Origin of the sequence: Streptococcus sanguinis, assembly GCF_050220005.1 — a bacterium.
GTDB classification, from domain to species: Bacteria; Bacillota; Bacilli; order Lactobacillales; family Streptococcaceae; genus Streptococcus; species Streptococcus sanguinis_Z.
The window spans coordinates 2,131,349-2,215,000 of sequence record NZ_CP071413.1 but is presented as its reverse complement, the minus strand read 5'-3'; the positions used below and the strand labels follow the sequence as shown (position 1 = coordinate 2,215,000).

General features: G+C 43.7%; 79 protein-coding genes, 6 tRNA genes and 1 pseudogene (2 of these 86 only partly in view). 76 read left to right on the top strand and 10 right to left on the bottom strand.

The genetic code is table 11. The features are described from left to right. The 13 genes from J1C86_RS10825 to J1C86_RS10765 all read left to right on the top strand — a co-directional run. A tRNA-Tyr gene (locus J1C86_RS10825) sits at positions 1 to 71 on the top strand; it begins 10 nt to the left of the window's first position. A gap of 8 nt (positions 72 to 79) precedes the next feature. Further along, positions 80 to 150, top strand: a tRNA-Trp gene (locus J1C86_RS10820). A 10-nt stretch (positions 151 to 160) separates the two neighbouring features. Beyond that, positions 161 to 233: transfer RNA gene (locus J1C86_RS10815), tRNA-His, on the top strand. A 13-nt stretch (positions 234 to 246) separates the two neighbouring features. After that, a tRNA-Gln gene (locus J1C86_RS10810) sits at positions 247 to 318 on the top strand. 12 nt (positions 319 to 330) lie between these two features. Continuing rightward, positions 331 to 414 (top strand) — tRNA-Leu (locus J1C86_RS10805). Positions 415 to 766: 352 nt separating this feature from the next. Then, a complete protein-coding gene (locus J1C86_RS10800) occupies positions 767 to 1,210 on the top strand; it encodes a zinc-dependent MarR family transcriptional regulator (protein WP_125407678.1) in 444 nt (147 codons plus the stop codon). Continuing rightward, positions 1,207 to 1,917 carry a metal ABC transporter ATP-binding protein gene (locus tag J1C86_RS10795; RefSeq protein WP_125409647.1) on the top strand — a complete coding sequence of 237 codons (711 nt, stop codon included), beginning with the start codon at positions 1,207 to 1,209 and terminating at the stop codon, positions 1,915 to 1,917. The genes J1C86_RS10800 and J1C86_RS10795 overlap by 4 nt, the downstream gene beginning before the upstream one ends. Next, entirely contained in the window at positions 1,910 to 2,716 is an 807-nt protein-coding gene (locus tag J1C86_RS10790) for a metal ABC transporter permease (protein WP_002910879.1), read from the top strand. The genes J1C86_RS10795 and J1C86_RS10790 overlap by 8 nt, the downstream gene beginning before the upstream one ends. Before the next feature lie 9 nt (positions 2,717 to 2,725). Beyond that, on the top strand, positions 2,726 to 4,228 hold the full coding sequence (locus J1C86_RS10785) for a zinc ABC transporter substrate-binding protein AdcA (RefSeq protein ID WP_002898706.1): 1,503 nt from the start codon (positions 2,726 to 2,728) through the stop codon (positions 4,226 to 4,228). Positions 4,229 to 4,375: 147 nt separating this feature from the next. Next, positions 4,376 to 4,819 carry a CopY/TcrY family copper transport repressor gene (locus tag J1C86_RS10780; RefSeq protein WP_125407683.1) on the top strand — a complete coding sequence of 148 codons (444 nt, stop codon included), beginning with the start codon at positions 4,376 to 4,378 and terminating at the stop codon, positions 4,817 to 4,819. Then, positions 4,819 to 7,080 carry a heavy metal translocating P-type ATPase gene (locus tag J1C86_RS10775; RefSeq protein ID WP_125407685.1) on the top strand — a complete coding sequence of 754 codons (2,262 nt, stop codon included), beginning with the start codon at positions 4,819 to 4,821 and terminating at the stop codon, positions 7,078 to 7,080. The genes J1C86_RS10780 and J1C86_RS10775 overlap by 1 nt, the downstream gene beginning before the upstream one ends. A gap of 4 nt (positions 7,081 to 7,084) precedes the next feature. Continuing rightward, positions 7,085 to 7,303: a heavy-metal-associated domain-containing protein gene (locus tag J1C86_RS10770; protein ID WP_125407688.1), complete on the top strand. Its 219-nt coding sequence runs from the start codon at positions 7,085 to 7,087 to the stop codon at positions 7,301 to 7,303. 85 nt (positions 7,304 to 7,388) lie between these two features. Continuing rightward, positions 7,389 to 7,991: a DUF6287 domain-containing protein gene (locus tag J1C86_RS10765; protein ID WP_185755796.1), complete on the top strand. Its 603-nt coding sequence runs from the start codon at positions 7,389 to 7,391 to the stop codon at positions 7,989 to 7,991. A 142-nt stretch (positions 7,992 to 8,133) separates the two neighbouring features. Here J1C86_RS10765 and J1C86_RS10760 read toward each other — a convergent pair whose 3' ends face one another. Both J1C86_RS10760 and J1C86_RS10755 read right to left on the bottom strand, forming a co-directional pair. Then, positions 8,134 to 8,706, bottom strand: coding sequence for a TetR/AcrR family transcriptional regulator (locus J1C86_RS10760; RefSeq protein WP_002896832.1), 573 nt, complete (start codon positions 8,704 to 8,706; stop codon positions 8,134 to 8,136). Between the two features lie 212 nt (positions 8,707 to 8,918). Beyond that, positions 8,919 to 9,521, bottom strand: a complete 603-nt coding sequence (locus tag J1C86_RS10755; protein WP_002907468.1) for a TetR/AcrR family transcriptional regulator — start codon at positions 9,519 to 9,521, stop codon at positions 8,919 to 8,921. 355 nt (positions 9,522 to 9,876) lie between these two features. Between J1C86_RS10755 and J1C86_RS10750 the strand changes: the two genes are divergently transcribed. Together J1C86_RS10750 and J1C86_RS10745 are read left to right on the top strand one after the other, a co-directional pair. Continuing rightward, positions 9,877 to 12,270: an SIALI-17 repeat-containing surface protein gene (locus J1C86_RS10750; protein WP_125407691.1), complete on the top strand. Its 2,394-nt coding sequence runs from the start codon at positions 9,877 to 9,879 to the stop codon at positions 12,268 to 12,270. Positions 12,271 to 12,447: 177 nt separating this feature from the next. Continuing rightward, complete coding sequence (locus tag J1C86_RS10745; RefSeq protein ID WP_125407694.1) at positions 12,448 to 13,578, top strand: ABC transporter ATP-binding protein; 1,131 nt, start codon at positions 12,448 to 12,450, stop codon at positions 13,576 to 13,578. A gap of 83 nt (positions 13,579 to 13,661) precedes the next feature. Here J1C86_RS10745 and J1C86_RS10740 read toward each other — a convergent pair whose 3' ends face one another. Then, a complete protein-coding gene (locus tag J1C86_RS10740) occupies positions 13,662 to 14,510 on the bottom strand; it encodes a putative RNA methyltransferase (protein ID WP_125407697.1) in 849 nt (282 codons plus the stop codon). 92 nt (positions 14,511 to 14,602) lie between these two features. Next, positions 14,603 to 15,859: a tyrosine--tRNA ligase gene (gene tyrS, locus J1C86_RS10735; RefSeq protein WP_125407782.1), complete on the bottom strand. Its 1,257-nt coding sequence runs from the start codon at positions 15,857 to 15,859 to the stop codon at positions 14,603 to 14,605. A 154-nt stretch (positions 15,860 to 16,013) separates the two neighbouring features. Here tyrS and pbp1b point away from each other — a divergent pair, with 154 nt between their 5' ends. The 33 genes and pseudogenes from pbp1b to J1C86_RS10570 all read left to right on the top strand — a co-directional run bounded on the left by pbp1b (position 16,014) and on the right by J1C86_RS10570 (position 49,789). Further along, positions 16,014 to 18,428: a penicillin-binding protein PBP1B gene (gene pbp1b / locus J1C86_RS10730; protein WP_125407700.1), complete on the top strand. Its 2,415-nt coding sequence runs from the start codon at positions 16,014 to 16,016 to the stop codon at positions 18,426 to 18,428. Positions 18,429 to 18,821: 393 nt separating this feature from the next. Further along, positions 18,822 to 22,388 carry a DNA-directed RNA polymerase subunit beta gene (rpoB, locus tag J1C86_RS10725; protein WP_002919872.1) on the top strand — a complete coding sequence of 1,189 codons (3,567 nt, stop codon included), beginning with the start codon at positions 18,822 to 18,824 and terminating at the stop codon, positions 22,386 to 22,388. A 40-nt stretch (positions 22,389 to 22,428) separates the two neighbouring features. After that, a complete protein-coding gene (gene rpoC, locus J1C86_RS10720; protein WP_125407703.1) occupies positions 22,429 to 26,076 on the top strand; it encodes a DNA-directed RNA polymerase subunit beta' in 3,648 nt (1,215 codons plus the stop codon). A gap of 762 nt (positions 26,077 to 26,838) precedes the next feature. Beyond that, positions 26,839 to 27,996 carry a non-hydrolyzing UDP-N-acetylglucosamine 2-epimerase gene (gene wecB / locus J1C86_RS10715; protein WP_002911057.1) on the top strand — a complete coding sequence of 386 codons (1,158 nt, stop codon included), beginning with the start codon at positions 26,839 to 26,841 and terminating at the stop codon, positions 27,994 to 27,996. Further along, positions 27,989 to 28,777, top strand: a complete 789-nt coding sequence (locus tag J1C86_RS10710; RefSeq protein WP_002911058.1) for a hypothetical protein — start codon at positions 27,989 to 27,991, stop codon at positions 28,775 to 28,777. The genes wecB and J1C86_RS10710 overlap by 8 nt, the downstream gene beginning before the upstream one ends. An 11-nt stretch (positions 28,778 to 28,788) precedes the next feature. Next, positions 28,789 to 28,932, top strand: coding sequence for a hypothetical protein (locus J1C86_RS10705; protein ID WP_002896778.1), 144 nt, complete (start codon positions 28,789 to 28,791; stop codon positions 28,930 to 28,932). Beyond that, a complete protein-coding gene (locus J1C86_RS10700; protein ID WP_002911059.1) occupies positions 28,925 to 30,235 on the top strand; it encodes a glycosyltransferase family 2 protein in 1,311 nt (436 codons plus the stop codon). The genes J1C86_RS10705 and J1C86_RS10700 overlap by 8 nt, the downstream gene beginning before the upstream one ends. An 8-nt stretch (positions 30,236 to 30,243) precedes the next feature. Then, the gene (locus J1C86_RS10695) at positions 30,244 to 31,350 is read left to right on the top strand and encodes a glycosyl hydrolase family 8 (protein WP_002898648.1); all 1,107 of its coding nucleotides are present in this window, start codon (positions 30,244 to 30,246) and stop codon (positions 31,348 to 31,350) included. 169 nt (positions 31,351 to 31,519) lie between these two features. Continuing rightward, positions 31,520 to 32,581 carry a zinc-dependent alcohol dehydrogenase family protein gene (locus J1C86_RS10690; RefSeq protein ID WP_002898647.1) on the top strand — a complete coding sequence of 354 codons (1,062 nt, stop codon included), beginning with the start codon at positions 31,520 to 31,522 and terminating at the stop codon, positions 32,579 to 32,581. Positions 32,582 to 32,719: 138 nt separating this feature from the next. Beyond that, the gene (locus tag J1C86_RS10685) at positions 32,720 to 33,100 is read left to right on the top strand and encodes a DUF1033 family protein (RefSeq protein ID WP_002911060.1); all 381 of its coding nucleotides are present in this window, start codon (positions 32,720 to 32,722) and stop codon (positions 33,098 to 33,100) included. A 129-nt stretch (positions 33,101 to 33,229) separates the two neighbouring features. Beyond that, a complete protein-coding gene (comGA, locus tag J1C86_RS10680; protein ID WP_125338190.1) occupies positions 33,230 to 34,171 on the top strand; it encodes a competence type IV pilus ATPase ComGA in 942 nt (313 codons plus the stop codon). Then, positions 34,101 to 35,135 (top strand): competence type IV pilus assembly protein ComGB, encoded by a 1,035-nt coding sequence (comGB, locus tag J1C86_RS10675; protein WP_260468004.1) that lies wholly within the window; start codon positions 34,101 to 34,103, stop codon positions 35,133 to 35,135. The genes comGA and comGB overlap by 71 nt, the downstream gene beginning before the upstream one ends. Beyond that, positions 35,135 to 35,452 (top strand): competence type IV pilus major pilin ComGC, encoded by a 318-nt coding sequence (comGC, locus tag J1C86_RS10670; RefSeq protein ID WP_002896769.1) that lies wholly within the window; start codon positions 35,135 to 35,137, stop codon positions 35,450 to 35,452. Before comGB ends, comGC begins: the two co-directional genes overlap by 1 nt. Continuing rightward, a complete protein-coding gene (comGD, locus tag J1C86_RS10665; RefSeq protein WP_032913325.1) occupies positions 35,412 to 35,846 on the top strand; it encodes a competence type IV pilus minor pilin ComGD in 435 nt (144 codons plus the stop codon). The genes comGC and comGD overlap by 41 nt, the downstream gene beginning before the upstream one ends. Next, positions 35,812 to 36,105 (top strand): competence type IV pilus minor pilin ComGE, encoded by a 294-nt coding sequence (gene comGE, locus J1C86_RS10660; RefSeq protein ID WP_002911065.1) that lies wholly within the window; start codon positions 35,812 to 35,814, stop codon positions 36,103 to 36,105. The genes comGD and comGE overlap by 35 nt, the downstream gene beginning before the upstream one ends. Next, positions 36,089 to 36,526: a competence type IV pilus minor pilin ComGF gene (gene comGF, locus J1C86_RS10655; RefSeq protein ID WP_125408909.1), complete on the top strand. Its 438-nt coding sequence runs from the start codon at positions 36,089 to 36,091 to the stop codon at positions 36,524 to 36,526. Before comGE ends, comGF begins: the two co-directional genes overlap by 17 nt. Further along, positions 36,507 to 36,899: a competence type IV pilus minor pilin ComGG gene (gene comGG, locus J1C86_RS10650; protein WP_125408911.1), complete on the top strand. Its 393-nt coding sequence runs from the start codon at positions 36,507 to 36,509 to the stop codon at positions 36,897 to 36,899. Before comGF ends, comGG begins: the two co-directional genes overlap by 20 nt. Before the next feature lie 81 nt (positions 36,900 to 36,980). Beyond that, positions 36,981 to 37,946: a class I SAM-dependent methyltransferase gene (locus J1C86_RS10645; protein ID WP_125408913.1), complete on the top strand. Its 966-nt coding sequence runs from the start codon at positions 36,981 to 36,983 to the stop codon at positions 37,944 to 37,946. 36 nt (positions 37,947 to 37,982) lie between these two features. Further along, on the top strand, positions 37,983 to 39,176 hold the full coding sequence (locus tag J1C86_RS10640; RefSeq protein WP_125408915.1) for an acetate kinase: 1,194 nt from the start codon (positions 37,983 to 37,985) through the stop codon (positions 39,174 to 39,176). A 142-nt stretch (positions 39,177 to 39,318) separates the two neighbouring features. Continuing rightward, positions 39,319 to 40,069, top strand: a pseudogene (locus J1C86_RS10635) (CPBP family intramembrane glutamic endopeptidase). Between the two features lie 117 nt (positions 40,070 to 40,186). Continuing rightward, on the top strand, positions 40,187 to 40,825 hold the full coding sequence (locus J1C86_RS10630; RefSeq protein WP_125408917.1) for a CPBP family glutamic-type intramembrane protease: 639 nt from the start codon (positions 40,187 to 40,189) through the stop codon (positions 40,823 to 40,825). A gap of 194 nt (positions 40,826 to 41,019) precedes the next feature. Further along, entirely contained in the window at positions 41,020 to 41,973 is a 954-nt protein-coding gene (folP, locus tag J1C86_RS10625; RefSeq protein WP_125408919.1) for a dihydropteroate synthase, read from the top strand. 1 nt (position 41,974) lies between these two features. After that, positions 41,975 to 43,369, top strand: coding sequence for a bifunctional folylpolyglutamate synthase/dihydrofolate synthase (locus J1C86_RS10620; RefSeq protein ID WP_125408921.1), 1,395 nt, complete (start codon positions 41,975 to 41,977; stop codon positions 43,367 to 43,369). After that, positions 43,350 to 43,904, top strand: a complete 555-nt coding sequence (gene folE / locus J1C86_RS10615; RefSeq protein WP_002896758.1) for a GTP cyclohydrolase I FolE — start codon at positions 43,350 to 43,352, stop codon at positions 43,902 to 43,904. Before J1C86_RS10620 ends, folE begins: the two co-directional genes overlap by 20 nt. 87 nt (positions 43,905 to 43,991) lie before the next feature. Continuing rightward, positions 43,992 to 44,804 (top strand): 2-amino-4-hydroxy-6-hydroxymethyldihydropteridine diphosphokinase, encoded by an 813-nt coding sequence (gene folK / locus J1C86_RS10610; protein ID WP_125408923.1) that lies wholly within the window; start codon positions 43,992 to 43,994, stop codon positions 44,802 to 44,804. Positions 44,805 to 44,897: 93 nt separating this feature from the next. Then, entirely contained in the window at positions 44,898 to 45,605 is a 708-nt protein-coding gene (locus tag J1C86_RS10605; protein ID WP_125407732.1) for an ABC transporter ATP-binding protein, read from the top strand. Position 45,606: 1 nt separating this feature from the next. Further along, a complete protein-coding gene (locus J1C86_RS10600; protein ID WP_125407735.1) occupies positions 45,607 to 46,395 on the top strand; it encodes a lantibiotic ABC transporter permease in 789 nt (262 codons plus the stop codon). Further along, positions 46,395 to 47,117, top strand: a complete 723-nt coding sequence (locus tag J1C86_RS10595; protein WP_125407738.1) for a lantibiotic ABC transporter permease — start codon at positions 46,395 to 46,397, stop codon at positions 47,115 to 47,117. Before J1C86_RS10600 ends, J1C86_RS10595 begins: the two co-directional genes overlap by 1 nt. Positions 47,118 to 47,129: 12 nt before the next feature. Beyond that, complete coding sequence (locus tag J1C86_RS10590) at positions 47,130 to 47,828, top strand: response regulator transcription factor (protein ID WP_125407741.1); 699 nt, start codon at positions 47,130 to 47,132, stop codon at positions 47,826 to 47,828. Next, on the top strand, positions 47,795 to 48,832 hold the full coding sequence (locus J1C86_RS10585; protein ID WP_125407744.1) for a sensor histidine kinase: 1,038 nt from the start codon (positions 47,795 to 47,797) through the stop codon (positions 48,830 to 48,832). The genes J1C86_RS10590 and J1C86_RS10585 overlap by 34 nt, the downstream gene beginning before the upstream one ends. 148 nt (positions 48,833 to 48,980) lie before the next feature. Then, positions 48,981 to 49,184 carry a helix-turn-helix transcriptional regulator gene (locus J1C86_RS10580; protein WP_002896748.1) on the top strand — a complete coding sequence of 68 codons (204 nt, stop codon included), beginning with the start codon at positions 48,981 to 48,983 and terminating at the stop codon, positions 49,182 to 49,184. Further along, the gene (locus tag J1C86_RS10575; RefSeq protein ID WP_124765806.1) at positions 49,181 to 49,345 is read left to right on the top strand and encodes a hypothetical protein; all 165 of its coding nucleotides are present in this window, start codon (positions 49,181 to 49,183) and stop codon (positions 49,343 to 49,345) included. Before J1C86_RS10580 ends, J1C86_RS10575 begins: the two co-directional genes overlap by 4 nt. Before the next feature lie 9 nt (positions 49,346 to 49,354). Beyond that, entirely contained in the window at positions 49,355 to 49,789 is a 435-nt protein-coding gene (locus J1C86_RS10570) for a hypothetical protein (RefSeq protein ID WP_125407746.1), read from the top strand. A 54-nt stretch (positions 49,790 to 49,843) separates the two neighbouring features. On the opposite strand, the gene J1C86_RS10565 is transcribed toward J1C86_RS10570, so the two are convergent. After that, positions 49,844 to 51,328 carry a DUF1846 domain-containing protein gene (locus J1C86_RS10565; protein WP_125407749.1) on the bottom strand — a complete coding sequence of 495 codons (1,485 nt, stop codon included), beginning with the start codon at positions 51,326 to 51,328 and terminating at the stop codon, positions 49,844 to 49,846. Between the two features lie 119 nt (positions 51,329 to 51,447). Then, the gene (gene pepA / locus J1C86_RS10560) at positions 51,448 to 52,512 is read right to left on the bottom strand and encodes a glutamyl aminopeptidase (protein ID WP_125407752.1); all 1,065 of its coding nucleotides are present in this window, start codon (positions 52,510 to 52,512) and stop codon (positions 51,448 to 51,450) included. A gap of 169 nt (positions 52,513 to 52,681) precedes the next feature. Between pepA and J1C86_RS10555 the strand changes: the two genes are divergently transcribed. Genes J1C86_RS10555 through ytpR form a run of 3 tightly spaced genes read left to right on the top strand, consistent with a single transcriptional unit; the run spans position 52,682 to position 53,924 of the window. Continuing rightward, positions 52,682 to 52,969 carry a DUF4651 domain-containing protein gene (locus J1C86_RS10555; RefSeq protein WP_125407755.1) on the top strand — a complete coding sequence of 96 codons (288 nt, stop codon included), beginning with the start codon at positions 52,682 to 52,684 and terminating at the stop codon, positions 52,967 to 52,969. Next, entirely contained in the window at positions 52,966 to 53,283 is a 318-nt protein-coding gene (locus tag J1C86_RS10550) for a thioredoxin family protein (protein WP_125407758.1), read from the top strand. The genes J1C86_RS10555 and J1C86_RS10550 overlap by 4 nt, the downstream gene beginning before the upstream one ends. A 14-nt stretch (positions 53,284 to 53,297) precedes the next feature. Next, complete coding sequence (ytpR, locus tag J1C86_RS10545; protein ID WP_125407760.1) at positions 53,298 to 53,924, top strand: YtpR family tRNA-binding protein; 627 nt, start codon at positions 53,298 to 53,300, stop codon at positions 53,922 to 53,924. Positions 53,925 to 54,004: 80 nt separating this feature from the next. Here ytpR and J1C86_RS10540 read toward each other — a convergent pair whose 3' ends face one another. Then, positions 54,005 to 54,592, bottom strand: a complete 588-nt coding sequence (locus J1C86_RS10540; protein WP_125407763.1) for a hypothetical protein — start codon at positions 54,590 to 54,592, stop codon at positions 54,005 to 54,007. Between the two features lie 128 nt (positions 54,593 to 54,720). On the opposite strand from J1C86_RS10540, the gene J1C86_RS10535 reads away from it, so the two are divergent. The 14 genes from J1C86_RS10535 to J1C86_RS10470 all read left to right on the top strand — a co-directional run bounded on the left by J1C86_RS10535 (position 54,721) and on the right by J1C86_RS10470 (position 68,997). Next, entirely contained in the window at positions 54,721 to 55,116 is a 396-nt protein-coding gene (locus J1C86_RS10535) for a single-stranded DNA-binding protein (RefSeq protein WP_002896737.1), read from the top strand. Positions 55,117 to 55,395: 279 nt separating this feature from the next. Continuing rightward, positions 55,396 to 56,382, top strand: a complete 987-nt coding sequence (locus tag J1C86_RS10530) for a substrate-binding domain-containing protein (protein ID WP_049542013.1) — start codon at positions 55,396 to 55,398, stop codon at positions 56,380 to 56,382. Beyond that, a complete protein-coding gene (locus J1C86_RS10525; protein ID WP_002907421.1) occupies positions 56,382 to 57,695 on the top strand; it encodes a sensor histidine kinase in 1,314 nt (437 codons plus the stop codon). Before J1C86_RS10530 ends, J1C86_RS10525 begins: the two co-directional genes overlap by 1 nt. Then, positions 57,688 to 58,371: a response regulator transcription factor gene (locus J1C86_RS10520; protein WP_002896732.1), complete on the top strand. Its 684-nt coding sequence runs from the start codon at positions 57,688 to 57,690 to the stop codon at positions 58,369 to 58,371. Before J1C86_RS10525 ends, J1C86_RS10520 begins: the two co-directional genes overlap by 8 nt. Further along, positions 58,368 to 59,651, top strand: coding sequence for an ABC transporter substrate-binding protein (locus J1C86_RS10515; RefSeq protein WP_125407765.1), 1,284 nt, complete (start codon positions 58,368 to 58,370; stop codon positions 59,649 to 59,651). The genes J1C86_RS10520 and J1C86_RS10515 overlap by 4 nt, the downstream gene beginning before the upstream one ends. A 219-nt stretch (positions 59,652 to 59,870) precedes the next feature. Further along, entirely contained in the window at positions 59,871 to 60,308 is a 438-nt protein-coding gene (locus tag J1C86_RS10510; protein WP_125407767.1) for a PTS sugar transporter subunit IIA, read from the top strand. 42 nt (positions 60,309 to 60,350) lie between these two features. Further along, positions 60,351 to 60,845 (top strand): PTS system mannose/fructose/N-acetylgalactosamine-transporter subunit IIB, encoded by a 495-nt coding sequence (locus J1C86_RS10505; protein WP_125407769.1) that lies wholly within the window; start codon positions 60,351 to 60,353, stop codon positions 60,843 to 60,845. A gap of 27 nt (positions 60,846 to 60,872) precedes the next feature. Continuing rightward, positions 60,873 to 61,730: a PTS mannose/fructose/sorbose/N-acetylgalactosamine transporter subunit IIC gene (locus J1C86_RS10500; protein ID WP_002927051.1), complete on the top strand. Its 858-nt coding sequence runs from the start codon at positions 60,873 to 60,875 to the stop codon at positions 61,728 to 61,730. 1 nt (position 61,731) lies between these two features. Further along, positions 61,732 to 62,562: a PTS system mannose/fructose/sorbose family transporter subunit IID gene (locus J1C86_RS10495; RefSeq protein ID WP_002923061.1), complete on the top strand. Its 831-nt coding sequence runs from the start codon at positions 61,732 to 61,734 to the stop codon at positions 62,560 to 62,562. Positions 62,563 to 62,574: 12 nt separating this feature from the next. Further along, positions 62,575 to 62,865 carry a hypothetical protein gene (locus J1C86_RS10490; protein ID WP_004189594.1) on the top strand — a complete coding sequence of 97 codons (291 nt, stop codon included), beginning with the start codon at positions 62,575 to 62,577 and terminating at the stop codon, positions 62,863 to 62,865. 203 nt (positions 62,866 to 63,068) lie between these two features. After that, positions 63,069 to 63,350, top strand: a complete 282-nt coding sequence (gene groES / locus J1C86_RS10485; protein WP_002919847.1) for a co-chaperone GroES — start codon at positions 63,069 to 63,071, stop codon at positions 63,348 to 63,350. Between the two features lie 23 nt (positions 63,351 to 63,373). After that, the gene (groL, locus tag J1C86_RS10480; RefSeq protein WP_125408925.1) at positions 63,374 to 64,996 is read left to right on the top strand and encodes a chaperonin GroEL; all 1,623 of its coding nucleotides are present in this window, start codon (positions 63,374 to 63,376) and stop codon (positions 64,994 to 64,996) included. 468 nt (positions 64,997 to 65,464) lie between these two features. Further along, a complete protein-coding gene (locus tag J1C86_RS10475; protein WP_125408927.1) occupies positions 65,465 to 67,321 on the top strand; it encodes a Cna B-type domain-containing protein in 1,857 nt (618 codons plus the stop codon). A gap of 575 nt (positions 67,322 to 67,896) precedes the next feature. Further along, a complete protein-coding gene (locus J1C86_RS10470) occupies positions 67,897 to 68,997 on the top strand; it encodes a hypothetical protein (RefSeq protein ID WP_125407771.1) in 1,101 nt (366 codons plus the stop codon). Positions 68,998 to 69,088: 91 nt separating this feature from the next. Here J1C86_RS10470 and J1C86_RS10465 read toward each other — a convergent pair. Together J1C86_RS10465 and J1C86_RS10460 are read right to left on the bottom strand one after the other, a co-directional pair. Beyond that, positions 69,089 to 69,161: transfer RNA gene (locus J1C86_RS10465), tRNA-Lys, on the bottom strand. A gap of 265 nt (positions 69,162 to 69,426) precedes the next feature. Beyond that, on the bottom strand, positions 69,427 to 70,695 hold the full coding sequence (locus J1C86_RS10460; RefSeq protein ID WP_125407773.1) for a replication-associated recombination protein A: 1,269 nt from the start codon (positions 70,693 to 70,695) through the stop codon (positions 69,427 to 69,429). Positions 70,696 to 70,782: 87 nt separating this feature from the next. Here J1C86_RS10460 and J1C86_RS10455 point away from each other — a divergent pair, with 87 nt between their 5' ends. From J1C86_RS10455 to J1C86_RS10415, 9 genes are all read left to right on the top strand, one after another. Continuing rightward, positions 70,783 to 71,253, top strand: a complete 471-nt coding sequence (locus tag J1C86_RS10455; RefSeq protein ID WP_125407774.1) for a DUF3013 family protein — start codon at positions 70,783 to 70,785, stop codon at positions 71,251 to 71,253. Positions 71,254 to 71,262: 9 nt separating this feature from the next. Next, positions 71,263 to 71,715: an NUDIX hydrolase gene (locus J1C86_RS10450; RefSeq protein ID WP_125407776.1), complete on the top strand. Its 453-nt coding sequence runs from the start codon at positions 71,263 to 71,265 to the stop codon at positions 71,713 to 71,715. Further along, the gene (locus J1C86_RS10445) at positions 71,712 to 72,182 is read left to right on the top strand and encodes a GNAT family N-acetyltransferase (RefSeq protein ID WP_125407778.1); all 471 of its coding nucleotides are present in this window, start codon (positions 71,712 to 71,714) and stop codon (positions 72,180 to 72,182) included. The genes J1C86_RS10450 and J1C86_RS10445 overlap by 4 nt, the downstream gene beginning before the upstream one ends. 142 nt (positions 72,183 to 72,324) lie before the next feature. Beyond that, entirely contained in the window at positions 72,325 to 73,278 is a 954-nt protein-coding gene (prmA, locus tag J1C86_RS10440) for a 50S ribosomal protein L11 methyltransferase (RefSeq protein ID WP_312022654.1), read from the top strand. Further along, positions 73,279 to 74,022, top strand: coding sequence for a 16S rRNA (uracil(1498)-N(3))-methyltransferase (locus tag J1C86_RS10435; protein ID WP_124765772.1), 744 nt, complete (start codon positions 73,279 to 73,281; stop codon positions 74,020 to 74,022). A gap of 47 nt (positions 74,023 to 74,069) precedes the next feature. After that, positions 74,070 to 74,942 carry an Rgg/GadR/MutR family transcriptional regulator gene (locus tag J1C86_RS10430; protein WP_002927015.1) on the top strand — a complete coding sequence of 291 codons (873 nt, stop codon included), beginning with the start codon at positions 74,070 to 74,072 and terminating at the stop codon, positions 74,940 to 74,942. Between the two features lie 615 nt (positions 74,943 to 75,557). Next, a complete protein-coding gene (locus J1C86_RS10425) occupies positions 75,558 to 75,722 on the top strand; it encodes a hypothetical protein (RefSeq protein ID WP_002934554.1) in 165 nt (54 codons plus the stop codon). A gap of 2 nt (positions 75,723 to 75,724) precedes the next feature. After that, the gene (locus tag J1C86_RS10420) at positions 75,725 to 77,674 is read left to right on the top strand and encodes a Kae1-associated kinase (protein ID WP_002927014.1); all 1,950 of its coding nucleotides are present in this window, start codon (positions 75,725 to 75,727) and stop codon (positions 77,672 to 77,674) included. A gap of 13 nt (positions 77,675 to 77,687) precedes the next feature. Next, a complete protein-coding gene (locus J1C86_RS10415; RefSeq protein ID WP_002927012.1) occupies positions 77,688 to 78,923 on the top strand; it encodes a hypothetical protein in 1,236 nt (411 codons plus the stop codon). Positions 78,924 to 79,343: 420 nt separating this feature from the next. Here the strand turns inward: J1C86_RS10415 and J1C86_RS10410 are convergent, their stop codons facing one another. Then, a complete protein-coding gene (locus J1C86_RS10410; RefSeq protein ID WP_125409655.1) occupies positions 79,344 to 81,755 on the bottom strand; it encodes a bifunctional 2',3'-cyclic-nucleotide 2'-phosphodiesterase/3'-nucleotidase in 2,412 nt (803 codons plus the stop codon). A gap of 315 nt (positions 81,756 to 82,070) precedes the next feature. On the opposite strand from J1C86_RS10410, the gene J1C86_RS10405 reads away from it, so the two are divergent. After that, the gene (locus J1C86_RS10405; RefSeq protein ID WP_260468058.1) at positions 82,071 to 82,199 is read left to right on the top strand and encodes a hypothetical protein; all 129 of its coding nucleotides are present in this window, start codon (positions 82,071 to 82,073) and stop codon (positions 82,197 to 82,199) included. Between the two features lie 84 nt (positions 82,200 to 82,283). Then, positions 82,284 to 83,652 carry the 5' portion of a RelA/SpoT family protein gene (locus J1C86_RS10400; protein WP_125406331.1) on the top strand. The gene runs 851 nt beyond the window's last position, so 1,369 of the gene's 2,220 nt are visible here — the first part of the coding sequence; the start codon lies at positions 82,284 to 82,286; its stop codon lies off the right edge, out of view.

The following is an 83,652-nucleotide window of genomic DNA, read 5'->3' as shown; positions in this document are numbered from 1 at the left end:
CGAAGAGGCTAAACGCGGCGGACTGTAAATCCGCTCCTTCGGGTTCGGGGGTTCGAATCCCTCCCCTTCCATAACCTTTACGGGCATAGTTTAAAGGTAGAACTAAGGTCTCCAAAACCTTCAGTGTGGGTTCAATTCCTACTGCCCGTGTTTAAATATGGCGGGTGTGGTGAAGTGGTTAACACACCAGATTGTGGCTCTGGCATGCGTGGGTTCGATCCCCATCACTCGCCTATTTATTATTATTGGGGTATCGCCAAGCGGTAAGGCAAGGGACTTTGACTCCCTCATGCGTTGGTTCGAATCCAGCTACCCCAGTTAAAAACTTGAGCCGGCGTGGCGGAATTGGCAGACGCGCTGGACTCAAAATCCAGTGTCCTCACGGACGTGCCGGTTCGACCCCGGCCGCCGGTATAGCTTAAGTTTAGCGAAGTATTTTTACTTCGTTTTTTTGTTATCTCTTTAGTATTTATTTGTAAGCTAATGCGGAAGATTGAATCATGATTTTACTTGTAAATCCACACTCAACTAATGTAATGGATTCACCATCAAATTGTTTATAGAATCTAGAATGCTAATATGAGTCAGCTCGGTTTGTTCCTTTTTATTCTATGATTGAGTTTTATTTAGGACTTAAGAATCTAATTGTATGATTAAATATTTTTTGTGAAAAGCATTTTACTTTTACTGAAAATTCTTGACTCTTTTCTTTTTTGTGGTATAATTAACCAGTAAAGCTTTAACTGGTTAAGAGAAGGAGGAGGAAATGACTCATTTAGCGCAGAAGATCGATCAATTTTTAAATGAAGTTATTTTGAAAGCAGAAAATCAGCATGAGATTCTGATTGGTTCTTGCACGAGTGATGTGCCTTTAACCAATACGCAAGAGCATATTTTAATGCTTTTGTCTGAGGAATCTTTGACAAATTCTGATTTAGCCAAAAAACTGAATGTGAGTCAAGCTGCTGTGACCAAGGCTGTGAAATCTTTGGTTCGGCAAGAGATGCTGCAAGCTTTTAAAGATAAGAGAGATGCACGGGTTACCTTTTACCGTTTGACTGAGTTAGCGCAGCCGATTGCAAAGGAACATCAGCATCATCACGCACATACTTTGGAGACGTATCAAAAATTATCAGAGCAGTTTTCTGCTAGTGAACAGGCGGTGATTGCGAAGTTCTTGGAAGCCTTAGTGGGAGAGATTGGTAAATGAGATATATCGCAGTGGATAATCTTTCATTTTACTATGACAAGGAGCCTGTGCTAGAGCATATTCATTATTTTCTAGACAGTGGTGAGTTTGTCACCTTGACGGGGGAAAATGGAGCTGCTAAGACGACACTTATCAAGGCTAGTTTGGGAATTTTACAGCCTAAGCATGGGGAAGTTAAGATTTCCAAGACTAATGTGCGAGGCAAGAAACTGCGGATTGCTTATTTACCTCAGCAGATTGCTAGTTTTAATGCTGGTTTTCCTAGTACGGTGTATGAGTTTGTCAAGTCGGGACGTTATCCGCGCAAGGGTTGGTTTCGTCGTTTGAATGAGCATGATGAGGAGCATATCAAGGCAAGTCTGGAGTCGGTTGGAATGTGGGAATATCGGGATAAGAGGATTGGTTCTCTCTCTGGCGGGCAAAAGCAGAGGGCTGTGATTGCTCGGATGTTTGCTTCGGATCCGGATATTTTTGTCCTAGATGAGCCGACAACAGGGATGGATGCAGGCAGCAAGGATGAATTTTACAAGCTCATGCACCATAGTGCTCATCAGCATGGGAAAGCTGTCTTGATGATTACACACGATCCGGAAGAAGTTCGTAAATATGCTGACCGCAATATTCATCTGGTCCGTAATCAGGACTCACCTTGGCGCTGTTTCAATGTGCATGAAAGCGACAATGGACAGGAGGTGAGCCATGCTTAATCTATTTTCCTATGATTTTATGCAGCGAGCCTTCTTGGCAGTTATTGCCATGAGCCTCTTCTCACCGATTCTAGGGACATTCCTGATTTTACGTCGGCAGAGCCTTATGAGTGATACGCTCAGTCACGTTTCGCTGGCAGGTGTAGCTTTTGGCTTGGTTCTTGGACTATCGCCCACTCTCACAACGGTGCTTGTCGTCATTGTTGCAGCAGTCTTTTTGGAGTATCTGCGGACTATCTATAAGAATTTCATGGAAATCGGAACGGCCATTCTCATGTCAACTGGCTTAGCTATTTCCTTGATTGTTATGAGTAAGGGCAAGAGTTCTAGCTCGATGAGTCTGGACCAGTATCTATTTGGATCCATTGTGACTATCAGTAGGGAGCAGGTGATTTCTCTCTTTGTCATTGCTGCTGTGGTGCTTGTCTTGACCTTCCTCTTCATTCGCCCCATGTACATCTTGACCTTTGATGAGGATACGGCCTTTGTGGACGGGCTGCCTGTGCGGACCATGTCTATTCTCTTTAATATCGTGACGGGTGTTGCGATTGCCCTCATGATTCCAGCTGCGGGAGCCTTGCTAGTTTCGACCATTATGGTCTTGCCGGCTAGTATTGCCCTGCGGATTGGGAAAAATTTCAAGTCGGTCATTTTGCTGGCAAATGCCATTGGTTTCTTTGGTATGATTGCTGGACTTTATATTTCTTACTATGCAGAGACGCCAGCTAGCGCTAGCATTACGATTATTTTCGTCAGCTTGTTCTTACTGGTCAATCTGGTCAAAAAATTTATGAAATAGGAGCAGAAAATGAAAAAAATTAGCTTACTATTAGCAGGTTTACTGAGTATTTTCTTAGTAGCTTGTTCAAATCAAAAAAATGCAGATGGCAAGCTCAATATTGTCACGACTTTTTATCCTGTTTATGAGTTTACCAAGCAGGTGGCTGGAGATGAGGCCAATGTTGAACTTCTAATCGGGGCAGGTACAGAGCCGCATGATTATGAGCCTTCAGCTAAGGCAGTTGCGACGATTCAGGATGCAGATGCCTTTGTCTATGAAAATGAAAACATGGAGACTTGGGTTCCTGATCTGTTAAAAACTTTGAAAAATAAGGAAGAAACGGTTATCAAGGCGACAGGAGACATGCTCTTGCTGCCTGGCGGTGAAGAGGAAGAAGACCACGACCATGGGGAAGAGGGACATCATCATGCCTATGATCCCCATGTTTGGTTATCTCCGAAGCGGGCTATTAAAATGGTGGAGCACATCCGTGATAGCCTGAGCAAGTCTTATCCTGACAAGAAAGCTGCTTTTGAGAAAAATGCAGCGGCTTATATCAAGAAGCTGGAAGCCTTGGATAAGGAATATGAGGATGGGTTGGCCAATGCCAAGCAAAAGAGCTTTGTTACTCAGCACGCAGCCTTTAACTATCTGGCATTGGACTATGGCTTGAAGCAGGTGCCAATTTCTGGACTTTCACCAGACAGTGAGCCATCCGCTTCACGCTTGGCTGAATTGACCGAGTACATTAAGAAAAATAAAATCAAGTATATTTACTTTGAAGAGAATGCCTCTCAGGCTCTGGCTTCTACATTGGCTAAGGAAACAGGGGTAGAACTTGATGTCTTGAATCCGCTGGAAAGCTTGACTGAAGAGCAGACCAAGGATGGGGCAGACTATGTTTCTATCATGCAGGCCAATCTAAAGGCTCTCAAGAAGACAACTGACCAAGAGGGAGCGGAGATTGCAGCCGAGAAAGAAGAAGACGATAAGACAGTGCAAAACGGCTACTTTGAAGACAGTGCCGTCAAGGATCGGACCTTGTCTGATTATGCTGGCGAGTGGCAGTCTGTTTACCCTTATCTGAAAGACGGGACCTTGGACCAAGTCTTTGACTACAAGGCTAAGCTGACTGGAAAAATGACAGCAGCTGAATACAAGGACTACTATGACAAAGGCTACAAGACAGATGTTTCCAATATCAATATCACAGACAAGACTATGGAATTTGTGGTAGATGGAAAATCCAAGAAATATACGTATAAATACGTTGGCAAGCACACTTTGACTTACTCTAAGGGAAATCGTGGAGTTCGCTTCATGTTTGAAGCGACAGACGAGGATGCTGGGGAGTACAAGTATGTTCAGTTTAGCGATCACAACATTGCACCGACCAAGGCGGCTCACTTCCATATCTTCTATGGTGGCGAAAGCCAGGAAGCACTCTTTGATGAACTGGAAAACTGGCCAACCTATTATCCAAGTAAATTGACCGGTCAAGAAATTGCCCAAGAGATGTTGGCGCATTAATATAAATAAAGTAAGAAGACGGGACTAGCCCGTCTTCTTTTTTGTATATCGGAAAATGACGATAAAAATACTTGACAAATTACGATTACAAATGTAAACTAATAAAGAGTTAGATTACAAATGTAAATGATAAGGGAGTGTTAAACAATGGAACAGCAAAATATTAGCCAAGCAGAATGGCAAGTGATGCGCGTGTTATGGGCCTATCCACACAGTCGCAGTACAGAAATTATAGCGCGGTTGGAAGCTGATTTTTCCTGGAAGCCGGCAACAATCAAGACCCTTTTGAATCGTCTGAAGACCAAAGAATTTATCGCTATGGAAAAAATCGAGGGCAAGTTTTACTACGATGCTCGGATTTTAGAAGCGGACCATCTGGAAAGTACTTGGCAGGCTTTTTTTGACAATATCTGTAATACTAAACACGGAGATCTTTTGATTTCAATGATTGAGAGAAGTCAGTTCAGTCAAGGGGATTTGGAGCGGCTCAGCCAAGTCATCGATAAGAAAAGAGCTTCGGCTCCGCTGGAAATTAAATGCCACTGTCCTCAAGGCCAGTGTCGTTGCGGGCACAGAAAGGAGACGCATTGATGAGCGAGAAGAAAGAATACAAACTCTCTGGTATGACCTGCGCTGCCTGTGCTATGACGGTGGAGATGGCGGTCAAGGACTTGGAAACGGTCGAGGATGTCAGTGTCAATCTGGCGACAGAACGTCTCAGTTTGCTTCCTAAGGCGGGATTTGATAGCCAGCAAGTGCTGGATGCTGTAGCTGAGGCTGGTTATCAGGCAGAAGAAAAAGGAAAAGACCGACCGTCTGATGTAAGCGAAGAAGCTGAGATTAAAGCTCAGAAATTGCAAAAAAAGAAACAAGAGTTACTGATTCTTTTGATTACGGCTCTGCCTTTACTTTATATCTCTATGGGAAGTATGGTCGGTCTTCCTCTGCCTAGCTTCTTGGACCATATGGCGCACCCTTTGGTCTTCGTTCTGTCACAACTACTTTTGACTCTGCCTGCTGTGTGGATTGGTCGTGGTTTCTATCAGAGGGGATTTCGCAATCTTATCAAGCAACATCCCAATATGGATAGTTTGATTGCGGTGGGGACCAGCGCAGCATTTTTCTACAGCCTCTACTCGGTCAGTCAGGTTTTTCTTGGTCATCATCCCTTTGTTCATCAGCTTTATTTTGAGTCTGTTGCAGTGATTATTGCCTTGGTTCTTCTGGGTAAATATCTGGAAAGTTCAGCCAAGGGGAGAACGTCTCAGGCGATTCAGTCTCTGCTTGAGCTAGTGCCTAGTCAGGCGACAGTGATTCGCTATGGTGAGGCTGTGACCATTGATACAGAGGACATCCGAGTTGGAGACATTATCCGTATCAAGCCAGGGGAGCGTATGCCGGTAGATGGCCTTGTGACGGAGGGACAGACCTTTGTGGATGAGTCCATGATGACTGGTGAAAGTGTCCCGATTGAAAAGAAGGTCGGCGATACCATTACTAGTGCCACAATCAATCAAAATGGTAGTATTGATTACCAAGCAACTAGGGTGGGTTCGGATACGACCTTAGCTCAGATTGTCAGATTGGTGGAGGAAGCGCAGGGTTCTAAGGCACCGATAGCGGCTTTGGCCGATAAGATTTCACTCTATTTTGTCCCAATCGTGCTGAGCTTGGCTACTTTTTCTGCGCTTGGCTGGTATTTTCTAGCTGGTGAGAGTCTTAGCTTTTCTTTGTCAATCTTTATAGCAGTTCTGGTCATTGCCTGCCCTTGTGCGCTGGGGTTAGCTACTCCGACAGCCATCATGGTTGGGACTGGTAAAGGGGCTGAAAATGGCATTCTGATTAAGTCTGGACAAGCTTTGGAAGCTTCTTATCAGCTGAACACCATTGTTCTTGATAAGACGGGGACGATTACGATTGGCAAGCCCAGCCTGACGGATTTGTTGCCTTTAGGTGCTTTTAATCGCTCTGACTTGTTGCAGCTAATAGCCAGTTCTGAGCAGCATTCTGAGCATCCTTTGGCTCAGGCTATCTTGGAAGCAGCTGAAGAGGAGGAGCTTGACTTGCTGCCTGTCAGCCATTTTGAGGCCATTGTTGGCCGAGGTTTGTCAGCTCAGGTTGAAGGTAAGCATCTTCTGGTGGGAAATGCGTCTTTGATGAAAGAAAAGAACATTGACAGCAGTGCCTTTCAAGAACAGTTGTTGGAGCTTTCCCAAGATGGGAAGACAGCCATGTTTGTCGCAGTAGATGGACAGCTGACAGGTATTTTAGCGGTAGCAGATGAGATGAAGTCCAGCAGCCTGAAGGCGGTGCAGGAGCTCCAGTCTATGGGGCTGGAAGTTATCATGCTGACAGGAGATCGTGAAGAAACTGCGACAGCTATTGCCCAGAAAGCTGGCATCCAAAAAGTTATCGCAGGTGTATTGCCAGATGGTAAGGCCACTGCTATCAAGAACTTACAGGAAGCTGGGGAAAAACTGGCTATGGTAGGAGACGGTATCAATGATGCGCCGGCTCTGGTCCAGGCAGATGTTGGAATTGCCATCGGCTCTGGCGCCGATGTGGCTATTGAGTCAGCAGATGTAGTGCTCATGCATAGTGATTTGCAGGATGTGGTCAAGGCTATCAAGCTCAGTCAGGCGACCATTCATAATATCAAGGAAAATCTCTTCTGGGCTTTTGCCTACAATACACTAGGTATCCCGATTGCTATGGGGCTATTGCATCTTTTCGGCGGTCCCTTGCTCAATCCTATGCTGGCTGGTCTGGCCATGAGCTTGAGCTCAGTATCAGTTGTGGCCAATGCACTGCGTCTAGGACGCTTTAAAATGAAGGAATATACGGAGGAATGAATCTATGAAACAAATAGTCCAATTAGAAAATTTATCTTGTCAAAATTGTGTCAAACACGTCACCCAGCACTTCCTATCCATGGAGGGAGTGTCAGATGTGGCGGTAGACCTAGAAAAGCAGACAGCCCAAGTCACAAGTGATAAACTTTATGGTGCAGCTGATTATGAAGCAGCTCTGGCAAAAACAATCTACAGGGTTCTGGATGTGGCAGAAGCTGAGTAAATAAGGTCAGTAGCTGTGCGCCTGTCCAGCTGCTAGAATTCTTCTTGTAAAAAGCGATAAAATAATCTATAATGTTACTAATCACATGATTTATCTTACCGTGAGAAAGAGGAGAAAAATGAAGAAAAAAGCTTTACCTTTTTTACTAGCAGGAGCTGCTTTATTTGCTATGACAGCTTGTTCAAAGGGCAGTGCTACGAATCAATCAGAGACGCCTGCTAGCAGTACTGGCTCAGTATCAAGTTCTGTGGAGCAGGTATCCAGTCAATCAACTGCAGCAGCATCTTCAGCGACTAGCAGCACTAGCTCAGAGAGTGCGAGCACAGAAAAAACCAAGGAAAAGAAGGAAGCGATGGACATTTCAGCACTTGCAAATGGTAATTATGCCAGCGTTAAAGGAACCTGGCAGGATGCTTCTGGCAACCAGCTTGTTTTTGATGACAAGGGCTTGGTTTCAAGCGGTTATGAATTGTACGGAGCTTCTCTGACAGACTATGGTACTGCTGCTGGCGGTGTCTACGGCGGAGAAAGCGGAGGTTTTCTGATTGAGTTTCTTCCCAAGGGAGTTAAGGTCGCAGACAAGGAAAACTTTACAGATAATTCAGATGTTGGTCAAGACAGAATCTGGACAGGAGTTGGCCTGAATAGCTTTGACGAACAAGGTAGCTTCTATTATCGAGTAGATTAAACGAAGCTTGGTGCTTAATTTTATAGCTTATATGTTGACGAGAGCAGAAGACTATCTGCTCTCTTTTCTTCGGGAGAGTAAGAAATTTTACAGACAAAAAAAGCCTGCCTAAATTAGGTGGGCTTCATAATTTTGAGTTGAATTAGGATTCACTGTGAGGTGTTATAAACTGATCCATAGGGGTTGAAATCACATTCAGGAAGAGCTTGGCGAAATCCTCTGCTGGCATAGGATCTTCTTTGATAATCCAAATTTCAATGAGGGAGTTAATCCATCTAACAACAATTTCCGTAGCCATTTCTTTTGGAATTCCCAATTTTTTAGAGTCAATTTCTAAATTTTGCACGACCCACTGAGTGAAGAAGGTAGATAGATAGTCACTCCAGAAAGGATCGATAGCTGTAGTATAGAGCACCTTCATCCATTTCCTATGTTCATAAAGGGTAGGAATCATATGTTGGGCAAAGAAACAGAACGGATTTTCTCCATTTCCTTCTTCGTAGCTTTCATACAGGGGCAAAAACGGAGTCATAATTGTCTGGCGGATGTATTGGATAATGTCTTCAACATTACTAAAATGCTTTTTATAGATAGCCTGGCGCGATAGACCAGCTTGTTTTGCAATCTCTGAAAAAGTAAAATAAGACTTTTCAGGATTTTGCTCTGCCAGCTCAATTAAGGCATTGACGACTTTGTCTCGAGTATCTTGGGGCATAAGTACCTTCCTTCTTTTTTATTAAGTTCTTGCTGATTTGTCTAAAAATAGAGCAAATTCCAACAAAATAGTTTACCGCTTGTCAACTAAAATGATAACACTTTATAGAGGAAATGTCCAATTATTTTTAAAATTTAATATAAAAATATTAAAAAACCAGTCTTCCCTTACAAGGACCGGTTCTGTCATTTCTCTGTTTTTCTTCTAGTTGGTTATGCGATAACAATTTTATTTGAAGGACCAGCTGGACTATCATAGGCAGCAAAGCTGGTTAGGGGTGAAGATACAAGGTTGAGAAATGTTTTAGAGAACTGCTTGCAAGGAACGGGGTCATCCTGAGTGATCCAATTCTCGATAAGAGAACTAATCCAGCCGGCCAGCAGTTGATTGGCCAGGTCTTCAGGAATACCTAATTTTTGGTGGTCAAGATTTAGATTCTGCTCAATCCAGTCCTTGTAACTGGCAGTAATAAAATCGCTCCACAGGGGATCGACAGAACTAGTATATAATATTTTAATGCGTTGGCGTTGCTCATAAATAGCGGGAAGAATCGTTTGAGCCAAAAAGGTGAAAGGATCTAAGTCCGCTTCAGCTTTGTTGCTATTCCAGTTGGGAGCAAAGGCTTGCTTCACCATATCTTGGCGAATGTATTCGATAATTTCAGTAGTGTTATTAAAGTGTCGTTTGTAAATAGCCTGTCTGGACAAGCCGGCTTCTTTAGCGATTTCTGTAAAGGTAAAACGCGGTCTATCTGGCTGTTTATCTGCTAATTCAAAAAATGCATCTAAAATCCTATCTCGTGTATTAAGAGCCATAATTTTATCCCTCCTATACCATTTTACTTTTTCTGTCTGAAATAAGCTAGAAAATAGCCCGGAATTTTTACTAAAAAAGTTTACACATTGTTAAATGGAAAAATTTTTAGTTTAATTTCTGGACATCATGTCTGTTTAAAAACTGGACGATTTCACAAAAATGTACATAAATCAAGCCGATAATTCTTTTATTTTAACAAGTTAATATGATAAAATGATAAAAAATCTTATCAGAAGTCAAATAGAAAGTGTAGTTTAAAGATTACCTAATCTGAAAGATTTATGGGAGGTTTGACTGGACTTTTTATTAAGGGTTACTGATCGGGATAATAAACTATGTTCAGGGGAGAATAAAATGAAAAGAACAGAAAAAGTTTTGCGATATTCTATTCGGAAGTCAGTTTTAGGTGTTGGTTCAGTCCTTATTTGTGCTCTGTTTTTAGGTCACAGTATGGTGGCGGCAGATGAGGAGCGGCCAGTGGCAAATGCAGTAGAGACTCCGGTCGCTGCATCGCCAGTAAATCAGGATTTGACAACGGTCAGGGAGGCTGCTAATACAGAAGTAGGCACGTTTCTGGCTGAGAAAGTGACAGATCTTGGGAATAATCCAAATTTGTCAGCTGAGGAGCTTGCAGCAGCTAAGGAGGAAGTCAATCAAACAGCTGCAAAGGCTCAGAATGAAATTGCTGCAGCTGAGGATAAAGAAAGGATTGATCAAGCTAAGGAAGATGGATTGGCAGACATCAACTCTATCAATCCAGTCGGCAAAGATTTACTTCTAGATGAAATCCAAAATGGAAAAGCAGAGTTTGATAAACTTGTAGATAGTAGCGATTTACTGCTTGAGGAGCAAAAGAAAAGCTTCCAAGAGTCTGTAAGGAAGAAGGTAGCAGAAGCAGAAGATGCAATTCAGAAATTAGATGTTAATGCAGCAACAGCAGAGCAAGCGGAAGTGATTCAAGAGCAGGCAATAACCGAGGAAGATAAGTTTTTCAAATTTATAGCAAGTTCAACCGTAGATTTCACTCTGGCTGCCAAGTTAGCTGACTTGGAAGCAAATCCCAATCTTTCAGAAGCAGAAAAGAAAGCGGTTAGAGGTGAGATAGAGCAGGTGGTGGAAGCAGCCAAGAAGGCTATTGAAGGAGCAGATTCTCAGGAAGTCTATGACCAGGCAAAAGAAACAGCCATAGCCCACTTAGCCAAGATTCACCCTATTGGCAAAGAGCAGTTCTTAAAAGAAATTCAGGAAGAAAAAACAGCTACTATCGAGGCTGTTGAGAAGAGTCAAAGTCTTTCTGCTGAGGAAAAAACTGCAGCTAAAAAGAAAATTGAAGATGCAGCAGCCATAGCTCAAAAAGCAATTGCAGCTTATAATGCTTGGGTTGAAAGTCCTGATGATGCCGAAAAAATTCAGGAACAGGTAGCGGCAGAGAAGCAAGGTTTGCTAAAAGTTACGACTGGACTGAAACTAGATCTTGCTCTGTCTGATAAGCTAGCAGACTTACGGAGCAACCCGAATCTGTCAGATGCAGAACGGGCTACGGCTAAAGCTGAAGCGGAAGCAACTCTAGCAGATGCGAAAACGGCGCTTGAAAAGGCTGATACCGAAGAGGAACTAGAGAGAATTGAGGAAGCTGGCATTGCTAGCTTGGACACGATTCATCCAGTTGGCAAAGACTTGGTTTTAGATGAGCTTGAAGAAGAAGTCGACAAACAGATTGAAGCAATTGAACATCATCAAACACTTTCAGAACTCGATAAAAAGCAAGCTAAAGAAAAGATTCGAGCAGTATTAAAGACGATGACAGATGCGATTGCGCAGCTAGATGATAGTGTAGACAGTGCTGAAAAAGCAGAGAAACTGCAGGAACAGATCGCTGCTGAGCAGACAAAAGCTCTTGAAAATCTAGAAGCGATTGCCAAGAATGCTGCTAAAGCTGAGACAGCTTCTTCTATTCCAAGTGATTCACCACAAGAAACCAGGAAAGAATTTAGTGGAGGCGTCAGCGACTCTGAGCCAGCAATAGCAACGGCGTCGGAATATGATTTGTCTAGCCATGAAGTTGGAACTCATCCCGATACAGCTCCGCAGTCCTCAGTACAACCAGAATTCAGTGGAAATGTTAGTGATTCAGAAGCAGCAACAGTAACACGGCCTGAATTTACAGGGGGCGTCAATGATTCTGAGCCGATAACAGCGACAGAGTCAGAGTATGATTTATCTAGCCATGGGGTTGGAACTCATCCCGATACAGCTCCCCAGGCAACTGCACAAGCAGAATTCAGTGGCAATGTTAGTGATTCAGAAGCGGCAACAGTAACACGGCCTGAATTTACAGGAGGCGTCAATGATTCTGATCCAACTATAACAGAAAACAACGCCTATGATGCTGGCGTTCAGCCATCAGTCAGGAGTGCACATCCAGACAGCGCTCCTCAGATGGCGGCTCTTCCGGAATTTACCGGCGGTGTCAATGCTGCTGACGCGGCAGTAGCTGATGCTTTACCTGCTTACCAAGTAACTAGCGGTATTTTGCCAGCAGTTGATGGGGCCAAATCAGTACAAGAGCAGTCTTCATCAGCTAAGGTCACCCAGCTAGATCAGCTTAAAAACAAGGGAAGTAAGAGTGGTGCGTCAGTCTTGCCGCATACGGGTCAAGCTTCTAATGCTCTTCTCACAGTTGCAGGACTTATCAGCGCTTTAGGCGCAGCTGGATTGTCACTCCGTAGTAGAAAAAAAGAAGGATAAGTTTTGAAGAGGCCACTTGGTCTCTTTTTTGATGGAGAAAATTTTTAAAAATTATGCAAACGTTTTACTAAAAGTGCTTGAAAAAGTCAAAAAAAAACGATATAATGGACAATGTGAAAGCGCTTTGCAAACGAGAGCTTGAAAGAAAATATTTTTATTCAAAAGAAGGGGCTTATTATGGTCGAATTAAATCTGAAAAATATCTATAAAAAATATCCCAACAGCGACCACTACTCAGTGGAAGACTTCAATCTTGATATTAAGGACAAGGAATTTATCGTCTTTGTCGGTCCGTCCGGTTGCGGAAAATCAACTACTCTGCGTATGATTGCAGGCCTTGAAGACATCACAGAAGGAACTGCCTCTATTGACGGTACAGTGGTCAATGATGTGGCGCCAAAAGACCGCGACATCGCCATGGTTTTCCAGAACTATGCCCTTTATCCGCACATGACTGTCTACGACAACATGGCTTTTGGTCTCAAGCTGCGCAAGTACAGCAAGGAAGATATTGAAAAACGGGTCAATGAAGCAGCAGAAATTCTGGGCTTGAAGGAATTCTTGCAGCGTAAGCCAGCTGATTTGTCTGGTGGTCAGCGTCAGCGGGTAGCAATGGGACGCGCTATCGTTCGTGATGCAAAGGTTTTCCTTATGGATGAGCCTCTGTCTAACTTGGATGCTAAGTTGCGTGTTTCTATGCGGGCGGAGATTGCCAAGATTCACCGCCGTATTGGGGCAACAACTATCTATGTCACCCATGACCAGACTGAAGCTATGACCTTGGCGGATCGTATCGTTATCATGTCAGCGACCAAGAATCCTGCTGGAACTGGTACGATTGGACGGGTGGAGCAGATTGGTACGCCGCAGGAAGTCTATAACAACCCAGTTAATAAGTTCGTTGCTGGCTTCATTGGTAGCCCAGCTATGAACTTCATCCCAGTTAAGCTTGAAGGGAATGAGATTGTCGCAGAAGGTCTGCGCTTGACTGTGCCAGAAGGAGCTTTCAAGGTTCTGCGGGAGAAAGGTTACGAGGGCAAGGAGCTGATCTTCGGTATTCGTCCAGAGGATATCAATGCAGAAGCTGCTTTCTTGGAAACTTTCCCGAATTCAGTTGTCCATGCCAAGATTTCTGTTTCAGAATTGCTGGGAGCAGAGTCTCATCTCTATTGCCAAGTGGGTTCTAGTGAGTTTGTAGCGCGTGTGGATTCACGGGATTACCTAGAAACTGGTGCAGGTATTGACCTAGGCTTCGACCTCAATAAAGCGCACTTCTTTGATCCAGAGACAGAGAAGACAGTCTATTAATCAGTTGATAAACAAAGAACGCAGACAGGCTTGTCTGCGTTTTTAAAATGGCTGTTATAACAGCATTTTTTACTGAAAGGAGCTTAGATTTTTTCTTGTTTTAGTTTTCCGATAAGAATCTCGGCTGAAATGGTGGCATGTGTAAGCAGCTCCCAATTGATTAGATTTTTTTCAACATGAAAGAGTAAAGGAGTCATCTGCAGCAGGGCAGTTTTCTCCTCAGAATGCAGGGCATGAGTTGATTCTACGGTCTTTCTAGATAGGATGGCAAAGTGCTTCTGGAAGTGCTGGATGATATCTTGATTAGAATAATCTTTTTGACGGAGCTGGTCAGCTACTTTAGCTCGAATTTCTTTCAGATGATTTTCTGTTGGGATGACTTTAATGATAAGTCCCTCTTTTTTCAATACTCGCTGAAATTCATGGTAATTAGCTGGTGAGAAGATGTCCAGCAAGACATCCATGCTTTGATCCTGAACGGGTAAGTGTGCCAAATCCCCGACGAACCATTTTACAGCCAGACTCTGATCACTTTTTGCAGCTAACTGGATGGAATCTTTGGATAAATCAAAAGCGTAAATTTCTTTGTTGGGGAATTTTTCCTGAATTTTTCGAGCATAGTAGCCCTCTCCGCAAGCGACGTCTAGAATGGTCTGTTCTTCAGGCAGGGCCTGAAGCAGATTCTGCAACTCGTCTAGGACATGCTGATAAAAGCCGGCTTCCAAGATGACTTGCCTATTTTGAAAGCTCGTTTTGTCATAGTCTTTAGCTTGTTTGGCTTGAGGAGCTAGATTGACATAACCGAATTTGGAGATGTCGTAGGAATGGCGATTGGCGCACTTGAGGCTGTTTTCTTCCATAGCCAAGCTTTGCTGGCAGAGTGGACAGGCCATAGCCGAAGCTTGGGCAAAGCGAGCGAGTCTTGGTTTCATAGGCGTTCTCTTTCTATTGTTTTTATAAAGTTGAATGTCCTTTCCTTGGTAAGACATAGAAAAATCCGATTCAGGTAATCGGATTTTTATCTTTAGTAGGTCAGGACAAAGTATTTCTTCTTACCGCGGCGGATAACTGTCAGCTCGTCTTCCAGTTTATCTGAGTCGCTGAGGACATAGTCTAAATCTTGGATACGCTCACCATTGAGGTAGATAGCGCCGTTTTGGACGTCTTCGCGGGCTTGACGTTTTGAGTTTACCACGCCGGCTGTCACAAGCAGTTCTACAATATTGAGGTTGTCTTCTGCTTGGACCTGATAGTTAGGCACACCGCGCAGGCCTTGTTTGAGTTCCTTGACGGACAAATTCTTGATATTTCCGGCAAAGAGCTGCTCAGTGATGTTGAGAGCTTCTTGATATGCTTCTTGACCGTGAACCAGACTGACCACTTCGCGAGCCAGAACTTTCTGCGCCAAGCGTTCGTGTGGTGCTGCTTCAAACTGTTGGCGAATCTCTTCGATTTCATCCAAGGACAGGAAGGTGAAGATTTTCAGGAAGCGGATAGCGTCTGCGTCCATGACATTCATCCAGAATTGATACATTTCGTAAGGAGAAGTCTTGTCAGGATTGAGCCAGACAGCATTGCCTTCTGATTTACCAAATTTTTTGCCAGTAGCGTCGGTAATGAGCGGAACGGTTATTACATGGCCAGTCTTGTCAGCCTTGCGGCGCAGGAGCTCTGTACCTGCTGTCATATTCCCCCATTGGTCAGAACCACCGATTTGCAGGGTTATGTCGTGGTTTTGATTGAGGATATAGAAGTCATATCCTTGCATGATCTGGTAGGCGAATTCTGTATAGGAAATCCCTGTCTCAATCCGGCTCTTGACAGAATCTTTACTCATCATGTAGTTGACAGTGAAGTATTTGCCGACGTCACGCAGGAAGTCGATAAAGCTGATGCTGCTGAACCAGTCATAGTTGTTGACCATTTCGGCCTTATTATCACCCTTTTCAAAGTCCAGAAAGCGAGAAAGCTGATCTTGGATAGATTTCACCCAGCCTTCCACGGTTTCCTTGGTTTGGAGGCTGCGTTCTGCATCCCTAAAGGATGGATCGCCAATCAATCCAGTTGCTCCTCCGACCAGAGCGTAGGGTTTGTGTCCGGCTAGTTGCAAGCGACGGCTGGTCAGAATGGCTACCAAGTGGCCAAGGTGCAGGCTGTCAGCGGTCGGATCGTATCCACTATAATAAGAGACTTGTCCTTCTTCTAAGGCCTTGCGTAAAGCTGCTTCATCAGTAGTTTGGAATACCAAGCCACGTTCTTTTAGCTCATCAAAAATGTGCATCATGTCTCTCCTATTCTAAAAGCCAAGAAATTGGCTTATCTATATTTTAAATTTATGTTACTCTATTGTATCATAAAGCTTTTAAATAGCAATGTTTCCTTGAAATAAATCATAGATATTTGGTATAATGGGAAGATAACAAGGAGAATCAAACTTGGAACAATTAATAGAGAAATTAAAAGAGTTCTGGGGAAAAGCCCAGCAGTTTATCAAAAAAATACATCTTCCAGAATGGAGCAAGAAGATTGGCAGTAGCAACAATGGCTGGTCTATCGGTGATGTTTTTGCTGTTTTCTTGCGGACTTTTAAACTTCTGATGAATATGGCTTTTGTGTTTATCTTCTTCGGTGGCGTCATCGGTGCTGGGATTGGGATAGGCTATGCAGCTAGTCTTTTCAGTAAGGTGGAAGTGCCCAAGCAAGAAGAGCTGGTCAAGCAGGTGAATAATATCTCTGGTATTTCTAAACTTACCTATGCCGATGGCAGCTTGATTGCAGAAGTGGACAATGATTTGCTCCGCATTCCGGTTAAGAGTGACGCCATCTCTGAAAATGTAAAAAAAGCCGTTATCGCTACAGAGGATGAGAATTTTGAAACGCATAACGGAGTGGTGCCCAAGGCTGTGCTTCGGGCTACGCTCGGCTCTGTTGTCGGAGTTGGCTCGTCCAGCGGGGGTTCAACTATTACTCAGCAGTTGATCAAGCAGCAGGTGGTGGGCGATGCACCGACCTTCAAGCGGAAAGCGGCGGAGATTGTTGATGCTCTAGCTTTGGAGCGCTACATGTCTAAGGATGATATTTTGACGACCTACTTGAACGTTTCGCCTTTTGGGCGCAACAATAAGGGGCAGAATATCGCCGGTGTGGAAGAAGCTGCTCAAGGGATTTTTGGTGTTTCTGCTAAGGATTTGACTGTGCCCCAGTCTGCTTTTATTGCCGGCTTGCCACAGAGTCCGATTGTTTATTCGCCTTATGCAGCGGATGGCAGTCTCAAGAGTGCAGGAGATATGGCTCTGGGCTTGGAACGTGCCAAGGATGTGCTCTATAATATGTATCGGACGGGCAAGCTAAGCGAGAAAGAGTACAAGGAGTACAAGGACTATGACTTGACCAAGGATTTCAAGCCTTCTGAAAGCTCGGAAAAATCTTCGCATGGCTACCTTTATTACACAGCGGTCGAAGAAGCCCAGCAGACCATGTACGAATACTTGATTCAGCGGGACAATGTTTCTCAGCAAGAGCTGAAAAACAACGACACTGTCAAAGCCTACAAGGAATTGGCTGCTAAAGAACTGAGCGATGGCGGCTATACTGTCACCACCACAATCAACAAGAACATTCATACTGCTATGCAAAATGCAGTAGCCAACTATGGGGGCGTCTTGGATGACGGAACTGGTGCAGTTGAAGTGGGGAATGTCCTCTTGGATAATAAAACCGGTGCTGTGATTGGCTTTGTCGGAGGAAGAGATTATGCTTCCAATCAGAACAATCATGCCTTTGATACAGAGCGCTCGCCGGGTTCGACTATTAAGCCGATTCTGGCTTATGGGATTGCTATTGACCAAGGTCTGATGGGCAGCGCCAGCGTTCTTTCTAACTATCCGACTAACTTTTCAAGCGGTGACCCAATTATGCACGTGGACAGCCGTGGTACAGCTATGATGGATCTGCAAGAAGCTCTCAATACTTCTTGGAATATTCCGGCTTATTGGACTTACCGCGGATTACGCGAAAAAGGTGTCAATGTCCGTGGCTATATGGAAAAAATGGGTTATTACATTGATGACTACAGCATTGAGAGTCTCCCAATGGGCGGGGGAATTGAAGTATCTGTAGCTCAGCACACCAATGGTTTCCAAACCTTGGCTAATAATGGAACCTACCAGAAAAAATACATGGTTGAAAAAATCACAGACCGAGATGGCAAGGTGATTTACCAGCATAAGGCCAATCCTGTTCAGATTTACAGCCCAGCAGCTGCTACGATTATGCAGGAGCTCATGCGGGGAGTTATCAATTCTGGGGCTACTACGACCTACAAATCTCGAATCAGTCAGGTCAATGGAACCTTGGCTGGAGCCGATTGGATTGGTAAGACTGGAACGACCAACACCAACGGTGATATGTGGCTGATGCTTTCTACTCCAAAGATGACTTTGGGAGGCTGGATTGGTCATGATGATAATAGCTCTATGGCGGCGTTGACTGGTTATAATAATAATGCCTCCTACATGGCCTATATGGCAGATGCTATCTATCAGGCAGATCCAAATGCCTGGGGTGTTGGTGATAAATTTACTCTTGATCCGAGTGTGATTAAGTCTGATGTACTCAAGTCCACAGGGGAAAAGCCAGGTACAGTAACGGTAAACGGCCGCTCTGTTAATCTCAGTGGTCCGACAGTGCCTAGCTATTGGGCTAAAAACGGTGCTCCGACCACGACCTACCGCTTTGGTATCGGGGCATCAGATGCGGACTATCAGAAGGCTTGGTCAGCTATACTGGGCGGTTCTACCTCTAATTCTAATTCCAACTCCAATTCCAATAATAACCGGCAAGGGAACTAGCGCATCAAGAACAGTTTTAACTTTTCAGAAAGCGGATGAAATCCTTGCAATTTCTAGCTAAATAAGGTATAATGATAACAATAATTTGTCGTGTGCTTTATTTGAAATATTGTCCAAATAGAAGCTTACAGCAGTTAAATCAAACTTGAATAAGTCAGATTTAGCTGCTCTTTTTGTGCCTATTTTTAGGAAAAACGGGTTATGTAATCATAATTTAATTTTTCTGAAAATTAAACAAAAGGGACTGATTGTGGCTGTTTTGCAGCATTGTAAATGACAGAGGATTTTCCTCTGAAAACATTTCACAGAACTCGCTCTAAAAAGCGTGAGGTAAAGATATGCTTCTTCTCGCTTTATCAAGGGCTTAGTATCTTATCATAAAGGAGTAAAAACTTGGCAGGACATGAAGTTCGATACGGTAAACACCGTACCCGTCGTAGTTTTTCAAGAATTAAGGAAGTTCTTGATTTACCAAATTTGATTGAAATCCAAACGGATTCGTTCCAAGATTTCTTGGATCATGGTCTGAAGGAAGTCTTTGAAGATGTACTTCCTATTTCAAACTTTACCGACACCATGGAATTGGAATTTGTTGGCTATGAAATCCGTGAGCCTAAATATACGCTGGAAGAAGCACGTATCCACGATGCCAGCTACTCAGCGCCAATCTTTGTAACCTTCCGTCTGATTAACAAGGAAACTGGTGAAATCAAGACTCAGGAAGTCTTCTTTGGCGATTTCCCAATCATGACTGAAATGGGAACCTTCATCATCAATGGTGGTGAGCGGATTATCGTATCCCAGTTGGTGCGTTCTCCAGGGGTTTACTTCAACGATAAAGTTGACAAAAATGGAAAAGTTGGCTACGGATCAACCGTTATTCCTAACCGCGGAGCTTGGTTAGAGTTGGAAACAGACTCAAAAGACATTGCCTACACTCGTATTGACCGGACACGTAAGATTCCATTTACCACTCTGGTGCGTGCGCTTGGTTTCTCAGGTGATGATGAGATCTTGGACATCTTTGGTGACAGCGACTTGGTGCGCAATACCATTGAAAAAGATATCCACAAGAACCCAATGGACTCCCGTACAGATGAAGCTCTGAAAGAAATCTATGAGCGTCTTCGTCCAGGTGAGCCTAAGACGGCTGAAAGTTCTCGTTCCCTTCTTGAAGCGCGTTTCTTTGATCCGCATCGTTATGACTTGGCAGCAGTTGGTCGGTACAAGATTAATAAGAAACTCAGCGTCAAGACACGCTTGCTGAACCAAACCATTGCAGAGCCATTGGTAGATGCTGAAACTGGAGAAATCTTAGTTGAAGCTGGTACAGTTATGACCCGCAGTGTGATTGACAGCATTGCAGAGCAGCTGGATAATGGTTTGAACAAAATCACTTATATTCCAAACGACTCAGCTGTCTTGACAGACCCTGTAGAATTGCAGAAGTTCAAGGTAGTGGCACCGACTGATCCAGACCGCGTTGTGACCATCATTGGTAATGCAAATCCGTCTGACAAGGTTCGGATCGTGACACCAGCTGATATCTTGGCTGAGATGAGCTACTTCCTCAACTTGGCTGAAGGTATCGGTCGTGTAGATGATATTGACCACTTGGGGAACCGTCGTATTCGTGCTGTTGGTGAGCTTTTGGCTAACCAAGTCCGTCTTGGACTTTCTCGGATGGAGCGTAATGTTCGTGAACGGATGTCTGTTCAGGATAACGAAGTACTAACTCCACAGCAAATCATCAACATCCGTCCAGTGACTGCAGCTATTAAAGAATTCTTTGGTTCTTCACAATTGTCTCAGTTCATGGACCAACACAATCCGCTGTCTGAGCTTTCTCACAAGCGCCGTCTTTCTGCCTTGGGACCTGGTGGTTTGACACGTGACCGTGCTGGTTATGAAGTGCGGGACGTGCACTATACTCACTATGGCCGTATGTGTCCAATCGAAACGCCTGAAGGACCAAACATCGGTTTGATTAATAACTTGTCTTCTTATGGACACCTTAACAAATACGGATTTATTCAAACGCCTTACCGTAAAGTAGACCGTGAAGCTGGCGTAGTAACCAACGAAATCGTTTGGCTGACAGCTGATGAGGAAGATGAATTTATCGTAGCGCAGGCCAACTCTAAGCTGAATGAAAAAGGTGGCTTTGCAGAGCCTATCGTTATGGGACGCCACCAAGGTAATAACCAAGAATTCCCATCAGACCAAGTAGACTACATGGATGTATCGCCTAAGCAGGTAGTTGCCGTAGCGACAGCATGTATTCCTTTCTTAGAAAATGACGACTCCAACCGTGCTCTCATGGGTGCCAACATGCAGCGTCAGGCTGTACCTTTGATTGATCCAAAAGCACCTTATGTTGGTACTGGTATGGAATACCAAGCTGCTCACGACTCTGGTGCAGCGGTTATTGCTCAGCATGATGGTAAGGTTACCTATGCGGATGCAGACAAGGTTGAAGTCCGCCGTGAAGATGGTTCTCTTGATGTTTACCAAATTCAAAAATTCCGCCGTTCGAACTCAGGAACTGCTTACAACCAACGTACCTTGGTAAAAGTTGGCGATGTCGTTGAAAAAGGCGACTTTATCGCTGACGGACCTTCTATGGAAAATGGAGAAATGGCCCTGGGACAAAACCCAATCGTTGCCTACATGACATGGGAAGGTTACAACTTCGAGGATGCGGTTATCATGAGTGAGCGTCTGGTGAAAGACGATGTCTACACCTCAGTTCACTTGGAAGAATACGAATCAGAAACTCGCGACACCAAGCTTGGCCCTGAAGAAATTACCCGCGAAATCCCAAACGTAGGGGAAGATGCCCTGCGCAACTTGGACGAAATGGGTATTATCCGCATCGGGGCGGAAGTCAAAGAAGGCGATATTCTTGTAGGTAAAGTGACCCCTAAGGGTGAAAAAGACCTTTCTGCTGAGGAACGTCTCTTGCACGCTATCTTCGGAGACAAGTCTCGTGAAGTCCGCGATACCTCTCTGCGTGTGCCACATGGTGCCGATGGAGTGGTTCGTGACGTGAAAATCTTTACCCGTGCTAATGGTGATGAACTGCAATCTGGCGTTAATATGCTGGTTCGCGTCTACATCGCTCAAAAACGTAAAATCAAGGTCGGAGATAAGATGGCCGGTCGTCACGGAAACAAAGGGGTTGTATCCCGTATCGTTCCTGTGGAAGACATGCCTTACTTGCCAGATGGAACACCGGTTGATATCATGTTGAACCCACTCGGGGTACCATCTCGTATGAACATCGGTCAGGTTATGGAGCTCCACCTTGGTATGGCAGCACGTAACTTGGGCATCCATATTGCAACACCAGTCTTTGATGGAGCAAGCTCAGAAGACCTCTGGGATACAGTGCGTGAAGCTGGTATGGACAGCGATGCCAAGACTATTCTTTATGACGGACGTACCGGTGAGCCGTTTGACAACCGTGTATCTGTTGGTGTCATGTACATGATCAAGCTCCACCACATGGTAGATGATAAACTCCATGCCCGCTCAGTAGGTCCTTACTCAATGGTTACCCAACAGCCGCTCGGAGGTAAAGCTCAGTTTGGTGGACAACGTTTTGGTGAGATGGAAGTTTGGGCCTTGGAAGCTTACGGTGCTTCTAACGTTCTGCAAGAAATCCTGACTTACAAGTCAGATGATGTCAACGGCCGTTTGAAGGCTTATGAAGCTATTACCAAAGGAAAACCAATTCCAAAACCAGGTGTGCCAGAATCCTTCCGCGTTCTTGTCAAAGAATTGCAATCTCTTGGTCTTGACATGCGCGTTCTCGATGAAGATGACAATGAAGTAGAACTGCGTGACCTAGACGAAGGTGAAGATGATGACGTGATTCACGTTGACGATCTTGAAAAAGCGCGTGAAAAAGCAGCTCAAGAAGCGAAAGCAGCTTTTGAGGCTGAAGGAAAAGAATAAGAATAGACACTGATTAGAAAATGAAGAAAGGTAAGAAATAGTGGTTGATGTAAATCGTTTTAAAAGTATGCAAATCACCCTAGCTTCTCCAAATAAGGTCCGTTCATGGTCTTATGGGGAAGTGAAGAAACCTGAAACAATCAATTACCGAACCCTGAAACCAGAACGCGAAGGTCTTTTTGACGAAGTGATCTTCGGTCCAACAAAGGACTGGGAATGTGCCTGTGGTAAGTACAAACGGATTCGTTACAAAGGAATCGTCTGTGACCGCTGTGGTGTTGAAGTAACCCGTGCTAAGGTTCGCCGTGAGCGTATGGGCCACATTGAATTGAAGGCACCTGTTTCACATATTTGGTACTTTAAAGGAATTCCAAGCCGCATGGGTCTCACTTTGGATATGAGCCCACGTGCCCTGGAAGAAGTCATTTATTTTGCGGCTTATGTGGTGATTGATCCTAAGGATACACCGCTAGAGCACAAGTCAATCATGACGGAACGTGAGTACCGTGAACGCTTACGCGAGTACGGTGCAGGCTCATTTGTAGCCAAAATGGGAGCAGAAGCTATTCAAGACCTCTTGAAACAAGTGGACTTGGAAGCTGAAATTGCTGTCCTCAAAGAAGAATTGAAAACTGCTTCAGGTCAAAAACGGATCAAAGCTGTTCGTCGCTTGGATGTCTTGGACGCCTTCTACAAGTCTGGCAATAAGCCAGAATGGATGGTCCTCAATATCCTGCCGGTTATTCCGCCAGATTTGCGCCCTATGGTTCAGCTGGATGGTGGTCGTTTTGCGGCTTCTGACCTCAATGATCTCTATCGCCGGGTTATCAACCGGAACAACCGTTTGGCTCGTTTATTAGAACTCAATGCCCCTGGTATCATCGTTCAAAATGAGAAGCGGATGCTTCAAGAAGCGGTTGATGCTTTGATTGATAACGGTCGCCGCGGCCGTCCAATTACTGGACCAGGCAGCCGTCCGCTCAAGTCTCTGAGCCATATGCTTAAAGGGAAACAAGGACGCTTCCGTCAAAACTTGCTGGGTAAACGGGTTGACTTCTCAGGACGTTCCGTTATCGCCGTTGGTCCTACATTGAAAATGTATCAATGTGGTGTTCCGCGTGAAATGGCGATTGAACTCTTCAAGCCATTTGTCATGCGGGAAATCGTTGCTCGCGATATTGTACAGAACGTTAAAGCTGCCAAACGCTTGGTAGAACGTGGAGATGAGCGTATCTGGGATATTCTGGAAGAAGTAATCAAGGAACACCCAGTGCTTCTTAACCGCGCACCGACTCTTCACCGTTTAGGAATTCAGGCCTTTGAACCAGTTCTGATTGATGGTAAAGCTCTTCGTTTGCATCCATTGGTCTGTGAAGCCTACAATGCCGACTTTGACGGTGACCAGATGGCTATCCACGTACCGTTGTCAGAGGAAGCGCAAGCTGAAGCTCGTATCCTCATGCTGGCTGCTGAGCACATCTTGAATCCCAAAGACGGTAAGCCAGTTGTAACACCGTCTCAGGATATGGTCTTGGGGAACTACTACCTGACCATGGAAGAGGCTGGTCGCGAAGGCGAAGGTATGATTTTCAAGGATATGGATGAAGCGGTTATGGCTCTCCGCAACGGATATGTTCACTTGCATACTCGTGTTGGTATTGCAACAGACAGTCTCAATAAGCCTTGGACAGAAGACCAGAAGCATAAGATTTTGATCACAACTGTTGGTAAAATTCTCTTTAACGCGATTATGCCTGAGGAATTGCCTTACTTGCAAGAGCCGACTAATGCTAACTTGACAGAAGGTGTGCCAATTAAGTACTTCTTGGAGTCAGGACAAGACATCAAGGAAGTCATTGAACAGCTTGAGATCAATGTTCCGTTTAAGAAGAAAAATCTTGGTAATATCATTGCGGAAATCTTTAAACGCTTCCGTACAACAGAAACATCTGCTCTTCTTGACCGCTTGAAGAACCTGGGTTATCACCATTCTACTTTGGCTGGTCTGACAGTGGGTATCGCTGATATCCCAGTTGTCGAAGACAAGGCTGAGATTATTGAAGAATCCCACAAGCGTGTTGAACAAATTACTAAACAATTCCGTCGTGGTATGATTACTGATGACGAACGCTACAATGCAGTTACTGCTGAGTGGCGGGCAGCTCGTGAGAAATTGGAAAAACGTTTGGTTGCCAACCAGGATCCGAAGAACCCTATCGTTATGATGATGGACTCTGGAGCCCGGGGTAACATCTCTAACTTCTCTCAGTTGGCCGGTATGCGTGGTCTGATGGCTGCGCCAAATGGACGTATCATGGAATTGCCAATCTTGTCTAACTTCCGTGAAGGTCTGTCTGTTTTGGAAATGTTCTTCTCTACCCACGGTGCTCGTAAGGGTATGACCGATACGGCCCTTAAGACAGCCGACTCGGGTTACCTGACTCGTCGTCTGGTTGACGTTGCTCAAGATGTGATTATCCGTGAAGACGACTGTGGTACAGACCGCGGCTTGCTCATCACTTCTATCACAGAAGGCAAGGAAATGATCGAGTCTCTGGAAGAGCGTCTCAATGGTCGTTACACTAAGAAGACGGTTAAACATCCAGAAACTGGTGCTGTCATTATTGGTCCAAATGAATTGATCACAGAAGACAAGGCGCGTGAAATCGTTAATGCTGGTGTTGAAGAAGTGACAATCCGTTCCGTCTTTACATGTAACACCCGCCACGGTGTCTGCCGTCACTGTTACGGTATCAACTTGGCAACGGGTGATGCGGTTGAAGTCGGTGAAGCAGTCGGAACCATCGCTGCCCAGTCTATCGGGGAGCCTGGTACACAGCTGACCATGCGGACCTTCCACACGGGTGGTGTTGCCTCTAATACCGATATCACGCAAGGTCTTCCTCGTGTCCAAGAAATCTTTGAAGCCCGCAATCCAAAAGGGGAAGCGGTCATCACTGAAGTCAAGGGTGAAGTTACTGCTATCGAAGAAGATGCATCTACTCGTACCAAGAAGGTCTTTGTTAAAGGCCAAACTGGCGAAGGTGAATATGTGGTACCATTTACAGCCCGCATGAAGGTAGAAGTGGGCGACCAAGTTTCTCGTGGTGCTGCCTTGACTGAAGGTTCTATCCAGCCTAAGCACTTGCTGGCTGTCCGTGATGTCTTGTCTGTTGAAACTTACCTGCTTGCTGAAGTACAAAAAGTTTACCGTAGCCAAGGGGTAGAAATCGGCGACAAACACATCGAAGTAATGGTTCGCCAAATGATTCGCAAGGTGCGCGTTATGGATCCAGGAGATACAGATCTTCTCATGGGAACTCTTATGGATATCACTGACTTTACAGATGCTAACCGTGATGTGGTTATCTCAGGTGGTGTACCTGCGACAGCTCGTCCAGTCCTCATGGGAATCACCAAAGCTTCCCTTGAGACAAATAGCTTCCTGTCTGCAGCTTCCTTCCAGGAAACAACTCGTGTCCTGACAGATGCTGCTATCCGTGGTAAGAAAGACCATCTGCTTGGCCTCAAGGAAAATGTTATCATCGGTAAGATTATCCCAGCTGGTACTGGTATGGCCCGCTATCGCAATTTGGAGCCTCAGGCTGTCAATGAAGTTGAAATTATCGACGAAGTGACAGAACTGCCAGGTGGATTTGAAACTGAAGAAAATATTGTTCTTAAATAAAGAACTTTCCCTCCCGATTTTCGGGAGGGATTTTTTGTTGCAGCCGATAATTTCTTGCTCGCAACTAAATATTATCCCATAATATACTTAGAAAGTTGTTTTTAAGTTCTCCTTTATGGATCAACGACTATAGAAGAAATATTCAAGATTTCCTGTTTCAGTTTTTCTATGATGCGAGATGCCATATTTATTTTTAATCAGGGAGGTAGCTGGTTTTTTGTAGTATGATAGCGCTAGGTTATACTATTTTAAAAATCCTAAAATAGTAGGAGGGGTAGGTTTGAAATTTTAAAAAAGAGGAGGTTGGTTTTAATGGTAGTGTTCGAAGGTTGTAGAGAACGATAGCTGGCATTTATCTAGCTAGCTCATTCATGAAGGGAGGATTTTGAAATATAAAGAATAGAAAACAATTAGATTACAAATAGAATAATATTTTATTACAATGAATAAAGATTAAAAAATATAGGTAAAAAACACAAAATTCTGCATAAATCAGGGCTTTAAGCCTATAAGTTCTTTCCTTTTTATTTATTTTTTTGAGAAAACCAAAAAATTTCAGTAATTTTAAGTTACAGTTAAGTTAAGAAAATTAAAATAATCTTAAATAAGTTACCAACATGTAAATTACTATTAAGAAAGTATAAAATAATAGTTCATGCTTTGATTATTGAAACGCTTGATGGTAAAATAACTAAGGTTACTTAAAACAAACATTTTTTAGTAAAAAGTTAATATAACAATGTTGATTTTTGGTGAGGAAAAATGAAGAAAATTAAGGTAATGGTTGTTTTTGGAACTCGTCCAGAAGCAATTAAGATGGCTCCACTGGTTATTGAACTGAAGAAGCAGGCAGACTTGTTTGAGACAACAACAGTTGTGACTGCTCAGCATCGTCAGATGCTGGATCAGGTACTTGAGACTTTTAAGATTAAGCCTGATTATGATTTGGATATTATGGGGAAGAATCAAACCCTGACAGATATTACTGTCAAAATCCTGCATAAGCTGGATGATATCTTAAAGGAAAACAAGCCAGATATTATGCTGGTGCACGGTGATACGACAACGACTTTTGCGGCTAGTCTTGCAGCGTTTTATAATCAAGTTCGTATCGGCCACGTGGAAGCTGGCTTGCGGACTTGGAATAAATACTCTCCTTTCCCAGAAGAGATGAATCGTCAGATGACCGACTCTTTGACCGACTTGTATTTTGCGCCAACGGATCAGAGTAAGGCTAACTTGCTCAAGGAAAACCATCCAGCAGAAACAGTTTTTGTGACAGGAAATACAGCTATTGACGCTCTAAAGCTTACCGTCCAAGCTGATTATCAGCACGAGGTGCTTGACCGTATTGATCCAGCTCGCAAGATGATTTTGGTGACTATGCATCGTCGGGAAAATCAAGGCGAGCCGATGAGAAGGGTCTTTCGAACTCTACGACAGATTGTAGATGCCCATGATGATGTAGAAATTGTCTATCCCGTTCACTTGAGTCCAGCGGTTCAGGAAGCGGCTAGAGAAATTCTGAGTGACAATGAGAAAATTCATCTGATTGAGCCTTTAGATGTGTTGGATTTCCATAATATCGCAGCTAAAAGCTATTTCATCATGTCAGACTCAGGCGGAGTACAAGAGGAAGCACCTTCCTTAGGTAAGCCTGTACTGGTACTTCGTGATACAACAGAGAGACCAGAAGGAGTTGAAGCCGGCACCTTGAAGCTGGTCGGTACAGAAACTCAAGCAGTAGCAGAGGCAATGGAAGCCCTGCTGACAGATGAGTCACTCTATCAGGAAATGGCCCAAGCCAGCAATCCGTATGGTGACGGTAAGGCTTCTGAGCGGATTGCTCAAGCTATTGCCCACTATTTTAAGCAAACGGCTAGACCAGAAGAATTTAAGACAGGAGTAAAAAATGTTTAGGAAAAAAGGACTAGAAAAATCATTAGCAGTCTTTGTACTGGCAATTGGACTAATTCTTTTCTACAGTTGGAATTTTGCAGCTAACATATTTTATATCGGAATCGCGCTGATTTCATTAGGTATTTTTAGTGTCTTTGTCCTATCTGATCTCTTGGTGACATGGGCCATGATTCTGGGTGTGGTTATCGCAACTCTGATCTTGCTCTTTGATGTAACCTATCTACCGGACAATCAAGTTCTCTTCTTGCTTTATGTCTTCCCTGTCAGTGCTTGGCTGACCAGCCGAGTGAATTTCTATCTTCATCAGCGCTTGGGATTAGTGCAGGATGACAGTGAAGATGCTGCTGAGGCTTATGAAGAAATGGTTCAGAAAGTAAATCAGAAACAAGCTCCAGCCTTTCAGGCCTTACTGGTCCATTGGGCACACAATCATCATTTTTATCAAATTCACTCTCGGGAGTACAAGCGGATGCTCAAGAGAATTTTACGACTGCTTAACTGGGACTTCCAGAATGTAGAAACTGTTTACTATGTATCCAATGGTAACTTTCTCGTTCTGGTAGAAGATCTGGATCAGGAAGTCAAGGAATATTTCCAAGAGAAAGTGCGTGACGATTTAACGATGATGCACTTTGAGAATAAGAAAACTGACCAAAAAATTCAGTTTCAGTCCGGCAGTTTAAAACTTAATGCTCAAAACATTGACAAATTCCATAATTTCGATGACGCTTTGAGCAATCTGGAGCGTCAGCTTGAAACCGACATTATCGTAGAATACTAGGAGGTAAACACATGTCTTTAACAGAAGTATTTTTTATCATCTCTATGGTGCTAAGTATCTTTTTTGCTATTAGCTTTTTGGTTCTCTTCATTTATTATCTGGTTATTTACAATCGGGTCAATAAAAATTTTAGGGCGGTGACTCGTCATGATTAGTCAACTTATTATGATTGTCACTCTGTTCTCCATCTGGATGTCTCTGGCTTGGGCCTTGGTTATTCTATGCTCGTCCGTGCATTTCTGGATGAAACGCAGTGACTTCAACGTGGATACCAGCCCATTGGAACATTATCCTATGGTTACAGTCGTTGTCCCAGCCCACAATGAAGATGTGGTTATCGCTCAGACAACTAAGGCCATTCTGGATTTGGACTATCCTCATGACCGAGTGGAAGTTCTGCTCTTTGCGGACAACTGCTCGGACGATACCTATCAGGAAATGCTGAAAGTACAGGCGATGCCTGAGTATGCTGGACGCAATGTTATAATTACAGACCGTACAGGTACGGGAGGTAAGGCAGGGGTGCTGAATGATGCCCTGAAGATGGCCAAGGGTGAATATATCTGTGTCTATGATGCGGATGCCATGCCAGAAAAGAATGCTCTTTACTTCCTAGTCAAGAAAGTTTTGGAAGATCCAGAACGCCACGTTGCTTCCTTTGGACGCAACAAGACTCGGAATGCCAATCAGAACTTCCTGACACGTTGTATCAACCAAGAAATCGTTGTGACTCAGCGTGTTTACCACGTAGGTATGTGGCACCTCTTTAAGATTGGGCGGATTCCAGGTACAAACTTCTTGATTAACACGGAGTTTGTTAAGAGTATTGGTGGTTGGAAAAATGGTGCCTTGACAGAGGATACGGAAATTTCCTTTAAGATTATGCAGAGCGGCAAGCTGATTGCTTTGGCTTATAACTCAGAGGCCTTCCAACAAGAGCCAGAAACCCTCAAGTCCTACTACATGCAGCGTAAGCGCTGGGCTAAGGGGAATTATGAGGTAGTTCTTGCCAACTTCAAGCATCTTTTTAGTGGCGGTAACTGGCGCGTGAAACTGGAAGTGTTCAATTATTCTTGTATCTTCTTCTGGTTTAATTTGGCGATTGTCTTATCTGACTTGGTTTTCTTTGCCAATGTAGCGGCGATGATTACCCAGCTCTTTGTACCGGATGTGCGGATTCCTTTCGCTTTTGATGCTCAGAATATCTATATCGTCCAGCTGATGCTCTTTAACTGGCTTCTGATGATTTTGCTTTATCTTTTGCAGATCAATATCGCCCTGGCTTCTCAGTTTGGACAGGCGACCACCAAACAGATTTGGCTGGCTCTTGTGTCCTATTTGACTTACTCTCAGCTCTTTATCGTTGTTTCTTTAGATGCAGTAGGATCTGTTATCTTGGACAAGATTTTGAAGAGGAAAGAAACCAAGTGGGTTAAAACAAAACGATTTGCAGGTTAGGAGAAAGTGTGAAAAGAACAAGATTAAGATTTATTTGGTTTGTGACAATTCTGGCTGTCTTGGCTGGTATCCTATTGTACACCCGCATGGGCAGTACTCCTAATATCAAAAAGAAGATATACAGCCAATGGTCTAAAGAATATGTCGTAACCAAGGACAAATTGTCTTATATCAGGACGACAAACAGTAAAACTGAAGATGTTGTGCTGTCTGAGGCACAGGGTTATGGCATGGTGATTGCTGTGGATGCAGCTAAGCAAGGCGATGCCAGTTCGGCTGATTTTGAAAAGCTCTACCAATATTATCTAGCTCATCGTCTGAAAGATACCCAGCTCATGTCTTGGAAACAGACGATTAAGGACGGAAAGAGCAATCATGAAGACGAAAACAATGCTACAGACGGCGATCTCTACATTGCTTATGCTTTGATTCAGGCGGCTAAACAGTGGCCGGACAAGGCGAAAGAATACCAAGATCAGGCTCAGGCTATTCTGAAAGATGTCTTGGCATATAACTATAATGAAAGCAACGGCGTTTTGACGGTTGGGAACTGGGCAAATGCAGAATCGAAATTTTATAATCTCATGCGGACTTCTGATACATTGCCGCAGCAGTTCCAAGCTTTCTATGAGCTGACAAAGGATAAGCAGTGGCTGACAATCCGAGATAACATGCTCAGCAAACTTGAAGCAATCAGCGCTGATAATAAGACTGGTTTGATACCAGACTTTATCTGGGTTGAAGGCGACAAAATTCGGGCAGCTGATGCTGATACGGTTGAGTCTGCAAATGATGGCTATTATTCTTATAATGCCTGCCGACTTCCTTACAACCTGGCTCAAAGCAAAGATGAAAAAAGTCAAAAAATGCTGAAGAAGATGTTGAACTTCTTCCTCAGTCAAGAAAAGATCTATGCGGGCTACACTCTGAAAGGGAAGGCTCTCAATAGTAATCAGGCTGGCAGCTTTACTGCTCCAGTATTCTATGCGGCTAATAACAATATGGAATTCCGCAAATTGGTGCAGCAGAATAAATATCTCTTCATGCAAGGTTTGCCGTCAGATAATTACTATGACGCAGCTGTGACAACGATGATTGCTTTAGAAACTTTATAATGCAGAAACAAGCAAGATGAAAATTTTGCTTAAGATCATGCAGACAATAGGGTGGGACAAAACGGTTTTTGTCCCACTTTTTTGGAGAAAAACCTTGAGATTTTTTTCACAAACTGTTAAAATAAAATGAAAAACATTCATCATAACATAACAATAGAAAGGATATCCTATGAAAGCCTATACTTATGTTAAACCGGGATTTGCCCAGTTTATAGATGTTGATAAACCTGTCGTACGTAAGCCAACAGACGCTATTGTCCGTATGGTAAAGACCACTATCTGCGGGACTGATCTTCATATTATTAAAGGAGACGTACCTGCCTGCAAGAGCGGTACTATTCTGGGACATGAAGGCATCGGTATTGTTGAAGAAGTTGGTGACAGTGTAACCAATTTCAAGAAGGGCGATAAGGTTCTGATTTCCTGTGTTTGTGCCTGTGGCAAGTGCTACTATTGCAAGAAAGGTATCTACGCCCATTGTGAAGATGAAGGTGGATGGATTTTCGGGCATTTGATTGACGGAACTCAAGCTGAGTATCTGCGTGTGCCCCATGCGGATAATACTCTCTATCACACACCATCTGATTTATCAGATGAAGCCTTAGTCATGCTGTCAGACATTCTGCCAACAGCTTATGAAATAGGAGTTTTAAAAGGTAAAGTAGAGCCTGGATGTACAGTAGCTATCGTTGGCTCTGGACCAATCGGTCTCGCATCTCTGCTGACAGCTCAGTTTTATTCTCCGTCAAAGATTATCATGGTTGACATCGATGAGAATCGTTTAGATACGGCCATGGCCTTTGGGGCAACAGATAAGGTAAATTCAGCGAATGCTGAAAAAGCTGTGCAGGCTATCTTTGACTTGACAGATGGACGTGGAGTTGATGTAGCCATTGAAGCAGTAGGGATTCCAGACAGTTTTGATCTTTGTCAGAAAGTCATTGCCGTTGATGGAACCATTGCTAACTGTGGAGTTCATGGCAAACCTGTAGAGTTTGAGTTAGATCGGCTCTGGATTCGAAATATCAATGTGACGACCGGGCTGGTATCTACCAATACTACTCCACAGCTGCTAAAGGCTCTGGAAAGTCATAAGATTGAGCCAGAAAAGCTAGTGACTCATTACTTTAAGTTGAGTGAAATTGAAGAAGCTTTCAAGGTTTTCGGCCAAGCTGCGAACCATCATGCCATTAAGGTTATTATAGAAAATGACCTCTCTCCAGTCCAATAAAATTCTTAAGTTGTCTTTTACCTATCCCTTTTAATCTTTGGTTAAAAGGGGTTTTTATATTGTTTTCTGATTTTGAGCAAAATAGTTTTGTTCGTCAAAGAATTCATATATAATATACGGTACAAAGAGAGGACGAGTATGTATTGTGTAATTGAGATGTACGGGGACTATGAACCGTGGTGGTTCCTAGATGGCTGGGAAGATGATATCGTTGCAAAGAAGCAGTTCGATGATTATTATGAAGCCCTTAAGTATTATAAAAGCCGCTGGCTGCAAATGGAAGAGCAGTCACCTTTGTATAAGAGCCGCAGTGATTTAATGACAATTTTTTGGGATCCGGAGGATCAGCGCTGGTGCGAGGAGTGTGATGAGAATGTTCAGCAGTACCACTCGCTGTTTTTGCTGGAGAATGACTGCCAGATTCCTAAGAGCAAGTACCGGCCAGGCTATACTAAGCAGAACGGCCTTGAAAAGCATCGAGCTTGCTCAGTCAAACTAAAAACCACTAAGCCTCTTTAAATCGACAGAATATATTTTGCAAATCTGATAATAGAGCAGCAGAAGAGACCTAATTTGTTAGAAGTTAAGTTTCTTCCGCTGTTTTTTCTTTTTCTGGATTTTTTGCGAATAGTAAGGTGAGGAGGATGTATGGTTCAAGAAATTGCAAAAGAAATGATCAGGCAGGCTCGGCAAGAGGGGGCGCAGGATATTTACCTCATTCCTAAGACTACTTGCTATGAGCTTTATATGAGAATCGGTGATGAACGTCGCTTTATAAAAATTTATGATTTTGAGCTTCTGTCAGCTGTTATCAGCCACTTTAAGTTTGTCGCAGGTATGAATGTTGGAGAGAAGCGCCGCAGTCAGCTTGGGTCTTGCGATTATGACTGCGAGGAAGCCAAGGTTTCAATCCGGCTGTCGACAGTTGGGGATTACCGTGGTTTTGAAAGTCTGGTTATCCGACTCCTTCATGACGAGGACAGGGAGCTGCGCTTTTGGTTTGAGCAATTGCCGGAGCTGCGCAAGAAAATTCAGGCTCGCGGCCTCTATCTATTCTCAGGTCCAGTCGGCAGCGGCAAGACGACCTTAATGTACCATTTGGCTCAGCTCAAATTTTCTGGTCAGCAGGTTATGTCAATTGAAGATCCGGTTGAGATTAAGCAAGAGGCTATGCTGCAGCTGCAGCTGAACGAAACCATTGGCATGACTTATGACAGTCTAATTAAGCTGTCTCTGCGACATCGGCCGGATCTTTTGATTATCGGGGAAATCCGTGATCGAGAGACAGCTAGAGCAGTGGTTCGGGCAAGTTTGACCGGAGCTACGGTCTTTTCAACAATTCATGCCAAGAGTGTTCGCGGTGTCTATGAGCGGCTTTTGGAATTGGGCGTTAGCGAGGATGAGCTAAGAATGGTGCTGCAAGGTGTTTGTTACCAGCGTTTAATTGGGGGAGGAGGTGTCGTTGATTTTGTCAGTCAAAACTATCAAGAGCACGAAGCCGCAGTCTGGAATCAGCAGATTGATCAGCTTTTTGCAGAAGGACATATCAGTGCTGAGCAAAGGCAGACCGAAAAAATTGTCTACGCCTAAGCAGAAAAAGATTATTGAGCTCTTTCATAATCTCTTTAGCAGCGGTTTTCACTTAGCAGAGATTGTAGACTTTCTGAGGCGAAGTGCCTTGCTGGAGGAAGTGTATGTCGCAGAAATGCAGGCAGGCTTGTCAGCTGGTCAATCCTTTTCAGAGATTGTCAGTCGACTGGGATTTTCCGACAGCGTTGTAACCCAGCTGTCCTTATCTGAGCTACATGGCAATCTGACACTTAGTCTGGGCAAGATTGAGACCTATCTGGAAAATCTGTCCAAGGTTAAGAAAAAATTGATAGAGGTAGGGACCTATCCTCTCATGCTGCTGGGCTTTTTGGTCCTTATCATGCTGGGCTTGCGCAACTATCTTCTGCCTCAATTGGACAGCCAGAATCTAGCTACCCGACTGATTAATCACCTGCCTCAGATCTTTTTGTGGAGCAGCTTTGCTTTAGCTGTCTTGGTTTCAGTGGCTCTCTTTTACTATCGAAAGTCTTCCAAGATTCGTTTTTTCAGCAAACTAGCAGCTCTGCCATTTATTGGACGTTTGGTACAGGCTTACTTGACCGCTTATTATGCTCGTGAATGGGGAAATATGATTGGTCAGGGCTTGGAACTGAGTCAGATTTTTGCGATTATGCAGGAGCAGCCTTCCCAGCTCTTTCAGGAAATCGGAGAAGATATGGCTGCTGCTTTGCAAGGCGGTCAAGGCTATGCGGACAAGGTGGCAAGCTATCCTTTCTTTAAGAAAGAATTGTCCTTGATGATCGAGTATGGTGAGGTAAAGTCCAAGTTGGGGAGTGAACTGGAAGTCTATGCTGAAAAGACTTGGGAGGAATTTTTCCTACGTATCAACCGGGCCATGAATTTCATTCAGCCCCTAGTATTTATTTTTGTTGCCTTAGTGATTGTTTTACTTTATGCGGCAATGCTCTTGCCCATTTATCAGAATATGGAGGTTCATTTGTAATGAAAAAACTTAATACCTTAAAAGTTCAAGCATTTACCCTTGTGGAAATGCTGATTGTCTTGCTGGTTATCAGCGTACTCTTGCTGCTCTTTGTGCCTAATCTGACCAAGCAAAAAGATGCTGTTTCAGATACAGGAACTGCAGCGGTGGTCAAGGTGGTAGAAAGCCAGGCGGAGCTGTATGAACTGAAGAATACCAATGAAAAGGCTAGCCTGAGCAAGCTAGTCAGTGCAGGAAATATCAGCCAGAAACAGGCAGATTCATATAAAGCTTACTATGGAAAACACAGTGGCGAAACTCAAGCGGTTGCCAATTAAGGCTTTTACCCTGCTGGAAAGTCTCCTCGTTCTTTTTGTCGTTAGTTTTCTACTACTAGGCTTATCTGGCTCGGTGAGGGCTGGCTTCAATCAGGTTCAAGAGCAACTCTTCTTTTTAGAATTTGAGCGGCTCTACCAGGAGACGCAGAGGCTGAGCTTAGCCGGTCATGAGAAGTTTTCTCTCAAGATTTCGGGACGTCAGATTTCCAATGGCTATCAAGAGCTGGACTTTCCACAAACTTTGCAGGAACATGAGCAGCAGGTCATTCAGTTTGACCGGGCTGGTGGGAATTCATCACTCAGCAAAATTACTTTTCAGACGGAGGACAGGACAGTTGTTTACCAGCTTTATATGGGGAATGGCAAGTTTAAAAAGACGACAGCTTCAGGCTAGCATTCTGCTGGAAGCTCTGGTTGCCATGGCAGTTTTTGCGGCTATTGCTAGTCTGCTTCTGGGACAGATTAGCCGGTCTCGTAAAGAGCAGCAGATCCTTCTGCAGCAGGAAGAGGTGCTTCGGGTAGCTCGTATGGCCCTGCAAACAGGACAAGAAGAGCTTCATATCAATGGAATTGCTGTGCGTCAGCTTAAGACAGATAAGCAGCTGCTAGTCTATCACGAAGGGGAGGTAGTCATCCGTGTCCAAAAACCTTAAAGTCAAGGCCTTTACTCTCTTGGAGGCCTTGGTAGCCTTGCTGGTTCTCAGTGGTGGAATACTGGTCTTTCAGGCTATGACCCAGCTCTTATCTTCAGAACTGCATCAGCAGGAGAATAATCAGCAGCAAGAGTGGCTTTTGTTTGCCGACCAACTGGAGACGGAGCTTTCGCGAAGTCAATTTGACAAGGTAGAAGACAATAAAATCTACATCAGACAAGATGGCCGGGACTTGGCCTTGGGTAAATCTAAGGGCGATGATTTCCGTAAAACAGATAAGAGCGGTCGCGGCTACCAGCCGATGATTTATGGTTTAGAAGCAGCTGACGTCCGTCAGGACGGTAAGCTTGTCCATCTTCATTTTCGCTTTGAAAAAAGCTTAGAGAGGGAGTTCGTCTATCGTGTGGAAGAAGAAAGTTGAGGCTGGTATTTTACTGTATGCGCTATTGATGGCCGCTGTCTTTAGCCTGCTCCTGCAGTTTTATCTCAACCGTCAAGTCAGCAGTCAGCGTTTGCAGCTTTTCAACAGGGAAAGGACGGAAGCCTATGCAATGGCAGTTCTGACAAAAGCTACAGCCAAGGATGATAGTGGTGAGATGGAGTTTGAGCAGGGCAAGGCGGTCTACCGTAAGAAAGGGAAGGAACTGGAAATCGGCAGTCAGCTCAGCAGCGGGCATTCCTATTCCTTTACTTTTACCATTTCTAAGAAGGAGGAGGAGAAAGCTAAGGAAGACAAGAAAGCAACTGACAAAAAAGAGAAAGCGATTTCGGACGAAGCTGGAAAATCGAACTAATATAACTGTAAAATCTTTGTAATTTTATATATCTTGGAAAGGGGCCTTATTTTTGGTATGATAGGATAAACGGAGGATTCCATGAATTTTGAAAAGATAGAACAAGTTTATACTCTGATTCTCGAAAACATCCAGAATATCCAAAATGCTCTGGCGACCAATTTTTACGATGCTCTGATTGAGCAGAACGGTATTTACCTAGATGGGGATACGGACTTACAAGAAGTTCTGACTAACGATGAAAAAATCCGCGCTCTGCATTTGAACAAGGAAGAGTGGCGGAGAGCCTATCAGTTTATCCTGATGAAGGCTGCCCAGACGGAGCCCATGCAGGTCAATCATCAATTCACACCTGACACAATTGGTTTTCTGATTACTTTCTTATTGGATCAGCTGGCTCACGGAGAGGAAGCTGATGTATTAGAAATCGGCAGCGGAACAGGAAATTTGGCTGAGACTATTCTCAATCATACCCAAAAGAAGATTGACTACTTAGGTCTGGAGCTAGATGATTTATTAATTGACCTTTCTGCTAGTATTGCAGAGGTTATGAACTCTAAGGCTCACTTTGCTCAGGGGGATGCAGTTCGACCTCAGGTTCTGAAAGAGAGTGATATCATTATCAGTGATTTACCGGTCGGTTTTTATCCAGACGACAGTATCGCCTCCCGCTATGAAGTGGCTAGTCCGGATGAGCACACTTATGCCCATCATCTCCTGATGGAGCAATCACTCAAATATCTGAAGCCAGGTGGTTATGCTATATTTCTGGCGCCGAATGACCTCTTAACCAGCGCTCAAGCACCCCTGCTGAAAAAATGGCTCCTAGCCAAGGCTCAGTTTATCGCGATGATAACCTTGCCAGAGTCTATTTTCTCAAGCAGCAAGCATGCCAAAACTCTTTTTGTCTTGAGGAAACAGGAAGCGAATAACATTCAGCCTTTTATCTATCCTCTGCGGGATTTGCAGGATCATGATGAAATGTTTAAATTCCGTCAAAGTTTTCAAAACTGGTACAAAGATAGTGAAATTCAAACAAAATTTTGATATAATAATTTTGAAAACGCTTAAAGAGGTGAAGAAATGTCGAAAACAATTTCTATTAATGCAGGAAGCTCAAGCTTAAAATGGCAACTCTACTTGATGCCGGAAGAAAAGGTCTTGGCTAAGGGCTTGCTGGAACGGATTGGTCTCAAGGATTCTATTTCAACAGTGAAATTTGACGGTCGTTCAGAGAAGCAGGTTCTTGATATTGCAGATCACACGCAGGCCGTAAAAATTTTGCTGGATGATTTGAAACGCTTTAATATCATTGAATCTTATGATGAGATTACCGGTGTGGGTCACCGTGTTGTGGCTGGTGGTGAATACTTTAAGGATTCAGCTCTCGTTGATGAAGAAGTGATTCAAAAGGTAGAGGAGTTGTCTCTTCTGGCTCCATTGCATAATCCAGCCAACGCTGCAGGCATCCGTGCTTTTAGAGAAATTCTGCCAGACATTACCAGCGTGGTGGTCTTTGACACCTCTTTCCATACAACTATGCCGGAAAAAGCATATCGCTATCCGATTCCGACTAAATATTACACTGAAAACAAGGTCCGCAAGTACGGAGCTCACGGTACTAGCCATGAGTATGTAGCCAAGGAAGCTGCTAAAATTTTGGGACGTCCGATTGAAGAACTCAAACTTATCACTTGCCACATTGGTAACGGAGCTTCTATCACAGCAGTAGACAAGGGCGTTTCTGTAGATACCTCTATGGGATTCACACCACTTGGCGGCGTCATGATGGGAACGCGTACAGGGGATATCGACCCTGCCATCATTCCTTACCTGATGCAATACACAGATGACTTTAATACTCCGGAAGATATTAGCCGCGTTTTGAATCGTGAATCTGGCTTGCTTGGAGTTTCTGAGAAGTCAAGTGATATGCGTGATATCCATGAGGCGATGCGGTCAGGTGATGCCAAGGCTCAATTAGCTAATGACATTTTTGTAGACCGGATTCAAAAATACATTGGTCAGTATCTTGCTGTTTTGAATGGAGCTGATGCTATCATCTTTACTGCAGGAATTGGTGAAAATTCTGTGACCATTCGTGAACTGGTTATTAATGGTATTTCTTGGTTTGGCTGTAACGTAGACCCAGAAAAAAATGTTCGTGGTGCAGAAGGCGTGATTTCCAGTCCTGATGCCAAGGTCAAAGTCTTGGTTATCCCGACTGACGAAGAGTTGGTCATTGCCCGTGATGTTGAACGTTTCAAAAATCAATAAAACAAAAAATCCAAAAGCTCAGTTTGACTGGGCTTTTTATATGCTTTAAGAAAGGATTTTCTTGGTTGCTGGCCTTGAAAACATTGAGCGATTCGTTCTCATAATCACTATCAGTATTAGTTCCCAACCCGTGATATACAAGATGCTTGCAGTTAAGAATTGTCTATACAAAAAGAGAAAATTGAGCTATACTAGGAAGGAAAAGGAGGAAGATATGAAAGCAATTCTAAAAAAATTAGAGTACATCCTACTGACTCTGTTTGTCTTATTTCTCAGCCAGATACCATTTATATTTATCCGGCAAATGACATCTTCTGAGAAGAGTTTTTTCAGCTGGACAGACTATCTTTGTGCTGGTTGTATATCTTTTGATTGTCTTTTTTGTTCTGAGAATGGCTAAGCAAGAAGAACTGTTGAGCCTTGACTTTAGCTTTTTCAAATGGTCTTCGTTTGGCTGGTTAGCTGTTTCTAATGTTGTCATGATTGGCGTCAACATGCTGGGAGCAATTATCATGCTGCTGGAAGGCCAGGCTATTTCCACTGCCAATCAGGCTGCCTTGAACGCTTTATTTCAGCATGTACCCAAGATTTTATTAGTGGTAGGAGCCGTGATTCAGGCTCCTATTTTGGAGGAAGTGGTCTTTCGCGGATTGATTCCTCAGAAGATTTTTACCAAGCATTATGTTTGGGGATTGGTTGTAGGAGTCATTCTTTTCGGTCTTTTTCATGGTCCAACCAATATCGGCAGTTTTGTTATCTATGCAGGTATGGGTGCTGTTTTAGCCGCGGTTGCTTACATATTTAAGCGTTTGGAAATGTCTATTTTGGCACACATGCTGAGAAATGGAGTTGCAGTACTCATCATGATACTGACAGGTTTGGTGAACAAGTAAGAAAGCGGAGAATATCTGCTTTTTTGGTCATTTGAGGCACAAATTAGGACATTTGAGGGGATTTCTCCCAGCTTGCTCTTACTTCTTCTATAATGATAAGAGAAGAATGGAGAGAATATGCTGAAATTAGAAAAAATCATTCAATTGTTATTGCTGGCTATGTTGACTCAGACGGGACTGCTACTCATACTTCATCCAATGCCTCATCGCTTGGTCTTTAGTCAGGCTAATCTGCTTTTTATGGTGGGCTTGCTGGGGTTGCTTTTTTGTTGTGCCTTTTATTTTTCCAGAGAACTGCAGGAAATCAAAGGTTCTCTGCGTCAGTCAAGCAATTATCGACACCTGCTTTTCTTGTATTTTTTGATGATTTTGGTCAATGCTGCGGGCGTTCTTCTGCTGTGTGGCAAGGAAGTCGAGCTAGGTCAGGCGGTGGAGCAGATGCTGACGGAGAGTTTTCTATCATCTTCTCTTTTGCTTCTGGGGATAGACATCGCCGTTTTATCCCCTGCAGCACCGAAATTTGTTGACAGTGACTTCTCTCTTCGCTATCGGAAGAGCTGGGGGATTGCACTAGGTTTGCTCTGCTTTTCCCTTGCGAAAAATCCTCAGGAAACTCTATGCTTTCTGTCCTATCTGGTTTTGGGACTAGTCTTTGCTCATGTACTCAGGCCTTATTTTCAGCGTTTGGAGCTGTCTATGCTGGCCCATATTCTCCGAAATATGATTATTCTAAGCCTTTTACCCTTTTGCTTTTAGAAAGTGTTTTGTCAAATAGAAGAATTATGGTAAAATGGTAAATGAAACAAGGGACTAGATAAGGTCTTCTTGTGAAGTCGAGTGCAGTTCATAGGACTGGATACTGCATCTGCTGAGAGCTTTGCGGTACACTAGATGAGTGTGCCTTTTTTGTTGAAGAGCAGGGCAGCCGATAGAAATGAGATGAAAGTCAAATGGTAAATCTAAAAGCAATTGCTCCAAATGGCCGAACGGGCCTCTGTGGCATTATCAATGCGACGCCGGATTCCTTTTCAGATGGTGGGCGCTACAATACGGTTGTGACGGCATTGGCTCAGGCTAGAAAGCTGATTTCTGAGGGAGCTCACATGCTGGATATTGGTGGTGAGTCTACTCGGCCAGGCAGTCATTTTGTGGCTATTCAAGAAGAGATAGAACGGGTGGTGCCGGTCATTGAAGCTATTCGTCGGGAAAGTGATATTCTGATTTCTGTGGACACTTGGAAGTCGGAAGTGGCTGCAGCGGCTTTGGCTGCGGGTGCAGATATCATCAACGATATTACCGGTCTTTTGGGTGATGAAAAGATGGCAGAGACAGCTGCGGAATATGGCGCGCCAGTCATTGTCATGTTTAATCCAGTGATGGCTCGTCCTCAACATGCCAGTTCAAAAATTTTCCCAGAATTTGGCTTTGGATCAGCCTTCACAAAGGAAGAGTTATCTCTTTTTGCAGACTTGCCAATTACAGAACTGATGTGGAAGTGTTTTGAGAAATCTTTGAAGGTGGCGGAATATGCCGGCCTTTCGCGTGATAATATCATGATGGATCCAGGGATTGGTTTCGGTTTGACCAAACGGGAGAATCTTCTCATTTTGCAGGAGCTGGATAGTCTCCATCAGGCTGGTTTCCCTATTTTTCTTGGGGTTTCTCGTAAGCGGTTTCTCGTTAGTATCTTAGAAGAAAACGGCTTTGAGGTCAATCCTGAGACTCAGGAAGGCTTTGAAAACCGTGATACAGCTTCAGCCCATCTGACTAGCCTTGCGGCCAGCAGAGGCGTTGAAGTTGTCAGAGTGCACGAAGTGGCTAAGCACCGGATGGCTGCTGCCGTTGGCGATGCGATTCGTCTAGCACAGCAGACAGAAGATCTCAATCTAGGTCAGTATAAGTAAGATGAAAAAACAAGAATTACCTGATTTAAGCTGGCTGGAAGCCTATCGGACAGCCAGTCCCAATTTTGGCTTGGAGCGGATGGAGCGTTTGCTGGAGCTGCGGGGGAATCCGCATTTGCGGCTGCCAGTCATTCATATTGCGGGGACTAATGGCAAGGGCTCAACCATTGCCCATCTGCGCCAACTCTTGGGAGTGCGAGGTCTGCGTGTTGGCACCTTCACCTCTCCCTACCTAGTCAGCTACAATGAGCAAGTCGCTATTAATGGCAATGCGATTTCCGACCAAGACCTTCAGCGATTGCTTTCTATTTACCAAGAGCTTTTGGCTCAGCATGCGACAGACTCTGGCTTGCAGGGGATAACTGAGTTTGAGATTGTAACTGCTCTAGCTTATGATTATTTTGCCCAGCAGCAGGTGGATGTGGCTATTATCGAGGTCGGCATGGGTGGGCTTTTGGATAGTACCAATGTCTGTCAGCCCTTACTGACTGCTATCACGACAGTTGGTTTGGATCATGTGGCCTTGCTGGGTGACAGTCTAGAGGCTATTGCCCAGCAGAAAGCTGGCATTATCAAGCATGGAGTTCCCATTGTGACCGGTAGGTTGGAGCCGGAGGCTCTGGCAGTAGTCGAGCAAAAGGCTGCTGAAAAAGATGCTCCGCTCTTTTCTTGGTCTCAAGCTTATCAAGTGGAACCTCAAGAGTCAGAGGAGGGGGAGTGCTTTTCCTTTTCGAATGCCTATCGGGCCAAAGACTCGTATCAAACAGCTTTGATGGGACTGCATCAGGCTGACAATGCTGGCCTAGCTCTGAACTTGTGCGACCTATACTGTCAGCTGCAGTCGCTGCCTTTATTGACAAAAGCAGAGGTTGAGAGGGCCTTGCTTGCTGCTGTATGGCCTGGTCGTTTGGAAAGGATATCGGTTCAGCCGCTTATTCTTCTGGATGGAGCCCATAATCCCCATGCTCTGCGGTCGCTAGCTGCGACACTGGACCAGCATTATCCGACTTATAAGAAGCACATTTTATTTGCTTGTATCCAAACCAAGGCCTTGGATGATATGGTGAAGTTACTGCAAAAGATTCCCAAAGCAGCTATAAGCTTGACAGCCTTTGCTGATTCGCGGAGTTTTTCTAAAGAGAGCATGCAAGCCTTGGCTGAGCAGCAAGGGCTGTCTTACAAAGAATGGCCGGATTATTTAGCAGATTATTTAGCAGTAGAGCATGAGTCAGATGAGCTTTTGCTGATTACGGGTTCTCTTTATTTTCTAGCTCAGGTTAGAAAATCAATCCTTGAGAATCGCAAGTTAGACTTTGCTGAGCGTCCTTCTCAGTCAAGTCAGTTATCAAAAAATAAAAATGAACATAGGAGCATATATGGACACGAAGAAAATTGAAGCAGCTGTTGCCCAGATTATTGAGGCGGTTGGAGAAGACGGAAGCCGCGAAGGTTTGCAGGAGACGCCACAGCGCATTGCTAAAATGTACCAGGAAATCTTTGCTGGGCTGGGTGAGACTGCTGAGGAGCATCTGGCCAAGTCTTTTGAAATCATTGACAATAATATGGTAGTGGAGAAGGATATTTTCTTTCATTCCATGTGTGAGCACCACTTCCTGCCATTTTACGGGAAGGTTCACATCGCCTATGTGCCTAATGGTCGGGTAGCAGGCCTGTCCAAGCTGGCCCGAACAGTAGAGGTCTATGCCAAGAAACCACAGATTCAAGAGCGATTGACCGTAGAGATTGCCGAGGCCTTGATGGACTATCTGGGTGCTCAAGGGGCCTTGGTCTGGGTAGAAGCTGAGCATATGTGTATGAATATGCGTGGAGTCAGAAAGCCTGGCACTGCAACGGTTACTACAGCAGCGCGTGGCGTTTTAGCGACGGATAAGGACCTAAAAAATGAAGCTTACAAACTGATGGGGCATTGATCTTATCAGTGGTGGAGCATGTCAGGAAAGGCTAGATTATTTTATCAAGGATAAAATCCAGAAACTTGAATCAGAAAGGATAAGAGAATGGATCAGCTGCGCATTAAGGATTTGGAAGTGTATGCTTATCACGGTCTGTTTGGAGCAGAGAAGGAGTTGGGCCAGCGTTTTGTGCTGGATCTGATTTTGGACTATGATATGACTCGGGTTGCCAAAACAGGCGACCTAACAGCTTCTATCCACTATGGAGAATTGGCTCAGGATTTGACCCACTGGTGTCAGGAAAGCAAAGAAGACTTGATTGAGACGCTGGCTTACAAGCTGATTGACCGCATTTTTCTGACCCATCCTTTGGTACAGAAGGTCAGTTTGGAGGTCAAGAAGCCTTGGGCACCGGTGCCGCTGCCTTTAGAGACCTGCTCAGTCAAGCTAGTGCGTCAAAAGCGGAAAGCCTTTATCGCTCTGGGGAGCAATCAAGGCAACCCAGCTGCCAATCTGGATGCAGCTATGGAAAAAATGGCAGAGCAAAATATAAGAATTTTGCAGGCATCAAGTCGTATCGAGACAGAACCTTGGGGTGGTGTTGAGCAGGCTCCGTTTCTCAATCAAGTTGTTGAAGTTGAGACTTGGCTCAATCCTGAGGAATTAATGCAGACGCTCTTGGCTATCGAAGCGGATTTAGGGCGCGTGCGGGAGATCAAATGGGGACCTCGTGTGATTGATCTAGATATCCTTTACATAGGGCAAGAGGAGATATACAGTCCAAATTTGATAGTTCCTCATCCTTATGTGGCTGAGCGGGCTTTTGTCTTGCAATCTCTGGTGGAAATCGCGCCACACTTTGTCGATCCAGTACAGAAAAAAAGCATCCGCCAACTCTGGGATGAGGTTGAAAAATGAGAAAAGGAACTTGTCGCAAGGCAAGTTTTTTATTGTCTGAACTTTCTCTGAACTTGCCCCTGTATACTAAAGAAAAATCAAAAGGAGTTCAGTATGGAACATAAAGTGAAAATAGAAGGAGTCTGCAAAAAGCATGGCAGCAAGCAGATTTTAGAAGATATTTCTTTTACAGCTAGAAGCGGGCGGATTACAGCCTTTCTGGGCCCAAATGGTGCAGGGAAAAGTTCGACCTTGAGGATTTTGTTGGGGTTAGATCGGGCGACAGCAGGAACTGCGACTTTTGATGGGCGAACTTATCAGTCAATGACTTATCCGCTCAGAACGGTAGGTGCAGCCTTTGACGGCATTGGCGGTCTGCCAAATCGAAAGGTCTATGACCACTTGAGAATTATTGCGGCGAGTAATGCCATTTCCAAGTCTCGGATCGATGAGGTTTTGGAGATGACTGGAATCGCTCATAAGAGGAAAGACCTCTTGTCAAGCCTGTCTCTGGGGGAAGGTCAACGGTTGGGTTTAGCAGCAGCTTTGCTGGGTGATCCTCAGTTTCTTATATTAGATGAGCCGACTAATGGACTAGATCCAAGTGGGATTAAGTGGTTTAGAAAGTTCATCCGTCGGCAGGCTGATTTAGGGAAAACGGTACTTCTATCTTCTCATATCCTGTCAGAGGTGCAAATGGTGACAGATGATGTGGTCTTGATTCATCATGGGCGAATTATTGAGCAGGGACGATTGGAAGAGGTGCTGCAAGATTCAGACAGTCTAGAAGATTTCTTCTTTGATTTGACAGAGGAGGTTTAAGATGAAAGAAACGCTGTCCTTATTGCATTCAGAATGGTTGAAAATTTGCTCAACCAAGGCTTTCAAAGTGAGTATGGCCTTCATGCTGCTATTGGTGCCTGCCGTATCCTGGCTGGAGGGTCGACAGTATTTATCTGTCGGCTTGGATGCTACGCCTGAGACGGTTCCCGGCCTGGCAGAAGCCATTGACCCGCTGGAGTATCTAGGCCTCAATGGTGCCTCAATGGCAGGCATGGTTTTGGTCATCTTAGCTGGAATTTTGGGAGCTATGGAATTTCAGTCTCATAGCTTGAGAACCAGTCTTTTGACCTGTAATAACCGCCTGAAGTTGCTTGTGGGGAAACTCATGACCTTTGCTTGCTTTTCTCTTGCCAGTAGCTTTTTATCAATCTACTGTAGTTATATGGTCATGCATCTTGCTTTAGGAAAGGAAGGGCTTGATCCGATTCTGCTCAATCAGGCAGCTTGGAGTTTGATTTTGTGGAAAACCTTATCTCTAACCCTATTAGGAATCCTTTCATTTTTGTTAGGTTTATTGGCTCGGACCATGCTAGTTCCTCTGCTTTTTCTCGTACCCCAAATCTATAATCTAGGAAACTATCTAGCTGCTCACACGAGTTGGGGAGCTTATCTGCCACAGCCAGCAGGAGAGTTGTTTACTGCAACGCCAACTTCCCAATATGTCAACAATCCCTTACAAGGGCTCTTGATACTAGGCGCATGGTTACTAGTCATCGGCGGCATAACCTCTCTGCGCTTTTTGAAGACGGATTTAGGAGGGCGCTACTGATGATCAAAGCTCTGCTTAAAAGTGAATGGATTAAGTTCCGTTCTTACTATTTCGCTCTTGGTGCAGCCTTGGTGGCTATGGTAGCTGTTCCATTTTTTCTGATGAACCTTGACTACAGTCAGACAGCAGTTGGTCAGACGAAGGCTCTGAGCGAGGTTTTGCATGCTCTCTATCTGGCGCAGCCTGTCATGGTCATCTTTACTTCTCTCTATTTTGCCCAAGAGTTTGTCAAGTCTGGGATGCGAACTAATTTTCTAACCGTATCAAATAGAAAGGCTTGGTTGGCTGGGAAATTCCTTTTTCTGACCTTGCTGCTCTTGGTTCTCTACAGTGTCATGATAGGCAGCTGTTTCCTTGTTATGCTGGCTCGTTTTGACCTAGACTTTAGCTGGTCCTTACTAGGGAAATTCCTCTATTACAGCTCTTTCGGCCTTCTCAGCAATCTTTTTCTGGCTTTTTTAACTGCCGGCCTCGCTTTGCTATTTCAATCTTGGGTTGTGCCGGTGTCGGTGCTCTTTCCTCTCTTGATTGGTCTCAGCCGTTTATTGGCAACGTTCATCAAGGAAGCAAAATACCTGCCCGATCTGGCTACCCTAAATCTTTTTGAGTATGAAGGGCTTCAGCATTCAATAGATCTATCAGGGCTGGGAATACAACTGTTATGGTTAGCTTTGGTTTGGAGCTCTGCTATATTCTTAACCTTGAAACGAGATGTTCGCTAGAGGTATGCTATAATGGAAATTATGAGACAGTATCGTATTTTAGTGGTTGATGACGACCGGAGCATTTTGAAGCTAGTGAAAAACGTCCTAGAGCTCGATGCTTATGATGTGACGACGCTTGATCGGATAGAAGACCTAGAGCTGACGCATTTTGTCGGATATGACTTGATTCTGCTGGATGTGATGATGGAGCCTGTTAATGGTTTTGAGCTGTGTTCCTACATTCGTCCTCATCTTTCGTGTCCAATCATCTTTCTGACGGCCAAGGAGTTGGAGGCGGACAAGGTGGAAGGGCTCTTTCGCGGAGCAGATGACTATATTGTCAAGCCTTTTGGAACCAAAGAATTACTGGCGCGTGTCAGAGCTCATCTTAGGCGGGAGGAAAGACGTGAGGAGCGCTATTCTGAAATTGCTTCTTGTCAATTTTATCCAGAGCGCTATGAAGTTGCCTGTTTTGGTAAAGTCTTGAAATTTTCAGAGCGAGAGTTTAAGTTGCTGCATTTATTAGCTAGCAATCCCAAGCAGACCTTTTCAGCTGAACGCCTGTATACCTTGCTTTACCCAGAAAGCTCAGAAACACAGCTTCGCTCCATCTCAGAATACGTATATCAGATTCGCCAAAAATGCAAACAAGAAGGGTTGCAAGCAATCGCAACAGTGAGAGGAGTAGGCTATAGATGGCAATTAGAACACGAAATTTCAAAAGCCTAGTCTGGACAACCAGTTTAAAAATCGTTTTTTTCCATGTTTTGATTTTTGTGCTTATAGGCTATGAATTTACGCAAGGAAGTAATCACGTTCTTTTTACCTTGTTCTTTTGGGCAGGGAGCTTACTGCTGATTACTTTTTATCATATTTTGAAATTGCTCCGAAAAATCGATAGGGAAATAAAAATGCTAACGAGCAAGAAGCTTTTAGAAGAAAATCAAAGCCAGCTTTTTCGGATTGAGGAAATGCTAGAAGTCTATAGCGATTTACGGAGCAGCCACCAAGAAAATGCTCGTCTTCTAGAAAGAGAGCAGCAGCATAATCAGGAGTTGATTTTACAGCTATCAGCGACATCGCACGATTTGAAGACGCCCCTAACTGTGATTAAGGGGAATGCTGAGCTTTTGGAGTTGGCGCAGTTGGGCCAGCCACAGGCAGACTATGCTACTGAGATTTTGCAGGCTAGTCACAAGATGGAAGAGTATTGTGGCTCTTTGATTGATTACGCTAAGACCTTTCAGATTGATTCTAATCAGTTCAGTCAGCTTTCCTTAGGGGACTTTTTGGTTTATCTCCAGGACGATTGGGCACTGTTCAGCAAACAGGAAAGCTATCGTTTTTATCTCCAAGAAGATTGTAATCTTAGTCTGATTTTGTCGATTCATTTGGACTATCTCAAACGGGCTTTGCTCAATATTTTACTGAATGCGCTTGAACATGCTAATCAGGATCAAAAGGAAGTCAAGCTGACGGTATCAGTGCAGCAAGACCAGTTTGTTTTTGCTATCTGGAACAACGGCCCTTCATTTTCAGAGGAGATGCTGCTGGGAGCGGAACAGCTCTTTTATCAGAGTGACCAAAGCCGCAATTCAGCTAATCCCCATCATGGTATCGGCTTAGCCTTTTCTAAGCAGGTAGCTCTCTTGCACGGTGGTCGTCTGACCCTGCTCAATCCAGACCAAGGAGGAGCCTGTGTCGAGTTGACTGTGGCTTTAAAAAGCAAATAACAAAGGAAATCAATAAAGATGATAAAAGGACTGAAATGTTTAAAGTTTCAGTTCTTTTTTGTCGTTTTATTCTTGACAAAATATGTAAAGGAGACTATACTATATTTGAAAAGCAAAGTTTGTTTTACATTGCGGAAAGGAAGCAACCTTGGAAAATCGAATTCAAGAATTGCGAAAAAGAAAAAAGCTCAGCCAAGAAGAACTGGCTGAGAAGCTAGAGGTCACGAGACAAACGATTATTTCTTTGGAAAAAGGCCGCTACAATGCCTCGCTGCTTTTGGCTCATAAAATTGCATCCTTTTTCAATTTAAGGATTGAAGAAGTGTTTCTCTTTGAGGAGGATGAATCATGAAATGGACTTATTTGTGTAAATGGATATTGGCTATTTTGGTGGTGGTTGGCTTATCTTATCTCCATTTGCAAGCAAATTTTATCCCTAAGGAAATCCTGCCTTTTGTGGGAATGTTCCTGATTGTGGTGATATTGAAAATTTTTCAAGCGTATGAAAAATAGGAGGATGACATGGAAACATTAACTAAACAAGAATTTAGGAAAAAACTTCAAAGAAAAGTTATCGTGGGGCGAATCTTAACTTTTATCATCTTGGTAGGATTGGCCTGGAGCCACTTTCATTCTCTGGATGATCAGCAGGAAGGAGTCATGGTCGGCATCCTGCTGGGGCTTTCTTTGATGACCATTCGGTATAATCTTGCCCTAAGACGGGAAGAAAATTTTGATAAGCTCTACATTCAGGTGACTGATGAGCGCAATCGCATGATTGACGAAAAGACTCGCACTCTGCTTTTTAATATCCTTTTGCTGCTGGCAGCGTGCCTGAGTGTCCTGTCTATGGTTTTCCCAATCATCTTAAGTCTCAATCAGTTTCTGACCTTGACCATTATCTTGGTTTTGGGACTTTACTATCTTTTGCGCTTTCTCCTGTCCAAGCGTTATTAACAAAAAAAGCTGGCGACGCCAGCTTTCTAAACAAGCTTTTAACAGAGCTTGTTTTTATTTTCTATAGAGTCGATCATACTGGTAAACGGGGTCCATGGTAACATGGATGCCCAACTTACGTAGGACGTTTTTGTCTTCATCAGTCAGAGTGACGGTGGAGTGGGCCTCGCTGCCCTTGAGATTGCCGAGTTGTTGCATGGCATTTGCTGCATCTTGATTTTCCATGGCTGTGATTGCCAGAGCCATTAAGATTTCGTTTGAGTGGAGGCGCGGATTTCGGCTGCCCAGATGATTGATTTTCAGGCCTTGGATTGGCTTGACATACTCAGGCTCGATCAGCTTGGTTTCTTTAGCAATATAGGCTAATTTCTTAATGGCATTAATCAATACAGCAGCCGTAGGACCAAAGAGTTCAGAGGTCTTACCGGTTACGATTTCACCGTTTGGCAATTCCAAGGCTAGAGCTGGCTCACCGGTGCTTTCAGCCTTGGCACGCGCAGCAACTGTTACCTTACGGTCCAGCGGTGTGATGCCCAGGTCGTTCATCAAGAGTTCGATTTTCTTGACAGCAGATTCAGAAACGCGCTCTGCCTTGAAGTCCAGAATCGTCTGGTAGTAGCGACGGATGATTTCCTGTTGAGATGCCTCGATAGCTGCATCATTGTCTACAATGGCAAAGCCGACCATGTTGACGCCCATATCCGTTGGAGAAGCATAGGGTGATTTTCCAAGGATGCGCTCTAGCATACGCTTGAGGACTGGGAAAATTTCAATATCACGATTGTAGTTGACTGTGGTTTTTCCGTAGGTTTGCAGGTGGAAAGGATCAATCATGTTGACATCGTCCAGGTCTGCCGTCGCTGCCTCATAAGCTAAATTGACCGGATGGTGCAGGGGCAGATTCCAAACTGGGAAGGTTTCAAACTTGGCGTAACCTGACTTGATGCCATTGATTTGGTCATGATACATGTTGGACAAGCAAGTAGCCAATTTACCAGAACCAGGACCAGGTGCGGTTACTACGACTAGATTACGGCTGGTTTTGATGTAGTCGTTTTTCCCCATACCTTCAGGTGAGATGATATGGTCCATATCGGTCGGGTAGCCCTTGATTGGGTAGTGGATATAGGAGGCAATGCCATTCTTTTCCAGCTGGCTGCGGAAGAGGTCCGCCGCCGGCTGACCGGAATACTGGGTGATGACCACTGAGCCTACATAAATATCCAGCTCGTTAAAGGTATCGATTAGTCGCAGTACTTCCTGGTCATAGGAAATACCCAAATCACCACGCGCCTTAGAGTGCTCAATATTATTGGCATTGATAGCAATGACAATCTCCACTTGGTCCTTGAGCTCTTTGAGAAGTTTGATTTTATTGTCCGGCTCATAGCCTGGCAGGACGCGGGCAGCATGGAAGTCTTCCAGCATTTTACCGCCGAATTCCATGTAAAGTTTGCCCTCAAATTGATTAATGCGCTCCAAGATATGGTCGCGCTGCAGGTTTAAGTATTTCTCAGAATCAAAAGCAATTTTTTTCATGTATATTTTCACCTCTGCTAAGCATTATAACAAAATTTTCTTCAAATTGGAAAGTTGAAAGGGAAAGTATCAGACAAAAGAGATAGCAGCCCGAATGAAGAACGAGCTGCCTTTTGAAATTAATAGTTGGTAATCGTGTCCACTGTTGAGCGATCCAGCTTTTTGACCAAAGCTTGCAGGAAAGCTTGGGCTTGCAAGAAATCGTCCATGGCATAGAGAGTTTGGTGGGAATGGATGTAGCGGGCACAGACACCAATAGTGGTAGATGGTACGCCGCCGCTTTGGAGATGGGCAGCACCAGCATCCGTTCCGCCCTTGCCGCAGTAATATTGATACTTGATGCCTGCTTCCTCAGCAGTTGTCAAGAGGAAATCCTTCATAGCGGGCAGCATGAGATGACCAGGGTCAAAGAAGCGAATCAGCGTTCCGTCACCGATGGCCCCTTGACCGCCGTAGATGTCACCTGCTGGGGAGCAGTCCACAGCCAAGAAGACCTCGGGGACAAATTTTGTCGTTGAAGCATGGGCACCACGCAGGCCAACCTCTTCTTGAACATTGGCGCCGACATAGAGTTGGCTGTCTAGTGGTTGACCAGACAAGGTTTGAGCTAATTCGCTGACCATAAGGACGCCGTAGCGGTTATCCCAGGCTTTGGAGATGATATTTTTTTCGTTAGCTGTGAGAATAGCAGAGCTGTCTGGCACAATCGTGTCTCCTGGACGGATGCCGTAGCTTTCGGCTTCTGCCTTATCCGCAAAGCCTCCGTCAAAGACAATATCTGCAATCTGTGGCATAACTGGTCCGCCAGATCCGCGCGTCAGATGAGGAGGGACAGAGCCTGAGATAAGAGGGATTTCCCGACCTTCACGGGTAAAGAGTTTGAAGCGTTGGCTGCTAACGACCAGCGGATTCCAGCCGCCGATTTCCACTACGCGGAAGGTCCCGTCAGCTTTAATCTCGCTGACCATAAAGCCGACCTCGTCCATGTGGGCTGCTACCAATACACGGGGAGCATTTTCAGCTTCTGCATGGCGTACCCCAAAGATACCGCCCAGGCCGTCGGTGACAACCTCATCGACATGGGGAGTGATTTTTTCCCGCAGGTAGCTGCGAACAGGTGCCTCGTGACCTGAAATAGCAGAAAGCTCTGTTACTTCCTTGATTTTTGAAAATAATGTTGTCATAAACTTACCTTCTTTCTGCCCCCTATTTTATCACTTTTTGCGGTAAATGAGTAGGGAAATCTTATAGCTTATAGAATCAAGAGGGCTGCCCGCCCAAGAATGCAGCTTCTCCCAGGAAAATCTGGAATATTGTTTGTCGCCTCTGCTCTTTTGTGTTAAAATATTCTACATGAAAGCTAAAAAAATCATTTTAACCACAACCGCCCTTTTGGGGGCTGGAGCGCTGGCTTTTGGGGCAGCCAAAGTCTTACAGGAACAGAAAAGACTGCGTAATCGGGAGGAAATCGTCGAGCTTGTGCGAGATTTCTTTTCCAGTCAGGGCACTATTTCCTGCCTTTATGTTAAGCTCTACGAGTCCACAGATGACCGCTTGGTTGGTGGTCTGGTCTTAGAGGACGACCGCCATTTTGCTTTTGTCTATGAAAATGGTCAGCTAAGCTACGAGGAAGAAGCATGATTTTTCCTGTAAATATAGAGGAATTGGCTTCTTATGTCAATGATGGGGAGAAGACTGTCTTCTTTTTCACAGCTGACTGGTGCGGAGATTGCCGATTTATCAAACCTTTTCTGCCAGAGATAGAAGCGGAAAATCCTGACTATCGCTTTATCCAAGTGGATCGTGATGATTATCTGGATCTGGCCAAAGAGTGGGACGTATACGGGATTCCCAGCTTAGTAGTGTTGGAAAAGGGACAGGAGATTGGCCGTCTGGTCAATCGTGAACGCAAGACCAAGGGTCAAATCAATGAATTTTTAGCGAGTATAAGATAAAAAGGGAGCGTAAAATGATTTTTACCTATAATAAAGAATATGTCGGCGACGTGCTGATGGTTATTGCTGCGGACAATCAAGGAGCTAAACTGGCGGCTGAGCGCAAGGGACGGGTAGCGCGTGTTTACCGTGAAGATAATGACCAGACTGTAGCTTGGAATATTTTTGAGCAGTCAGACCTTTTTGAAATTGCAGAGCGCGGACAGGTCTTTTTGACAGATGAGCAAGTGGCTATTCTCAATCAGGAGCTGAGCAAGGAAGGCTTCCCAGCGGACTTGGTTAATGACAGCCAGCCGAAGTTTGTGGTTGGAGAAATTGTTGATATGGTAGCTCATCCAGATAGTGACCACCTGAATATCTGCCAAGTGCAGGTAGCTGCTGATAAGACCGTTCAAATCGTGGCTGGTGCTCCTAATGCCAAAGTCGGCCTCAAAACGATTGTGGCTCTGCCAGGTGCCATGATGCCTAAAGGGAATTTGATTTTTCCAGGAGAACTTCGAGGCGAAAAGAGTTTTGGTATGATGTGCAGCCCACGGGAACTTCAGTTACCTAATGCGCCTCAAAAACGTGGCATCATTGAATTAGCCGATAGCGAACTAGTTGGAACTGCCTTTGACCCAGCCAAACATTGGCAGGGATAAAAATAAGGATTCAACATCATAAAAAGCTCAGAATTTCTGAGCTTTTTTGTTAGAAACTTATGGCTCGTGTCCACACTGTCTCAAAAGAAGACGCTGTCGCTATTGCTTTGCGAGTCGGTTGATGATTGAGGAGTGGCTGTGTGAATCTGGCTCGGAGTGCTGTATTTGTATTGGTAGATAAGGCTGTTTAGGCCGTGGTCTTCCAATAATTTGAGGCGTTTTCTCTTGAAAACAATACCGATGAGTTGGCTATCAGGATAGGCATAAATCTTATGACGGGGATGGTTAAAGGCTGCAAAGTCATGGAAGCCGTCCTCCATCCAAAGACTAATCTCGGATTCTTCACTATCTCGGCTGTAGCGAGCATGACTAATCTGCTGCATAGGAATGCAGTAGGTGGCAGCTGATAAGAGTCCGCTATAATGGTAGGTTACATATTCGTGGTCAAAGGAGAGGATAGTCGCATGAATGGTTAGTCTGCGAATAGCAAAGATAAGGAGCAGTAAGAAGAAAGCAGCAACCAGCAGACTAAGGACAAAGAAACTAGTATCTTTGTAGGGGTTGGAGCCGGTCAGGTAGTCTACGGCAGCCAAGGCGGAAAAACTTCCGAACCACAGAGAAATCAGGATAAAAAGAAGATTTTTCACAGGCGAATGTTTAATGGTCATCGGAGCCTCCGTCGTATAAATCTAGTAGAAAAGGGGCAGAAACTACAACTTTCCTTTTTATCATTACTATACCACATTTTTTTCACTTTTTGCCTCCTTTTACGAATGATAAGTTAGGAGGATATAAAATGTATAATAAAGTAATTGTAATCGGCCGGCTGACGGCTACACCTGAACTGCACAAGACTGCGAATGAAAAATCTGTGGCCCGCGCAACGGTCGCGGTTAATCGCCGTTATAAATCTCAGAGCGGTGAGCGTGAGGCGGATTTTGTAAATGTGGTTGTCTGGGGGCGTCTAGCTGAGACTTTAGCCAGCTATGCAAGTAAGGGCAGCTTGATTTCTCTGGATGGTGAGCTACGGACTCGTCGCTATGAGAAGGAGGGGGCGACTCATTATGTGACAGAGGTGCTTTGTCATAGCTTCCAGCTTCTGGAAAGTCGGGCTCAGCGCGCTCTGCGTGAAAATAACAGCGGAGCTGATTTAGCAGATTTAGTATTGGAAGAAGAGGAACTTCCCTTTTAAGCAAGAAGCAAAGAGTGGGAAATGACCTTGCGCCAAAAAATCATCATTCAGTTTTGCAGGATGCAAGATCTGTTTGACTGAATTCTATTTCTCTCAAGCTTTTAAAAGTTTAATTATGATTGCCGAGGTGGGACCAAGAATCAAAAATCATGGATTTTTTAGATTCTGTCTCGCCTCTTTTATTATAGCTATTTCTAGAAAGATTTTGCTTTTTGGCGGCTTTGTAATATAATAATGCTATATGTTCCATAAAGGCGCTTGCGGTATAGGGGGTGGAAAATGGTATCAGCTAAGGTCAAAAAACGGATACAGCATTATCAGAAGAAGGCTCTCTGGCCGCTTTTTATTCTGCTTATCTTGGGTTTGCTTTTTGTTTATTTCAAGGGCGTTTTGCCAGATGAGAAGCAGGTCAAGATTGGGGTGACTTACATGACCATGAACAATGACTTTTACAAGACCTTAAATGCGGAGCTGGAGAAGAAAACTAACCAGCAGGGCAGCAGGCTCTACGTTCGGGATCCTGAGCTGGATGAGGGCAAGCAGAGCCAGCAGATTGACTTTTTTGTCCGAGAAAAGGTTGATGTCATTGTTATCAATCCGGTGAAAAGTAATAGTCCAAGTATCATTTCCTCTCTTCAAAAGGCCAAGAAAGCTGGTATTAAAATCATCGTAGTGGATGCGCCTATCAGTCAGGATGTAAAAGTGGATACGACCATTGTGTCTGATAACTACCAAGCAGGCGTCCTGATTGCCCAGGACATGATGAAGCGCTTGCCTTCTGCCAACATTCTCCTTTTAGAACACCGCAATGCCGTCTCTGCCATGGACCGGATTCAGGGATTTATTGATACGATTGAAAAACAGCCCAGCTACAAGATTATTTCCCAGAAAGAAACACTAGGCCAGACTGAGGAAACCATGCCACAGGTCAAAGGGGCTCTGGATGAAGGTTTAGACTTTAATGTAGTTATGGCGCTCAATGATCGAGCAGCCATCGGGGCCTTGGCTGCTATTAAAAATCAAGGTCTTGATAAGAAAATCTCAATCTATGGCGTGGATGGTTCACCAGATATCAAAAACTTTCTGGCTACGACTAGCGACATAGAGGGGACCGTGGCCCAATCGCCCATTCAGATGGGACGCAAGGTGGCGCAGGTAATTGAGCTGATGCAGGAGGGGAAATCCTACGACAGCCAATACCTGATTCCAGTTCATCTGGTTAATAGGGATAATATCAGTCAATACACAGTTACAGGGTGGCAATAATGAGACCTCAAAAAAGTATATTTTACAGCAAAATAGCCTTGATGGTCATCAATCTGGTTGCCATTGTCTATAATGCGTCCATCTATCTTTTTGCGACCAACTATGTAGCAGCTAAGGGCTTCAGTCACTCGCTTTTGGAGCGTTTGGATGCTATTCCGGGCTCTCCCAGCTTGATTTTCTGGGTATCAATTAGCCTCTATGCCTGTCTGCTTTTGGTCATGTACTACCGGGAGCGCCACCCCAATCAGCTGTCCGTCTATGACAAAGCGACTATTATTGAAATCCTGCTCATGCTAGTCATCTTTTCCGTTCTGCACTCGTCCTACAATGGCTTGATTCTCCTGGTGTTTGCGGATATTTTCTATGGCTCTAAGGAGTTCAATTCTTCCAAGGACAAGAAGTATTGGTTTTCTTTCATTATTTTGAGCTTTGGCATGCTGCTCTTGTCCAACTATGACCTCATGTCGCTCTTTATCAAGTTGCCTTCTCTAGATACCTATATTCGTTTTTACCCAGAGTCCGTCCGGCTGTTGCTGCTTTTTGGCAAGAACTTTCTCTACTCCCTCAATATCGTCGTCTTTATGATTTCCTTGCTCTTCTATATTCTATCGGCTATTACAGAGCGTCATCGGATTGAGGAAGAGCTGCGCATGGCTTCTCAGGCCAATCGCGAGTTGAACTCTTATCTGGCCTTGTCCGAAAAAATAGCAGAAGACCGAGAGCGGAAGCGGATTGCCAGAGAGATTCACGATACATTGGGCCATGCCCTGACGGGAATTTCAGCGGGTATTGATGCGGTCAAGGTCTTGGTTGATATTGATACCAATCGGGCTAAGGAGCAGCTCAATAATGTCTCTGTCGTCGTTCGAGATGGTATCCGTGATGTCCGCGGATCGCTCAATAAGATGCGGCCGGGAGCTCTGGAAAATAACACTTTGAAGGAAGCTCTGATTAAGATTATCCGTGAGTATGAAGCTATCTCCAACTTGGAGATTCATCTCCGCTACGAATGGGATAATATCGACTTGGATATTGCCAAGGAAGACATTGTCTTCCGGGTGATTCAGGAGTCTATTACCAACTCTGTCCGCCATGGGCATGCCAAGACTATCTGGATTGAGTTGCTGGAGGAAGAGTCCTATGTAATGACCATTCAGGATGATGGTGTTGGTTTTGATGAACTCCACTATGGCTATGGCCTCAAGCAGATGCAGGAGCGTCTAATGATTATTGGCGGAAGCGTCCGCTTTGAAAATCGGGACGGTTTCTACACGCATATCGAAATCCCAAAAATAGGAGGAAGACATGATTAAGGTTTTAATAGCAGACGATCAGGCCTTGATTCGCGAGTCTCTGCAAATCATTCTGTCTGCCCACGCAGATATTGAGGTAGTCGGGACGGTCGGAGACGGCAAGGAAGTGCTGGAAAAGCTTCATCGGGTGCGCCCAGATGTGATTTTGATGGATATTCGCATGCCAGTCATGGACGGTGTTCTCTGTACTAAGGCTGTCAAAGAGCAGTATCCGGATGTTAAGATTATCATTCTGACGACCTTTGATGACGATGAATTTATCTTCTCCGCTCTCAAATACGGCGCGTCTGGCTATATTCTCAAAGGGGTTTCGACAGAAGAGCTTCACGAAGCCATTCAGACAGTCTATCGGGGCGGAGCTATGATTAATCCCAATATTGCTACCAAGGTCTTCAAAATCTTTTCACAGATGGCCCAGTCCAACTTTGCTATCACAGTGACGGAGGAAAATATAGAGGACATGAGCCGGACGGAGTGGAAGATTATTCAGCAGATTGGCTTTGGGATTTCTAATAAAGAAATTGCAGCCAAGCTCTTTCTATCAGAAGGGACAGTCCGAAATTACCTGTCAGGTATCCTAGCCAAGCTCAACTTGCGCGACAGAACCCAGCTGGCTATCTGGGCTGTGCAGACCGGAGTCACCCAGAGAGATTTTAGTAAGGAAAGCGACAAATGAAGTGGAGACTAAGACATGTGGCCCTGTTGGTTGTCCTTGTCATATCTGTTGCCTTGGCTTTTGTCTTTTGGGCTTCGGCTCAGGAAAAAGTCCTGCGTATCGGGGTCTATGCTGGCTCTAGCTGGGATGTGCCTAACAGCCGCGAAAACAAGGTCTTGGACAGGCTGATTAAAAAGTTTGAAAAGACGCATCCTCATGTCAAGGTCGTCTATGAAAGCGGGATTCCTAAGGATGATTACGCTGACTGGCTGGCGGAGCAAGTCTTGAAAGGAGAGCAGCCGGATCTCTTTATGCTACCGGAAAACGACTTTAGCATGTTGGCTTCGACTGGTGCGCTCAAATCCTTGGATACCCTCCTAACGGATGATGAACGGACAGCCTTTTATCCAGTGGCTTATGAAGCTGGGAAATATCAGGGAGTCAGCTATGCCCTTCCAGTTGAGAGCAATCCTATCATGATGTGTGTCAATAAAGACCTGCTTGAAAAGGAAGGAATTAGCATTCCTGAGTCAGGTTGGACCCTGGCGGATTTCTATGAGATTTGCAAGAAAGTAACCAAGGATACCAATGGCGATGGTGTGGTGGATCAGTACGGTATTACAGATTACACTTGGCAGCAGGCTCTGGTAGCTTATGGCGGCCATCTTATCGATAAATCCGGTATCAATGTAGACAGCTCAGAGATGCACCAAGCCTTGGCCTTTATGAGCAAGCTAGATATGCTCAGCCAGCACTATAAGGTGACTTCTAATGATTTTGATGAGGGGCGGGTGGCCTTCTATCCTATGAGTCTGGCCCAGTATCGGACCTACAAGCCCTATCCATACCATGTTGCCAAATACTCCAGCTTTTCCTGGACCTGTATCCCCATGCCAACAGCCAATAGCCAGGTGATGGGAACACAGGTCAAGACCTCGCTCTTTGGCATGTCTTCCAATACCAAGCAAGAAAAGCTGGCTTGGGAATTTATGCTCTTGCTGTCACAGGATAAAGAAAGCCAGCAGGCCTTGTTTGAAAAATCGCAGGGGACCTCAGTCTTACCATCTGTGGTGAAAAGTCAACAGGCTAGAGAAATCTTACAGGCTGATGATTTTGGCTTGGATTCCTTGACTTCTGAGAGGCTAGACCACATGATGAATCGCTCCATCATTGACATCAGTCTGGAAGTGGACCGTCATACGATGGATCGGATGGACTATCTGATTCAAAATGCTATGCAGAATCAAGAGATTGACAGTGCCTTGCCGAGCATTCAAAGAGAAATAGAAAGCGGAAAATAATCTGCTTTCTTTTTTATTGCCAATTAAATCAGAAAAAGTACAGCTGCCTAGACCAATATGACAAATGTCATATTTTTCCTAACAAATGTCATCTGGGCAAAGTGACATTTGACAATATGAAACCGGTTCCATATCCTGTACAATAAAATCATCAATAAATCCTTCGTCATCTAAAGCCTGACTTGGCTAAGAAGTCGAAGGATAAAGGAGGCAGGAAAGATGAAATACCTTGTACTGATCAGCCATGGGGGACTGGCAGCAGGCGTGCAGAGTTCCTTGAAGATGTTTGCCGGAGACAAGACGGATCAGGTCATTGCAGTCGGTCTTCAGGAAGGCAAGTCAGTTGATGATTTTGCAGTTGATTTTACTCAGGCTTTGGCTGGCTTAAGCGCTGATGACAGTGTCTTAGTTCTGGCTGATATTGTAGGAGGCAGTCCTCTGACGACAGCAGCTAGCGTCTTAGCCGACATGGGTAAGCTCAACTCAGCAGTTATCTTGGGAGGTTTGAACCTGACCATGGGACTGACTGGCTTGGTTATGAAAGACATCTTGGACGGGAAAGAGCTGGCTCAGGCTATCCTTTCCGAGGCCACAGCTGCTTTGCAGGAATTTGAAGTCGTAAGTGATGCAGCTGACGAAGATGAAGACGATATTTAGTGCTTCCGCATACATTATAAAAGATAAAAGGAGATTTTAAAGATGACAGTATCATTTGTACGGATTGACGACCGCATGATCCACGGTCAAACAGTCACTCGCTGGGCTAAGGAATACCCTTGTGATGGCTTGATTGCAGTTAATAATGCAGCAGCAGGAAACAAGGTTTTGATTCAGGCCTACAAGGGAGCTTCTGATAAGAAGACTTTTGTTTGGACCAAGGAAGCCTTCAAGGAAAAATCAGGCAAGGTCACAGATTCAGACAGTCGCTATTTCCTCATTACAAAAAATCCTGTGGACATGAAGGAAATCCTAGTGGACCAAGGTTTTGTACCCGGGGATGTTAAGGAAATCATCGTCGGTCCTGCTAATGACCGTCCGGGAGCTGTTAAGCTGGGCAATAACCAGTCCATCACCCAGGAAGAGGCAGAAGCGATTGAGGCGATTGAAAAAGCTGGCTACAAAGTCAAATTCCAGCTCTTGCCAGATGTTTCCATCGGTTACTGGAGCGATTTCAAGTCTAAATTTGGTTTTTAATTATAATAATGAAAAGGAGAGTCTATTATGACAATTTCTTGGCTACAAGCCGCTTTACTGGGATTATTTGCATGTCTGTCATCTATGCCTGGTTTGGGTGGTACATCTATTGGTAACTATACATTAGGACGTCCCTTAGTTGGAGGTTTAATATCTGGTCTTATCTTAGGTGATATTAAGCTTGGTATTGTTTGTGGAGTTGCTATGCAATTGGTTTACATCGCTTTGGTCACTCCTGGTGGTACTGTCTCTGCTGATGTGCGAGCTGTTTCTTACATCGGGATTCCACTTGCTATGGTTGCCATTAAGACACAAGGTTTAACTTTAGATTCTGCTGATGCAGCAAACCTTGCAAAATCAATGGGAACTCTAGTAGGAACAGTTGGTACAGTACTCTTCTATGGTACAGCAACTATGAATCTGCTTTGGCAGCATATTGGTTGGAAAGCAGTAGAAAAAAAGGATTTTAAAAAGCTATATGTAGTCGATTGGGGTTTCCCTTGGATTTCACACTTGGTTTTTTCATTCCTGCCTACACTTATCATGTGTAAACTAGGTGCTGAGGCTGTAACAACTTTGAAATCAGCCCTACCGTTGGATGGAATTCCTATGAAAACTCTCTTTACAGTTGGCTCACTTCTTCCGTGTGTCGGAATCGCTATCCTTTTAAAACAAATTGTTGAAAAAGCTGTTGATTTCATTCCTTTCTTTGTCGGTTTTACATTGGCAGCTTCTCTGGGTCTGAATCTTGTTTCTTGTGCTGTTGTTTCTCTGATTTTCGCCGTTCTGTTTTATGAAATTCAAATGGCTAAAAATATAAGAGCGCAAGCTACTGCAGGACCAAATGCAGATTTTATTGAAGACGATGATGAGGAGGATATTTAAGATGGTAAAATTAACAAGAAAAACTTTAGGCAAATCTTTCCATCATTGGTACTATGGGAATCTAACCTGTTTTTCACAAGAACACATGCAGACCTTTGGTTATTTAGCTTCTATGTTGCCAGTGGTGGAGGAGCTTTATAAGGATAAAGAAGAGCAGGCAAAGGCTATGCAAACTTATACTGCTTTCTTTAATACAGAACCTCAGCTGGGAGCTTTGATTGTTGGGATTACAGCTGGTCTTGAAGAAGCACGTGCCAATGGTGCTGATGGAGTTGATGATGAAACTATAAATGGACTGCGGGCTGGTCTTATGGGACCGGTTGCAGGTATTGGGGATTCCCTTATTGTTGGTACCTTGATTCCGATTATTCTAGGGATTGCCCTAGGACTCTCTAATGGCGGTTCACCTCTTGGTGCAATCTTCTACATTGTAGTATGGAATTTACTTGCCTATGCAGGTATGAAATTCGCCTATTTCAAAGGTTATGAATTAGGTGATAAGGCAGTTGAATTTTTGGTAGGTCCTCAAGGACAGGCTATCCGTAAATCAGTATCTATCGTTGGTGGTATGGTTATCGGAGCAGTTGCTGCTACTTGGGTTCCAGTAAAAACGGCCTTCCAATTGAAAGATTCATCTGGTAAAGCATTTTTGGTCATGCAAGATCAGTTAGATGGTGTCTACCCTGGTCTCTTGACAGCACTCTTTATCGTTTTCTGTTGGTGGCTGATGGCGAAGAAAAACTTTTCTCCAATCAAAGTTATGCTCATTCTCGTTGTAGTTGCTTTTGTTGGTGTATTAGTTGGTTTCTTCAACCCAGGATTGAAATATTAAAAGGAGAAGATCATGACAGAACAAGAATTGATTCAAGGCTATGAAACAGAAATTCACTACCAGAAGCATATGATTGAAAATCTAGGACGCTGGTTCAGTCTCTTCTTTGCCATTGCCAGCATCGGTCTTGTTCTGATTTATCTCTTTCATGAGACCAATCTCCTAGCACTGATTGCAGGAATCGTCCTAGCTCTACTGGGTATCTTAGCCATGCTCGTATTTGGATATGGTATCTATAGAGGACGCCTAAATCTGCAAAAAGTGATTGATGATTTTGAAGCAAAACTAAAACTTGCAAGATAGACATTCCCCCTAAAGACAAGTCTGAGAGGATTTTAGCTCGGACTTGTTTTTTTGAGTTTAGGACCAGGTGAAGAAAAAATAAAATTTTTCTTTCATCTAGCCGGTTTTTTTCTTGACTATTTCTGACCAAGTGATAAAATAATAACTATAGATTAGCACTCGATAGTTTAGAGTGCTAAAAAATCAATCTTTGGAGGAAAAACATGTTAAAACCATTAGGAGACCGTGTGGTCTTGAAAGTAGAAGAAAAAGAGCAGAAAGTTGGCGGATTTGTCATTGCAGGCAACGGCCAAGCAGCGACTAAGACAGCAGAAGTTGTCGCAGTCGGTCAAGGCATTCGTACTTTGAACGGTGAGCTGGTAGCCCTGAGCGTTAAGGAAGGGGACAAGGTTCTGGTAGAAAGCCATGCAGGTGTGGAAGTCAAGGACGGAGATGAAGCTTATCTCTTAGTCAGTGAAGCCAATATTCTAGCAGTTGTCGAGTAAGATTAGAAGAGAGGAATAATAAAATGGCAAAAGATATTAAATTTTCAGCAGATGCAAGAAGCAGTATGGTTCGTGGAGTTGACATCTTGGCGAATACTGTCAAGGTGACTTTGGGTCCTAAAGGCCGCAATGTCGTTTTGGAAAAATCCTTTGGCTCACCCCTTATCACCAATGACGGTGTAACCATTGCCAAGGAAATCGAACTAGAAGACCATTTTGAAAATATGGGCGCTAAGCTGGTGTCAGAAGTAGCTTCAAAAACCAACGATATCGCTGGTGACGGAACAACAACAGCAACTGTTTTGACTCAGGCTATCGTCCGTGAAGGGATTAAAAATGTTACAGCTGGTGCTAATCCAATCGGTATCCGCCGCGGGATTGAAGCAGCCGTTGCGACAGCTGTTGAAGCTCTGAAATCTAACTCAGTGCCAGTTTCTAACAAGGAAGCTATTGCTCAGGTTGCTGCCGTATCTTCTCGCAGCGAGAAAGTCGGCGAGTACATCTCAGAAGCTATGGAAAAAGTTGGAAATGACGGCGTTATTACTATCGAAGAGTCCAAAGGAATGGAAACGGAACTGGATGTAGTTGAGGGAATGCAGTTTGACCGTGGCTACTTGTCTCAATATATGGTAACCGACAATGAAAAAATGGTGGCTGAACTGGACAATCCTTACATCTTGATTACTGACAAGAAAATTTCTAACATTCAAGAGATTCTGCCATTATTGGAAAATATCTTGAAAACTAATCGTCCGCTCTTGATTGTCGCAGATGATGTGGACGGAGAAGCTCTGCCAACATTGGTTCTTAACAAGATTCGCGGAACCTTTAATGTGGTGGCTGTCAAGGCACCAGGCTTTGGTGATCGTCGTAAGGCTATGTTGGAAGACATCGCTATCTTAACAGGCGGTACAGTGATTACAGATGATCTTGGCCTAGAGCTCAAGGATGCTACGATTGAAGCGCTTGGACAAGCTTCTAAAGTCACTGTTGATAAGGACAGTACTGTGATTGTGGAAGGTTCTGGCAATCCTGAAGCTATTGCTAACCGTGTGGCAGTCATTAAGTCACAGATTGAAAGCAGCACTTCTGAGTTTGACCGTGAAAAACTGCAAGAGCGTCTGGCTAAATTGTCCGGTGGTGTAGCTGTGATTAAGGTCGGAGCTGCCACAGAAACAGAACTCAAAGAAATGAAACTCCGCATCGAAGATGCCCTTAATGCAACGCGTGCAGCGGTAGAAGAAGGAATCGTATCCGGTGGTGGTACGGCCTATATCAACGTTCTGAACGCTGTCGCAGGTCTTGAGTTGGCAGGGGATGAAGGAACTGGACGTAACATCGTTCTTCGCGCCTTGGAAGAGCCTGTTCGTCAAATCGCTCTGAATGCAGGCTTTGAAGGTTCAATCGTCATTGACCGTCTGAAAAACTCTGAAGCTGGTACAGGCTTCAATGCTGCGACTGGCGAATGGGTTAACATGATTGAGGCTGGAATCATTGACCCAGTTAAGGTGACTCGTTCAGCCTTGCAAAATGCCGCTTCTGTTGCCAGCCTTATCTTGACAACCGAAGCAGTAGTAGCTAATCAACCAGAACCAGCAAGCCCAGCTCCAGCTATGGATCCAGGCATGATGGGCGGAATGATGTAGAAAAATAACGGGATTATATACTCGTATAAATTAGATATAATCTTTATCTTATATTTATCAATTAGAAAACTGAGCATATTTGTTCAGTTTTTTTTGATTATAACAAGTCTTGTCCGAAGCTTTCATACTTATGTTTATTGTCAAAATATATTTATATATATGATTAATTTTGTAGTCATATTATCAATGTTTGTTCATTTATTAGGTTGTCAAATATTACAATTTTGTTTCAAAGAATACAAAAAGGTGACGAATGAAACTGTTTCCAACTCCTATATGACAAGGTTTTTGGAGAAATAAACTGGTTTACAACCTGTGTACCAAACCGGAACCGGTTAAGGTAATTAGTTGACTTATGGTCAATCGTATGCTAGTCTAATATATGTAGTAAATTGGAAATGTAAAGAAATCTTAATGTTTTTTACATGTTCAGTAAAAAGGAAAAAAGGAAAAATGGAGGGATTATTTATGAAAAAAATATCTCATACTATTGCGCGCTTTTTCTCAGTAGCCTTTGTGCTCCTCTTTAGCCTGTTTTCTAGCAGTCAATCTGCCAGAGCTAACACGGTAGATGATGTTATCACATCAATCAATGTCTACAATCAAAAGGGTGAAGAACTGACTGACGGCCTCTCCCCTTGGGAAAAATTCCAAATTGACGCAAACTTTGCCTTTAATTATGGCAAGGTTCAGCCAGGAGATACTACGACCATTGGACTTCCTGCTGAATTTGCTTTGGAGGGAGCTGATTTTGAAGTCAAAGATGATGACGGCAATCTCGTAGCGACAGCTGTGGTTGATGCAAGCTCTAAGCAGCTTACACTGACCTATACAGACTATGTCCTGACTCGCTCTCATATTGAAGGGAAAGTTCATCTTTTAGCTCGCGTTGATCATACAGTAGCCAGAGATAAAGGCTCTATTCCTCTGAAACTTATCGTTGGCAAGAAGATTGTTGAATATGGAAAAATTGACTACAAAGGTCTTCCTGGCCAAGCAACTCCTTATACTTTCATAAAATACGGCTGGAATAATGCGGATAATATCAAGAGCATTACTTACAGCCTGAATATCAACCAACAAAATCAAGAACTGGATAATGTTGTTATTTCAGATACTCTGGGCTTTAATACCGGAGAAATTGATCTCAACAGCTTCCAAATTCTTAAAGGTTCATGGGTTGTTGACCCGGCTGATAACTCTTACCGACTAAGTCAGCAACGCGAGGATGTGACAGCAAATTATACGATTAATCTTGCTGCTGACAAGCGTTCCTTTACCATTAACATGGGGCATATCGGTGCCAATGAAGGCTTCTATGTTCGCTATCGTGTCAACTTCCCTACAGTTCCGACTGATGGAACACTCTTCCCGAACGAAGCAATCATGCGAGCAGATAATATCGAAGAGCAAAAATCTTCAGTTGCTGTCCGCTACCAACGTGCAAACGGCTATGCACATGGGGATGTCTATGGTGTGCAGGTGACTAAGAAAGATGAAGCTGGTAAAGCCCTAGCAGGTGCTGAATTCACATTGTACGATGAAGATGGTGTGACAATTGTTCAAAAAGCAACCAGTGATGCTAATGGGATTGCTTCTTTCAGCAACTTGATTAAGGAGCATTATCTGATTAAGGAAACCAAGGCACCAGAAGGTTACCAACTGTCAGATGAAGAGATTCAGGTTAATGCCGCTCAGCTCAAAAATTATGGTTCTGGTATTATTTACAAAGACTTTACCAACCGTAAGGCATTGATTACTGCTTCAGGTACCAAGACTTGGAATGATGACAACGATAAAGATGGCAAACGTCCAGACAAGATTACCGTTCGTCTCTATGCAAATGGCGTTGAAGTCGATCATAAAGAAGTTGGTCCGAATGATAAGGGTGAGTGGAAGTATGAGTTCACTGACTTGCCAGCGACTGGTGAAGATGGAAAAGATATTGTCTACTCAGTTACTGAAGATCGTGTTTATGGTTATACAGCCACTGTTGATGGTATGAACATTACCAATACACCAGTTCCGGGAGTTCCGCAACCGCCGAAACCTAGCTCGGACAATAGCTCTAAGAGCAGCTCTAGTTCAAGCAGTTCAAGTAGCTCAAGCAGCAGTAGCACGACTTCTAGCTCAAGCAGCACTACAGGAAGCACTGTTGTGATCATCGAATCAGACAATGGTACTGGCGGAGGAAATGCCTCTAATGTTGGAACCAAGAAAGTTCTCCCTAAAGCGGGTGAGAATGCTAGCTGGATCATGATTGCTGCTGGAGTAGCTCTAGTAGGCTTGGTAGGCTTCATTGTCTTCCGTGCGAAGAAGAAATAAATTTCATCTCTGTTCCTTTGAGGGACAGAGATTTTTTACTCCAAACCTAGATTACCAGTAGCCGTTTTTTAGAAAGCAGAAATAAGAATGCTTTTTTACAATCAGTCACTATCTTGTATCCTTTTGTTAATCCAGACTGTGATGTTCCGTAATATAGTTGTTTTAAAATAAAAAGCAACTAAGATGTTTCCTAGAACAAATTAGTTGCTCAGAACTACGGGGAAAGCCGCTTGGATATGCAAGCGTGAGGCATATCAAAACTTGATATATATAATCTTTCTTAATTCCTAAACTAAAAAAATTATAAGACATCCTTAGGAATATGCTCGGTGTGTGATCATCTTTATCAGGTTTTCGTCAAATATATTTTGCTTCAGTCTTCTCTCGTAGTTTTTTCTATGCGATGCCCCTCCTTTCTTGTATCTAAAGGAAGGGGATTTTTTTGTGGAAATTATCTAGAGGATTATATGTATGCGTTTTCAATTATCTTCTTTTCTGTTATACTTGTACTAGAAATCTGAGGAAAAGATTCACTCAATTTGAGGAACCAACATTTGGAATAAGGAGATATAAAAATGTCAGAGGAACTATTGAAAGAGACAGTTGTTGAACTGAGTATTGCGGATAATTGGGAAGAGGCAAAAATGGAGTGGACAAAAGCAGAACTTGTAAAAATTGATGCTGATAGAAAACAAAGTTGTTTATGTGGTCATAAAAGCCTCAAGAAAGTATTTGCTATTACTAGGAATGATGGCTCTGGTATAGAGCTTTCTCCAATCGGTTCTTCCTGTATTGAGAAGTTTGAAAATGAAGAACTAACTAAAAGTATAAAGAGAGCAGAAAAAACTTATAAATTAAAAAAGAATCTAAAGTTTGAAGATCTTCGTGAAGTGATGGATGAAGAGATGCTGGAAGATTTTTATAGTAAGGGTTATTTTAAAGAGGATAAAGAAAATGAGTTTAATCCATGGAACGATTATATTCTTTTTAAAATGGCTTTAAGCAGAAAAAATGAGGAACGTCAGTTGGCGTATAATAAGATTGAGCGTATCATTTATGTCATAAATGATTATCTTCATCCAGAACTCAATGAAATATTTGATATTGAAAGCTACAAAGAAAAATTGAAACAGTGGAGAGAGGAGGCGAAGCAAGAGGAGCAGGAGGCTGAGAAGAGGAATAGAATTGCTAAACAAAAAGAAGAGGATAGGCTTGCTCGGTTGCGGGAACAAGAGGAAATTGAACGGAAAAATAAGTTAGAAGAGGAAAGGAAATTAGAGGAGGAGCGGCTCCAAAGAGAAGAGGAAATGAAGCTGCTAAAACGGAAGAACCTTTATGAGAGCTATGAAGAATTAAAAAAATGGCTACAACAAGGAAACAATATAAGAAGCGAATATGAAGAAAAGCTGAGTAATTTAACAGATCTTGCTGAAAAAGTAAAGGTATTAAAGGATCTAAAACAATCAGAATTGAAGCAATCCCAAGAAGAAGCAAAGAAAGATGAAGAGCTGGTATTAGAGGCATTAGAAATGAGGGAAAAGGTAAAGGCTCTATATTCAGTCACTCCTAGAGCTAGGAAATGCTTGGAATACCTAGATGCTAATGTACATACAAATAAAGGACACTTGAACTATATGACAAGATTTTTAAAAGAGATAGAGGAAGGGAAGCTGTGATATACGTTTTAAAATTGAGAAAGATTCGAATAACCAATAAAAGTACAAACAAAAAAGCCCTGAAACCAAGGCTTTTTCTTATCTATTTCTATGCCCCCTGCAGGGATCGAACCTGCGACCCACGGATTAAGAGTCCGCTGCTCTGCCAGCTGAGCTAAGGAGGCAATAGAAAAAGCTGTATTGGTGCCGGACCTTCACGATTTGTATTGAACCCGCGCAATTAAGCAGGTGGGCAACTCGCTCTAACTGAAGCTGCTTCCGCGTGACACGGCTTGCATGCTGTTAGAAGTCTTTTGTTTCCCTAATAATACAAAAAATAGTCGGTCAACACTTAAGTGTGAAGTCGTACACCACAGCGTTTCTATAATTATAATACCATAAATTTTGAAAAATTCAAGAGAAAAATGTGATTTTTTGCAAACGATGTCATCATTTTTTTAAGTCGTCAATCTTATCCTTGGTCATTCCAAGGGCCCGCTCGTATTTGCCATTCTCAGTATAAGTGAAATAATTGGCGTCTTTTATCTTGTCGGGCAGATAGTCCTGCTTGACCCAATTGCCAGGATAGGAGTGAGGGTAGAGATAGTCCTGTGCGTTGCCCAGTTCCTTACTGCCGGCATAATGGCCATCTCGTAAGTGGCGGGGGATGGGCAGATTTCCATTCTTTCGTAAGTCAGCTAAGGCCTTGTCCATGGCCAGATAGGCTGAGTTGGATTTGGGGGATAGAGCCAAGTCAATGACAATATTAGCAATGAGGATACGAGCTTCAGGAAAGCCAATCCGCTGGGCAGCCTCCAGAGCTATAACGGTATGGACTTGGGCGTCGGGATTTGCCAGGCCGATATCTTCATAAGCGATAACGGTCAAGCGGCGAGCCAGGCTAGGCAAGTCTCCAGCTTCAATGAGGCGGGCTGCATAGTGAAGGCTGGCATTGACATCAGAGCCGCGGATGGACTTCTGTAGGGCAGAGAGGACATCGTAATGGCCGTCCCCGTCCTTATCCATGGTGATATAGCTCTTTTGCAGGCTGTTTTCCATCACATCGAGCGTGATGTGGCGAATACCCTTGCCATCTTCTGGGGTAGAGAGTACGGCTAAATCCAATGAATTATAGGCGGAGCGCAGGTCTCCGTTGGTAGAGATGGCAATGAAATCCAGAGCTTCATCATCTAGCTCCACTGGGAAATCAAATCCTCGTTCCTTATCCGTCAAGGCTAGCTGAATGGCTGTCCGGATGTCGTCGTTGCTGAGGGGCTCAAGCTCAAATATCTGAACCCGGCTTCGGATGGCAGGGGTGACAGAAAAGAAAGGATTTTCTGTCGTCGCTCCAATCATGATGACCAGACCGCTTTCTAATAGCGGCAGCAGGAAGTCTTGCTTGGTCTTGTCCAAGCGGTGAATCTCATCCAGCAGGAGCACCAGTCCGCCGGAAAATTTCGCTTCTTCAGCGATCTCTTGCAGGCGTTTCTTGCTATCTACGGTGGCGTTAAAGGTCCGAAAGGCGAACTTTGTTGTTCCGGCAATAGCCGAGGCAATAGAGGTCTTGCCGATGCCGGGTGGTCCGTAGAGAATCATCGAGGACAAGCGGTTGGCTTCAACCATGCGACGGATGATTTTTCCAGGTCCGACCAGATGCTGCTGGCCGATGATCTGATCAATGCCGGTCGGCCGCATGCGCAGGGCGAGGTTTTCTGGCATAAGATTTCCTTTCTGCAAGTGTTTTTCTTGGCTTTTTGTGTTACTATTGTAGATAGTAATATTTTATCACAATGAAAAGAGGAAATCATGGCTAAGTACGGTTTTTTGGAGATATTGGACGAGGAAATGGAGAAGAGCTTTCCTTTTGACTACGAGATAAACTGGGACAAGAAGAATCACGCAGTGGAAGTGGCCTTTCTCCTTGAGGTGCAAAATCTAGGCGGGATTGAGACGGTTGATGCTGAGGGAAATGCCTCGGCTGAGGATATTTACTTTGAGGAAGCCGTGCTTTTCTATAATCCAACCAAGTCTCGTTTTGAGGCCGAGGACTATCTGGCTACCCTGCCCTACGAGCCTAAGAAGGGGCTGTCACGGGAGTTTCTGGCTTATTTCGTAGATTTCCTAACCCAAACGGCTGAGTCTGGCCTTGATGCGCTCATGGACTTTTTAGCAGATCCAGAGGCGGCAGAGTTTGAGATAGCTTGGAATGCTGAGGCTTTTGAAAATGGCAGAGCAGATTTGACTGAGACAGACTTTTATCCTTATCCGAGGTATTAGGAGGCGCTGATGACAGATGAAGAAGGACTAGATTTGCTGCACAAACAGATGGAGTTTTCTGGCTGCAAGATTGCCTTGCTCCGTGATGATAAGCTACTGACTATCTTACGAGATGATATTTCAACCATTCCTTGGCCCAATATGTGGGAGCTGCCGGGCGGTGGCCGCGAGGGCGAGGAGACACCTTTTGAATGCGTCCAAAGAGAAATTTTTGAAGAGCTTGGTTTGAAGCTTGAAGAAGCGGCTATTGTCTGGGTTAAGGCATATCAAGGAATGCTTGATCCTGACAAAACCTCTATTTTTATGGTGGGAACCATCACTCAGGAAGAATGTACCAGTATCGCCTTTGGCGATGAGGGCCAGGCTTATCAGATGATGGATGTGAGCCAGTTTTTAGCAGATGAAAAGGTTATTCCGCAGCTGCAGGACAGGTTGAGAGATTATTTGGGGGTGCGATCATGATTTATATTGAGCGGGCAGGAGCTGAGGATTTAGAGACTATTATTGCCATTCAGCGAGCTAGTTTTAAGGCTGTTTATGAGAAATATCAGGATCAATACGACCCCTATCTGGAGGAGCGAGAGCGGATTCGCTGGAAGCTGGTTGAGCGGCCCAATAGTTTTTATTATTTTGTCAAAGACGGCGAGAAGATTCTGGGCTTTATCCGCTTGAATACGAATGACGAGCAGACAGCAGGCTGGATTGGGACAGTGGCGATTTTGCCAGAGTACCAGAATAAAGGATATGGCTCTGAGGGGCTTGGTCTGATTGAGGAGGCATTCTCCACCATTACGCAATGGGATTTGTGTACGGTTTTCCAAGATAAAGGCATGGTCGCTTTTTATGAGAAAAACGGCTATCATCAGACCCATATTGAGCCCGAAAAAGAAGGCATGGATATGGTTTACATGACGAAGACAATGAAATAAACAAAGAAAGGATTGTTCAGTTAAATTTCTAAACTGAACCCGCCCTAAACACTGTGCCAAATGTTAAAGTTCTCATAGACACAAACGTCGTCAGAGAATTTCCTATTTTGGCTTTGTGTTTTACGGGCTTGGTATTTTAATGATGGATACTTGGCAGGAATTAACGATTGAAGTGAAGCGGGAGGCGGAGGAAGCGGCCTCGAATATTCTGATCGAGCTGGGCAGTCAGGGGGTGGCTATCGATGACAGCGCAGATTATCTGGGGCAGGTCGACCAGTATGGTGAGCTTTTTCCAGAAGTTGAGCAGAGCGAGCGAGTCAAGATTACTGGCTACTATCCGGATTCTGTGGATATAGAGGCCATTGCGGCCCAGGTCAATGAGCGTCTGGCAGAGCTGGATGGCTTTGGCTTGGAGACGGGAGATATTCAGCTGACTCGCCAGGAACTGGCTGAGGAAGACTGGGCGGACAATTGGAAGAAATACTTTGAGCCGGCTCGGATCACCCACGACTTGACCATTGTGCCGTCCTGGACGGACTATGAGGCGACAGCTGGTGAGAAGATTATCAAGCTGGATCCTGGCATGGCCTTTGGTACGGGCACTCACCCGACGACCAAGATGAGCCTCTTTGCGCTGGAGCAGGTCTTGCGAGGCGGAGAAACGGTGTTGGATATGGGCACAGGCAGCGGCGTCCTCTCCATTGCTAGCTCTCTCTTAGGCGCTAAGGACATCTACGCTTATGATTTGGACGAGGTGGCGGTGCGCGTGGCGCAGGAGAATATCGAGCTCAATCCAGGTATGGAGAACATCCATGTGGCGCCGGGGGATCTTCTTCGAGGTGTAGAAATCGAGGCGGATGTCATTGTTGCCAATATCTTGGCCGATATTCTTGTCCATCTGACTGAGGATGCCTATCGTTTGGTCAAGGATGAGGGTTATCTGATTATGAGTGGAATCATTTCTGAGAAGTGGGAAATGGTGCGCAAGTCAGCAGAAGTAGCAGGATTTTTCCTGGAAACGCATATGATTCAGGGCGAATGGAATGCCTGTGTCTTTAAGAAAACGCAGGACATTTCAGGCGTGATAGGTGGTTAGATGCAGCAGTATTTTATAAAAGGAAGTCCTCAGTCCCCTCTGGTGGTCACGGATAAGGATACGGCCAAACATATGTTTTCAGTCATGCGGCTTAAAGCGGGCGACCAAGTCACACTAGTCTTTGATGATGGCATAAAACGGCTGGCTCAGGTGTTAGACTCCGGCCATCAGAGCTTGGAAATCTTGGAGGAGCTGGCAGACAATACAGAGTTGCCGGTTCAAGTGACCATTGCTTCAGGCTTTCCCAAGGGGGATAAGTTGGAATTTATCACTCAAAAGGCAACGGAACTAGGAGCCTGTGCTCTCTGGGCCTTTCCAGCGGACTGGTCGGTGGCCAAGTGGGATGGTAAAAAGCTGGCCAAAAAGAGCGAAAAACTAGAGAAAATTGCTCAGGGAGCAGCAGAGCAGAGTAAGCGTAATCTGATTCCGGAGGTTCGGCTCTTTGATAAAAAGGCAGATTTTCAGGCAGCCTTGGCAGACTTTGACCACATCATCGTGGCCTATGAAGAATCGGCCAAAGAAGGAGAATCTGCAGCACTAGTCCGAGCTCTGTCAGGCTTGGGAGTCGGCGCAAAAGTCCTCTTTATCTTCGGACCGGAGGGCGGTCTATCGCCAGAGGAAATAGTAGCCTTCGGCCAAGCAGGCGCTGTGTCAGCAGGTCTAGGTCCACGTATCCTGCGGGCTGAAACCGCTCCGCTTTATGCCTTGACAGCAGTCAGTGTTTTGTCGGAATTGAACCAATAGTTGAGAGTCAGTGGTCAACCAATATAAGATTAGATAGGAGGCGGAATATGTATACATATATGGGTGAAGTTTTTCGGGAAATACGCCAGGGACGGAATATTTCTTTAAAAAATGCGACTGGCGATGCTTTTTCCTACTCTATGTTAAGTCGCTTTGAAAATGGGGAATCCGATATCTCTGCTGCAAAATTACTGGTTGCTTTAGAGAATATTCACATGGAGTTGGAAGAATTTGTTTATTTGGTCCGTGGTTTTCAACCTACCTCCTACACTATACTGCAAAAGCAGCTTTGGGAGGCACACGACCAGCAGAATATGAGCAAGCTGGAAAAGATGTATCAGGACCAGATTGTTAAGTATCACCAGTCTCCTCAGAAAGTGGCTTACTTCCTGAATGCCTTGCTGATTAAGGCTCACATGATTCTCTTTGATGAAAGGGTGGAAATAACGGAAGAAGAAAGTGGCTTTCTATCCGATTATTTATTTTCAGTTGAAATCTGGGGAGAGTATGAGCTGAGGTTGTTTTCTGAAATGTCGGTTCTGCTCCCGCTTGACTTATACTATAGATATACCAGAGAAATGCTGGTAAAAACAAGCCATTTGAAGGACTTGACATCTAATAGAAATTATATTCATACTATTTTGTTGAATGGATTTTTTAAGGCGATTGATAAAAACAATCGATCCAAGGCAGCCTATTTTGATAAGCAGATTCAAGATTCCTTCTTTGGGGAAAATGAAGCTTATTTCCGTATCATCTATTTGTTCGCTTCGGGCCAGTTCGACTATATATCTGGGAAGAAAAGTCAAGGAAAAGAAAAAATGGAAGATGCTATCCGTACTCTGAAGTTGCTGAACTGCAACTACAGCGCGGACTACTATACTAAGAATAGGGATAACTGGCTAAAAAAGTTTGAATAAATGCAAAGAGCAAATAAACTTTAAAAATTTTTTATTACAGTAATTACTAGAATATAGCGAGGTAGGAGCTTTCTGTCTCGTTTTTTATTGCGTAAATAATTTTAGGATATGTAGTTTGAAAATATGAAAATTTTAAGTTGAGGTTTTGATATTAAGGTATACTAGTGTCAACAAATAGCAAAGGAGGAAAATGTAATGACACGGTTCATGCAAGAAGCTAACAAACATGCAGCACCACAAAAAGAAGTTGTTGCTACTTATAAATGTCCCATTACAGCTTAACCAGAGAAGTAATAAAGTATAGTGGTGCAGTTAACAAAAGTTAAATGCTCAAACTTGTAACTATTAAAATATTAGTAAGGTTGGGTTTAGGGCGAAAATAGTTTGATTCTATGAGGTTATAACACTTATAAGATGATAGTTTTGAAAGAGTTTACTAGTTTAAATGATTATTTTTACTGTTTCATTTTAAAAAAATTAAAAACCATTTTCTTTCTAGCCCCATGTTTATTAAGGAGATTAGGAGCTAAAAGATTGAGTTAAATATTAAAATTTACGACCACTGCTACGTTTTCTAGTAGTGGTTGTTCCTATATTAAGTATTAAGGAGAAAACATGGATAAGCCAATTATCACAAAATTTTGCCTTGAAGAAAATGATATTTTAAAAAAAAATAAGTTTGAAAAAGAGATAGGAAAATATATTGAAAAGCATGTTGATAGTACTTTGACTAAGATAAACAACTGTTCGTTTATTCAAGTATCAAACAGAAAGGGATAAACATGAAAAATACTGACTTTGAATATTGTAATATTGATAAATATAATGTCCCTGAATTTGGTTTTAAAATCCATATTTCTGCGACAATTGAAAACTATTCGGAGTTGTTTTTGCTTCTCTATCCATATTTATGTAAAGAGGGAGTTGTTTTTAAATACTTAAAAAATCAATCAATTATTGAATATAATTTTTCTGACAGAGAGTCTCCTGCAGAATCTGGAAAATTCATTACTATATATCCTCGAGATGATAAACATTGTAAAAAGATACTAGAAAATTTATACTCAGTAATTCCTAAGAAAGCAGAGGGGATTTATATTCTTAGTGATAGAAATTTTAAAGATTCTAATGTTATTTTTTATCGCTATGGTTGTTTAGAGGTTAACAAAGACAATTTAGAAGATGGGTTCCCAACTTTATATGGTCCGAATGGAGAAAAATGGCAAGATTATCAAAAAACGTACTTTGATTTGCCTAGTTGGATTGAGGATCTTCAGGAACATCAAGAATTTAATCAATCATATTTGTCAGAAAATTATCAAGTGATTAAATTACTTAAACAAGGTAATGGGGGGAATGTTTATTTGGCTCAGAATAAATCAAATGATAAAGAAGTTGTTATAAAAGAAAGCAAACCTCATATCTTATGTTTTGGAAAAATAAAAAGGCAAGAATTAAGAAAGAATGAATGGATAGTGTCTGGGGAAGCTAAGCAAATGTCTCCTCGTAGGATAGAAAAGGTGAGAGAATGGATAAATAATTATTATATTTATGAGTATATAGACGGAATTAATCTATCAGAGTTCTGTGACCAACATTCATTATTTTCTTATAGAAATAAGTCGCTCTTAGAAAACTATGAGAAATTCAAAAAGCTAATGAAGTGTTTTGGTAGTTTGTTAGAAACAGTTGCTGCTTTCCATACAAACGATATTGTTATGAATGACATTCATCCAGATAATTTTATCATAGATTATAATTATAAAATTACATTTATTGATTTAGAAAATTCATATGTTTATGGAGATGATCCGCTTACGGGTATCTATAGTGTAATCTCTTTAAAAGAATGGAATAAAGTTGATGGGAAAAAAGCTGATTGCCATAAATTAGGAAGAATGCTACTTTATTTACTAGGAAGACTGCAAAATAAATGTGAGGAGCAAAGATTTTCTAATATAGATAAATTGCTTCTTCACAAAGGAATAAAATCAAATATCTCTAAATTAATTAAGTATTTAAATGATGATTCAGTTGATATTTATAAAGCATTGGATATTTTTAAGGAAATTTACTGTTGTGAGAATACAGATGTAACATTTTCTCTAAATACTTCCAACATTGAGTTGCTAGAGGAAAAAAATTCTTTCTTAGATTGTATAGCTATAAAAAATAATAGATTTGACAAATATAATATTGCTCTAAAGGATAATGGTAAACTATTTGAGTTGCTTAAGCATGAAAAAGGTTTGGGATTGAATGGAGCAGCAGGAGCATTATTATATCTCAATTCGAAAATATCTGATTCAGCACTTATTGATCAAGGAATTGATTATATTATTAGTAACTTAGTGAATTTAGATGGTGCAAGAGGAGTAAAAATTTCAGAATATTGTATTTCTCCTTATTTGATTGATGGAACAGCTGGAATTATACAGATGTTGCTTAGAATTAACCCTGTTAAATATATTGATTTAGCAGAAGAATTATCTCCTATTCTTTTTTTTGAATTTGCACAATTTGTAGATTTTTGTAGGGGGATGTTAGGTATATCTGATACACTTCTAAAATTATTTCATTATACTGATAATGTTAAGTATTTAGATGCTGCTCGGGAGCTAATAATTAGCAGTGCTATTTTATCAGAAACAGATTCTAAACGAAAAAAAGAAATTGCATATGTAATTAGCAAATATAAACAAGAATTATTAAAAGCGAATCAAGTAATTTGAAAGGAATCAAAATATGAAAATTTTTCTTCGGCATAGTTTATACAGAGCTTTGACTATCTCTAGGCTGTTGAATTCCTTAGGCTCATATATTTATAACCTAGTCTTTGTCATCTATGCGGCGAGCCTTCCTTATAGCAATTTGGCAGTTTTTATAGCAAACATGATTACGATGGTTCCAACGGTTTTTACTTTCTGGATTGGAGTCCGGGCAGACCAGTCAGTCAGAAAAGGCCGGACGATGATAGTAGTGGGAGTAATCCAGGCTGTTCTCTTCAGTTTGGTCGCTTTTATGATTCAAAATCAAACCTTTCTGGCTTTTTCAGTCATTTGTCTTATTAATATCGTTACAGATGTTCTGAGTGATTATGCGTCTGGCTTGAGAATGCCTATTCTTCAGCATAATTTAGACAAGGATGATTTATTTGAGGCCTATTCATTTACTCAATTTGTCTCGTATCTGTCAAGTATCCTTGGTCAATCCTTTGGCGTCTGGCTGTTGACGGTTTCTGATAATAACTTTCCCCTGGTTGCTGCTATCAATGCCTTGTCTTTTCTCTTATCTTCCCTGGTTCTTTTAAGGCATCGTCGTGCCTTGACCCACAAAGAGGTTCTTCCAGTGACGGAAAAGAATTCGCTATGGAAAAATTTCAAAAAAACCTACCAAGAAATGGAACTTGTCTTCAAAAATTCTGGCAATTCTTCATTTGTGGGCATACTGCTCTCTATTTTGGCTCTTAATTCTTTGGGCGGATCCATAGGCGCCATCTATAACTTCTACTTTTTGCATAGGGCGGGGATACTTGGCCTAGGCTATGGTCAGTCGCTGCTTATTGTGGAAATCATCTTATTAGTCGGAGCTATTTTGGGCAGTTTGACACCCAATGATTATTTTTCAAAGCAGTCACTGTCTTTTCTGCTGATTATGAATAGTACTTCTTTTTTATTAACAGCTCTATCAAATCTTTTGGGACTGAATCCTTTTATTGGGCTGTCTTTTCTGGCTTTTTCGGCTTACATTATGGGAAAATCTGCTCCGAAATTGGATGCCTTGATTATGGAAAAGCTTCCGGCAGATATGCTAGCACAGGGTAATAACTTTCTGGGCTTGCTTTTTACTCTTTCTATTCCCTTAGGAACTTTCGGATTTTCTTCATTAGCTCTCTATCATATGTCGGCCTGCTGGATGGTATTTGTCCTAGTTTCTATTTTATCTCTTTACCTTACGGTGAGCGATTTTAAAAAAGGGTAAAATTTTTATGAATCAATAAAAGCCCGGAGAATTGGAGTTCACTGGGCTTTGAAATCTAGAAGGGGGTGGGATGCTTTGTCTGTTTAGAATTATGTCAGCTTTTATATTTACCAGAGATAACACGAAAGGATTGTTGAGCTTCAATAGTCTGGGAGCCTGTTGGAGGGTGAGGATAAAGCAAACGCAGTTTGCGTCAATGATTCGCCCCAAAAATCTTCCTGATTTCTAAAATAGTCCGCTAGACTAGATATCACAAACGTCGTTTGCAGAGCCTCGCTACCTAAGGAAAGCAAAAAAGAATAAGATAAGTTTCCGAACAAGTTTATTAAATATTGCAGAAGCACTTTCTCTAGGGAAGTGTTTTTTAATACATTATGAAAAGCACCTGCTTCTGTATCAGGTGCTTTGTGAACGAGGAGGTTAGCTGCTTTCTAGCTTTCTTCTTTTAAAGAAAGCAGCTGTCCCAGCGAGAAACAGGCCTAGCAGGCTGAAGCTATTGTTTTTTTCTCCGGTTTCTGGGAGGCTTTCTGCTCCTGCCTGTCTGTGGAACGCTTGCTTGTTTGTGCTAGGGTCAACAGCAGTCAAGACAGGGAAGTCTACTCTGCTATGCTGCAGGTTGGCTGCTTCGACTGCGATAGTCGGAGAGATTGACTGTTCGATAGGCACCGGTTCAGTTTTCGGTGCGACGTAGACGAATTTGTATTCGCCGAATCCTTCTTGGGCAGAAGCTGCTAGATAGACGATGTCTCCGTCAGTACCAATCAAGTTCTTGGCCTTGTCAGCTGTCAGGAAGCGCAGGTCCAGTCCCTTGATGGTATCAGCGAAATGCCAGTTCTGATCTGCACTTGGATTGATATTTTTGACAGCCAAGATATAGTTGATGATAGCTTGGCGGTTTTCCAGATTGAGCAGACGGTTGAGGCTGGCTTCTCGAACACCTGGGAAGTTACCATTAGACCGGTAGTTGTTGGTCACGACGATAAATTCCTGATTGGGGTCAATCTCTTTGCCTTGGTATTTCAGATTACGGACCCGGCTGGCATTTGGGTTGGCCAGTTTGCCTTCGCGGTCGTATTTGTTCGGCTGGGTAATGTCAAACTCATAGGTAACACCGTCGATAACATCAAAGTTATAAGTCCGGTAGTCAGTATTGACCAGATTTTGCGGTTGGTTATTATTTGGGTCAATGGTATTGAATTGACCAGCTGACATTTCCAACCATTCTTTGAGTTGGACACCGTTGACCTTGAGGATAGCTGTGACATTATCATAGAGATAGAGGTCTGCTACGTTCTTGATGGCAATAGGACCAGCTGGAATGTCTGTGTAGGCCGTTGCATCCCCACGAGTTCCTGCCTTGAAAGGAGCTGCTGCAGATAGGATAGGAAGATTGGCTTCAGGCGTGCCAGCCAGTTCTTGCTTAGCATACCAAAGCTGAGCATTATTGACGATTTGCACAGATGGATCGTCTTTGACCAGAGAGAAGTAGCTTGTAATCGGTGCAGTTGTAGTGCCGACTTGCTGGCGGACATAGATAATAGTCCCTTGGTGGGATTCTTTGGCAATGTCAATGACGCGCTGATCTGCTACATTAGACTTGGTATCTACTTTGCGGATGGAGCCCTTGCTGTCAGTGACTTTCCATTTGCCGTCGGTATAGTTCAGCTTGAGGTCAATGACGCCCAGATGGTCGCCGTATTTTCCAGCCATGGTTACTGGAGTACCGTTGATTTTCCCGTTGACACCGTCTACGCCAGGGTATTTTTCGTAGAAGCCAGTTCCGTTTCCACTTGGAAATTCTGCGTGGGAGTGGCCCGTTACGACAGCATCCACACCTGGCAGGCTAGCGATTTGATAACCTTCATTTTCCTCGCCTTTTTCATACTTGTCATCTCCGATACCAGAGTGAGAAAGCACCAAAGTGATGTCTGCACCAGCCTTGCGCATCTCAGGAATGATGTCTCGAATGGCCTCAACAGAATCGCGAACGACCACTTTTCCTTCTAGGTTTGCCTTATCCCAGTTGAGAATCTGCGGCGGTACAATCCCAGTCACACCAATCTTGACGGTCGTCAAGCGTCCCTGAGTATCCGTAAAGGTCTTTTCGATGATTTTGTAAGGCTGATAGATGAATTTACCAGTCGCTGGATCCAGCACATTGGCATTGACAATAGGCAAGCCAGCTGTCTCAATCACGCGGTTCAGATAGTCCAGGCCGTAGTTGAACTCATGATTGCCTAGCGTACCAGCTTCAAAGCCCAGAGCTTGTAAGGCAGCGTACATAGGGTGCTGTTCGCCCTTCTCCACAGGATCCACAATGGCCTTATAGGTTCCCAGCGGCGTTCCTTGGATGGTATCGCCATTGTCAACCAAGAGGACGTTAGGATTTTCTTTCTTGGCCTTCTCAATCAGCACGGCTGTTTTAGCCAGTCCCAAGGTCTCCACCGGCTTGTCCTGATAGTAGTCGTAGTTGACTAAGTTGGTATGGAGGTCGGTCGTTGCCAAGATACGAAGATCGACAGTCTGTCCCTCCACGGGTTTCGTATCCTCAGTAGCCGCTACATTGCGAGCCATAGCCATCAGAGCATCAGCGTTCCCACTGGCATTTTCTGGAGAAATAGCAGAGTTAGGCTCTGTGCTCTCTGGTGTCGCAGTAGCTTCAGTAGGACTTGCAGCAGTCGTTGGTTTTGCTTCCGCTGCGCTGCTTTCTACTGGAGCAGGATTAGCAGTGACTGGTGCAGTATTCTCATCAGCTTGAACAGCATTTACAGCTGCCGCAAGAGCCGCTGCACTCAAAAGCACAACCGTTTTTTGAAGGGATGATTTAGACATAATATCTCCTTTGTTAAAATGAATTTCAGACTTATATTATACTATATTAAAGCGCTATCATCAAGAGAAGATCATAAATTAAAACTTAATAAAATTGACTGGAAGCTTCATAAGTTGCAAATATGAGAATATAAACTAAAACAGAATGCTCCAAGATTTACCACTATTGTATCCGTTTTCGTATTTTGGTATAATAGTGGTGAGCTCACTTGGGTAAGTCGGAAAGGAAAATAAAACGGAAAAAAATCAGGCTGCCTAAGCTGGGAAGCGTATCTGCATTTTTTGCCTGATAAGGAGAGGAGGTTCGCCATGACTATGTCTGCCTTATTTGAGTTATTTGTCGCCCTTTTAGGTGTGGCATCTACTTGCTACCTTGTCTACGCTTATTGTCAATTTATCAAGGAAGAAGTTCTTCACTTTCTTCACCACAGCCCGCCCGTTTAAGGCGGGTTTTTATATGAACCGTCTTCTAGGTTTTCATATTGGGCTAAAAGTGATAAAATAGTAGGCAGGAATTGGAGAGACGAGATGCCAAAAGAAGTGAATTTGACGGGCGATCAGGTATTGGCCCTTACGAGAAAATATCTGGCTACGGAGGATGTGGCCTTTATACAGAAAGCTCTGATCTATGCGATTGACTGTCACAGTGGGCAGTTCCGTAGGTCAGGTGAGCCTTATATTGTGCATCCTATTCAGGTGGCAGGGATTTTGGCCAAGCTCAAGCTGGACGCAGTAACGGTCGCCTGCGGCTTCCTGCATGATGTGGTTGAGGATACCCGTGCGACGCTGGATGATTTGGAAAGAGAGTTTGGGACGGATGTCCGCGTGATTGTGGATGGGGTTACCAAGCTGGGTAAGGTCAAGTACAAATCCCATGAGGAGCAGTTGGCGGAAAACCATCGCAAGATGCTGATGGCCATGTCGGAGGATATTCGGGTTATTTTGGTCAAACTGGCAGACCGTCTCCACAATATGCGGACGCTCAAGCATCTGCGCAAGGATAAGCAGGAGCGGATTTCCCGAGAAACAATGGAAATCTACGCCCCCTTGGCTCATCGCCTGGGGATTTCCAGTGTCAAGTGGGAGCTGGAAGATTTGTCTTTCCGTTATCTCAATGAAGTGGAATTTTACAAAATTTCCCACATGATGAAGGAGAAGCGTCGGGAGCGTGAAGAACTGGTAGAAGAGGTGGTTCAGAAGATTGAGACCTATGCTGGCGAGCGCAATCTGCACGGTAAGATTTATGGCCGGCCCAAGCATATCTACTCGATCTATCGCAAGATGCAGGACAAGAAGAAGCGTTTTGATGAGATTTATGATCTGATTGCTATTCGCTGTATCTTGGATACTCAAAGTGATGTTTATGCCATGCTGGGCTACATTCATGAGCTTTGGCGGCCGATGCCTGGGCGGTTCAAGGATTATATTGCCAATCGCAAGGCCAATGGTTACCAGTCCATCCATACGACCGTTTATGGCCCCAAAGGTCCGATTGAGTTTCAGATTCGGACCAAGGAAATGCATGAGGTCGCTGAGTATGGGGTTGCGGCCCACTGGGCTTATAAGAAAGGCGTCAAGGGCCAGGTAGACAGCAGAGAATCAGCTATCGGGATGAACTGGATTAAGGAGCTGATGGAGCTGCAGGATCAGTCTAATGATGCCAAGGACTTCGTTGATTCGGTCAAGGAGAGCTATCTAGCTGAGGAAATTTACGTCTTCACACCGGACGGAGCAGTGCGATCTCTGCCTAAGGACTCGGGTCCCATTGACTTTGCCTATGAGATCCATACCAAGGTCGGTGAGAAAGCCACAGGAGCCAAGGTCAATGGCCGCATGGTGCCCCTGACAACCAAGCTCAGGACAGGTGATCAGGTGGAAATCATCACCAACGCTAACT

Excerpts from the sequence above, each read along its gene's own strand:
- J1C86_RS10490 (WP_004189594.1), top strand. The coding sequence starts at position 62,575 with ATGACAGAACAAGAATTGATTCAAGGCTATGAAACAGAAATTCACTAC.
- J1C86_RS10790 (WP_002910879.1), top strand. The coding sequence starts at position 1,910 with ATGCTTAATCTATTTTCCTATGATTTTATGCAGCGAGCCTTCTTGGCA.
- prmA (WP_312022654.1), top strand. The coding sequence starts at position 72,325 with ATGGATACTTGGCAGGAATTAACGATTGAAGTGAAGCGGGAGGCGGAG.
- J1C86_RS10710 (WP_002911058.1), top strand. The coding sequence starts at position 27,989 with ATGTTTAGGAAAAAAGGACTAGAAAAATCATTAGCAGTCTTTGTACTG.
- J1C86_RS10495 (WP_002923061.1), top strand. The coding sequence starts at position 61,732 with ATGGTAAAATTAACAAGAAAAACTTTAGGCAAATCTTTCCATCATTGG.
- tyrS (WP_125407782.1), bottom strand. The coding sequence starts at position 15,859 with ATGCACATTTTTGATGAGCTAAAAGAACGTGGCTTGGTATTCCAAACT.
- J1C86_RS10775 (WP_125407685.1), top strand. The coding sequence starts at position 4,819 with ATGAGCGAGAAGAAAGAATACAAACTCTCTGGTATGACCTGCGCTGCC.
- ytpR (WP_125407760.1), top strand. The coding sequence starts at position 53,298 with ATGATTTTTACCTATAATAAAGAATATGTCGGCGACGTGCTGATGGTT.
- J1C86_RS10555 (WP_125407755.1), top strand. The coding sequence starts at position 52,682 with ATGAAAGCTAAAAAAATCATTTTAACCACAACCGCCCTTTTGGGGGCT.
- J1C86_RS10450 (WP_125407776.1), top strand. The coding sequence starts at position 71,263 with ATGACAGATGAAGAAGGACTAGATTTGCTGCACAAACAGATGGAGTTT.
- J1C86_RS10540 (WP_125407763.1), bottom strand. The coding sequence starts at position 54,592 with ATGACCATTAAACATTCGCCTGTGAAAAATCTTCTTTTTATCCTGATT.
- comGC (WP_002896769.1), top strand. The coding sequence starts at position 35,135 with ATGAAAAAACTTAATACCTTAAAAGTTCAAGCATTTACCCTTGTGGAA.
- J1C86_RS10760 (WP_002896832.1), bottom strand. The coding sequence starts at position 8,706 with ATGCCCCAAGATACTCGAGACAAAGTCGTCAATGCCTTAATTGAGCTG.
- J1C86_RS10690 (WP_002898647.1), top strand. The coding sequence starts at position 31,520 with ATGAAAGCCTATACTTATGTTAAACCGGGATTTGCCCAGTTTATAGAT.
- J1C86_RS10705 (WP_002896778.1), top strand. The coding sequence starts at position 28,789 with ATGTCTTTAACAGAAGTATTTTTTATCATCTCTATGGTGCTAAGTATC.
- J1C86_RS10410 (WP_125409655.1), bottom strand. The coding sequence starts at position 81,755 with ATGTCTAAATCATCCCTTCAAAAAACGGTTGTGCTTTTGAGTGCAGCG.
- wecB (WP_002911057.1), top strand. The coding sequence starts at position 26,839 with ATGAAGAAAATTAAGGTAATGGTTGTTTTTGGAACTCGTCCAGAAGCA.
- groL (WP_125408925.1), top strand. The coding sequence starts at position 63,374 with ATGGCAAAAGATATTAAATTTTCAGCAGATGCAAGAAGCAGTATGGTT.
- J1C86_RS10505 (WP_125407769.1), top strand. The coding sequence starts at position 60,351 with ATGACAGTATCATTTGTACGGATTGACGACCGCATGATCCACGGTCAA.
- J1C86_RS10510 (WP_125407767.1), top strand. The coding sequence starts at position 59,871 with ATGAAATACCTTGTACTGATCAGCCATGGGGGACTGGCAGCAGGCGTG.
- J1C86_RS10740 (WP_125407697.1), bottom strand. The coding sequence starts at position 14,510 with ATGAAACCAAGACTCGCTCGCTTTGCCCAAGCTTCGGCTATGGCCTGT.
- J1C86_RS10470 (WP_125407771.1), top strand. The coding sequence starts at position 67,897 with ATGTCAGAGGAACTATTGAAAGAGACAGTTGTTGAACTGAGTATTGCG.
- J1C86_RS10645 (WP_125408913.1), top strand. The coding sequence starts at position 36,981 with ATGAATTTTGAAAAGATAGAACAAGTTTATACTCTGATTCTCGAAAAC.
- J1C86_RS10795 (WP_125409647.1), top strand. The coding sequence starts at position 1,207 with ATGAGATATATCGCAGTGGATAATCTTTCATTTTACTATGACAAGGAG.
- J1C86_RS10475 (WP_125408927.1), top strand. The coding sequence starts at position 65,465 with ATGAAAAAAATATCTCATACTATTGCGCGCTTTTTCTCAGTAGCCTTT.
- J1C86_RS10420 (WP_002927014.1), top strand. The coding sequence starts at position 75,725 with ATGAAAAATACTGACTTTGAATATTGTAATATTGATAAATATAATGTC.
- J1C86_RS10530 (WP_049542013.1), top strand. The coding sequence starts at position 55,396 with ATGGTATCAGCTAAGGTCAAAAAACGGATACAGCATTATCAGAAGAAG.
- J1C86_RS10405 (WP_260468058.1), top strand. The coding sequence starts at position 82,071 with ATGTCTGCCTTATTTGAGTTATTTGTCGCCCTTTTAGGTGTGGCATCT.
- J1C86_RS10570 (WP_125407746.1), top strand. The coding sequence starts at position 49,355 with ATGGAAACATTAACTAAACAAGAATTTAGGAAAAAACTTCAAAGAAAA.
- folK (WP_125408923.1), top strand. The coding sequence starts at position 43,992 with ATGGATCAGCTGCGCATTAAGGATTTGGAAGTGTATGCTTATCACGGT.
- J1C86_RS10750 (WP_125407691.1), top strand. The coding sequence starts at position 9,877 with ATGAAAAGAACAGAAAAAGTTTTGCGATATTCTATTCGGAAGTCAGTT.
- J1C86_RS10500 (WP_002927051.1), top strand. The coding sequence starts at position 60,873 with ATGACAATTTCTTGGCTACAAGCCGCTTTACTGGGATTATTTGCATGT.
- groES (WP_002919847.1), top strand. The coding sequence starts at position 63,069 with ATGTTAAAACCATTAGGAGACCGTGTGGTCTTGAAAGTAGAAGAAAAA.
- J1C86_RS10620 (WP_125408921.1), top strand. The coding sequence starts at position 41,975 with ATGAAAAAACAAGAATTACCTGATTTAAGCTGGCTGGAAGCCTATCGG.
- J1C86_RS10435 (WP_124765772.1), top strand. The coding sequence starts at position 73,279 with ATGCAGCAGTATTTTATAAAAGGAAGTCCTCAGTCCCCTCTGGTGGTC.
- J1C86_RS10600 (WP_125407735.1), top strand. The coding sequence starts at position 45,607 with ATGAAAGAAACGCTGTCCTTATTGCATTCAGAATGGTTGAAAATTTGC.
- J1C86_RS10455 (WP_125407774.1), top strand. The coding sequence starts at position 70,783 with ATGGCTAAGTACGGTTTTTTGGAGATATTGGACGAGGAAATGGAGAAG.
- pepA (WP_125407752.1), bottom strand. The coding sequence starts at position 52,512 with ATGACAACATTATTTTCAAAAATCAAGGAAGTAACAGAGCTTTCTGCT.
- J1C86_RS10515 (WP_125407765.1), top strand. The coding sequence starts at position 58,368 with ATGAAGTGGAGACTAAGACATGTGGCCCTGTTGGTTGTCCTTGTCATA.
- folE (WP_002896758.1), top strand. The coding sequence starts at position 43,350 with ATGGACACGAAGAAAATTGAAGCAGCTGTTGCCCAGATTATTGAGGCG.
- J1C86_RS10575 (WP_124765806.1), top strand. The coding sequence starts at position 49,181 with ATGAAATGGACTTATTTGTGTAAATGGATATTGGCTATTTTGGTGGTG.
- J1C86_RS10700 (WP_002911059.1), top strand. The coding sequence starts at position 28,925 with ATGATTAGTCAACTTATTATGATTGTCACTCTGTTCTCCATCTGGATG.
- J1C86_RS10595 (WP_125407738.1), top strand. The coding sequence starts at position 46,395 with ATGATCAAAGCTCTGCTTAAAAGTGAATGGATTAAGTTCCGTTCTTAC.
- J1C86_RS10765 (WP_185755796.1), top strand. The coding sequence starts at position 7,389 with ATGATTTATCTTACCGTGAGAAAGAGGAGAAAAATGAAGAAAAAAGCT.
- J1C86_RS10755 (WP_002907468.1), bottom strand. The coding sequence starts at position 9,521 with ATGGCTCTTAATACACGAGATAGGATTTTAGATGCATTTTTTGAATTA.
- J1C86_RS10425 (WP_002934554.1), top strand. The coding sequence starts at position 75,558 with ATGGATAAGCCAATTATCACAAAATTTTGCCTTGAAGAAAATGATATT.
- J1C86_RS10430 (WP_002927015.1), top strand. The coding sequence starts at position 74,070 with ATGTATACATATATGGGTGAAGTTTTTCGGGAAATACGCCAGGGACGG.
- comGA (WP_125338190.1), top strand. The coding sequence starts at position 33,230 with ATGGTTCAAGAAATTGCAAAAGAAATGATCAGGCAGGCTCGGCAAGAG.
- J1C86_RS10415 (WP_002927012.1), top strand. The coding sequence starts at position 77,688 with ATGAAAATTTTTCTTCGGCATAGTTTATACAGAGCTTTGACTATCTCT.
- J1C86_RS10745 (WP_125407694.1), top strand. The coding sequence starts at position 12,448 with ATGGTCGAATTAAATCTGAAAAATATCTATAAAAAATATCCCAACAGC.
- J1C86_RS10685 (WP_002911060.1), top strand. The coding sequence starts at position 32,720 with ATGTATTGTGTAATTGAGATGTACGGGGACTATGAACCGTGGTGGTTC.
- comGD (WP_032913325.1), top strand. The coding sequence starts at position 35,412 with ATGGAAAACACAGTGGCGAAACTCAAGCGGTTGCCAATTAAGGCTTTT.
- folP (WP_125408919.1), top strand. The coding sequence starts at position 41,020 with ATGGTAAATCTAAAAGCAATTGCTCCAAATGGCCGAACGGGCCTCTGT.
- J1C86_RS10785 (WP_002898706.1), top strand. The coding sequence starts at position 2,726 with ATGAAAAAAATTAGCTTACTATTAGCAGGTTTACTGAGTATTTTCTTA.
- J1C86_RS10445 (WP_125407778.1), top strand. The coding sequence starts at position 71,712 with ATGATTTATATTGAGCGGGCAGGAGCTGAGGATTTAGAGACTATTATT.
- J1C86_RS10590 (WP_125407741.1), top strand. The coding sequence starts at position 47,130 with ATGGAAATTATGAGACAGTATCGTATTTTAGTGGTTGATGACGACCGG.
- J1C86_RS10520 (WP_002896732.1), top strand. The coding sequence starts at position 57,688 with ATGATTAAGGTTTTAATAGCAGACGATCAGGCCTTGATTCGCGAGTCT.
- J1C86_RS10770 (WP_125407688.1), top strand. The coding sequence starts at position 7,085 with ATGAAACAAATAGTCCAATTAGAAAATTTATCTTGTCAAAATTGTGTC.
- J1C86_RS10460 (WP_125407773.1), bottom strand. The coding sequence starts at position 70,695 with ATGCCAGAAAACCTCGCCCTGCGCATGCGGCCGACCGGCATTGATCAG.
- J1C86_RS10640 (WP_125408915.1), top strand. The coding sequence starts at position 37,983 with ATGTCGAAAACAATTTCTATTAATGCAGGAAGCTCAAGCTTAAAATGG.
- J1C86_RS10605 (WP_125407732.1), top strand. The coding sequence starts at position 44,898 with ATGGAACATAAAGTGAAAATAGAAGGAGTCTGCAAAAAGCATGGCAGC.
- J1C86_RS10550 (WP_125407758.1), top strand. The coding sequence starts at position 52,966 with ATGATTTTTCCTGTAAATATAGAGGAATTGGCTTCTTATGTCAATGAT.
- J1C86_RS10535 (WP_002896737.1), top strand. The coding sequence starts at position 54,721 with ATGTATAATAAAGTAATTGTAATCGGCCGGCTGACGGCTACACCTGAA.
- J1C86_RS10585 (WP_125407744.1), top strand. The coding sequence starts at position 47,795 with ATGGCAATTAGAACACGAAATTTCAAAAGCCTAGTCTGGACAACCAGT.
- J1C86_RS10800 (WP_125407678.1), top strand. The coding sequence starts at position 767 with ATGACTCATTTAGCGCAGAAGATCGATCAATTTTTAAATGAAGTTATT.
- J1C86_RS10525 (WP_002907421.1), top strand. The coding sequence starts at position 56,382 with ATGAGACCTCAAAAAAGTATATTTTACAGCAAAATAGCCTTGATGGTC.
- J1C86_RS10565 (WP_125407749.1), bottom strand. The coding sequence starts at position 51,328 with ATGAAAAAAATTGCTTTTGATTCTGAGAAATACTTAAACCTGCAGCGC.
- J1C86_RS10630 (WP_125408917.1), top strand. The coding sequence starts at position 40,187 with ATGCTGAAATTAGAAAAAATCATTCAATTGTTATTGCTGGCTATGTTG.
- J1C86_RS10780 (WP_125407683.1), top strand. The coding sequence starts at position 4,376 with ATGGAACAGCAAAATATTAGCCAAGCAGAATGGCAAGTGATGCGCGTG.
- comGE (WP_002911065.1), top strand. The coding sequence starts at position 35,812 with ATGGCAAGTTTAAAAAGACGACAGCTTCAGGCTAGCATTCTGCTGGAA.